Source organism: Labilibaculum euxinicum (assembly GCF_009795715.1).
In the GTDB taxonomy this organism is placed as follows: domain Bacteria; phylum Bacteroidota; class Bacteroidia; order Bacteroidales; family Marinifilaceae; genus Labilibaculum; species Labilibaculum euxinus.
Genome location: NZ_WTCR01000001.1, coordinates 403,700 through 519,042, shown reverse-complemented (window position 1 = coordinate 519,042; position 115,343 = coordinate 403,700). Strand labels below are relative to the sequence as shown.

At 35.5% G+C, this 115,343-nt stretch carries 92 protein-coding genes, 10 tRNA genes and 2 other RNA genes (2 of these 104 running past the window's edge); 63 read left to right on the top strand and 41 right to left on the bottom strand.

Annotation, left to right across the window (positions count from 1 at the left end):
• Positions 1-332, top strand: partial view of a zinc ribbon domain-containing protein gene (locus GQR60_RS02060; RefSeq protein ID WP_124991317.1) — the final stretch only. It extends 505 nt beyond the left edge of the window; the window shows 332 of its 837 coding nt (coding positions 506-837); its start codon lies off the left edge, out of view; the stop codon is at positions 330-332.
• 160 nt (positions 333-492) lie between these two features.
• Complete coding sequence (locus GQR60_RS02055) at positions 493-816, top strand: thioredoxin family protein (protein WP_124991316.1); 324 nt, start codon at positions 493-495, stop codon at positions 814-816.
• A gap of 37 nt (positions 817-853) precedes the next feature.
• On the opposite strand, the gene GQR60_RS02050 is transcribed toward GQR60_RS02055, so the two are convergent.
• The 4 genes from GQR60_RS02050 to porU form a co-directional block, all read right to left on the bottom strand.
• The gene (locus GQR60_RS02050; RefSeq protein WP_124991315.1) at positions 854-1,213 is read right to left on the bottom strand and encodes a CoA-binding protein; all 360 of its coding nucleotides are present in this window, start codon (positions 1,211-1,213) and stop codon (positions 854-856) included.
• Positions 1,214-1,379: 166 nt separating this feature from the next.
• On the bottom strand, positions 1,380-1,856 hold the full coding sequence (gene ispF, locus GQR60_RS02045) for a 2-C-methyl-D-erythritol 2,4-cyclodiphosphate synthase (protein WP_124991314.1): 477 nt from the start codon (positions 1,854-1,856) through the stop codon (positions 1,380-1,382).
• Position 1,857: 1 nt separating this feature from the next.
• Positions 1,858-3,036: a type IX secretion system outer membrane channel protein PorV gene (gene porV, locus GQR60_RS02040; RefSeq protein WP_124991313.1), complete on the bottom strand. Its 1,179-nt coding sequence runs from the start codon at positions 3,034-3,036 to the stop codon at positions 1,858-1,860.
• A gap of 58 nt (positions 3,037-3,094) precedes the next feature.
• The gene (porU, locus tag GQR60_RS02035) at positions 3,095-6,874 is read right to left on the bottom strand and encodes a type IX secretion system sortase PorU (protein WP_124991312.1); all 3,780 of its coding nucleotides are present in this window, start codon (positions 6,872-6,874) and stop codon (positions 3,095-3,097) included.
• 361 nt (positions 6,875-7,235) lie between these two features.
• Here porU and gldJ point away from each other — a divergent pair, with 361 nt between their 5' ends.
• The 3 genes from gldJ (at position 7,236) to sugE (ending at position 10,475) form a co-directional block, all read left to right on the top strand.
• Positions 7,236-8,759 carry a gliding motility lipoprotein GldJ gene (gene gldJ / locus GQR60_RS02030; protein ID WP_124991311.1) on the top strand — a complete coding sequence of 508 codons (1,524 nt, stop codon included), beginning with the start codon at positions 7,236-7,238 and terminating at the stop codon, positions 8,757-8,759.
• 97 nt (positions 8,760-8,856) lie between these two features.
• Positions 8,857-10,146 (top strand): UDP-N-acetylmuramoyl-tripeptide--D-alanyl-D-alanine ligase, encoded by a 1,290-nt coding sequence (locus tag GQR60_RS02025; protein ID WP_124991310.1) that lies wholly within the window; start codon positions 8,857-8,859, stop codon positions 10,144-10,146.
• Positions 10,147-10,148: 2 nt separating this feature from the next.
• Positions 10,149-10,475, top strand: a complete 327-nt coding sequence (sugE, locus tag GQR60_RS02020; protein WP_191991578.1) for a quaternary ammonium compound efflux SMR transporter SugE — start codon at positions 10,149-10,151, stop codon at positions 10,473-10,475.
• 17 nt (positions 10,476-10,492) lie between these two features.
• On the opposite strand, the gene GQR60_RS02015 is transcribed toward sugE, so the two are convergent.
• From GQR60_RS02015 to GQR60_RS01990, 6 genes are all read right to left on the bottom strand, one after another.
• Complete coding sequence (locus GQR60_RS02015) at positions 10,493-11,515, bottom strand: glycosyltransferase family 2 protein (protein ID WP_124991309.1); 1,023 nt, start codon at positions 11,513-11,515, stop codon at positions 10,493-10,495.
• 34 nt (positions 11,516-11,549) lie between these two features.
• Positions 11,550-12,431: a lysophospholipid acyltransferase family protein gene (locus GQR60_RS02010; RefSeq protein WP_124991308.1), complete on the bottom strand. Its 882-nt coding sequence runs from the start codon at positions 12,429-12,431 to the stop codon at positions 11,550-11,552.
• Positions 12,432-12,484: 53 nt separating this feature from the next.
• Positions 12,485-13,285 carry an inositol monophosphatase family protein gene (locus GQR60_RS02005; RefSeq protein WP_124991307.1) on the bottom strand — a complete coding sequence of 267 codons (801 nt, stop codon included), beginning with the start codon at positions 13,283-13,285 and terminating at the stop codon, positions 12,485-12,487.
• 11 nt (positions 13,286-13,296) lie between these two features.
• Entirely contained in the window at positions 13,297-14,631 is a 1,335-nt protein-coding gene (gene mtaB, locus GQR60_RS02000) for a tRNA (N(6)-L-threonylcarbamoyladenosine(37)-C(2))-methylthiotransferase MtaB (protein ID WP_124991306.1), read from the bottom strand.
• 127 nt (positions 14,632-14,758) lie between these two features.
• Positions 14,759-15,664 carry a Ppx/GppA phosphatase family protein gene (locus tag GQR60_RS01995; protein WP_225441302.1) on the bottom strand — a complete coding sequence of 302 codons (906 nt, stop codon included), beginning with the start codon at positions 15,662-15,664 and terminating at the stop codon, positions 14,759-14,761.
• Positions 15,665-15,800: 136 nt separating this feature from the next.
• Entirely contained in the window at positions 15,801-17,132 is a 1,332-nt protein-coding gene (locus tag GQR60_RS01990; protein WP_124991305.1) for a PhoH family protein, read from the bottom strand.
• A gap of 297 nt (positions 17,133-17,429) precedes the next feature.
• Here GQR60_RS01990 and GQR60_RS01985 point away from each other — a divergent pair, with 297 nt between their 5' ends.
• The 3 genes from GQR60_RS01985 (at position 17,430) to GQR60_RS01975 (ending at position 19,632) form a co-directional block, all read left to right on the top strand.
• Positions 17,430-18,689: a bifunctional folylpolyglutamate synthase/dihydrofolate synthase gene (locus tag GQR60_RS01985; RefSeq protein ID WP_225441301.1), complete on the top strand. Its 1,260-nt coding sequence runs from the start codon at positions 17,430-17,432 to the stop codon at positions 18,687-18,689.
• Positions 18,690-18,748: 59 nt separating this feature from the next.
• Positions 18,749-18,823, top strand: a tRNA-Val gene (locus tag GQR60_RS01980).
• Positions 18,824-18,975: 152 nt separating this feature from the next.
• A complete protein-coding gene (locus GQR60_RS01975; protein WP_101308842.1) occupies positions 18,976-19,632 on the top strand; it encodes a redox-sensing transcriptional repressor Rex in 657 nt (218 codons plus the stop codon).
• Between the two features lie 77 nt (positions 19,633-19,709).
• On the opposite strand, the gene GQR60_RS01970 is transcribed toward GQR60_RS01975, so the two are convergent.
• The 3 genes from GQR60_RS01970 to GQR60_RS01960 all read right to left on the bottom strand — a co-directional run bounded on the left by GQR60_RS01970 (position 19,710) and on the right by GQR60_RS01960 (position 22,780).
• Positions 19,710-19,955, bottom strand: coding sequence for a DNA-binding protein (locus tag GQR60_RS01970; protein WP_101308841.1), 246 nt, complete (start codon positions 19,953-19,955; stop codon positions 19,710-19,712).
• A 97-nt stretch (positions 19,956-20,052) separates the two neighbouring features.
• Complete coding sequence (locus tag GQR60_RS01965; protein WP_306597680.1) at positions 20,053-21,366, bottom strand: sensor histidine kinase; 1,314 nt, start codon at positions 21,364-21,366, stop codon at positions 20,053-20,055.
• 34 nt (positions 21,367-21,400) lie between these two features.
• Positions 21,401-22,780 (bottom strand): sigma-54-dependent transcriptional regulator, encoded by a 1,380-nt coding sequence (locus GQR60_RS01960; protein WP_124991302.1) that lies wholly within the window; start codon positions 22,778-22,780, stop codon positions 21,401-21,403.
• A gap of 249 nt (positions 22,781-23,029) precedes the next feature.
• Between GQR60_RS01960 and GQR60_RS01955 the strand changes: the two genes are divergently transcribed.
• The 7 genes from GQR60_RS01955 to GQR60_RS20320 all read left to right on the top strand — a co-directional run bounded on the left by GQR60_RS01955 (position 23,030) and on the right by GQR60_RS20320 (position 32,361).
• On the top strand, positions 23,030-24,280 hold the full coding sequence (locus GQR60_RS01955) for an efflux RND transporter periplasmic adaptor subunit (protein ID WP_124991301.1): 1,251 nt from the start codon (positions 23,030-23,032) through the stop codon (positions 24,278-24,280).
• Between the two features lie 4 nt (positions 24,281-24,284).
• Positions 24,285-26,633, top strand: a complete 2,349-nt coding sequence (locus GQR60_RS01950; protein WP_124991300.1) for an ABC transporter permease — start codon at positions 24,285-24,287, stop codon at positions 26,631-26,633.
• A gap of 24 nt (positions 26,634-26,657) precedes the next feature.
• On the top strand, positions 26,658-27,341 hold the full coding sequence (locus GQR60_RS01945) for an ABC transporter ATP-binding protein (RefSeq protein WP_101308872.1): 684 nt from the start codon (positions 26,658-26,660) through the stop codon (positions 27,339-27,341).
• 76 nt (positions 27,342-27,417) lie between these two features.
• Positions 27,418-29,856 (top strand): ABC transporter permease, encoded by a 2,439-nt coding sequence (locus GQR60_RS01940; RefSeq protein ID WP_124991299.1) that lies wholly within the window; start codon positions 27,418-27,420, stop codon positions 29,854-29,856.
• A 36-nt stretch (positions 29,857-29,892) separates the two neighbouring features.
• Complete coding sequence (locus tag GQR60_RS01935; RefSeq protein ID WP_124991298.1) at positions 29,893-30,180, top strand: hypothetical protein; 288 nt, start codon at positions 29,893-29,895, stop codon at positions 30,178-30,180.
• An 86-nt stretch (positions 30,181-30,266) separates the two neighbouring features.
• Positions 30,267-31,520: a hypothetical protein gene (locus tag GQR60_RS01930; protein WP_124991297.1), complete on the top strand. Its 1,254-nt coding sequence runs from the start codon at positions 30,267-30,269 to the stop codon at positions 31,518-31,520.
• Between the two features lie 532 nt (positions 31,521-32,052).
• On the top strand, positions 32,053-32,361 hold the full coding sequence (locus GQR60_RS20320) for a transposase (RefSeq protein ID WP_370877217.1): 309 nt from the start codon (positions 32,053-32,055) through the stop codon (positions 32,359-32,361).
• A 156-nt stretch (positions 32,362-32,517) separates the two neighbouring features.
• Here GQR60_RS20320 and ssrA read toward each other — a convergent pair.
• Positions 32,518-32,919, bottom strand: a transfer-messenger RNA (tmRNA) gene (ssrA, locus tag GQR60_RS01920).
• A gap of 311 nt (positions 32,920-33,230) precedes the next feature.
• Between ssrA and GQR60_RS01915 the strand changes: the two genes are divergently transcribed.
• Positions 33,231-34,463 (top strand): NAD(P)-dependent oxidoreductase, encoded by a 1,233-nt coding sequence (locus GQR60_RS01915; protein ID WP_124991296.1) that lies wholly within the window; start codon positions 33,231-33,233, stop codon positions 34,461-34,463.
• 40 nt (positions 34,464-34,503) lie between these two features.
• Here GQR60_RS01915 and rpe read toward each other — a convergent pair whose 3' ends face one another.
• Positions 34,504-35,154, bottom strand: coding sequence for a ribulose-phosphate 3-epimerase (gene rpe / locus GQR60_RS01910; protein WP_124991295.1), 651 nt, complete (start codon positions 35,152-35,154; stop codon positions 34,504-34,506).
• A 115-nt stretch (positions 35,155-35,269) separates the two neighbouring features.
• Complete coding sequence (locus GQR60_RS01905; protein ID WP_124991294.1) at positions 35,270-36,136, bottom strand: sigma-70 family RNA polymerase sigma factor; 867 nt, start codon at positions 36,134-36,136, stop codon at positions 35,270-35,272.
• A 314-nt stretch (positions 36,137-36,450) separates the two neighbouring features.
• On the opposite strand from GQR60_RS01905, the gene rho reads away from it, so the two are divergent.
• The 5 genes from rho to ppdK all read left to right on the top strand — a co-directional run bounded on the left by rho (position 36,451) and on the right by ppdK (position 47,763).
• Complete coding sequence (gene rho / locus GQR60_RS01900; protein ID WP_124991293.1) at positions 36,451-38,268, top strand: transcription termination factor Rho; 1,818 nt, start codon at positions 36,451-36,453, stop codon at positions 38,266-38,268.
• 283 nt (positions 38,269-38,551) lie between these two features.
• On the top strand, positions 38,552-39,739 hold the full coding sequence (locus tag GQR60_RS01895; protein ID WP_124991292.1) for an ATP-binding protein: 1,188 nt from the start codon (positions 38,552-38,554) through the stop codon (positions 39,737-39,739).
• 55 nt (positions 39,740-39,794) lie between these two features.
• Entirely contained in the window at positions 39,795-43,334 is a 3,540-nt protein-coding gene (nifJ, locus tag GQR60_RS01890; RefSeq protein WP_124991291.1) for a pyruvate:ferredoxin (flavodoxin) oxidoreductase, read from the top strand.
• Positions 43,335-43,708: 374 nt separating this feature from the next.
• Entirely contained in the window at positions 43,709-44,722 is a 1,014-nt protein-coding gene (locus GQR60_RS01885; protein WP_124991290.1) for a dihydroorotate dehydrogenase-like protein, read from the top strand.
• Positions 44,723-45,042: 320 nt separating this feature from the next.
• The gene (ppdK, locus tag GQR60_RS01880) at positions 45,043-47,763 is read left to right on the top strand and encodes a pyruvate, phosphate dikinase (protein ID WP_124991289.1); all 2,721 of its coding nucleotides are present in this window, start codon (positions 45,043-45,045) and stop codon (positions 47,761-47,763) included.
• 283 nt (positions 47,764-48,046) lie between these two features.
• On the opposite strand, the gene GQR60_RS01875 is transcribed toward ppdK, so the two are convergent.
• Positions 48,047-49,330: an LVIVD repeat-containing protein gene (locus tag GQR60_RS01875; RefSeq protein WP_124991288.1), complete on the bottom strand. Its 1,284-nt coding sequence runs from the start codon at positions 49,328-49,330 to the stop codon at positions 48,047-48,049.
• A 152-nt stretch (positions 49,331-49,482) separates the two neighbouring features.
• Here GQR60_RS01875 and GQR60_RS01870 point away from each other — a divergent pair, with 152 nt between their 5' ends.
• The 8 genes from GQR60_RS01870 (at position 49,483) to GQR60_RS01835 (ending at position 59,464) form a co-directional block, all read left to right on the top strand.
• Positions 49,483-50,256 carry a hypothetical protein gene (locus tag GQR60_RS01870; RefSeq protein ID WP_124991287.1) on the top strand — a complete coding sequence of 258 codons (774 nt, stop codon included), beginning with the start codon at positions 49,483-49,485 and terminating at the stop codon, positions 50,254-50,256.
• A gap of 207 nt (positions 50,257-50,463) precedes the next feature.
• Positions 50,464-50,886, top strand: a complete 423-nt coding sequence (ruvX, locus tag GQR60_RS01865; protein ID WP_124991286.1) for a Holliday junction resolvase RuvX — start codon at positions 50,464-50,466, stop codon at positions 50,884-50,886.
• A 37-nt stretch (positions 50,887-50,923) separates the two neighbouring features.
• Positions 50,924-51,478: a peptide deformylase gene (gene def / locus GQR60_RS01860; protein ID WP_124991285.1), complete on the top strand. Its 555-nt coding sequence runs from the start codon at positions 50,924-50,926 to the stop codon at positions 51,476-51,478.
• A gap of 178 nt (positions 51,479-51,656) precedes the next feature.
• On the top strand, positions 51,657-52,685 hold the full coding sequence (locus GQR60_RS01855; RefSeq protein ID WP_124991284.1) for a DUF6588 family protein: 1,029 nt from the start codon (positions 51,657-51,659) through the stop codon (positions 52,683-52,685).
• Between the two features lie 128 nt (positions 52,686-52,813).
• Positions 52,814-54,889, top strand: a complete 2,076-nt coding sequence (locus GQR60_RS01850) for a ComEC/Rec2 family competence protein (RefSeq protein ID WP_124991283.1) — start codon at positions 52,814-52,816, stop codon at positions 54,887-54,889.
• A 169-nt stretch (positions 54,890-55,058) separates the two neighbouring features.
• Positions 55,059-56,399 carry a Trk system potassium transporter TrkA gene (trkA, locus tag GQR60_RS01845; protein ID WP_124991282.1) on the top strand — a complete coding sequence of 447 codons (1,341 nt, stop codon included), beginning with the start codon at positions 55,059-55,061 and terminating at the stop codon, positions 56,397-56,399.
• Positions 56,400-56,509: 110 nt separating this feature from the next.
• A complete protein-coding gene (locus GQR60_RS01840; RefSeq protein WP_124991281.1) occupies positions 56,510-57,958 on the top strand; it encodes a TrkH family potassium uptake protein in 1,449 nt (482 codons plus the stop codon).
• Between the two features lie 168 nt (positions 57,959-58,126).
• Positions 58,127-59,464, top strand: a complete 1,338-nt coding sequence (locus GQR60_RS01835; RefSeq protein ID WP_225441300.1) for a TrkH family potassium uptake protein — start codon at positions 58,127-58,129, stop codon at positions 59,462-59,464.
• 556 nt (positions 59,465-60,020) lie between these two features.
• Here GQR60_RS01835 and GQR60_RS01830 read toward each other — a convergent pair.
• The 7 genes from GQR60_RS01830 to ffs form a co-directional block, all read right to left on the bottom strand.
• Complete coding sequence (locus tag GQR60_RS01830; RefSeq protein ID WP_124991279.1) at positions 60,021-60,632, bottom strand: L-threonylcarbamoyladenylate synthase; 612 nt, start codon at positions 60,630-60,632, stop codon at positions 60,021-60,023.
• 183 nt (positions 60,633-60,815) lie between these two features.
• Entirely contained in the window at positions 60,816-61,472 is a 657-nt protein-coding gene (fsa, locus tag GQR60_RS01825; protein ID WP_101308812.1) for a fructose-6-phosphate aldolase, read from the bottom strand.
• 166 nt (positions 61,473-61,638) lie between these two features.
• Positions 61,639-61,712: transfer RNA gene (locus GQR60_RS01820), tRNA-Thr, on the bottom strand.
• A 91-nt stretch (positions 61,713-61,803) separates the two neighbouring features.
• Positions 61,804-61,875 (bottom strand) — tRNA-Thr (locus tag GQR60_RS01815).
• A 37-nt stretch (positions 61,876-61,912) separates the two neighbouring features.
• Positions 61,913-61,986 (bottom strand) — tRNA-Thr (locus GQR60_RS01810).
• 88 nt (positions 61,987-62,074) lie between these two features.
• Positions 62,075-62,151, bottom strand: a tRNA-Thr gene (locus GQR60_RS01805).
• A 30-nt stretch (positions 62,152-62,181) separates the two neighbouring features.
• An RNA gene (gene ffs, locus GQR60_RS01800) (signal recognition particle sRNA small type) lies at positions 62,182-62,278 on the bottom strand.
• A 251-nt stretch (positions 62,279-62,529) separates the two neighbouring features.
• Here ffs and GQR60_RS01795 point away from each other — a divergent pair.
• The 4 genes from GQR60_RS01795 (at position 62,530) to GQR60_RS01780 (ending at position 65,908) form a co-directional block, all read left to right on the top strand.
• Positions 62,530-63,093 (top strand): DUF4199 domain-containing protein, encoded by a 564-nt coding sequence (locus tag GQR60_RS01795; protein WP_124991278.1) that lies wholly within the window; start codon positions 62,530-62,532, stop codon positions 63,091-63,093.
• 9 nt (positions 63,094-63,102) lie between these two features.
• Positions 63,103-64,050: a glycosyltransferase family 2 protein gene (locus GQR60_RS01790; RefSeq protein WP_124991277.1), complete on the top strand. Its 948-nt coding sequence runs from the start codon at positions 63,103-63,105 to the stop codon at positions 64,048-64,050.
• A 72-nt stretch (positions 64,051-64,122) separates the two neighbouring features.
• Positions 64,123-64,899 (top strand): class I SAM-dependent methyltransferase, encoded by a 777-nt coding sequence (locus GQR60_RS01785; protein ID WP_124991276.1) that lies wholly within the window; start codon positions 64,123-64,125, stop codon positions 64,897-64,899.
• Between the two features lies 1 nt (position 64,900).
• On the top strand, positions 64,901-65,908 hold the full coding sequence (locus tag GQR60_RS01780) for a glycosyltransferase (protein ID WP_124991275.1): 1,008 nt from the start codon (positions 64,901-64,903) through the stop codon (positions 65,906-65,908).
• A 55-nt stretch (positions 65,909-65,963) separates the two neighbouring features.
• On the opposite strand, the gene GQR60_RS01775 is transcribed toward GQR60_RS01780, so the two are convergent.
• The 8 genes from GQR60_RS01775 to GQR60_RS01740 all read right to left on the bottom strand — a co-directional run bounded on the left by GQR60_RS01775 (position 65,964) and on the right by GQR60_RS01740 (position 75,287).
• Positions 65,964-66,497: a putative HlyD family type I secretion protein gene (locus GQR60_RS01775; protein ID WP_124991274.1), complete on the bottom strand. Its 534-nt coding sequence runs from the start codon at positions 66,495-66,497 to the stop codon at positions 65,964-65,966.
• Between the two features lie 87 nt (positions 66,498-66,584).
• Positions 66,585-66,974 carry a GxxExxY protein gene (locus GQR60_RS01770; protein WP_124991273.1) on the bottom strand — a complete coding sequence of 130 codons (390 nt, stop codon included), beginning with the start codon at positions 66,972-66,974 and terminating at the stop codon, positions 66,585-66,587.
• A 288-nt stretch (positions 66,975-67,262) separates the two neighbouring features.
• Entirely contained in the window at positions 67,263-69,479 is a 2,217-nt protein-coding gene (locus GQR60_RS01765) for a peptidase domain-containing ABC transporter (RefSeq protein WP_124991272.1), read from the bottom strand.
• A gap of 652 nt (positions 69,480-70,131) precedes the next feature.
• Complete coding sequence (locus GQR60_RS01760; protein WP_124991271.1) at positions 70,132-70,623, bottom strand: hypothetical protein; 492 nt, start codon at positions 70,621-70,623, stop codon at positions 70,132-70,134.
• A 197-nt stretch (positions 70,624-70,820) separates the two neighbouring features.
• Positions 70,821-73,235 (bottom strand): outer membrane beta-barrel protein, encoded by a 2,415-nt coding sequence (locus GQR60_RS01755; protein WP_124991270.1) that lies wholly within the window; start codon positions 73,233-73,235, stop codon positions 70,821-70,823.
• Positions 73,236-73,274: 39 nt separating this feature from the next.
• On the bottom strand, positions 73,275-74,618 hold the full coding sequence (locus tag GQR60_RS01750; protein WP_124991269.1) for a radical SAM/SPASM domain-containing protein: 1,344 nt from the start codon (positions 74,616-74,618) through the stop codon (positions 73,275-73,277).
• A 90-nt stretch (positions 74,619-74,708) separates the two neighbouring features.
• On the bottom strand, positions 74,709-74,879 hold the full coding sequence (locus GQR60_RS01745; RefSeq protein WP_154675794.1) for a hypothetical protein: 171 nt from the start codon (positions 74,877-74,879) through the stop codon (positions 74,709-74,711).
• A 246-nt stretch (positions 74,880-75,125) separates the two neighbouring features.
• Complete coding sequence (locus GQR60_RS01740; protein ID WP_154675793.1) at positions 75,126-75,287, bottom strand: hypothetical protein; 162 nt, start codon at positions 75,285-75,287, stop codon at positions 75,126-75,128.
• 455 nt (positions 75,288-75,742) lie between these two features.
• Between GQR60_RS01740 and GQR60_RS01735 the strand changes: the two genes are divergently transcribed.
• Positions 75,743-77,125 carry a sensor histidine kinase gene (locus GQR60_RS01735; protein WP_124991268.1) on the top strand — a complete coding sequence of 461 codons (1,383 nt, stop codon included), beginning with the start codon at positions 75,743-75,745 and terminating at the stop codon, positions 77,123-77,125.
• Between the two features lie 19 nt (positions 77,126-77,144).
• Positions 77,145-77,822: a response regulator transcription factor gene (locus GQR60_RS01730; RefSeq protein WP_124991267.1), complete on the top strand. Its 678-nt coding sequence runs from the start codon at positions 77,145-77,147 to the stop codon at positions 77,820-77,822.
• 42 nt (positions 77,823-77,864) lie between these two features.
• Here GQR60_RS01730 and miaA read toward each other — a convergent pair whose 3' ends face one another.
• From miaA to gap, 6 genes are all read right to left on the bottom strand, one after another.
• Positions 77,865-78,764: a tRNA (adenosine(37)-N6)-dimethylallyltransferase MiaA gene (gene miaA, locus GQR60_RS01725; RefSeq protein WP_124991266.1), complete on the bottom strand. Its 900-nt coding sequence runs from the start codon at positions 78,762-78,764 to the stop codon at positions 77,865-77,867.
• 80 nt (positions 78,765-78,844) lie between these two features.
• Positions 78,845-79,414: an IS1096 element passenger TnpR family protein gene (locus tag GQR60_RS01720; protein ID WP_124991265.1), complete on the bottom strand. Its 570-nt coding sequence runs from the start codon at positions 79,412-79,414 to the stop codon at positions 78,845-78,847.
• A 4-nt stretch (positions 79,415-79,418) separates the two neighbouring features.
• Positions 79,419-80,492 (bottom strand): acyl-CoA reductase, encoded by a 1,074-nt coding sequence (locus GQR60_RS01715; RefSeq protein ID WP_124991264.1) that lies wholly within the window; start codon positions 80,490-80,492, stop codon positions 79,419-79,421.
• Between the two features lie 464 nt (positions 80,493-80,956).
• Positions 80,957-81,262 carry a DUF2752 domain-containing protein gene (locus tag GQR60_RS20315; protein WP_124991263.1) on the bottom strand — a complete coding sequence of 102 codons (306 nt, stop codon included), beginning with the start codon at positions 81,260-81,262 and terminating at the stop codon, positions 80,957-80,959.
• 95 nt (positions 81,263-81,357) lie between these two features.
• Entirely contained in the window at positions 81,358-83,910 is a 2,553-nt protein-coding gene (locus GQR60_RS01705) for a bifunctional aconitate hydratase 2/2-methylisocitrate dehydratase (RefSeq protein ID WP_124991262.1), read from the bottom strand.
• A gap of 189 nt (positions 83,911-84,099) precedes the next feature.
• Positions 84,100-85,107, bottom strand: a complete 1,008-nt coding sequence (gene gap / locus GQR60_RS01700) for a type I glyceraldehyde-3-phosphate dehydrogenase (RefSeq protein WP_124991261.1) — start codon at positions 85,105-85,107, stop codon at positions 84,100-84,102.
• 514 nt (positions 85,108-85,621) lie between these two features.
• Between gap and GQR60_RS01695 the strand changes: the two genes are divergently transcribed.
• A complete protein-coding gene (locus GQR60_RS01695; RefSeq protein WP_124991260.1) occupies positions 85,622-87,364 on the top strand; it encodes a ShlB/FhaC/HecB family hemolysin secretion/activation protein in 1,743 nt (580 codons plus the stop codon).
• A gap of 11 nt (positions 87,365-87,375) precedes the next feature.
• On the opposite strand, the gene GQR60_RS01690 is transcribed toward GQR60_RS01695, so the two are convergent.
• On the bottom strand, positions 87,376-87,936 hold the full coding sequence (locus GQR60_RS01690) for a hypothetical protein (RefSeq protein ID WP_124991259.1): 561 nt from the start codon (positions 87,934-87,936) through the stop codon (positions 87,376-87,378).
• Between the two features lie 293 nt (positions 87,937-88,229).
• Between GQR60_RS01690 and GQR60_RS01685 the strand changes: the two genes are divergently transcribed.
• The 3 genes from GQR60_RS01685 (at position 88,230) to GQR60_RS01675 (ending at position 92,897) form a co-directional block, all read left to right on the top strand.
• Positions 88,230-91,172 (top strand): PAS domain S-box protein, encoded by a 2,943-nt coding sequence (locus tag GQR60_RS01685; RefSeq protein WP_124991258.1) that lies wholly within the window; start codon positions 88,230-88,232, stop codon positions 91,170-91,172.
• Between the two features lie 256 nt (positions 91,173-91,428).
• Positions 91,429-92,037 (top strand): PdaC/SigV domain-containing protein, encoded by a 609-nt coding sequence (locus GQR60_RS01680; RefSeq protein ID WP_160463387.1) that lies wholly within the window; start codon positions 91,429-91,431, stop codon positions 92,035-92,037.
• Between the two features lie 209 nt (positions 92,038-92,246).
• On the top strand, positions 92,247-92,897 hold the full coding sequence (locus tag GQR60_RS01675; RefSeq protein WP_124991256.1) for a Rossmann-fold NAD(P)-binding domain-containing protein: 651 nt from the start codon (positions 92,247-92,249) through the stop codon (positions 92,895-92,897).
• Between the two features lie 14 nt (positions 92,898-92,911).
• Here the strand turns inward: GQR60_RS01675 and GQR60_RS01670 are convergent, their stop codons facing one another.
• Positions 92,912-93,670, bottom strand: coding sequence for an SDR family oxidoreductase (locus GQR60_RS01670; protein WP_124991255.1), 759 nt, complete (start codon positions 93,668-93,670; stop codon positions 92,912-92,914).
• A 141-nt stretch (positions 93,671-93,811) separates the two neighbouring features.
• Between GQR60_RS01670 and purL the strand changes: the two genes are divergently transcribed.
• From purL to GQR60_RS01650, 4 genes are all read left to right on the top strand, one after another.
• Positions 93,812-95,968, top strand: coding sequence for a phosphoribosylformylglycinamidine synthase subunit PurL (purL, locus tag GQR60_RS01665; RefSeq protein ID WP_124991254.1), 2,157 nt, complete (start codon positions 93,812-93,814; stop codon positions 95,966-95,968).
• Between the two features lie 139 nt (positions 95,969-96,107).
• Positions 96,108-96,836 (top strand): bifunctional demethylmenaquinone methyltransferase/2-methoxy-6-polyprenyl-1,4-benzoquinol methylase UbiE, encoded by a 729-nt coding sequence (gene ubiE, locus GQR60_RS01660; protein ID WP_306597678.1) that lies wholly within the window; start codon positions 96,108-96,110, stop codon positions 96,834-96,836.
• A 41-nt stretch (positions 96,837-96,877) separates the two neighbouring features.
• On the top strand, positions 96,878-97,582 hold the full coding sequence (gene porT, locus GQR60_RS01655; RefSeq protein WP_160463386.1) for a type IX secretion/gliding motility protein PorT/SprT: 705 nt from the start codon (positions 96,878-96,880) through the stop codon (positions 97,580-97,582).
• A 29-nt stretch (positions 97,583-97,611) separates the two neighbouring features.
• Complete coding sequence (locus tag GQR60_RS01650) at positions 97,612-99,180, top strand: NAD(P)/FAD-dependent oxidoreductase (RefSeq protein WP_124991252.1); 1,569 nt, start codon at positions 97,612-97,614, stop codon at positions 99,178-99,180.
• Here GQR60_RS01650 and GQR60_RS01645 read toward each other — a convergent pair whose 3' ends face one another.
• Positions 99,181-99,951, bottom strand: a complete 771-nt coding sequence (locus GQR60_RS01645) for a TrmH family RNA methyltransferase (RefSeq protein ID WP_124991251.1) — start codon at positions 99,949-99,951, stop codon at positions 99,181-99,183. It lies immediately after the preceding gene.
• 108 nt (positions 99,952-100,059) lie between these two features.
• Between GQR60_RS01645 and tamL the strand changes: the two genes are divergently transcribed.
• From tamL to rpoB, 20 genes are all read left to right on the top strand, one after another.
• On the top strand, positions 100,060-102,453 hold the full coding sequence (gene tamL, locus GQR60_RS01640) for a translocation and assembly module lipoprotein TamL (protein ID WP_124991250.1): 2,394 nt from the start codon (positions 100,060-100,062) through the stop codon (positions 102,451-102,453).
• Positions 102,454-102,579: 126 nt separating this feature from the next.
• Positions 102,580-103,656, top strand: a complete 1,077-nt coding sequence (gene fbaA, locus GQR60_RS01635; protein ID WP_160463385.1) for a class II fructose-bisphosphate aldolase — start codon at positions 102,580-102,582, stop codon at positions 103,654-103,656.
• 152 nt (positions 103,657-103,808) lie between these two features.
• Positions 103,809-105,176: a sodium-dependent transporter gene (locus GQR60_RS01630; protein ID WP_124991248.1), complete on the top strand. Its 1,368-nt coding sequence runs from the start codon at positions 103,809-103,811 to the stop codon at positions 105,174-105,176.
• Positions 105,177-105,227: 51 nt separating this feature from the next.
• Positions 105,228-106,331: a helix-hairpin-helix domain-containing protein gene (locus GQR60_RS01625; protein ID WP_124991247.1), complete on the top strand. Its 1,104-nt coding sequence runs from the start codon at positions 105,228-105,230 to the stop codon at positions 106,329-106,331.
• Positions 106,332-106,512: 181 nt separating this feature from the next.
• Positions 106,513-106,704 (top strand): 30S ribosomal protein S21, encoded by a 192-nt coding sequence (rpsU, locus tag GQR60_RS01620; protein WP_101263213.1) that lies wholly within the window; start codon positions 106,513-106,515, stop codon positions 106,702-106,704.
• 71 nt (positions 106,705-106,775) lie between these two features.
• A complete protein-coding gene (locus GQR60_RS01615) occupies positions 106,776-107,654 on the top strand; it encodes a tyrosine-type recombinase/integrase (protein WP_124991246.1) in 879 nt (292 codons plus the stop codon).
• Positions 107,655-107,673: 19 nt separating this feature from the next.
• On the top strand, positions 107,674-107,970 hold the full coding sequence (gene hpf, locus GQR60_RS01610; protein ID WP_124991245.1) for a ribosome hibernation-promoting factor, HPF/YfiA family: 297 nt from the start codon (positions 107,674-107,676) through the stop codon (positions 107,968-107,970).
• Between the two features lie 104 nt (positions 107,971-108,074).
• Positions 108,075-108,148, top strand: a tRNA-Thr gene (locus tag GQR60_RS01605).
• A gap of 15 nt (positions 108,149-108,163) precedes the next feature.
• Positions 108,164-108,245 (top strand) — tRNA-Tyr (locus GQR60_RS01600).
• 35 nt (positions 108,246-108,280) lie between these two features.
• Positions 108,281-108,353 (top strand) — tRNA-Gly (locus tag GQR60_RS01595).
• A gap of 13 nt (positions 108,354-108,366) precedes the next feature.
• Positions 108,367-108,438 (top strand) — tRNA-Thr (locus GQR60_RS01590).
• 57 nt (positions 108,439-108,495) lie between these two features.
• Positions 108,496-109,683, top strand: a complete 1,188-nt coding sequence (gene tuf / locus GQR60_RS01585; RefSeq protein WP_124991244.1) for an elongation factor Tu — start codon at positions 108,496-108,498, stop codon at positions 109,681-109,683.
• Between the two features lie 49 nt (positions 109,684-109,732).
• A tRNA-Trp gene (locus tag GQR60_RS01580) sits at positions 109,733-109,805 on the top strand.
• An 18-nt stretch (positions 109,806-109,823) separates the two neighbouring features.
• Positions 109,824-110,015: a preprotein translocase subunit SecE gene (secE, locus tag GQR60_RS01575; protein ID WP_101308774.1), complete on the top strand. Its 192-nt coding sequence runs from the start codon at positions 109,824-109,826 to the stop codon at positions 110,013-110,015.
• 15 nt (positions 110,016-110,030) lie between these two features.
• Entirely contained in the window at positions 110,031-110,579 is a 549-nt protein-coding gene (nusG, locus tag GQR60_RS01570) for a transcription termination/antitermination protein NusG (protein WP_124991243.1), read from the top strand.
• A 23-nt stretch (positions 110,580-110,602) separates the two neighbouring features.
• Positions 110,603-111,046, top strand: coding sequence for a 50S ribosomal protein L11 (gene rplK / locus GQR60_RS01565; RefSeq protein WP_101308772.1), 444 nt, complete (start codon positions 110,603-110,605; stop codon positions 111,044-111,046).
• Positions 111,047-111,066: 20 nt separating this feature from the next.
• The gene (gene rplA / locus GQR60_RS01560) at positions 111,067-111,762 is read left to right on the top strand and encodes a 50S ribosomal protein L1 (protein WP_124991242.1); all 696 of its coding nucleotides are present in this window, start codon (positions 111,067-111,069) and stop codon (positions 111,760-111,762) included.
• A 30-nt stretch (positions 111,763-111,792) separates the two neighbouring features.
• The gene (rplJ, locus tag GQR60_RS01555; RefSeq protein WP_101308770.1) at positions 111,793-112,311 is read left to right on the top strand and encodes a 50S ribosomal protein L10; all 519 of its coding nucleotides are present in this window, start codon (positions 111,793-111,795) and stop codon (positions 112,309-112,311) included.
• A gap of 37 nt (positions 112,312-112,348) precedes the next feature.
• Positions 112,349-112,720, top strand: a complete 372-nt coding sequence (gene rplL, locus GQR60_RS01550; protein WP_124991241.1) for a 50S ribosomal protein L7/L12 — start codon at positions 112,349-112,351, stop codon at positions 112,718-112,720.
• 106 nt (positions 112,721-112,826) lie between these two features.
• Positions 112,827-115,343: the 5' portion of a DNA-directed RNA polymerase subunit beta gene (rpoB, locus tag GQR60_RS01545; RefSeq protein WP_124991240.1), read on the top strand. It continues 1,296 nt past the right edge of the window; only the first 2,517 of its 3,813 coding nucleotides appear in the window; it begins with the start codon at positions 112,827-112,829; the stop codon falls past the right edge of the window.

The window sequence follows — 115,343 nt, the reverse complement described above, 5'->3', positions numbered from 1 at the left end:
AAATTGAAGAAGAAAAATTGGTTGCTGCGTCTGCTTCGTATAGAAAAAAAATAGAACCAAGATTGTTAACAGCGTATACAAGAATTCGTTCAAATGCAAGAAATGGTCTTGCAGTTGTAACAGTTGAGCGTGATGCTTGTGGTGGTTGTTTTAATAAGATTCCACCTCAACGTCAGATGGATATTCGTTCTCGTAAAAAGATTATCGTTTGTGAATATTGCGGGCGTATTTTGGTAGATCGTTTTATTGTTGATTATGACAATAGTCTGGAGGAAGCAGAAAAAGCTGAACAAGCTGAAAAGCCAAAAAGAAGAACTCGTAAAAAAGAATAGTACTATTCTTATATCATATAAAAAGCTGTTTCATTTTTTTTGAAACAGCTTTTTTTAATGTGAATATTTTCGTTACAGTTGTACTAATTGTCTGTATTTTAAGAAATCTCCCCTGTGTTTTTATTATTTTTGCAATCTATCTTAAAACAGAATTTGCTTTATGAACTTATCATTGTCCGAATTGGAAACACTTAAAGAGAAAAGGGAATCATTTTATATTTACTTTTCGGCACCTTCCTGCGGAGTATGCGAGGTGTTATCACCTAAACTTAGGTACATGATGAAGGAGCAGTTTCCAAACTTGAAAGCTTTTCATGTTGATAATTCGCTACAACCGGAAATTGCTGCACAATTAGGCTTATATACCAATCCCAGTTTATTGGTTTATTTGGATGGAAAAGAAGTTTTGCGTAAAAGTCGATCAATAGGAGTATCGCAAGTTGAAGAGGAGATAAGACGTACCTATGAGCTTCTTTTTAACTAGAGACGCTAAAGAATAGCGCCTCTCTGCATTTATTCATCTAATAAACTCCTGTGCGAAGCATTACCAAAGGACAGGCTTCTTCTGTTTCTATTCCCAGAGCATTTGCTTTGCGATAGAATTTCGGATTTTCTGTTCCAGGAGGGAATAAAATCCGTTCAGGTTTCAAACCTATTATATAATCGTAATAGGTTTCTTGATTTTTTGGAGAAAGGTAAACAGCAACCGTTTCAACTTTTCTTTCGTATGGATGCCCTACATTAATTTCAACATCGGCAATTTTACCTTCTTTGTTTCCAACAGCAATGGTTTCGATATTATGCTCACGCAGCAAACGCACGCATTGATTTGAATATCTTTCCTCGTTTAAGCTGGCACCAATTACAACTGTCTTTCTCATTGTGGAGTAGTTTAAGTATTTATATATCTATATACAACAAATATAGTAAAATGAATAAATTATCAAAGAGGAGTAGTTGATTATATAGATTTTATTTAATGCAAAAAAAACCTTCCTGAAATTACTTCAGGGAAGGTTTTTAACCAATTAAAACTACTGAGTGTGCTTATTTTTGAATTAAAACTGTGGCGTAAGCGGCAATACCATCTTCGGTACCAACAAAACCCAGTTTTTCTGTTGTTGTTGCTTTTATTGCTAAATCTTCCAAATCAATTTCCATAACATCCGAAAGTACTTTTTGCATTTCAGGAATGATCGGTTTAATCTTGGGTTGTTGCAGTGCTATTGTTGCGTCAATATTTCCAATTGAAAAACCCTTCTCGGCGATTAGCCTAATTGTTTTTTTTAAAAGTATTTTGCTGTCAATGTTTTTAAAGTCATTAGAGGTATCCGGGAAATGATATCCAATATCACGCATGTTGGCCGCTCCAAGCAGAGCATCGCAAATAGCGTGAATCAATACATCTCCATCCGAATGGGCAACACAGCCTTTATTATGAGTTAATTTTATTCCTCCCAGCCAAAATTCTTCTCCTTCGGCTAATTGATGAACATCGTAACCAAATCCAACTCTAATCTTCATCTTACTTTATAATTTTATCAATATTGGCAGTAAGTGTAAAACGCAAAGTATTCTTTAACGGATTATTTTGAGTTGAAGGAATTAGGTACGAAAAATCCAAATCAAACATGTTTAGTTTTACGCCTAATCCAGCTGTGAAATATTTTCTGTTTCCTTTTTCTTCGTGTTCGTAATAGTAACCTGTGCGTAATGCAAATTGTTTTTGATACCAGTATTCAAGACCAAGCGACCATGTAATTTCTTTAAATTCCTCACTCATTCCGCCGGGAGCATCTGAGAATGAACCGAAAATACCACTCATTACTGATTTATTAGATGCTTGTCCGCCAACTATAACGGTTCCGTTATCTTCACCATCTTGAAGAGAACCATTAGCAGGAGTTGGAACTAATAATTTGTTAAAATCGGCAGCGACAGTTAACGAATTGTAATTATCCAATTCAAATTTAAGTGCAGAACCAAGTCTGAGATTTGTAGGGATAAACTCCTTTTCATCGTCGGTTGTGTAGCTTATTTTGGAACCGATATTTGAAATATTCAATCCCCACGACCAAAGAATTTCTTTTCGGTTTCTTTTAAATTCCTTCTGATAATAAACAGAAATATCTGCAGAGTAAGCATTTCCGGCTTGAGTTTCCACTCCTGCAACATATTGAGATTGGGTAAGATCGGAGCGGATGTATCGAAATGCAATGGCTCCGGATAGATTATCGGTTAATCTTCTTGAATAGGCAATATCAAAAGCCCACTCATTTGGGTTTCTTGAAACAGCTGTTGCATTCTCACTTTCTAAAAAGATGATTTCACCCAAGGTAAAATATCGAAGCGAAGAGGCAAGAACTTGATTCTTATCCAAACGATAATATCCGGTTAAGTAGGCAAGACTCATATCATCAACCAGGTCTCTTAACCAAGGTGTGTACGATGCTGCAACCCCGTAGTTACCATCAATCATGGCAAATTTAGCAGGATTCCAATGCATCGAATTCGCATCAGGCGATGTGGCCACACCAACATCTCCCATCGCACCAGCACGGGAATCTGGAGTAATGGTTAAGAAAGGAACAGCTGTTGAAATGTAATTAGCTCCCGATGTTGAGGTCTGTGCCCAACTTGTTTCCATGTTTGAAAATAGCAAAATGGATAAAAGGCTTGTGATTAGAGTTAGTTTGTAGTTCATAATGATTTAATATAATAGTCTGCAAATATATTCAATAAACTGTTAAATTTGGTTTTTATTATTTTAGGATTACTAATTTTTGAAATTTATTTACCACTTTTCCATTATCGGCTCTAACTTTTACACGATAGAAGTAAACTCCGCGACCAATGGAATTGCCAAAATCGTCTTTCCCGTCCCATTGAATAGGACCAACACGATTTCCGGTTGAATTTACTGTTGTTTCAATAGTCTTAATTAATTTTCCTGATATGGTGAGTATCTGAATTAAAACATCCAGTTCTCTGGAGGCTTGATTGTGCTCAAAATAAAAACCTGTATTAGTTGTAAAAGGGTTTGGATAATTTAGTACGTGTTTTAGAATAAGGTCAGCATTATCTGCAACAAGAAATTCAAGTATATTTTCGGATGAATTATTTACGTTATCCCAAACTTTAACTTGAATTTCATGTTCACCTGTTTCCAGATCGGAAAGTCGGTAGCTGATCTTTCCTTTTTGGTAATTATCCAGATCCGATTCGTAGAAATCAGTAAGCTCATAAGGCTGATCTGTTTTTTGATCCAACACAGCGATAATATCATGTCCAATGGAATTACCAACGGTATTTATCCCGCTGGAATCCTGAACGATTGCTAACAGAAGAGGAGATGTGCCTGTCATACCGCCCGGAGTGAATTGCTCATCGTCCATATAAAGTTCAATTTCAGGACCAATTTTATCTTTATCCGCATTTGGATTTGTACCTCCAACCACAATACTATTGGTGTATCCGGCCGCATCAGCATTCATACTGTTTGCGTAGTAGGAGATTTTCCCATTTCCATATTGATAATTAATATCTTTAGGAACGAAAAAATTAAAATTAAAGTTTCCATTGGTAACACTGGCTTTTCCTTTAAAAAGGACACTGTTTTGAACCGTGTATTCAAATGGTTCACCATCATTTCCACGTGTCGATTTAGTTGTTGCTTTATCGTATATTGTTGGATAAACAGTTCCTGAAAAATTATTCAAAATCGCACCGCTGTTTGCAATTATATCACCGGAAATATGAACCTTACTCAATGCTTTTAAAGTATCTGTTGGTTGACTGATATCTACATTATTAATTAGAAGTGTTTTGGCCGAATGAGTAGGATAATTCAGTCTAAGAGCCGGATCTCCTAAAAGAGTAAAGTTTCTTTTATTAATGCCAGATCCTGTTTCATTTTTCGTTTTTCTCATGATATCACCCAAACGAAGATAGTTTCCATCCGAATCTTTATCAAAAACATGATGATAAAAATTTTGGTTTAAGCTGAAATTCGGAGATGAAAAAACCAATCGGGTGGTTGTGAACAGACCGATGCCACCACCGTTGTCACGAAGAAGAATCATCTCGCCTGAAGAGAGTTTTTTGTAATTATCGAAACGGCTGAATTCACAGGTAGCAGTCATGAACAAAGGAAGTTTTGTCGGATTTTTCCAACTTAAAATATCGTTGAGCATTAGAATGTGTTCATGTGCCAGTCCGTTCTCATTTCCATGCCCGGTGTAGTTCATAAGCAGGCTTCCTTTGTTTATACTTTCACTGATTGCTAAATTGACATCAGGATATTCCTGCCCGGCAGAGCTTGTTATCTGTTCATAATCATCAAGGAAAATTCTTTGTATTTTAAATTGAGGATAGTCTGTTTCTACCTGCACAGCCAGCTTATTGGCATCCCTCATGTGAGTATTATTGTCTTCATCGTCTCCAATAAAACAGATCTTGCTTCTCCAATCTCCCCACTCTGAATTGTTGTAGTTTAAAATTTTATTGGTGACAATTTGTGCTTCTTCGGCCGTATTCACAGGCAAACGTCCAATGCCAATATCTACCATGCCAATTGCCTCTCCTTCATCATCATCAAGTAGTCCGAAAAAATCATCAGTAACAAAAGATTGAGTCGGACTTAAAGAATTTTCCGATTGATAAGTTGGAATTTGGTTTGTGTTGTTTTCGCGGTCAGATTTATTATCAAATGAGCCATCGCCAAAAAGTAAAAGATATTTGGGTAGATTCTCTTCACTTGTCGATCGATCGTAAAACATTTTTACAAAATTACGAATGGCGCTCGCGTCAGGAGAACCGGATGAAAACTCATTGTAGATCTCCTCCGGATCAACAATAGTCACTTTTAAATTGTCCTTGGTTCTGTGAAAATCTGCAATTTGACTGGCGTAAGACAAAAACTTGGAAGGACTAATGATAATCATATCTGTTTGAGCTAAAGCATGCAAATTTTGATTTTTAACCGATCCAATAATAATTGGTGTAGGGAAATTTCCATTTGGATCACAGGCAACATATTCTTTTAAAGAATTTGCATCTGCAGTAAAAGATGTTGTATTGTTACTGTAATTAGCAGATATGAATTTTACAGATTGGGGAGAGGTGACATCCCAAATTTGAGTTTTGTCATTTGTATTTTGAAGCGTAAATTGTGCCTTGTTGCCAACACCAATGGTTTTGGTATCTCTAAATGCCATTTGATTGTTAGTGAAAACCATATTTCGTCTGGCATTTACCCGAAGAAAGTTTAACCATCCTTTTGAGGATGGGGAACTTTTATCATAGTCAATACTCAATTTAAAATCAGCAGATGAAGGAATGAAATTAATGAATTTCTTCTCTGAAACCGATGCGTAGTTAGCTGTATAGCTTCCTGTGTTTACCGATGGCATTTCAATATCTCCAATTGAATTCGTTCCAGAAAGCAGATTGAATTTTGTTGCGGACGATGATCTTGCCACTAAATTTGTACTAATTAAAATAGGTTCTCCTGTTTTTAGGTTTGGGAATGAAAAATTGAAAGAGTAATTTGTTGTAACATCAAAAGTATTCCCAAGCCAAAGTCTGCCACTCTCCAAAAGATTGATGTTGTCCTGATCGAATACAGCGTAGTCATCAAATCCGGTAACATTTATATTAGAGGAAGCTAAGGATGCTGCCGATTGAATGAGCGTCGGACTTCCCATATCAGAACTAAGAAAATAATGTGAGAAATCGGAGTACAAATGATTTTCGTGGACAAATTCATTGGAGGTTTCATCGAATTTCCATGATCTTGGTCCTTTGGCATAAAAGAGAATAAAATCGCCCGAATTAAAAATACCATCACTTCCTTTATCCATGAAAATGGGATTGTTAGGCAAATCATCCAAACTATCTTCAGAGTTCATTTTAGGAAGCATTCCTCCCCCGGATCCATAAATTCGTATGTTTTCCGGATTGGAAATTCCCATATCAATTAATTGGGAATAGGTAATTTTATGCACGGCAGTGGTGTCAATTGCAATTTTCACCCATTTTCCTGATTGAAGAACAGAGCTGGCGACGTAAGATTTGCTTTGTTTTAGCGATTTAGTCTGACTTTTTTTTTGAAATCTCAGTGAGAACCGAATCAATTTTTCGAGTTGGCCTGTTAAAGGATTCTTCCGTATGGGCGTAAATTTAACTTGTTGGTAATTTTGTTTTCGAATAACAACTGTGTTAATTGATGGTTTTATTGTATTGGAGATTGTTTTATTTCGTAAAATCTGCCTTTCAGTGGAACTTAACAATTTGAATTGCGTATCAAATAACTCGACTGTGAATAATTCGTTGGTTGAGCTTGTTAATTGTAGGTGTGAATATTCTGGTAACCATGAGTTTTCCTCATTCAATGAAGCTCCTGTAAAAGTTAGAGTGTTAATTTTTTCTCCTGTAGGATAGACAATTAAACTTTCTGTCCAATCCAAATTAATTGGAGTTGTAATTTGTGAAAATGAACTAACACTTATAATGGAGAATAATAATATTACCAGATAACGCATAAACAATTACAGATATTTTACATCTAAATTAAACAAATTGGCGATTTGCGAGAATTGAAGGTATGCAAAATAAGCAAAACTTAAGACAAAGTCGAGAAAAGATATTAAGATAAAAGGAAGACTTTTCTTGGGGATTGAACCGGATGGTTTTTAAAAAAATGTTTTGTATCAGATAGTTAGGGTAGTAGGGATGTTTAAGCTGTCATGCAACATGCGATTAGTGATTTTTTTGAACTGAATTATACCCTTGAAATGTTAAATAATTTTGTAAAAAAGTAAAATTAAATACAATAAACTCTCTACTCTTTTAGTTATATTTGTTGAGTTAAGTATTTTTGAGATAAACTACATTCAATCTATTATGAAATTAAAATCGAGCATTATTCTCTTTGTTTTTGCAATTTCACTGATGATTTTACCATCTTGTTCGAAAGTGAAAAATCTTGTTGGAAAGGGAGAAAAATCTAAAACCACTGGTTGGGCTTACAACGAACCTGAGAATGGGGGTTTTGAATATCATAGCGGTTTTCAGCAAGAAACTGGTCCTGGTCTGAAATTTATTCAGGGAGGTACATTTACTATGGGAAGAACACAACAGGACGTGATGTATGATTGGAACAATGTTCCAAGAAGAGTTACAGTTCCTTCTTTTTATATTGATGAGACAGAGGTTCGAAATGTTGATTATTTAGAGTACTTACATTGGATTAAGAGAGTATTTGTTTCTTATCCGGAAGTTTATAGAAAAGCATTGCCCGATACTTTGGTTTGGCGTGATGAACTGGCTTACAATGAGCCTTACGTTAATAATTACCTTCGTCATCCTGCTTATGGAGAATATCCTGTAGTTGGTGTAAGCTGGGAACAAGCAGTTGATTTTTGCGAATGGCGTACCGATCGTGTAAATGAAAGAATTCTTATTGATAAAGGAATTTTGAATAATGATCCTACTCAACGCGATGAAAATAATTTTAATACAGAAGCCTATCTGGCTGGACAGTATGAAGGTGCTGTTAATAAAAATCTTACAGATTTAAATCCGGATAACGAAGAAAGATCGGTTCGATGGAGTGACGGTATGTTGCTTCCTAAATATCGTCTTCCTTCCGAAGCAGAGTGGGAATATGCTGCGGCTGCTTTAATTGGAAATTCACAGGATGAAAGAATTACTGACCGTAAGATTTTCCCTTGGAACGGGCATTGGGTTAGAAATGATCAGAAAAAAGTTCGCGGTCAGATGATGGCTAACTTTGCACGTGGACGTGGGGATTATATGGGAACAGCCGGTGCATTAAATGATGCCGGTGATATTACCGTTCCTGTAAATTCATTCTGGCCTAACGATTTTGGATTGTACTGTATGGCTGGTAATGTTAGCGAATGGGTTGCTGATGTTTATCGTCCTATGTCTCCTGAAGATATTTCGGAATTTAATCCTTACAGAGGAAATGTTTTTAAAACTGCAGTTAGAGATGAAGAAGGAAATATTGCAGAAAAAGATAGTTTAGGAAGAATTCGTTACAGAAATCAGAAAGATGAGGAGTTAGTGGGGCGTGAGAATTACAAAACTGCAGATAATAGAAATTATCGGGATGGTGATGTTGAATCAAGTATCGTTTCAGATTATACCTGGAATAATCCAGAACATCAGGCTGCAGGTTCTAGTCGTATGTATGTTCAGGGCAGAGGTCAGAACGGAAGCGATTTTAGTTCTATGATAACTGATGATTCCCGGGTATACAAAGGTGGTTCATGGAAAGATCGTGCTTACTGGATGTCACCAAGTGCACGTCGCTTTTTAAATCAGAAAGAAGCACGTGACGATATTGGATTCCGATGTGCAATGACTCATGTAGGACATCCTGCAAATAAAAAGACAAAGTAGTAATCTTAAATATTTTTAAACCCCATCTCTAAAGGATGGGGTTTTTTGTTGGAAATTGCTAATTTCGTTTGTCTAACTAAATCTGAAAAAGAATACAATGCAGTTGTCAAATATTTACCTTCTTTTTAAGGAACATCCAATAGTCGTAACAGATACCAGAAAGATTGTTCCCAATTCAATTTTCTTTGCTTTGAAAGGCGATAATTTCAATGGGAATAAATTTGCCATGTCTGCGGTTGAAAAAGGCTGTAATTATGCAATTGTTGATGAAAAGGAATATGCTGTTGATAACCGTTTTGTTTTGGTTGAAGATGTATTGACGACACTTCAGGATTTAGCCAGAGAACACCGAAGACAGTTAAATATTCCGATTCTTGCTATTACGGGAACTAATGGAAAAACGACTACGAAGGAATTGGTTCATGAGGTTTTGAAACGAAAATTTCAAACGGCAGCTACAATTGGGAATCTCAATAATCATATTGGTGTTCCGTTAACTCTTCTTTCTATGAATGAGGAAACTGAATTTGGGATCGTTGAAATGGGAGCTAATCATCCGGGAGAGATTAAGCAGTTATGCGAAATTGCTGAACCCGATTATGGAATCATAACGAATGTTGGAAAAGCACATCTGGAAGGATTTGGTTCATTTGAGGGGGTTGTAAAAACAAAAAAGGAGTTGTACGATTTTCTTTTTAAGAATGGAGGAAAAGTGTTTATTAATGCTGATAACGACTACCTGACTGAAATGTTGAATGATCAGGAATCTATTAGCTATGGAAATTCGGAGAATGCATTTTCTAAGGCAAAATTTCTGCAGGCTGAACCATATCTGGTTTTAGAAATAAGATCAGCAATTGGTAAATTGTATATTAAAACAAAACTGATCGGCGCCTATAATTTTGAAAATGCTTTAGCTGCTGTAACTATAGGACGATATTTTAAAATTGATGAGATTGAGATAAAGGAAGCGCTCGAAAAGTACGTGCCCAGCAACAATAGATCCCAATTGAAGAAAACGGAGAAAAACATTTTGTTCCTGGATGCATACAATGCGAATCCAACCAGTATGAAGGCTGCAATAGAAAATTTTGCAGGTATGTCGAGGAAAAATAAAGTCATTATTCTGGGTGATATGCTGGAACTGGGTTCTGATGCCCGCAAAGAACATTTGGATTTATTGCAGTTGATTCAGGATAGACAATTGAAATCGGTATTTTTGGTTGGAGATATTTTTACAGAAGTGAATTCTAATGAGCAGTTCAAAACCTTTAAAAATACTTCCGAATTAATAAAGGAACTTGATAAGACAGAGCTGCTGAACCAGTATATTCTGATTAAAGGATCAAGAGGAATTCGTTTGGAACAGGTAATTGAAAAATTGTAAGTATGGCTATTGCTTGGGTATATTTGATTATTGCAGGATTGTTTGAAGCTGTTTGGGCCATTGGGCTCAAATATGCCGAAGGGTTTACTAAACTTTGGCCTAGTGTTATTACGATTGTTGCAATGGCGGTAAGTTTGTATTTTCTTGCATTGGCAATAAAAACATTGCCTGTTGGAACTGCTTATGCTGTTTGGACAGGAATAGGAGCATTTACAACAGCAATTTTGGGCGTTGTTTTATTTAGCGAGCCAATTCATTTCTCAAGAATATTCTTTTTACTTCTTCTTCTTGTATCAATTATTGGCCTTAAATTCTCTGCCGTGAACTAATTAGTAATTCTTAATTTTTAGAAGGTGATGTCGGAGAAATGTTTTTTCTTTCTTAGGTAGAAATCGAAAATAATGCTGTTTTTATACATTTCCTTGTGATCTGTTTTAGTGACAAAAGGAATCATCTTTGTGCGTTTTTCTCTCATTTTTGAGAACATGGAATAGTAGGAAAGATGAGCTTTAAATACAGCGCCAAAATTTGAAAATTCGCCACTCAAAAGAAACTTCATCGCTGCGATACCATCCAATACCATTCTTTTCAGGAGAATGGAACAGAATTTATTTTCAGGCAGATTTTTGTGCAGCATGAATAGGTTGTTGCGGAAATTTAAATAGAGTTTCTTTGAGCTATGGTTTGGCAAGGTCGCTCCTCCAACATGATAAACTGTCGATTTAGGTTCTGAAATGATTCGGTATCCTTGATTTTTTATTCTCCAGCACAAATCAATTTCTTCCATGTGAGCAAAAAAGTCACCATCCAATCCTCCTGATTTTTTATAAACATCGGCACGAATGAAGAGAGAGGCGCCACTAGCCCAGAAAATATCAAGTTCTGAGTTGTATTGATTGCGATCACTTTCGATTTGATCCAGTATTCTTCCACGGCAAAAAGGATAGCCTAAATAGTCAATAAAACCACCTGACGCGCCAGCGTATTCAAATTCCGTTTTATTGTGATAAGCTTTAATTTTGGGTTGTGCAGCCGCAATGCTTGGATCTTTTTCCAGATGATTGTAAATCGGGTCAAGCCAATTTTCTGTAACTTCAACATCCGAATTTAAAAGAACGAAATAGCTGTGTGAGAGTTGCTCCAATGCTTTGTTGTAACCATCAGCAAATCCGTAATTCTTATCCAGTTGAATGACCTGAATGTCAGGGTATTCTTTTTTTAAAAATGCAATGGAATCATCACTGGATGCATTGTCTGCAATAATAACATCGGCCCATTCACGTTTTGAGTGAGCAACAACAGATGGAAGGAATGTTTCTAATAATTTTTTCCCGTTCCAGTTTAGTATTACGATTCCAATTCTATTCATTTTTTTTTAAACTGATGTATTACAATATAATTACTTATTGTGAGTCTTGTTTTGTGTGTTTCCATCGTTTATGAGACCATAACCAGTATGCCGGCTCCTCTTTGATTATATCTTCTAACACGCGCGTATGTTTTTCCGTGATTTCAAACTCAGCCGTATCTTTGGGATTATCAAAAAGAGGAATAAAGTGTGCTTCGTAATATCCCCTTTTTACTTTCTTCATATGAACAAAAATTACTGGCTGGTCAAGTTTTTTTGCGATACGTTCAGTTCCCAGCAAAACAGGAGTATCCTGATTGAGAAATTTCGTCCAGTAGTTAAGGTTTCTTTTGTTTGGTGTCTGATCACCAATAAAAATAGTAGTTGTAAATTTGTTTTGATTTCGATATGAAATCATGGTTCTCAAAGTATCATTTTTAGCTAATGGCCTGGATCCAAATCGTTTTCTTATCTGTAGAAACATTTTATCAAAAACCTTATTGTGAAGAGGTTTGTAGATAGGCAGATAGTACGCTTCTATCCATAAATTAATGGATGTCAGCCACTCCCAATTCCCATAATGTCCAAATACAATAACAACGCTTTTACCTGATGTTTTATATTTGTTGAGAATTTCCGGGGCTATAAATTTGCAGCGTTTTCTAATTTCTTTTTCACTAATTGTCCAAAGTTTTATGGTCTCAATAAATGTATCACAGAAATGACAGTAAAATTCCTTTCGTATTGCCTTGATTTCTTTTTCAGATTTTTCAGGAAAAGAGTTTTTAAGATTTGAGGTAACAACTTTTCTTCGGTATCTAAAAATGTGGTAAACAAAAAGAAAAAGAATGTCTGAAAAGAAATACAGTATTGAAGATGGCAAGTAACTTATTAGCCTTACCACACCATACAACATATAGGAAAGAAGCTTTATCATTTAGATGAAATGTGTTTTTATAATCTGCTGAAAGCAGGAAAATTCATTTAAGTTTATTTTATCATGTGTTGAATCACAACATTTTTAAACTCATCATGAACCATTGTATTACTGGCAATAATTTCTCTTCCGAATATGAAATTCTTATCTCCTTTAAAATCGCAGACTTTCCCGCCGGCTTGGCTTACCAAAAATGAGCCGGCAGCAACATCCCAGGGCTGAAGACTATATTCGTAAAAAGCTTCGAATCTGCCACAGGCAACATAAGCTAAATCTGTTGCAGCAGAGCCGGGGCGACGAACGCCGTGCGAATTAATAATGAAGTATTCCAAGGAAGCCATAAATGTTTTCAATTGGTCGTAATTGGAATAGGGAAAACCTGTTGCAATTAGACTTGAGTCGATCGAATTTGCCTTCGATACGGAAATTGTTTTGCCATTTAAATAAGCTTCTGGAGCTCCTTTCCACGAATAAAAGCATTCGTCATGGCTAATTTCATATATTACTCCCAATACAATTTCATCGTATTCTTGCAGCGCAATACTAACAGCAAAAGGGGATAATCCATGAATGTAATTTGTTGTTCCGTCTAAAGGATCAATAATCCAATTGTAACGTTCTGCACGATGCGTCTCTGTACCTTCTTCAGCAATGAAACCTGCATCAGAAAGAATTAGTTTCAATTCGGCAACAATTTTTTCTTCCGCAGTTTTATCAACGTAGGTTACAAAATCGTGTATTCCCTTTACTTCTATTGCATCTGATTTAATCTTGCTTTGCTGTTCTTTTATGAATATGCCAACTTTTCGGGCTATGTCATTTGTTTTAAAACAAAGTTCTTTAAGATCGATCATGCTTTTATATTTTATTGCGAAACAGGCTTTAGGTTGAATCGTATTTTGTCAACAACAGAACCTGAAACATTGCCATTTGAATTTATCTCCTGCAAGGTAGCAAATGTAAGTTTGTTGCTAAGGTTTTGGTTGTACGGAATTTCTATTTTAATGTAATTTTTAGTGAATCCATACATTTTACCATGATCATTAAAAGATTCGAACAGGACTTCTTCTGTTTTGCCCAAATTTTCACGGTAAAATGCATTTAATTTTTTCTCAGAAAGAATTTGAAGTATTTTTGCTCTTCTTTTTCGCTCAGGAATTGGAACAACCTCTTTAATTTCGAGAGCTTTGGTGCCTTGTCTTTCCGAGTAAGGAAATACATGTAGTTGGCTAATGGGTAATTCTTTGATAAATAAATATGCATCTTCGAAATCTTGATCACTTTCACCGCGACTTCCGGCAATTACATCAACCCCAATAAATGCATCTGGAAGTAAGGATTTAATTTTTTCAATCCGTTGAGCAAATAATTCTCTATTGTATCTTCTCTTCATAAGCTTTAAAACTTTATTGGATCCAGCTTGAAGAGGTAAATGAAAATGATTCACAAATTTTTCTGATTGGGCAACAAATTCAATAATCTCGTTGCTTAAAAGGTTGGGTTCAATGGACGAGATCCGAAAACGACTGATTCCTTTTACTTTTTCAAGCTCTTTAATTAAATCCAGAAATGTTTCGTTTGTACTTTTTCCAAAATCACCGATATTTACTCCTGTCAGGATAATTTCTTTTGCACCTTGTTTGGCAACTTCCTCTGCCTGTTGTACCGTTTCACTTATGCTCATGTTACGGCTATTGCCTCTGGCAAATGGAATGGTGCAATAGGTACAATAGTAATTGCATCCATCCTGAATTTTGAGAAAACAACGTGTTCTGTCTCCCATTGAGTAGGAAGAATGAAAATCTTTAACCGATTCGACTTCACATGGATGCAGTTCTCCGGTACCTTTTTTCTCAAGATGATCTATGTATTTGTGGATGTTGAATTTCTCATTGGCTCCTAAAACGAGATCAACTCCAGGAATCGCGATAATTTCATCAGGTTTAAGTTGCGCGTAGCATCCAATTACGGCAATAAATGCATTAGCATTGGTTTTAATAACCTTTTTAATGGCTTGTCTGCATTTTTTGTCAGCATGATCTGTAACAGAACAAGTGTTTATGATGTAAATATCAGCTTTCTCCGTATGCTTAATTGTTTCGAAGCCCATTTCTTTAAATGAACGGCCAATTGTAGAGGTTTCCGAAAAATTAAGTTTGCATCCTAATGTGTAGAATGCTACTTTTTTACCTTGTAACATAGTTTCTTCCCTTCTTGCTGATATTCAGCTTCTAGCTAAAATAAATGAACTATTTCAAATTAAATTTGAAATAGTTCAAAATGTAGAAATAATTTAAAGCGCAAATTTAGGAAAAAGAATTACTTTTTTACCCCAATACAAGGCTGTTGGAAATATATTCTTTATACAACTGATGAACAATACCATCGGTAACCCCAATTTTGGGTACGTGTATCTTATCTGCATTTGCCCATTCCATAATACTTAGGAAAATTGTTGCTGCAGGAATGATAACATCAGCCCGGTCAGGATTCATGTCGAAGTTGATCATTAATTCCTGATAGCTGTATTGTTTAAGGTCGTAGTAAATGCTTTTAAATTCTTGGTATGTAATGAATTTTTCTTTTTTGGGTGCAGCGAGTTTAACCAATCTGTTGATGTTACCACCTGATCCGATAAGTTCAATGTTTTCGCAACTAGGACATACATCCAATAAACACTCTTTTATACGAACAAATTCATCTTTTGGGACACAATCCCGAAGAATTTTAATGGTTCCCACATTAAATGAGGCGGAGAATTTGCAAATCCCTTTTGAAAAAAGAGTTAGCTCGGTACTGCCACCACCAACATCAACATATAAATAATCTTTGCTTGGATCGAGAGTATCGGCAATTTTATTATCAAAAATAATGCTTGCTTCTTCTTTTCCATTAATAACGTCAATTTTTATCCCAGATTCATTCTCAATTCTTTGAATAATTTCAGTGCCGTTAACAGCCTCCCTCATTGCTGATGTTGCGCAAGCACGGTAATTCACAACCTCATGAACGTCCATAAGGTTGCGAAATGCTTTCATGCTTTTAATTAATTTCTCGGCTTTATCTGCAGAGATAATCTTATCTATAAAAGTGTCAGTTCCCAAACGAATTGGAACCCTTACTAATGATGATTTCTTAAAGTGAGCATTACCGCCTTCTTCAAGCACATTCATAAATAACAACCGGATGGCATTTGATCCGATATCTATGGCGGCAAATTTCATTATTTTCATAAAAAGTATATTTAGATTTTCAGTGAGCAAAAATAACTCAGATGATTCAATTTCATGTAACGCCTTTTTGCGATTAAATGTACATATTCAGGAATATAATTTAAATGAAATTTCCCAGTAATGCAATAAATAGATTTTATAGAAGGTGACTTGCCAGTTCTGCAAGGTGACTTCTTTCTCCTTTTATTAAGTTGACATGAGCAAATATATCCTGTCCTTGCATCCTGTCTGAGAGGTATGCTAATCCATTCGATTTTTTATCCAGATAAGGTGAGTCTATTTGTTCAATATCTCCTGTGAAAATCATTTTAGTACCTTCGCCTGCACGTGTAATTATTGTTTTAATTTCGTGAGGGGTAAGGTTTTGAGCTTCATCAACAATGAAGAATGTATTCGAAAGGCTTCTTCCTCTAATGTATGCTAATGGAGTAATCTGTAATCTTTCTTCCTTTAAAAGTTCGTCAATTTTGAGATACTCTTTACTATGGACGTTAAATTTATGCTTGATTACACTCAGGTTGTCGAAAAGGGGTTGCATGTAAGGACCTATTTTTTCTTTGGCATCGCCCGGTAAATAGCCCAGATCTTTATTGGCCAAAGCAACAATTGGTCTGGCAAGGAAAATTTGATCGTACATGTCGATTTGCTGAAGAGCAGTTGCCAAAGCGAGTAATGTTTTTCCGGTTCCAGCTCGTCCGGTTAAAGCGACTAAGGATATTTTTGGATCCATGAGAGCATGCATGGAGAAAGTCTGTTCTGCATTTCGGGGATAAATTCCGTAAGCATTTGGTTTTTCAACCCGGGATACTATTTTCTCAACGGGATCGAAATGTGCAAGCGCACTAGATGAATTGTTTTTCAGAATAAAATATTCATGACCTTTAATTGGTTTTTCAAGTCCAAATTCTTTTTCAGGAATTCCTTCGTTTGACTTATAAAGAAAAGTAATCTTTTCATCATTAAAATCTTCAAGGGTTGTTATTCCCAGGCTAATTACATCATCAAGATCCTTAACCTGATCGTTTTTATAATCTTCTGCAGGAATCCCTAACGATTTCGCTTTCATTCTAAGGTTAATATCCTTGGTAATAAGAATGACCTTTTTTTTACTGCGGTGGTTGTGCAGATACTCTGCTATAGCCAGAATTCTGTGGTCGGGGATGTTTTCCTGAAACGAACTTTTCATTTGAGGAGAAAATTCTTTTCCCGTTTCAACGGATAATTTCCCCAAGTTCTTTCCTAGAGGAACACCGGCAGTAAAGAGCAGGTCTCCGGAAATACGGTCTAATTCTCTGCTGAATTCACGTGCGTGGTAATTAATCTGATCATTACCTTTTTTAAATTTATCCAGTTCCTCCAGAACGGTTATGGGAATAACAACATCATTTTCTTCAAAATTGTAAATTGAATTAAAATCATGAAGAATAACATTTGTATCAAGAACGAAAACCTTTTTGAGTTTTGCCATAATGAATGGTGTTAGAGGTTAATTTCGGCAGGCATTTAGAGCCAGGTTTTATTTTATCATAATTATAAAATACTACTACTTAAATTGTTAGGTGCTAAAAGTGATTCTATATCTCTTGATTTTAGGAAATATACCTAATGCTTTTGATTAAATAGTAGCGTTTCATAGTTTTAATTTAGCAATTTTTGCAGGAAATTCAACCTGTTAACACAAATTTTAAGAAATTTTATTCTTCTTTGTAAAATCATCAATATTAGTAGAAAATACAAAATGAATTATCAGGAAACTTTACATTATATGTTTACTAAACTGCCTATGTATCAGCGTACAGGGCAGGCTGCTTATAAAGCCAATTTAGATACAACATTGGTTTTGGATGAGTATTTTAGTCATCCTCATAAGAAGTTTAAATCGATTCATGTTGCAGGAACAAATGGAAAAGGATCAGTTTCTCATACTATTGCGTCTGTTTTGCAATCAGCGGGCTATAAAGTTGGTCTGTATACTTCGCCCCATTTAAAAGATTTTAGAGAGAGAATAAAAGTTAATGGTGAGCTTGTTTCTGAGGATTATGTAGTTGATTTTATTCGGAAGCATCAAAATAAATTTGAAGAATTATGTCCTTCTTTTTTTGAGATGACAGTTGCGATGGCTTTTGATTTTTTTGCTGATGAAAAGATTGATGTTGCTGTTGTGGAGGTAGGCTTAGGTGGAAGATTGGATTCAACTAATATCATTTCGCCTGAACTTTCGGTGATAACTAATATAAGTAAGGATCATACTAATTTGTTGGGCTCGGAGCTTGCACAAATAGCTACAGAAAAGGCTGGAATTATAAAGAAAAATGTTCCTGTTATTATTGGTGAGAAACAGGAAGAGATAATTGAAGTTTTTTTGAGAATTGCCTCAAACAACAAATCAGATCTGATATTTTCAGAAGACAGGTATATGAATCAGTCCTCTGAATTGATTGATAACAAAAGAAATCTTGTTTACCAGTTTCTTGAAAATAATTCAATAATCAATTTATCGTGTGATTTATTAGGTCTTTATCAGATTAAGAATATAAGAACGGCTTTATGCGTGTTTGATGAATTGAATAGCAAGGGGTGGGGTATTTCCGAAGAGGCTATTCAGCAGGGTGTTTCAGGAATAGTTAAAAATACAGGCTTGTTAGGACGCTGGCAGACAATTGGTAATGCTCCAAGAGTAGTGTGTGATACCGGACACAATGTTGCAGGAATTAAAGAAATAATAGAGCAAATTGAATCGATAGATTACGGAAAACTGCATATTGTTTTTGGTGTTGTAAATGATAAAGATCTTACTGATATTCTTGAATTAATGCCGAAGAATGCGAGCTATTATTTTAGTCGGGCAGATATTCCCAGAGCATTGGATCAGGAAGTTCTTGCTGCAAAGGCAAAAGCTTATGGATTGCTTGGAAATACATACTTATCTGTGAGGGATGCTTTAAAGGCGGCTAAGACAAATGCTTATGAAAATGATTTGGTTTTTGTGGGTGGAAGTACTTTTGTTGTTGCAGAGGTTGTATAAACAAAACTAAGGTTTTTATTGCTGTGGTAATTTTTTCTGTTTATATTTGCAGTCGTTAAGGGCGATTAGCTCAGTTGGTTCAGAGCACTTGGTTTACACCCAAGGGGTCATAGGTTCGAATCCTATATCGCCCACATTTACAAGAAATTAATGTATTGTTTTTTGTAGTGTCCCCAGCGCCATTTATTTAAAATTAAATTTGTATAACAAAATAATCATTAGAGAAATTTTTCTTTAATGGAAACTTGGTTATTTTTGTTTTCATTTAAGGTGTAAGTAAGAAATTATGGTTCAAAGTTCTAAGAAAATTCAGGGAGTTCCTGAGCCGACTATTAGGCGCATGCCTTCATACTTAGCATTTGCAGAAGGCTTGTTAAGGAAAGGACAGCAGTTTGTTTCATCTACGCAGATAGCAAACTACATGAATATCGACCCCACCCAAGTCACAAAAGATTTATCCTATACAACTATTGTTGGAAAAACAAGAGTAGGTTACGAAGTTAAAGCGTTGGTAGATGTTTTGTCGGAGTTTCTTGGATTTACTATTATGGATAATGCTTTTCTTGTTGGTGCTGGATCTTTGGGGTCCGCATTATTGCATGATAGCGGATTGTCGCATTTTGGATTAAATATCGTTGCGGCTTTCGATGTTAATTCTTCGACCATAGGGAAAAAATTTAATGATATTGAAGTATTTCACATCGATCAATTTCGTGATTTATCACAGGAAATGAATGTGGTAATGGGAATTATTACTGTTCCTGCTGAAAATGCTCAAACAGTTGCCGATTTGATGGTAGCATGGGGTATTAAAGCGATTTGGAATTTTACGCCGGCAAGAATCAAGGTTCCGGAAGATATCATTGTTCAAAACACAACACTCTATTCTAATCTGGCAATTATTTTTAATAAATTGCATAACGATAGAAAAGAAGTTCTGTAAGATATAAGATCAATTAAAAGACAGGGCTGTTGAAAAGTTTCAACAGCCCTGTCTTTTATCTTATTGATGTTTACAATTTAATCTTCCAGAATGCTAATGGCGTGATCTAAAATAGTTGTATCATCTAGTTCAACAATACCACCATAAGGGCCTTGTTCAACATGAATTCCTGTGCATTGGCCTTCATCAAAATTGGTTCCACCAAAATAATTTCTAACGGTTTCTACTTCTAATTGTAAATCTTCTGCAATCCTTTGCATACTACCTTCAGGTAAACTATCTTTAATTTCTCTTAACTTATTGAATGTGATTGTTTTAGTCATATGCTTTTAAGTTTTAATTAAAGGTTAGAAATTGATTTGCTCCTTAAATTTAACGAAAGTAATTGTTAATTTAAAATTATTAGGGTGTTAAATCATGTTAAAAAGTAAGAGTAAAACTGGTTTTTTCGTTTGGAATTGACTGTGCGGTAATGGTTCCTCCGTGCAATCGCAATATCTGTTTTGACAGGCTTAATCCAATACCAGAGCCTTTAGGCTTTGTTGTGAAAAATGGAATAAATACTTTGTCAAGCACTTCTTTTATAATGCCTTGTCCATTGTCGCTTATTTGAATTGATATTCGGCCTCTTTTGTTCATAAAGGCTTTCAGTTCAATTTTTGGATCGGTTGTGTGTTCGAGTGCATGAATAGAGTTTTTAATCAAATTGATTAAAACCTGTTCAAGCAGCTGTTCGTCGGCAGAAAGCTCCAGACTTTGAGGGTTGATACTAATCTCACACTTGATGCCTTTCCTCTTTATTTCCTCCTCCATCAGGCGATGAATGTTGTCAAATAGCTTCTCTATCTGAAAAATACCGAAATTTGGCTTTGGAATTTTTGTAAGATTCCGATAAGTATCTACAAAATGCAAAAGTCCGGAACTTCTTTTATGGATTGTTTCAAGAGCCAGTTTAACCTCGTTCAGTGTCTCCAGATCCTCATCTTGAAACTTATTGGTGTTGTTTTCCCCAAAATCATCAAGAATTGTTGTTAGCGTAGTAGAAAGGGAAGAGATTGGCGTAATTGAATTCATAATCTCATGAGTCAGTACCCGAATTAGTTTTTGCCAGGATTCAATTTCCTGTTCTTCCAATTCGTATTGGATGTTTTTAATTGACACAAGTATTACTTGCCGGTTGTTAATTTTAAACTCGGTAGCGTAAATAGCAAGCTTTAGGATATCTTCGTTGTCAACAACTTTAACTAGTGTGTTTTCTCCATGCTTAAGGCTTAACAGGCAATTTACAAGCTCCTCACTAAAGCCGCTTAAGTCTTGTATTCTTTTAAGGTTGCTTACCTGAAAAAGTTTCTTAGAGGCATTGTTAATCATTTCTACTTTTCCATCGCGGTGAAATGCAATTAAGCTAATTCCAATGTGTTGAATTACGGTTTGTAAATAGAAATAATGTTCTTCTTTTTCTGCTCTTATTTTCTGAAAATCAGTAATTACTGCATTGAAAGATTCCTGTAGCTTGTCGAATGAGCTTCCAAGACCCTGAACCTGAAAATTTCGTGTGAAATCAGAATATCGTATGGATTCCAGAAAATTCTTTAGCAGGCGGTTGGTTTTTTCAACGTACTTAATAATTTCATATATTTGATAAATAATCGCAATAAAAGTAAGGCTTGCTGTGAAGTAGAGGCTCTTTTTTGCAATCAAGTAAAATAATAAGAATATCGTTGCTGAGAGCACGATGATTCTTATTATAAAATTAATCCGGAAGCTTTTATAAACCATATTTTTCTAGTCTTCGATAAAGAGATGTGCGCGTAAGACCTAATTCTCCAGCAGCTTTGGAAATATTTCCTTTATTTGTTTTCAATACTTTCTGTATGATGTTCTTTTCAACTTCCTCAAGGTTATAGGAATCAAATTCAACATCATCCTGACCATTTCTTTCAATACTTACTTGGAAATCGGCCGGGTCCAGATTTCGATCGTCTGCCATAATGATTGCCCGCTCCATTAAATGTTGAAGTTCTCTCACATTTCCAGGCCAACTGTAATCGTAAAGTTTGTTTAGGCATGCTTTTGATAGAGGGTTGATGCCTTTTTTATACTTTTTAGAATATATTTCAAGAAAATGATTTGCCAAAAGTGGGATGTCTTCGTATCGTTCTCTTAAAGCAGGAAGACTTATTTCAACAGTATTAATTCTGTACAGAAGATCCTGACGATATCTGTCTTCTGATGCCATTTGTTTTAGTGGCATATTGGTTGCACATATTAAACGGATATCGATAGGAATTGGTTTGTTTGATCCAACCCGAATCACTTCTCTTCGCTCTAAAACTGTTAATAGTTTTGCTTGCATCGGCAGGCTTAAATTCCCAATTTCATCTAGGAATAGTGTTCCGCCTGAAGCAATTTCGAATCGGCCGGGACGGTCGGCGCGGGCATCTGTAAATGCACCTTTCACATGTCCAAACAGTTCACTTTCGAATAAGTTTTCATTTATGGATCCAAGGTCAACGCTGATAAAAACTTCATCTTTTCTTGATGAGTTTCGGTGTAGTGCTCTTGCAACCAATTCTTTGCCTGTACCGTTTTCGCCAAGAATCAAGACGTTGGCATCTGTTACCGCCACTTTTGTGATGGTTGAGAATACCTGCTGCATTTCAGGAGATGTACCAATAAAGTCATTAAATGGTTGGTCAAGAACTGCATTTAATTCTTTTTGTTTTGTCTTTAGTTCTTTTACTTCATCTTTCGATCTGCGTAGTTTTATTGCTGACGAGATGGTGGCAAGAAGTTTTTCGTTCTGCCATGGTTTTAATATGAAGTCTGTAGCGCCCGCTTTTATAGCTTTTACCGATTTTTCGATATCACCATATGCAGTAATAAATAGTACAACTGCCTGTGGGTCAATTTCAAGTATTTTGTTTAGCCAATGATATCCTTCCTGACCGCTAATTGCGTCTTTTGTAAAATTCATGTCAAGCAACACAACATCGTAATCATCCTGTTTCATGAGTTTGGGAATCATTTCCGGATCAGACTCTGTGTGTATTAATTCTACGTGTTGTTTAAGCAGCAACTTTAAAGAAAACAGGATATCTTCGTTATCATCAATAGCTAATATTTTGCCGTTTTTTTGATTTGCCATAATTTGAATTAATTTGTCGTTTCAGGTTTTAGTATCTTAAATAGGAATCCAAGTTATCATTTAAATTTTAATATTAAAAGAAAAATGTTCGCATACGTACAGTTCTTGTATTGTTTTCGTTCACAGATGCGTGGAAATCAATAGGTTTTGGTTTTTCAAGGAGTTGTTAATCAATGTTAAAAGTGTTTTGGCATGAAAGTGGCTACATTGCGGTTGTGTTTGAAAAAGGATTAAAAAAGTCAAATTATAATGGATAGAATTATTGAAAAGAAAGCCTGGTATTTACTAAGGAAAAATTGGTACTTAGCGGGAGCTGTTCTAGGCGTCGTTGTTTTGTATGCAGCATTTTTGGGAGAGTCAGGATCCCGATTACGTGTTGATGCAGAGAAAATTTCAATTGGAGATGTGAAGACTGATTATTTTCAGGAATACATTGCCCGAACGGGAACGGTCAATCCAATTACCACTGTTTATTTAGATGCTATTGAAGGAGGCCGGGTTGAAGAGATCCTGCTGGAAGAGGGAAGTATGGTTAAAAAGGGCGATGTGATTCTTCGTTTAAGCAATTCAGAGTTGAACTTACAAATATTAAATTCGGAAGCTGGCTTTACTGAGCAAGTAAATAGATTACGGGATACCCGTTTGAGTATGGAACAGGATCGTTTAAATGTAAGAAGAAGTTTGTTGGATATTGATTTAAATTTGGCAAAGAGTAAAAGGGCTTATCAGAGAAATAAAATTTTCTTTGAGAAGGATTTAATTTCCCGGGAAGAATTCGACGAGTCAAATGATAATTACAATTACTATAAAAAAACCAGGGAGTTGCTTTTGGAGAGACAAAAAACCGATTCTCTTGCGCGAACAATTCAAATTCAACGATTGGATGCCAATTTGAAAAACATGGAAAACAATCTGGAAATGGTTCGTGCAAAACTCCAGAATCTAAATGTAAAAGCACCTGTTGATGGTCAGTTAGGATCTTTAAATGTTGAATTGGGAGAGTCAAAGTCAAGAGGGCAGCGTTTAGGACAGGTGAATGTATTGGATAATTATAAAATAAATGCGATGGTTGACGAACTCTACATTGCACGATTAAATAAAGGATTGAAGGCTAAATTTAGTTTTAGCGGCGTTGATTATAATTTAGTGGTTTATAAAGTTTATCCGGAAGTACGTAGTGGTCAGTTCGAAATTGATATGAAATTTGTTGGTGAACTTCCTCCTGGAATTAGAACCGGGCAAACATTTAGAACAAAAATTGAATTGGGAGAGCCCAGGGAGGCTGTGTTGATTCAAAGAGGAGGTTTTTTTCAAAGTACAGGAGGGCAATGGATATTCGTTGTGGATCCCAGTGGTGAGTTTGCTACAAAACGTGCAATTAAATTGGGAAATCAAAATCCGATGTATTATGAGGTTCTTGAGGGCTTGAAACCGGGAGAGAGAGTTGTAACAAATAGCTATGAATCTTACGGGGATGTTGACAAATTGGTTTTAAAGTAAGTGGATGTTAAAAATTCTATTGAATACCGTTTTACGAAGTTTATATCGGCAAAAAGCCTATTCTTTAATGAATATTTTAGGATTGGCAACTGGTGTGACTTGTACGTTACTCATATTAATATGGGTAGAATATGAAACGGGATTTGATAAGTTTCACGAGGATATTGATCAGGTTTATAGTGTTTATGAGAATCAGAACTATGCAGACGGGGATGTGTTTTCGGTATATTCAACACCTGCGCCATTAGCCGAATCAATAAAAAGAACATTTCCGGAAATTAAGTATTCCACCAGAATGGTTACTACCTGGGGGCAATTGATTCTTTCTGCGGATGGGAAAAGTTTTGTTGAGGATGGCGGGAAAATTGTTGACGCAGATTTCTTTCAGATTTTTACTTTTCCTATCGTAGAAGGAGAAAAAGAGAATCCTTTTAAGGAGGAAAATTCAATTGTGCTTACAGAGAAGCTCGCTCAGAAATTGTTCGGCGAATTGGATCCGATTGGAAGAAAGATTGAAATAAATTCCAAATTTGATTATGTAGTTTCGGCTGTGATTCAAAATCCGCCGGCTAATTCATCAATAACTTTCGACTTTATTCTTCCTTTTCAATTTTTTGGGAAGTTGTGGTCTTATGATTTAAATGATTGGGAGGCAAATACTTTTCACACTTTTATTAAAGTAGAAGAAGGAGTTGATTCGGATGATTTGGCGGCTCAGTTACAAACGTATATTAAAGATCGTATTAAGAATTCAAATGTAGATCTTGATCTTCAGGCTTTCGTGAAATATCATTTGTATGCCATTAACACGAATAAAGTGGGTTCAATTTGGTATGTGAGAGTATTCCTGCTGGTAGCTGTTTTGATACTTTTAATTGCCTGTTTTAACTATATGAATCTGGCAACTGCCAGATCAGAAAGAAGAGCAAAAGAAGTGGCTATCAGAAAAGTAGTTGGAGCTCAGCGAAAAGGATTAATCGGTTTGTTTCTTGGCGAATCGATATTTTTTACATTAATATCCTTAGGAATTGCCGTTGTTTTGGTTGAATTATTACTGCCTGTTTTTAGTGATTTAACGGATAGGGATTTGTCATTGGGGATAAATAATATAAAATTTTTATTTAGCGTTTCGGGCATTGTACTTCTTACAGGAATTGTGTCAGGAAGTTATCCTGCCTTGTTTCTGTCTTCTTTTCTGCCAATTCATGTAATTAAAGGCATTTCAAGAAAAGATTCTGCTCTGCTCAGGAAGGTGTTGGTAGTCATTCAATTTAGTATGTCGATATCTCTGTTTATTTGTTCAGGGATTATTTATCAGCAACTGAAATTTTTAAGGGAATCGGATGTTGGTTACAATAAGAGCGATTTGATTTATATTGAGATGGCAGATGATTTTAATTCGATTTATCCTAAGTTGAAAAATGAGTTGACTAAAATCCAGGGAGTTTACTGGGTAACTGCAGCAAACCAAATGCCGGTGAATTTTACAAATTCAACTTGGGATGTAGATTGGCCCGGAAAAATAAAAGATTCTGAAGATATCTTGTTTCAATTGTCTTTTGTGGATTATGATTTCATTGAAACATTTGAAATGGATGTGATTCAGGGAAGGGGATTTTCCAAATTGCATGGCGGGGATAGCTTGAAATTTATTATTAATGAATCGGCGGCAGAAAAGATGAATATGGTCCATATCATTGGAGAACCTTTGCAGATTTGGGATTATTCGGGCGAGGTGATAGGTATTGTTAAAGATTTTAATTTTAATAGTCTTCAGGTTGGAGTGGAACCCTTAATCATGATGCGAAACCCGGCAGCATTTAAATATATAGCTATTCGAATTGGAGAAGATGTGGAGCCAATTCTAAATAAAATAAGAACAGTTTGGGACTCAACAGTTCCTGATATTCCGTTTACTTATCGATTTTTGGAAGAGGACTTTAAGTATTTTTATACGGCTGAATCACGAATGAGTAAAATATTTATTTCATTTACAATAATAGCTTTTATTATTTCATATTTGGGCTTGTTTGGGCTTGTTTCCTTTGTTACAGAACGGAAATCCCGTGAGATGGCACTAAGGAAGGTCTTTGGAGCTAATATGGATACTGTATTTCAATTGTTGTTAAAAGAATTTTTTAAATGGGTAATGCTTTCCAATTTCATTGCTTGGGTACTTTCATTTTTTGTGATGGAGTGGTGGTTAAAGGGGTTTGCCTATCGAATAGATATTGGAATTGGAATTTTTATCTTGTCAGGATTTGTATCTCTGTTGATAACCTTTCTTACAGTTTATCAGCAAATATGGAAATTGGCTTTAAAAACTCCGGTGCGAGTGCTAAAATATGAATAAGTGATTGTATAAATAGATATGGCTATGATTAATACTAAAAATTTAATTAAAGTTTTCAGAACCGACGAAGTGGAAACTACGGCATTAAATAATGTCAATCTGGAAATTAATAAAGGCGAATTTGTTGCGATAATGGGGCCATCGGGATGTGGCAAGTCAACTTTGCTGAATATTATTGGCTTGCTTGACAATCCAAGTGAAGGAGAGCTTCATTTTAATGGCTATCAGGTAGAGAACTACACTGAAAGGCAAAGAACAAATTTGAGAAAAGAAAACATTGGTTTTGTTTTTCAAAGTTTTAATTTGATTGATGAATTGACCGTTTTTGAGAATGTTGAGTTGCCTCTTTTGTATATGAAAGTATCTGGGGCAGAGAGAAAAAGAAGAGTAAATGAGGCATTGGAAAGAATGAATATTGCCCATAGAGCTAAGCATTTTCCTCAGCAATTATCTGGAGGACAGCAGCAAAGGGTTGCAATTGCACGAGCAGTTATTTCCAATCCCAAATTGATTTTAGCGGATGAGCCAACGGGTAATTTGGATTCTGCTAACGGAGAAGAGGTGATGAATCTTTTAACTCAGCTTAATGAGGAAGGAACTACAATAATTATGGTCACTCACTCGCCATCAGATGCCGATAGAAGTCATCGTATTATTCAATTGTTTGACGGACATATTGTAACTGAGAATATGAGACAAAAGCTTTAGAACGAAAATATTATCGTTATTAATCAATTCTTAGGTTCATATTCTGAAAATTGAGCTGCATATTAATAAGGCAAGTATGTTTAAGAATTTCTTCATTACACTTTTTCGAAATTTTTCCAGAAATAAATTCTATACAACAATTAATGTTGTCGGTTTATCTGTAGGATTAATTTGTACAATTCTGATTTTACTGTTTGTTCAGGATGAATTATCATACGATAAGTACAATGTGAATCATGAACGGATCATTCGTTTGGGATCAGATTTTACTTTGAGTGGAAAGAGAGACCGTGTTGCGACATCGCCTTTGCCATTCGGGCCAACCTTTGCTGAGGAATTTCCTGAGGTGGAGCAGTTTGTTCGGTTTCAAGGTTCAGGAAGACAGCAGTTTAAATATGATGATAAAGAGTTTTATGAAGAACATATCGCCTTTGTTGATTCTTCTGTATTTACTATTTTTAGCTTTCCCCTGCTTAAAGGAGATCCAAAAAAAGCTCTTACTCAACCATACTCAATAGTGCTAAATGAAACTCTGGCTAAGAAGTATTTTAGCAACGAGGATCCAATAGGAAAGATATTGCTTGTTGGTGAAAATGCAGCCTATACTGTTAGTGGAGTAATGAAAGATCTCCCTTCCAACAGCCACTTTAAATATAATGCTTTCTATTCCATGAAAACATTGGAAAGCATAAGGGGAGCGGAGCAATTTAACAGTCAGCAACCAATTTCATTTTGGTCTTTTAATAATTATACTTTTTTGTTGTTAAAAGAAAATTCAGAGGCTGATGCTATTCTCGAAAAGTTTCCGGCTTACTATGAGAAATACATGAAGGAGCTTGGAGATCAACTGGGGGTTTCCTACAAATTAATAATTCAGCATCTTGGGGATATTCATTTAAGATCACAATTGCAATGGGATGCTCCAACCGGCAATATAAAATACATTTATATTCTAACAGCAATTGCCATTTTTATCCTGTCCATAGCCAGTATTAACTATATGAACATGGCAACTGCGCGATCTTCAAAGCGGGCAAAAGAGGTAGGTATTCGTAAGGTGGTTGGCGCACAAAGAGAAAATATCATTCGTCAGTTTATGATGGAGAGTATATCGTTAACAGTTTTTGCCCTTATTATAGCCTTAATATGCGTTGAGTTGTTGCTGCCACTGTTTAATCAATTGGTAAATAAGGATCTTACATTGAGTTTTTTGGATACTCCGGAGGTGATTTTGTTTAATGTAATTCTTGCCGTCCTCTTAGGTCTTTTCTCGGGGAGTTATCCTGCTCTTTACTTGTCTTCAATTCAGCCGGTTTTTATTCTAAAAGGAAGAAATGGCAGAGGTGGAGCAAATGGTTTTTTGCGAAAATTGCTTGTGATTTCACAGTTTACAGTTTCAGCCATGATGATTAGCGGAACTATCATTGTTGCATCTCAATTCCTGTACATGAATAGTATGGATGTGGGATTTAATAAAAAAGATATTGTAGTCTCGGTTATTCGCGATTCAGTATTGCGGACCAGAATAGATGCATTGAAAATGGAGCTGAAGAAAAATCCCAACATAAAGGCTGTTGCAACTTCTAGTTCATTAATTGGTTTTGGAGGATCGAAAACGGTGCATTTGTACGAGAGTGATGAAGGGATGCAGCAATATGCATTAAATTTCAATGTTATTGATTTCGATTATATCGATTTAATGGAAATGGATATTCTGAAAGGAAGAAATTTTAGTCGTGAGATTCCATCAGATACAATCAATGCATTTATCGTTAATGAGTCGGCCGCAATTAAATTTAACTGGGGCGAAAATGCCTTAGGGAAAAAGCTTCAGTTGGGAGTTGAAATTGATGGTGTTGATGAAGGAGGAGAAGTTCAATTGGGAGAGGTGATTGGTGTAATTCGGGATTTTAATTATCAGCCTCTTAAAGATTTAATTGAGCCGATGAACCTCATTGTTTCGGAAAATCCTGATTACCGAAGGAATTTGCACGTGAAAATTAATTCTGAAAATAGAAAAGAAACGCTACTATATATTCAGAAAGTATGGAATGAGTTCTGTCCCAATATGTCATTTGGTTATTCCTTTTTAGATGATAGAATGAAAGAAAATTATGAACCGGAAGAAAGACTGACATGGATTTTTTCAATATTTTCTTTGATAAGCATTTTAATTGCATCCATGGGGCTTTTTGGATTGTCCTCTTTTATGGCCGAGCAACGAACCAAAGAGCTGGGTGTTCGGAAAGTATTGGGTGCATCGGTAGCGAAGTTGGTGTATTTGCTGACTCGTGAATTTATCAGGTTAATTGTAATTGCGAATATCATAGCTGTTCCAATATCTTATTGGGCTTTAAGTGCTTGGTTGAGCGATTTTCCTTATCACATTTCAATAGGCATTTGGATATTTGTTGTCACCCTAATTGTTTCTTTAGTGATTGGGCTGTTTACTGTAGCATGGCAGTCTTACCGGGCAGCAAGTTCCGACCCAATTAAGGCAATTAAATATGAATAAACTCAATATGGTATAAATCTTCTAAATCATTTACTCATGAGAGAAATATGTGTGCCAATACCACTTGGTGATGATAATGAAGTTGCAGAAGTGGAAGTTAAACTTGCGAATAAGAAAATATCTGTGTTTTTTAGATTGGAATCATTTTCTTGGGATGTATCCAAAGAAATGGCAGATAAATCAGATGATATAACAGAGAAATTACTCAAGATCTATAATTTAAAAAAGCTCATCGCCGACTATGATTCAGATTGGGAATTAATACAGATTTTTACTCCTTCAGAGTCATCAAAGAACATTCAGGTTCTTTTTCGTAAAAAATAGCTGAAGATATATTTATTTCTTGTGTAACTTTTGTTGTGTCTATTCGTCATACGAGCGGAAAGAACAATAAATTTAAATCAGGAAGTATGGATCGTCTAGCAAAAAATCTCGTATTCTTTTTTCTTCTAATTCAACTGTTTTTTGGCTCATACTCTGTTTTGGGTCAAACATATCCATGTTATTTATACGGTAGTATCACTACAATTGATGGTGATGTGTATAAGGGTGCCATTCGTTGGGATGATGAAGAGGTGTTTTTAACAGATGTGTTTAATGCTGACAAAGAAGAAAATCCGTACCTGAAATACCTTCCGGAATCCAAAATTAAAAATAATGAAGAGAGATACAGTAGAAATAGAACATGGGATCGCTTCGAAGTCACAATTAATGATGAGAGGAGAAATTTAACCAGTGTTTACGATCGAAAATTTCAATGTCGGTTTGGCGATATAAAATCAATATCTGTAACTGGAAGCGAATCGGTAAGTTTAGAACTTAAAAATGGAAAGTATATTAACTTAAGCGGCGGTTCAAATGATGTGGGAACAAAAGTTTGGATCATTGATCAGGAATTAGGCTTGTTGAAAATTGATTGGGATCGTATTGATATAGTCAATTTTGAAACAACACCTACTGATCATATGGAGACTTTTGGAGACCCAATTTATGGAAAGATTACAACAACGAAAGGAGAGTTTACAGGTTTTATTCAATGGGATCACGATGAGCGTCTTTTGGGAGATAAATTGGATGGAAGAAGCCGTGATGGAGACGTATCCATCTCTTTTGATAAAATAAAAAAAATTGAAAAAACAGAAAATGGAAGTCTCATTACTTTGCATTCCGAACGACAGTTCGAATTGACCGGAGAGAATGATGTTAATAAATACAATAGAGGAATTATAGTTAGTATTCCTAATGTTGGAAGAGTAGATTTTCCCTGGAGTCACTTTCTTTCTTTAGAGATTCTTCCTCTTTCCAAAAATACAGATTGTTTATCTGAATTTAGGGTATCGCAAAGGTTGTTTGGTACATTAGTTACAAAGGAAGGTAAATCGTATAAAGGAGTAATTGTTTACGATTTAGATGAGGCAATGGATTCGGAAATTTTAAATGGTTTAAATGATAAATTGGAATTTGCTATCCCTTTCAGAAATATTGGCAGTATTAAACCAATGGCATACAACTACTGTCTTGTTGAACTAAAAAATGGGATGAAGCTGTATCTTGGCGACCAAACCGATGTTTCCAATAAAAATGCGGGAGTAATTATTTTTGTAAATGAAGATGAATACCAAAACTTTAAATGGGAAGATATCGAACGTATCGATTTTATGTGAAAATTGTCATATTTAGAATAGATGTCCCATCTTGATTTTTTCAAAATGGGATATTTTTTTGTAATTAACTGATATTCATACTGACTTAAAGAAAAGCGTGCAGATTCTAAGAATCCATTGCGAGTGTATTGGGATGCTGTAATTTGGGTTAAATCAACATATAACACTGATATTGAATATTATAGTTTAAGAGCTTATATGACTAAACACTTCAAGTGCAAACTTAAAACTCCGACAAAATCTCATTACAAAAAAAAACGAACAGACCATTGATGTCTTTAAAAAACTACCTGATTGGTTACATTCAAATAGAATTAATCTTGATAAAGATAAGCATGAGTCAGTTAATTTATATTATCAAGATGAAAGCAGATTTGGTTTAATGACACTTATTGGGAAATGTTTAACAATAAAAGGAATAAAGCCAGTTGTGAGATATCAACTTGCTTTTAAGAATACTTACCTATATGTAAGCTTCTCTCCTATGAATGGCGATTCTTTTGTCTATGAAATTTAAGGCGTTTCCAGCGATATCTTCTACAAATATTTAGAACGATTCTCTCAATACAAACCAACAGAACTAAAGATAGTGGTAATTAACAATACTGGCTTTCATTCCTTTAAGCATTGCACAACACCAGAGAATATTAGATTAATACGAATCCCTCCATACATGCAAGAGTTAAATCCTTCTGAGAAAATATGGCAATACATAAAGCAATATTATAAAAATAAAGTATTCGCAACATTAGATGCTGTGAAACAATGGCGGCACAAATTCACTGAAAATAAGCTGAAAAAGAAACTTGTTAAATCAATTCCTCAAAATGCTTTTTTCTAAATTGCTTTAATGAATGTTTTGATTTTTAATTGGTGTAATTTCAAGATAATGCTTAAAGAAAATAGAATTATTTTCAATTTTTCTTGATTGCAATATAAAAAGAAAACCGCTCAAACCTTTTGGTTTGAGCGGTTTTGATGAAGTTTGAGGTTCTTCTGGTGGAGCTGCAGGGAATCGAACCCTGGTCCAAACACGCGATCAATAGGCTTTCTACATGTGTAGTGATTTATTGATTTTCGTACAAAGTTAGGGAAAGCACACCCGATACTTTATCTTATCTTTTTAATTTCGCCTACTCCCCAAAGCCTGAAGCAGACTAACCCTGAATTGATAGCATCCAATTACTTACCGGAACAAGGTGGAACCATAAGTTGGATGTCTCGTCTCCACTCCTGGAGTGGTGATGAAGCATTAATCTACTTTATTCGATTAAGCAGCAAGAGCGTAGTTATTTTCGCCAATTAAAAAGTTTGATATCCGATATTTACGAGCTGGAATAACAACGCTCGACATGCTTACATACTAATTCATCATGCTGTCAAAATCCACGTCAGCCCCAGAATTGTTGTAAAATTAGTAAAATTCATACATTTTACATGATTTTTTCATAGAAACCTTTTAGAATATGTATTAAATTTAAGTTTGTATCGATAGACCTTAAGTATCAATTACAAATAAAGAGTGCTTAACGGTCTTTTTATAATGTATAGTGGGAAACAATAGGTTCGGGAATTGCTAACGAAAGAGTTTGATATCTGGAATGTTCGTAAATCAATTCGGTTGGAATGTGGATAATCGTTCTTTTTATTATTATCTTAATACTCATTACCTGCATAAAATCACACACTTGCATATAAATAAGGAATCGTATGAAAAAAAGAATTAGAATTGGAGTCCTTCGGGAAACTAAAAATCCACCTGACAGAAGAGTTGCGATACCACCGCTAACAGGCTTACAAATTCTCAATAAATATCCTAATGTCAGTATATTCATTCAGCCGAGTGATATTCGTTGTTTTACTGATTCGGAATATCGGGAGCAGGGATATTTTTTAACGGATGATTTGCGAGATTGTGATATCTTGATTGGAGTAAAGGAAGTTTCTATTCCAACTCTGATCCCAAATAAAACCTATTTGTTTTTTTCTCATACAGCAAAACAGCAGCTTTACAATCGTGAATTGCTGCAACAAATAATTAAAAGAAATATAACTCTTATTGATTATGAATATTTAACGGATAACAAGCACCAAAGGCTTGTGGCATTTGGTCATTGGGCTGGTGTTGTGGGAGCGTATAAAGCACTTAGAGCCCGCGGTGTGCGTACTGATTTTTTTGATTTGCCACCAGCCAGTTATTGCAAGGATATGGAGGAGATGTATTTACATCTTAAAAAAGTTAGTTTAAAACCCATAAAAATATTAATTACCGGAGGTGGTCGTGTTGCCATGGGAGCAATGCAGACCCTACGTGTTTTAAATTTGAAAGAGGTTACACCGGAACAATTTTTACATGAAAGTTTTAACGAACCTGTTGTTTGTCGGATTGATCCTGAATATTATGTGGAACGTAAAGACAGAGGTGAATTTAATTTAAAGGATTTTTACGAGAATCCGGAACAGTACCGATCAATATTTAAGCCTTTTACTAAAGTGACAGATTTATTTATTGCCTGCCATTATTGGGATCCAAAATCGCCTAAATTTCTAATTCCGGAAGATTACAAAGAAGATGATTTTAAAATTTCGGTAATTGCCGATGTAAGCTGTGATTTAAATGGTCCAATTGCATCAACATTGAGGGCTTCAACAATTGCTTCGTCGTTTTATGGATATGATCGGTTTAACGAAGAAGAAGCAATTCCTTTCGTGGATAAAAAAAACGTAACAGTTATGGCTGTAGATAATTTACCGGGTGAATTACCTCGTGATTCATCAATTGATTTTGGAGAGGCTTTGTATCAGAATGTGTATGAAGCCCTTTTAGACGATGATTCGGATGGAATAATTGAGAGGGCAACAATTGCAAAAGATGGCAGGCTGACTCCTCAATTTGCTTATCTTCATGCGTATTTGGAAGGGAAAGATGTTGCGAAAGTATAAAAAGAAAGACCAAATGTGTGTGCATTTGGTCTTTTGTATTTTATAGTTTTTTTAAGTCGGATATTGTTTGATTTGGATCATTAGCTCCAAAAACAAAACTTCCGGCAACCAAAGCATTGGCTCCGGCTTCAACTAATTTTTTTCCTGTTTCCAAATTCACACCTCCATCGATTTCAATTACGACAGAAGCATTTTTTTCTTTGATCAATTCAGCCAGTTTTTCAACTTTAGCATAAGTGTTCTCAATAAAACTCTGTCCGCCAAAACCAGGATTTACGCTCATTAAAAGAACCAAATCAATATCAGTAATAATTTCTTCTAAAACAGAAACCGGGGTATGAGGGTTTAGTGATACGCCGGCTTTCATTCCTTGACTGTGAATGTTCTGAATAGTACGGTGAAGATGAGTGCAAGCTTCGTAATGAACTGTTAGAATGTCAGCGCCGGCTTTTTTAAAAGCTGCAACATATCTATCCGGATCAATAATCATCAGATGAACATCCAACGGTTTTTCAGCAATTTTGTTTATTTGCTCTACAACAGGCAGACCATATGATATGTTAGGTACAAAAACCCCATCCATAATGTCTAAGTGAAACCAATCGGCCTGACTGTTGTTTACCATTTCGATATCGGCCTTTAGATTTGTGAAATCGGCAGCTAACAGTGAAGGTGAAATTAATGTTTGCATTTGGTTGTTTACGTTTCGTTTAAATATGGCGCAAATATAAGTAAAAAAGGATAAGAGGAGGTAAATGAAAATTCACCATCTGTTCTTATCCTTTCTTTTCACCCTAAAATAAATATTATTCTCCTAAATAAGTTTTTAGTATTTTGCTTCTAAATGTTGTCTTCATTCGCTTGATTGCCTTCTCTTTAATCTGGCGAACACGTTCCCGCGTTAAGCCAAATTCTTTTCCAATTTCTTCGAGAGAGTATGGTGGCTTTTCATTTAATCCAAAATACAATCTAATAATCGCAGCCTCCCTTTTTGAAAGTGTTGATAAAGATCGGTCAATTTCTTTGCGAAGTGAGTCCCGAATTAGCTTTTTATCCGGACTAATTTCATCATTGCTAAGCAATATATCGTAAAGAGTATTCTCTTCATCAGGGTTTATAGGAGCATCCATAGAGATGTGTCTTCCTGAAGCCTTAAGTGCTTCTTTTACATCTTTTGGACTCATTTCCAGTATGGTAGCAATTTCTTCAGGTGAAGGTTCCCGCTGATACTCCTGTTCCAATTGAGCGAATGTTTTGTTGATTTTGTTAATAGAACCAATTTTGTTTAACGGCAGGCGAACAATTCGGGCTTGCTCGGCCAATGCCTGCAAAATGGATTGCCTAATCCACCAAACAGCATATGATATGAATTTAAAACCTCTGGTTTCATCAAATCTTTGAGCCGCTTTAATTAGTCCTAAGTTTCCTTCATTAATCAAATCGGGCAGACTAAGGCCTTGGTTTTGATATTGCTTTGATACGGAAACAACAAAACGTAGATTGCATTTAATAAGTCGATCCAGAGCTTTTTTATTACCTTTTTTGATCTCTCTGGCAAGTTGAACCTCTTCCTCTGCAGAAATAAGATCGACTTTCCCAATTTCATGAAGGTACTTGTCCAGTGACGGAGTTTCTCTATTGGTTACCTGTTTAGTAATTTTTAGCTGTCTCATAGTGGGTTTTGAATGGTATTTATATACGAGTTGACTATTCTCGTTTATATTTAAATATAGCAAAATCATTTTGAAAAAGAAATTTGTGGTACTTTCAAGAGGTTTATTTTGAGATTAATAAACTTATATAGCGACTTCAGGCATCAATTTGAATAATAAAATCATTTATTTTTTGTGATTTATAACTAATTCCGTAATATTGCAATTGAATTCAGATTAATTCTTCTCATTTAGAGGTCGAAAGATCAGGTTCCCAATTGTTCAAAACAATTTCTATCTAAAAAAATCACCCGAAAAATATTAATATATCATTTATGTACGATATTCTTGAATTAAACAAGAAGCTTGTGCCTGAATTACGAGAAATCGCTAAAGAACTCAATGTTAAAAAAATTGAGTCTTTTAAGAAACAGGATTTAATTTACAGAATCCTTGATCAACAGGCAATTGTAGCTTCTGAAAGAAAAACACCAGAAAAAAAGACTCCCCTAAAAAGACCTAAGAGTCCAATGGGAGATAGTAAGGCCGATGAAGGGCGATCCAGATCGCTTCTGCACAAAAGAAAAAAGCCGGAACAACCAGTTAGGGATGCTGTAAGTAATGAGACTACTCAAGAAGAAGATACAGCACCAAAAGACGCCCCAAGAAAACCCATACGAGGAACAAGACCGGTTGTTGAAAAAGCTGAAAGTACTCCTGTTGAGGAGAAAATGGAAGAGCAATCACAAACCTCAGTTTCAGTGCCTCCTGTTGCAAATGAAAATGCACAGAGAAGCGAAAGATCTGCAAGGCCACCGAGACCTGCTAGACCACCAAGACCGCCAAGAACAGAACGTCAGGATAAACCAGAGCGTCAGGATAAGCCTGAGGGGGCGGATGTTGCTGAAGAGCTGGTGAAAACAGAAGGCCGGGAAGTGTCTGATAAACCAGAGAAGTCAGAGAAGACGGAAAGACAAGAGAATCCAAGTAGAAAACGTTTTGAGAAACGTGAGAAAGAGAAATTGTTTGAGTTTGATGGAATAATTGACAATTCGGGTGTTTTGGAAATTATGCCTGATGGCTATGGTTTCCTGCGTTCGTCGGATTACAATTATTTAAATTCTCCCGATGATATATATGTGTCGCAGTCGCAAATCAAATTATTCGGTTTAAAAACCGGAGATACTGTTAATGGAACAATTCGTCCGCCGAAAGAAGGTGAGAAGTATTTTCCATTAATTAAAGTTGCAAAGATTAACGGCAGACTACCTGAGGTAATACGGGATCGTGTACCTTTTGATCATTTGACACCTTTATTCCCGGATGAGAAATTTAATTTGACAGGAAAAGGAATGAATTCAATGTCAACACGTCTTGTTGACATGTTTGCTCCAATTGGTAAAGGACAAAGAGGACTGATTGTTGCACAGCCAAAAACAGGTAAAACTGTTCTTTTGAAAGAGATAGCCAATGCTATTGCAGCTAACAATCCAGAAGCTTATATGATTATTTTGTTGATCGATGAGCGTCCTGAAGAGGTTACCGATATGGCTCGAAGCGTAAATGCTGAGGTTATTTCATCTACTTTTGATGAGCCGGCTGAACGTCATGTTCGTGTTGCTAATATCGTTTTAGAGAAAGCAAAACGAATGGTTGAGTGTGGTCATGATGTTGTAATTCTATTGGATTCAATAACAAGATTGGCTCGTGCTTACAATACTGTTTCTCCTGCTTCAGGTAAAGTGCTTTCGGGTGGTGTGGATGCTAATGCATTGCACAAACCAAAACGTTTCTTTGGTGCGGCAAGAAATATTGAGAATGGTGGATCGCTTACAATTTTAGCAACAGCATTAACTGATACAGGTTCTAAAATGGATGATGTTATCTTTGAAGAATTTAAAGGAACTGGTAATATGGAGCTTCAGTTAGATCGTAAGTTATCTAACAAACGAATTTTCCCGGCAATTGATATTACAGCATCAAGTACTCGTCGTGATGATCTGCTTCTTGATCCAAATCAATTGAACCGCATCTGGATTCTTAGAAACTATCTGACAGATATGAACTCTATTGAGGCAATGCAATTCTTGCAGGATCGCTTAAGAAAAACAAAATCGAACGAAGAATTTTTAATCTCAATGAACGATAAGTAAATCGCTTTTTGTGTTAAAAAGATATAAAAGGGTAATGATATCAGTCATTGCCCTTTCTTTTTGTGTTAAACTTAAAGTGTTAATTTACAATGAAATTTCATAAATTAATAAGACTAGTTTTAAAAATGTATTTGAGCTTAGTTTTCTTATTCCTAGCAACTTATCAATTTGTGGTATCTTATTTTAAATAAGTATAAATAGCAAAAAGAAAAGCTTTTTGTAATCTCTAGATTGCAAAATGCCGCTTTTATTCTATAAATTTGCGAAGTAAATTCGACAGAAAATGAACACTTTAGTACAGACTCATAATAGTTTGTTGAAGCATAAGAAAGGCACCATTAGACGTGAGTTGGCTGATGAAATTGATTGGTCACAGCGCTTGATAGCCATTAAAGGATCCAGAGGAGTTGGGAAAACAACTTTTTTACTGGATTATATTCGTGAGCATCATGCCAACGATAAGAGTTGCTTATACATCAACCTAAATAATTTATTTTTTACTGAGAAAGGATTGGTTCCCTTTATCGATGAATTTTACAAAAGAGGAGGTAAAATATTACTTCTGGATCAGATTCATAAATATCCGGAATGGGCAAAAGGTCTGCGAACTTGTTACGAGCAATATCCCGATTTGAAGATTATTTTTACCGGTTCATCTATTCTTCGCATTAAGACGAATGAAGATTTGAAAAATTGTGTGAATGTCTATTACCTAAATGGCTTGTCTTTTAGAGAATTTTTAAATTACGAGTCGGGAAATCAATTTACTCGCTACACACTGGAAGAACTGTTAGAGAATCATGAGGGCATTGTTGAAGAAATTCTTGGCAAGGTTCGTCCGTTAGCTTATTTTAATGATTACCTGAGGTTTGGATATTATCCTTGTTATCAGGAGGAGAAAAGCTTTATGGATAATCTTTTGAAGATGATCAATTTGATTTTAGAATTTGATATCACTTACTTAAACCAAATTGAACTAAAATACCTGTCCAAGTTAAAGAAACTTCTGTATATTATTTCCTGTAATGTTCCTTTTCAACCAAATGTAAGTAAGCTGGCAAACGATGTAGAAACATCCAGAGCTACAATTATGAATTATTTGAAGTATTTAAAGAATGCCAGATTAATTCGTTTGTTGAATTCTCAGGGGAGTTTTAACGATGCGTCGAAGAAACCAAATAAAGTTTATCTGCACAATACGAATTTATTATATGCAATTGCACCGGAAAATGTAAATGAAAGTAATCTAAGGGAAACTTTCTTTTACAATCAGGTGGGACCTAACAGAAGCATTACAAGCACCGACAGAGGTCATTTTTTAGTGAATGATAAATTTAATTTTGAAATTACAGGTAGTGATGATACGTCTGAATCGAAATTTAGAACAGAAGACTTTTTTATTGCTGCCGATATGATAGAACGTGGAGAGGGAAATAAAATACCTCTTTGGTTGTTCGGCTTTTTGTATTAGAGAATTAGATAGAAAAATAAAATACCAAATAATAAAATTTAATCGGAGGAGTAAAATGGCAAGAGAAAAAAAATTCATTACCTGTGATGGTAATGCCGCTGCCGCTCACGTAGCATATATGTTTAGTGAGGTTTCTTGTATTTACCCAATCACCCCATCTTCGCCAATGGCTGAGAATGTTGATGAGTGGGCTGCACAAGGACGTAAAAATCTATTTGGAGAAACAGTACAATTAGTAGAAATGCAATCTGAAGCCGGTGCTGCAGGTGCTGTTCACGGTGCATTACAAGCTGGTGCATTAACAACTACTTATACTGCATCTCAGGGATTATTGTTAATGATTCCTAACATGTATAAAATCGCTGGTGAATTATTACCATGTGTATTTCATATTAGTGCCCGTGCTCTTGCTGCTCAGGCATTGAGTATTTTTGGTGATCACTCTGATGTATATTCTGCACGTCAGACAGGTTTCGCTATGTTGGCTTCAGGTTCGGTTCAGGAAGTAATGGATCTTTCTGCTGTATCTCACTTAACTGCAATTAAATCAAGAGTTCCTTTCATGAACTTCTTCGATGGATTCCGTACATCTCACGAAATTCAAAAAATTGAAGCTGTTGATATGGAAGATATGAGAGATCTTGTTGATCAAGAGGCTCTTCAGGCTTTCCGTGATCGTGCTTTGAATCCGGAATCTCCTGTAACCAGAGGTACTGCTCAGAATCCTGATGTTTACTTCCAGTCTCGTGAAGCTGCTAACCCATTTTACAATGCGGTTCCGGATATTGTAGCTGACTACATGAAGGAAATGACTAAAATTACAGGAAGAGAATACAAGCCTTTCATGTATTATGGTGCTGCTGATGCTGAAAATATCATTATTGCAATGGGGTCTGTTAACGAAACCATTAAAGAAGCGGTTGACTATAAAATGGCAAACGGCGAGAAAGTTGGTCTTGTTTGTGTTCATTTGTACCGTCCATTTTCAGCCAAGCATTTCTTAAGCGTTATTCCAGAATCAGTAAAACGTATTTGTGTACTTGATCGTACTAAAGAAACTGGTGCTAACGGAGATCCTTTGTATCTTGATGTAAGAGAAGTGTTCTACGGAAGAGAGAATGCTCCAATGGTGATTGGCGGACGTTATGGTTTAGGTTCAAAAGAGGTGACTCCATCTCAAATTGTTGCAGTTTACAAAAATCTTGCAATGAACGAACCTAAAAATCAATTCACTTTAGGTATTGTTGATGATGTGACTTTTACTTCACTTCCAATGTTACCAGAGGTTAAGATGAATTCAGAGTCTCTTTACGAAGCGAAATTCTATGGTTTGGGTTCTGATGGTACTGTAGGTGCTAACAAAAACTCGATTAAAATTATTGGTGGTTCAACTGATAAATATTGTCAGGCATATTTTGCTTACGATTCTAAAAAATCAGGTGGATTTACTGCTTCTCACCTTCGTTTTGGTGATGAACCAATTCGCTCAACATATCTGGTAACTACTCCTGACTTCGTTGCATGTCACGTTCCTGCTTACGTATATCTTTACGATGTGCTAAAAGGATTGAAAAAAGGTGGTTCTTTCTTGTTGAATTCAATTTATGACGCAGAAGAAACTGTTAAGAATCTTCCAAATCATATGAAAAAGTACTTGGCTGAGAATGAGATTAAATTCTACATTATTAACGGTACTAAATTGGGTGAAGAGCTTGGTCTTGGTAACCGTACCAATACTATTATGCAGGCTGCATTCTTCAAAATCACAAATGTGATTCCTTTCGAAAAGGCTGCTGAAGAGATGAAGAAAGCGATTGTTAAATCGTATGGTAACAAAGGTGAAAAAGTTGTAAACATGAACTTCTCAGCTGTTGATGCTGGTGGAGAAAATGTTGTTGAAGTTAAAGTTTCTGCAGATTGGAAAAACTTACCTGAAGAGAAAGAAGCTGCAACTACGAATAATCGCCCTAAGTTTATTGCTGAGGTTTGTGATCCAATGAACGCTCAAAAAGGTGATGACCTTCCGGTTTCTGTTTTCGCGGGTCGTGAAGACGGAACTTTCCCTGCAGGTACAACTAAGTTTGAAAAGCGTGGTGTAGCTGTTAGTGTTCCTGAATGGCAAGAAGAAACTTGTATTCAGTGTAACCAATGTGCTTACGTTTGTCCACACGCAGCTATTCGTCCGTTCATTTTAACTGAAGAAGAATTAGCTGCGGCTCCTGCTGGAACTGCTGTTAAGCCTGCAACAGGTAAAGAATTGAAAGGTTTACATTTCAGAATTCAGGTTGCTGTTGAAGATTGTACCGGTTGTGGTAACTGTGTTGATGTTTGTCCTGCTCCTAAAGCAAAAGCTTTGGTTTTAAAGCATCTTGAAACTCAGGATGTTGAGAAGGAAAGATGGCATTATATGGACGAGAAAGTAGGTTACAAAGATTTGTTGCCTAAAAATAATGTGAAAAACTCACAATTTGCTCAGCCATTATTCGAGTTCTCTGGAGCTTGTGCTGGTTGTGGTGAGACTCCATATATTAAATTAATCACTCAATTGTTTGGTGAGAGAATGATGGTTGCAAATGCAACAGGTTGTTCTTCTATCTACGGTGGTTCTGCTCCTGCAACTCCATATTGTAAAAACAATAAGAGTGGTAAAGGTCCGGCTTGGGCTAACTCATTATTCGAAGACAATGCTGAGTTTGGTTTTGGTATGAACGAAGGTGTACGTAAAATGCGTAACCGTATTGCTCTTCGTATGGAAGCTGCAATGGAAGCTGTAAATGCTGAAACAAAAGCTGCTTTTACTGAGTGGTTAGAGAATAAAGATAACGGTGAGTTGTCAATTGAAGCTTCGGCCAAAGTTGAGTCTGCTCTTGCAAATGAAACTCATCCTGTTGCTAAAGAAGTTCTTGATCTTAAAAACTTCCTGATTAAGAAATCTCAGTGGATTTTCGGTGGTGACGGTTGGGCTTATGATATCGGATTCGGTGGATTGGATCACGTATTGGCTTCAGGTGAAGATGTAAATGTATTGGTAATGGATACTGAGATTTACTCTAACACAGGAGGACAAGCTTCTAAAGCAACTCCTGTTGGTGCTGTTGCTAAATTTGCTGCTGCAGGTAAACGTATCAGAAAGAAAGATCTTGGTATGATAGCAATGTCTTACGGATATGTTTACGTAGCTCAGGTGGCTATGGGAGCAAATCAAGCTCAATACATGAAAGCTGTTAAAGAAGCAGAAGCTTATCCAGGACCATCTTTAATTATTGCTTATTCTCCTTGTATTTCTCACGGATTGAAAGCATCTATGGGTAAATCACAAGCTGAAGAGAAGAAAGCTGTTGAGGCAGGTTACTGGCATTTGTATCGTAACAATCCAGCTTTGGAAAATGAAGGTAAAAACCCATTTACTCTTGATTCAAAAGAGCCTGTTTGGGAGAATTTCCAGAATTTCCTATTGGGCGAAGTTCGTTACACTTCATTACAGAAATCATTCCCAGAGCAAGCGAAAGAATTGTTTGTTGCTGCAGAAGAGAATGCTAAGTGGAGATATAAAACATATAAGCGTCAGGCTTCTATGGATTATACTGAAGAGTAAACATTATTCTGAATATATAGTGAAGGGGTTCCAGTTTGGAGCCCCTTTTTTTTATGCGTATTTGGGGATAGCGGCAAATGGAAATATTTGCTTGATGCCTCTTCTACTTATTATATTGTATAAAGAGAAGTGTGATATTATCAGACTATAATTAGTACGATCCCGCTGATATAATCTGTAGGTATTGAAATGAGAGGATAATTAGGAGGTGGGATTTTTTTAGTTATATTTCTAATAAGACTCGCAAGTCCTTTATTTGTGGGCTTTTAATTGTTTTATATTGATTTTCAGATTATTAAATTTGATTTTTGGTTGAATATATCAAGTCCATTTATTAAATTTAGTAAGAACAGAAATTTAAAATCGAAAATCATATGGCAAATTTAAACGTTGAATTCATGGGATTGCAACTTAAAAATCCCATAATTGTTGGAGCATGCACCCTTTCAGCTACCGTAGAAGGAGCCCGGGAATTGGAAAGAGCGGGAGCCGCAGCAATTGTTTACAAATCTCTTTTCGAAGAGCAAATTCAAATGGAACGAGCGCAATTAGCCGACGAACTTGATGAGTATACAGATAGAAATGCAGAGATGATCTCCATTTTCCCTGCAATTGAGCATGCTGGTGCCAAGGCTCATATCATGAGGTTGTCTGAAGTTAAGAAGGCGGTTAGTATTCCTGTAATTGCCAGCTTAAATTGTATTTACGATGTTACCTGGTTCGATTACGCCAAGCAATTGGAAGATGCCGGTGTGGATGCTTTGGAATTGAATTTTTACCAAATGCCGGGGACTGTAGATAAAACAGCCGCTCAATTAGAAGATGAGAAAGTGGAAATTGTTAAAACTCTTAAAAAGAGATTATCAATTCCCTTTTGTATCAAATTAAGTCCATACTATACAAATACATTGAATTTTGTAAATCGTTTAGATCAGGCTGGAGCTTCGGCTTTTGTGTTGTTTAATCGTTTATTTCAACCGGAAATTGATATTCATACAGAGCGTCATGTCACTAATTTTAATTTGAGTCATCAAGGGGATTATAAATTGGGATTGCGTTATGTTGGTTTGCTGTATAAGAAGATTGCCGGAGGATTGTGTGGTACCAATGGAATTTACACTTACGAAGATGTATTGCAAATGTTATTGAGTGGTGCCTGTATTGTTCAGATGGTGAGTGCACTGTACAAGAATGATCCTGCATACATAGCACAGATTCTTTCGGAACTGGAGCAGTGGATGGATAAAAAAGGATACAAAAGCATTGACGAATTCAGAGGTAAACTGTCCGATAATGAATTAAAAGCTTCTGATATTTATTACAGAGCACAATATTTGGATTTTATTCTTCATCCTGAAGAAATAATTAATAAGTATCCAATGAGATAAAGGTTTGATAATTTGATGAAACAGCCGATCAAAAGATCGGCTGTTTTTATGGAATAACCTTCCGTAAAAGAGTGTATAAATGTGCTGCAAACGTTTGAAAAATAAAAGTCTAAATCATTTGGAAAAAGACAGTTAGATTGTCAGTCCTTTACTTCCTTTTTAAAAAAAAGAACACTACTTTTGTGTACAATTTTCAGGGCGTATTATTGAATAATGTCTTGAAAATTTATGTTTTTGAAGATTATAAGTTAATATATAATTGTTATTGAATGCTTTAATTTATTGCATGAAAATAACATTAAAACTAAAAAGCGATAATTATGAGTACTAAGTACGTTTATACTTTTGGTGACGGTAAGGCCGAAGGTAAAGCAGACATGAAGAATTTGCTTGGAGGTAAGGGTGCTAACCTTGCTGAAATGAACCTAATTGGTGTTCCTGTACCTGCAGGTTTCACTATCACTACTGAAGTTTGTACTGATTACAACAATCTTGGAAAAGATGCTGTTGTAGCAATGATTAAAGAACAAGTTGAAGCTGCTGTGAAAGATACAGAAGTTGCAATGAACGCTAAATTCGATGCTAAAGATGGTTCGTTTCCATTATTGGTATCAGTTCGTTCTGGTGCTCGTGCTTCTATGCCAGGTATGATGAACACTGTTCTAAACCTTGGTATGAATGATGATACCGTGAAAATTGTTGCTGAAAAATCAGGTAACGAAAAATTTGCTTACGATTCATATCGTCGTTTCATTCACATGTACGGTGATGTAGTTATGGGTGTTGAGGCTGAAGAAGGTCATCACAACCCATTCGAAGTTGTTTTGGATGAGTTAAAAGCAGCTAAAGGATATAAAGTTGATACAGAATTAACTGTAGAAGACCTTAAAAATCTTGTTGAAGGTTACAAAGCAGTAGTTCGTGAGCACGCTGGTGTTGATTTCCCTACTAATCCTTGGGATCAACTTTGGGGTTCTGTTTGTGCTGTATTCGATTCCTGGAATACTGAAAGAGCTATTCTTTACCGTAAAATGGAAAACATCCCTTCTGAGTGGGGTACTGCTGTAAATGTACAAGCTATGGTATATGGTAACATGGGTGATACTTCTGCTACAGGAGTTTGTTTCTCTCGTGATGCTGCTACTGGTGAAGACCAATTCAACGGTGAGTATTTGATCAATGCACAAGGTGAAGATGTTGTGTCTGGTGTTCGTACTCCTCTTGAGATTACTAAAGTTGGTTCATTGCGTTGGGCTGAGCGTAACGGTACTTCTGAAGAAGTTCGTCAAGCTGAATTCCTTTCTATGGAAGAAGCTATGCCTGAATTATATAACGAATTGAATACAATTCAACAAAAATTAGAAGATCATTATTCAGATATGCAGGATATGGAGTTCACCATTCAGGATGGTAAACTTTGGATGTTGCAAACACGTAATGGTAAACGTACTGGTGCAGCTATGGTAAAAATGGCTGTTGATATGTTAGCTCAAGGTATGATTGATGAGAAAACTGCAATCTTACGTCAGGAGCCTAACAAATTGGATGAATTACTTCACCCTGTATTTGAGCAATCAGCTATTGATGCTGCAAAAGAACTTTCTAAAGGTCTTCCAGCTTCTCCAGGTGCTGCTACTGGTCAAATCGTATTCTCTGCTGAAGTTGCTGAAGAGTGGGCTGCTGCAGGTAAAAAAGTAATTTTAGTACGTCGCGAAACTTCTCCAGAAGATTTGAAAGGTATGTACGCTGCTGAAGGTATTTTAACAGAACGTGGTGGTATGACTTCTCACGCTGCTGTTGTTGCTCGTGGTATGGGTAAATGTTGTATTTCTTCTGCTGCTGGTGTTTTGGTAACAGGAAAATCAATGACTATCAATGGAGTTGATTTTAAAGAAGGTGATTTTATCTCATTGAACGGTACTACCGGTAAAGTTTACGAAGGTAAAGTTGCAACTATCACTCCTTCATTAGATGGTGATTTTGGTAAATTGATGGACGTTGCAGAGAACAACACTCGTATGTACGTTCGTACTAACGCTGATACTCCTGCTGATGCTAAAGCTGCCCGTGAATTCGGAGCTAAAGGTATTGGTCTTTGTCGTACAGAGCATATGTTCTTCGAAGGCGATAAGATTTGGAAAATGCGTGAGATGATTCTTGCAGAAAATGTGGAAGGTCGTAAAGCTGCCTTGGCTAAATTGCTTCCTGTTCAACGTGAAGATTTCTCTGGAATTTTGGGAGCTATGGACGGTTTTGGTGTAACTATCCGTTTACTGGATCCACCATTGCACGAGTTTACTCCTAACGATGAAGCTTCTCAAATTGAAATGGCTGAAAAATTAGGTATCGATGTATCTATCGTGAAAGCAAAAGTTGAGTCTCTACACGAATTCAACCCAATGTTAGGTCACAGAGGTTGTCGTTTAGGAAATACATATCCTGAAATCACTGAAATGCAGGCTCGTGCTATTATCGAAGCTGCTTGTGATTTGAAAGCTAAAGGAAAAGATCCTAAGCCAGAGATCATGGTTCCATTAATCGGAACTTTGAAAGAATTCCAAATGCAGGAAGCTATCATCAGAGAAACTGCAGCTGCTGTTTTCGCTGAGAAAGGTGTGAAAGTGGATTTCTTAGTAGGTACTATGATTGAGATTCCTCGTGCTGCTCTTACTGCGGATGCAATTGCTGAATATGCTGAATTCTTCTCTTTCGGAACCAATGACCTGACTCAAATGGGATTTGGTTATTCTCGTGATGATGCTGGTAAATTCTTACCTATCTATATTGAAAAAGGAATCTTGAAAAATGATCCTTTCCAAGTATTAGATCAAGAAGGTATCGGACAATTGGTACGTATGGGTTGTGAAAAAGGAAAATCTACTCGTCCAGATATCAAATTAGGTATTTGTGGTGAGCATGGTGGTGAGCCATCTTCTGTTGAGTTCTGTAACTCAGTAGGTATGGATTACGTTTCTTGTTCTCCTTTCCGTGTGCCTATTGCACGTTTAGCTGCTGCTCAAGCAAACTTGAAGCAAAACTAAGAGAATTATATTCTCAATATATAGAAAGGTTGTCCCTCGGGGCAGCCTTTCGTGTTTTATGGTATCCTTATTGTGATATTTATTTACAAGTCAAGCCAGTCATCCTCTGGCCATACCTAGTCGCCATTGTTAATTTGTGACTTGATTCTGAAAGAACTGATTTGTAAAATGAGTTTTGATATTAATTTGGTGTAATTCAGCAAGTAAAATGCTCAGGTTCATCAATAAAAAGAAAAGCTTGCCTCAAATGAAGCATGCTTAGTTGTTTATTGAAGTTAATGGTTTAATCTAATTTTGGAGCAATAGTAATAAAACTAAGCAATTGAATGTTATTGATATCCGAGTAATCGTATTGGAACAAGCCTTCCGGAGATATCAAAACTAAAATTGAACCCAAGGGAATAACGTCATAAGGAGTCATGTCAGAGTACACTTTCACTAAATTGGAACCTAAGTTTAAGGGATCCGAAGCATCGTAAATTTTCAATCCGGCAGTTCCGTCGCAAACAAACAACATATCATCATCAATACCCAATCCGTACGGATTTTCCATACTGTATGATTTTAGCAATGTGGGAGCAGTGATGTCACTCAAGTCGACAACATCTAGCTGACTGGTATTTTGTCCGCAAAAATTTCCTGCACGAAGTGTGATGTATGCCAAATCATTGTGCACCACCACAGGGTCGCAACTCATAAAATGAGAATATTGTGAAACGAATTGTGGTGCAAATGGGTTTGTGATATCGAAAATATACATTCCATTTCTAGCTCCTATATATAGGTTTGATTCATAGACAAATAATGTTTCCATTCCCCAGCCAACGTTTAGTGTGCCGTTTTTCGATATTTGATCCGGATTAGAGATATCAAACAATCGAAGTGATGAGCTGGAGTCAAGCGTATAAAGAGTGTTCGAATTTATCATGAATTTAGCCATAGAGCCGGCTTTTCCTGTTCCTCCAGCGGAGGCTTTTGCACCATTCGACATAGATGCTTCTGAGAACATGATATCATCATAGTAAGGATAGTATTTAGGCTCTACGTACTTTTCGCTGATTCTTTTCACTTTCCAACCAACTACGACACCTTTTTCTGGATCAATTTGCCCAATTTGATAATTATTGTCGGTTGGTGGTAATGAAAACGGGAAAATATCGGCGAATCGTTTTTCTATTGAAATGGTATTGATATCACTGATATCTATAGCTATTAAATCGGTGTAGGAGTCAGCATAAAGAATATCATCTTTTATGGCCATGTCGATGTTCCCCGGAATAGAAATGAATTTTGAGTTTATTGGTTTTGTAGGATCTGAATTATCGATAACATGAATTCCTTCGAATTTCTCATTTACTAAAATATAATCCTGATAGAAATAGATTTTTCCGGTAACCAACATTTCCTTGGCACTTTCTGTCTTAACAGCATTCTTAAATTCCTCAGTTGGCATATAGACTGGTTCATTTATTGTGTATTCATGCTCTAATTTATCTTCGCAAGACCAAATTCCTGCACATAATAAAATAAGCACCGATAGGAAGGTGAAATATTTTGTAGTTTTCATGTGAATTTATTTAAAATCGATTTAGTGGTTTGTTTTATTTCATGATGCAAATAGATTCAGAGGGTTGCGTTCTTCTATTTCATTTTTATTGTTTTATTCAACGCAACCATTACCGTGATGCATCATCAATAAAAAAAAACAAAACCATGATTATGAAGACTCCTAACGTATTAATTAAGCCAATTTTAATAATGGCTCTTGTTATATTATCTGTTGCCGGAACAATGGCACAGAGAAATGTAGATGTAGTTACCTTAAAAAATGGTAATGTTCTGAAAGGAAAAATTGTCAGACAAGTTCCTGGTCAATTTATTGAACTGGAAACCAGAGATAAGAATTTTTGGCAGTTCGATATGGAAGATATTTCGGATATACGCTTTGAGGCTAAAAGAATGCAAAAAACGGCTAAGGATAGTCTTCCCATGAAGAATGAGGGAATGTTTTATGAAGTTCGTATGGGGGCACTGGTTGGAAATAACGATAATAAAAACAATGCTCCTTTTAGTGTGTTACTATCTGGAAGCTACTTGTTTAAGAGTGGAGTGTCTTTTGGAATAGGTGGTGGCTATGAAGCGTATGATGAGGCACAAATGCCTTTGTTTGGAGAGGTTAAATACCATTCCAAGATTAAAGGAGTTAAAGCCTTTTTGTATTGTCAGTCGGGATATTCTTTTTCGTTAGATAATATTGATGGTCAAAGCTATTATTACATTACTAATGAAGATATCGATTCGAAGGGCGGTTGGTTGATTAATCCCGGAATTGGTTTTGTGTTAGGAAATAGCTCTAAAACTAATTTTACTTTAAATATTGGTTATCGCTATCAGAAAATGGAGCACAAATGGCACAATACTTACTCGGATGATACGGAATATTTAAAACAGGAAATTAATCGACTTTCTATTCATGTTGGTATAATTTTCTAAAAAAGTACTCTGGATTTGAATTGTTTCGGAGATTGTATTTACTTTCAAAAATAAAATCAGGATGAGTCCTGATTTTTTTTATTTAGTTCTATGGATGGTAGATTTTTTCTCTATATAAGCTTCACTGCTCTTCATTTTTGTAGAAATAGATAAAATTTAATCAGTTTCTTATATCTTTGTAATTCAAAATTAGTTTAAATAAGAAATTTGGCACGAATTGTAGCGATTGATTACGGAAGGAAAAGGGTTGGGCTGGCTGTTACAGACCCATTTCAGATTATTGCAAACGGTTTGGATACTGTTGCAGCAAAAGATGTATTGACTTATTTGGAGAAATATTTTCAGACAGAAGAGGTTGAATGCATTGTTGTAGGCTATCCAAAGCAAATGAATAATGAGGATAGTGAATCTGTAAAATATCTAAAACCTTTTTTGGGGCAATTGAAAAAGAAGTTTCCCGAAATACCAATCGAATTGGTAGATGAACGGTTTACCTCTAAAATTGCTTTTCAAACCATGATTGATGGTGGTTTAGGAAAAAAGGCAAGAAGAGATAAAGCGATGATTGATAAAGTGAGTGCTGCTATTATATTGCAATCGTATATGGAAACCAAAAGGAATCTGTTTTAGGATTTATTTGGATTTAGATAATTAGAGAGAGAAAAGAATGATTTTACCGATTACCATTTACGGTCATCCTGTTTTAAGGAAGGTCGCTAAAGATATTGATAAGGATTATCCTGAATTGCAGAAATTTATGGATGATATGTGGCAAACCATGTATTTTGCCGATGGAGTTGGATTAGCAGCTCCACAAGTTGGGCGGTCAATAAGAATGTTTGTGCTCGACTGTTCTTCTTTTGCCGAAGATGAACCCGAATTGGAAGGTTTTAAGAAAATGTTCATTAATGCGAAAATTACTGAACGTACGGGAGAGGAATGGTCTATGTCTGAAGGATGTTTAAGTATTCCTGGCATAAATGAGGATGTTATTCGTCCTGAAACCATTAAAATTGAGTATTACGATGAGAATTGGGAATTTCATGAAGAGGAGTACTCAGGATATGCAGCCCGGGTTATTCAACATGAATACGATCACTTGGACGGAATCTTGTTTACAGATCATTGTGCACCTTTAAAAAAGAGGCTCTTAAAAGGAAAGTTAACAGGTATATCGAAAGGGATTTTTAAAGCTAAATATCGATTTACACTCGCAAAATAATTTCAAAACCTTACCATTTCGGTAGGTTTTTTTTTATTTGGAAACGGTTTGTTTATATTTTTAGGGAAATCCTGAAAATAGGTGTTGTGCTGCAGAATATTTATAATTTAATTAAACAAATACTAGAAACCTCCGTATTAGCAGATGTTGACTGATAAACTAACTTAAATCTCTTAGGATGAAAAAATTATTACTACTACTTATTTTTCTTGTTCCATTTTTAGGTAAATCCCAGGATATTGAACAATTCTTATTGGCAGGAACAGAAGACGCATCTAAATTGACTGAAAATTATGTGAATCCGGTTGCTAAAGGTTTTATGTACGGATTAAATAATGGTTGGTATTCAACTGGTCGAACTCACAAGAAATTAGGCTTTGATATCACTTTTGTTGCCAATTTGGCAAAGGTTCCGGGAAAAGACGAAGTGTTTCAATTTGTTGCAAGTGATTACAATAATATTAGTCTAAAAAGTGGGGGAAATTCTGCTCAAATTCAAACTTTAATGGGAGGAAATAATAATGAAACTTTGCTTGCCAGAATTGAATCAGGTGATGGAAGTTTTGATGTTGCTGAATTTAGTGTTCCTGATGGTATTGGCAGTGATTTACCCATGAATGCAGTTCCAACGGCTACATTGCAGGTAGGTATTGGAATTCCTGGAATTGATGCCGATTTAAAATTGAGATACCTTCCTAAAGTCGGATCATCAGACTTAGAAGTTGGAATGTTTGGTATTGGAATTCAGAAAAGCTTAACGAAAATCTTGAAAATTGATAAAACTCCGGTGGATGTTTCCGCACTGATCGCTTATACAAAACTGACCTCAGAATATGATATTCAAGGAGATTCAGGTTTTGACGGAAAGGGTCAGTTGATGGAATTTACAACCAATGCCTATACAATTCAGGCAATTGCTTCGGTGAATTTAAAATTGATTGAGTTTTATGGTGCAGTTGGTTACAATACAGCAAAAATGGATGCAGACATTAAGGGAACATATAAATTAGAATATACTGATGTGAATACAAACATTAGTGGCGATGCCGGTACTTTAGTCGATCCGGTTTCTGTTGATTTTAAAGCAAGCGGTGTAAGAGCAACCATTGGAACTCGATTAAATCTGGGTTTCTTTAAAATTTTCGGAGATTATACTCTTCAAGAATACAATACGGTTACTGCAGGAATTGCATTCAGTTTCAGATAATTTTTTTGAATGTATTGCAGCTTTCTGTTTATTAGATAAATAAGTCCTTGTTCCTGTGAAGTGAACAGGGACTTTTGTTTTTTAAGAAGATTAGTGTTAAATTCAATTAACCATAAATTGAATTATTAATGACTTTTAGAGAGTTGCTCCGTCAAAATCCTTTTCTTCGGCTTTTACTTCCATTGGTGTGTGGAGTTATTTTGTCTGATATTGTTAGTATCCCTCAAATTTTAAATTGGATTTTGGTTCTGTTTGGTCTTTTGGGAGTTGTTCTTTTTGCATTAAGTGAGAAACTCCGTAAATCATATTCATTACGCAGTTTATTTGGGCTTTTTATATTTATTCTGTGTTTTGGATTTGGAAATATCCGTTACAATGACATTCAGTCCCAAATGTATCTGCCCATTTCAAAATCTAAAATTATTTTAAAGGGTAGGGTGCTGGATACACCTGCAGAGAAGGGCAGGAGCTTTGCTTTTGTATTGGATGTTCAGAGTATTAAAGTTTCAGATAAGTGGCAAAATGTGTTGGGTAAAACAATGATTTACCTTCAAAAGGACACGAAGGCCAGGGAACTTGGAATAGGTGATCTGCTTGTACTAAAAACTGAACTTCAAAGAGTAAAAAACGCTGGTAATCCGCATGAATTTGATTATGCATCTTATCTTAAAACTCAACACATTTTGTATTCTGCCTACGCCGACTCTTTATCATGGAAACAGATAGGAAATGCTTCTGATTTTTCAATTAAAGTGATGGCTTCAAAATGGAGGGATCATTTATTATCGATTTACCGAAGAAATGGAATGCAAAATGAGAGTTTTGACATTCTGGCAGCCCTTACATTAGGATACAAAACCGGAATGGATCCGGAAATTAAAAGAACTTGGGGTGATGCCGGCGCAATGCATGTTCTGGCGGTTTCCGGCTTACATGTTGGGATTATTTATATGATTATGAATTATTTGATTCGGTTTTTAGCTCGTTTCAAATACGGACGTTATTTGCAGGGTATTCTTCTTTTACTAACGCTCTGGACTTATGCACTTTTAACTGGAATGTCCCCATCGGTGATGAGATCAGCAACCATGTTTAGTTTTATTGTGATTGGAAAAGCACTTAAAAGAGACGGAAGTATTTATAATTCCTTAGCTATATCGGCATTTTTTCTGTTATTAATTGATCCTTTTTTACTGTTTACAGTGGGTTTTCAGTTCTCGTATCTGGCAGTTGTAAGTATTGTGTTTTTTCAACCTCAGTTCGATAAACTTCTTTATATAGGAAATCCAATTTTGAAAAAGTTGTGGCAACTCACGACGGTTTCATTGGCTGCACAAATTGGAACATTCCCCTTGGCTGTTTATTACTTCCATCAGTTTCCATCTTACTTTTTACTTTCCGGATATGTCGTAATAACTATGGCAGGGATACTTATTTATCTCTCTGCATTATTGCTTATTCTGTCTCCAATTGGAATTCTTTCCGAAGGTTTAGGGTGGATATTGCGAAATCTTGTTGAAGGAATGAATTTTCTGATTGTAAAAATTCAAGCTCTGCCAGGTTCGGTTATTAGAGAATTATCCTTAAGCCAATATCAATTGTTGTTTACTTATTTTCTTCTCTTTTCATTGATTGCGCTTTTGTCATTTAAACGAAAAAAAGCTGTTTATGCATTTGTAGTTATTTTAATTGGCATTCAATTACCAATTACAATTCGAATTTTTCAGATTCCTAAAAATGAAATGCTGGTTTTTAATTCCAAAGGGCATAGTGTTATTGGTTTTGTTGAGGGAAGCAAAGGATTGTTCTTGGTTGATGGGAAAATGTCATCAGAAATAAGTGATAGAATAATTCAACCTTTTGTTCTGAAGGAAAATATTAATAAAATAAGCTTTGATACATTAAGACCTATCGATATTAAGTTGGTGGGTAAAGATGTTGTTGCCATAATCGGAAAAAGGGATAATAATTTGGAGAAAATATTAAAATTAATTCAGCCAGACTATATTATTTTGCGTTTGGGAGGTTTGCAATCTAAAAAAATGATAACAAAAGAATTTCCAAATTGTAAAATGATACTTGATGCTTCAATTTATAGCGGAGACCGTAAAAAATATCTTTCAAAGGAAAACGAGGGAGAAACGAATCTTTTTGATGTACAGAATAATGGAGCTTATTTTTGTGTTTTGTCAACTGTGAATTAACTTTCATCATTGAAAGAAAAGCTTTCGGATTCCCTCTTTGATTTCATAAAGTCTTTTGGTAATTTAGAGAGCTTGGCTAATTAATAATTTTTAACAAATAGCTTTAGATTTTGCTTGATTATGTGTTAATTTGCCGCTTCGAATTCCATTTATTTAACGGAACAAAGTTATGAAGATTGTAATTGCTGGCGCAGGGGCAGTAGGAATACACTTGGCGAAAATGCTGAGTAATGAAGATCATGATATTATCTTATTGGATAGTGATGAAGAGAAATTAAAGGAGATTGATTCCCATCTGGATTTATTAACCATTGTAGGGTCAAGTTCATCACTAAATGATCTTAAAGAAGCTCGGGTCAAAAAAGCAGATCTTTTTATTGCTGTAACTCAATCAGAGGAGACCAATATAACGTCATCTATTCTTGCTAAAAAGTTGGGTGCTATTCGAACAATTGCCCGTATTGATAATCAAGAATATTTGATTCCTGAAAATAAAGAATACCTTAAAAGTTTGGGAATTGATGAATTGATTTATCCGGAGCGATTGGCTTCAAAAGAGGTAATAAGTTATTTATCCAGATCGGGAACAAGACAATTGTATGAGTTTTCAGGAGGTAAACTTCTTTTGTATGGAATAAAAATAAGCAGCAAGTCAGTATTTATGGATAAAACCATGGCTGAAGTTGCTGAGATGACTGCTGATTTGGATTTTAGAGCCGTTGCCATAAAACGTGAGGATGTAACGATCATCCCAAGAGGGCACAATCGTTTTTCCCGCGGCGATTTAGTTTTTGTGGTAAGCAAACCCGATGCAATGGAGCGGGTGATGAGTCTTGCCGGAAAAGAGAAATATGAAATTAAAAATGCGATGATTTTGGGAGGTAGTCGTATTGGTCAGAAAACAGCGATGGAACTGGGCAAGAAGATGAATCTTAAATTGATAGAAATTGATAAAGATAAAAGCTTAAAACTTGCAGATTTACTTCAGGATACATTAGTTATTAACGGTGATGGCCGTGATAAGGAATTGCTGAAAGAAGAAGGGATTCACAAAATGGATGCCTTCGTTGCTGTTACAGGAAATTCGGAAACGAACATTTTAGCTTGTTTGTTGGCTAAAAAAATGGGGGTGAAGAGAACCATTGCGGAGGTAGAAAATATTGATTATATCGATTTGGCTGATAATATTGGTGTTGGTACCATGATTAATAAAAAATTATTGGCTGCCAGTTATATCTATCGATTTACAATGGATGCCGATGTTCAACATTGTAAATGGCTGACTGTTTCGGAGGCTGAGGTTATTGAATTGGTGGCTAAGCCCGATTCCAAAATTACCAGAGGTATATTAAAAGATATGGATTTTCCTGATGATGCCAATATTGGTGGAATTATAAGGGAAGATAAAGGTATTATTGCAACAGGTGAAACTCAAATTCAGGCTAATGATAAGGTTGTTGTGTTTACTCTTCCGTCTGCAATTAAAAAAGTTGAGAAGTTCTTCAAATAATAGTACTAAGAGCCGAATTTAATAAATTCAGGCTCTTTTTTATCTTTTTACAGAACGAATTTTAAACAATATTTTTCCTTTTTGGAAATTGTAAAATAAGCTGGTTCGAAATGCTCAACTGGAAATTTGTTTTTTATGTGATGTCGGTTTTAATGATCGTGGAAAGCTTTTTCCTGATTATTAGTTCCGCAGTAGCCCTTTTATATGGAGAGGGTGATTTTATATACTTTGTACAATCGGCGGGTATTTGCTTTATATTTGGGGGCATTGTATATCTATATACCCGGGGTTGCAGCAGAGATATTGGTAAACGGGAAGCATTTTTGGTTGTAAGCTTGGTTTGGGTTGTCTTCTCTGTCTTTGGAGCATTTCCTTTCCTTTTGGGTGGCTATATCCCAAATTTCACCGATGCTTTTTTTGAAACCATATCTGGCTTTACCACTACCGGTGCTTCAATTGTGAATGATATAGAAGCCTTACCTCATGGCATCTTATTTTGGAGATCTTTGACTCATTTATTAGGAGGAATGGGGATTTTGGTGTTGACTGTTGCTGTTTTACCCGTTTTTGGAATTGGAGGAATGGCTATGTTTAATGCTGAGGCCGCAGGTATTACTACTGATAAATTACACCCGCGTATTAAAGAAACAGCGCAACGTCTTTGGGGTATATATATGCTTTTGGTTGCAGTCGAAACCTTATTTTTGGTGTTTGGAGAAATGGATTTGTTTGATGCTGTTTGTCATTCATTCGGAACATTAGCTTCAGGTGGGTTTTCTACTAAAAATTCGAGTATTGCTAATTATTCTCCTTACATCCAGTATGTGATTATTGTATTTATGTTTTTAGCCGGGGTAAATTTTACCCTTCATTACTTTGCAATAAAAGGAAGGTTGAAAAAGGTCTGGAAGAATGAGGAATTTAGAGTATATACCGGTTTAATTATATTGGTAACAAGTATAATTACTTTGACCTTGGTCTATTTGGATCACGGGCCCTTCGAGAAATCATTTCGTGATGCTTTATTTCAAGTTACTTCAATAATTACAAGTACAGGTTTTGTAAGTGCTGATTACACACAATGGCATCCATATTTGGTGTTTCTCATTTTTGGCTTGATGTTTACAGGCGCTTGTGTTGGTTCTACATCGGGGGGAGTTAAAATTCTTCGCCATTTACTTCTCTTCAAAAACAGTATACTGGAATTTAAGCGAATGATTCATCCTTCGGCAGTATTACCGGTTCGTTATAATAAAGAAATGGTGGGACAGGATGTGATTTCTAAAATTCTGGCTTTTGTTATTTTGTACATAATGGTTTTTTTTATTGGTTGTTTTGCGATGACACTAATTGGTTTGGATCTAATTTCGGCTATGGGTGCAGTGGCAACAACTATGGGAGGAATTGGTCCTGGATTAGGAGTTGTTGGCCCCATGAATAATTTTGCTTCAGTACCGGAAGCAGGTAAATGGATACTTTCATTTTTAATGATATTAGGTAGATTAGAGTTGTTCACCTTTTTAATTATTTTTATTCCTTCTTTTTGGAAGAATCAATAGATATTATTAAAAAAAGCCTTAGAATTATATCTTTGGTTAAATATTAAGGCAATCAAAGTGGTAAAGCACAAAATAATACTAAATATTCTTGGTAAACTCCTGATTGGGGAAAGCCTCTTCTTGTTTCTGTCACTGTTGGTTTCGCTGTTGTATCAAGAATCTGATAGTATGGCTTTCGTGAAGTCTGGTCTGATTACTTTTACTGTTGGCGGCATGAGTTATATGCTTTCAAAAGGTGTTGGAAAAGACCTTGGGAAACGAGAAGGCTATATTATTGTAAGCATTGTTTGGGTGGTTTTTTCAATATTTGGATGTTTGCCATATCTTTTTAGCGGTGCTATTCCGTCGGTTACAGATGCTTTTTTTGAAACAATGTCTGGTTTCACAACTACTGGTTCTTCTATACTTAATAATATTGAAGAATTGCCTCATGGGATTCTTTTTTGGCGATCACTTACTCAATGGATGGGTGGAATGGGGATCATTGTGATGTTTCTTGCAATACTTCCAACTTTGGGGATAGGAGGACGAGAATTGTTTATCGCAGAAGTCCCGGGTCCTGCACCTGATAAATTAACTCCCAGAATTAAAGAGACTGCTCGCAATTTATGGGGATTATACATTCTGTTTACCTTCGCTGAAACGATTCTGCTTTTTATTGGAGGAATGAATTTTTTTGATGCAATTAACCACTCGTTAACAACTATGGCAACAGGTGGTTATTCAACCAAACAAGCCAGTGCGGGATTTTTTACATCCCCATATCTGCAATATGTTATTATCTTTTTCATGTTTGTTGCCGGAACAAACTTTACCCTTGCTTATGCGATGGTAACGGGAAAAGCTACAAAGGTGTTTAGGGATGAGGAGTTTCGTTTTTACGCATTGGTAGTTCTGTTGTTTACTGGTATTATTACACTTGTTTTGGTTGTAGGAGATAATTTTGGACTCGAACGTGCATTTCGCGATAGTTTGTTTACGGTAGTTTCAATTATAACCACAACAGGTTATGCAACTGCCGATTATTTGCTTTGGACACCATTTTTAGGAATGTTGGTTTTTGTATTGTTCTTTGTTGGAGGGTCAGCTGGATCAACAGGAGGAGGAGTAAAAGTAGTGCGGATTTTATTGCTTTTTAAAAACAGTTTTTACGAACTAAAACGTTTGGTGCATCCAAATGCAGTAATTCCAATTCGTTACAATGGACATGTCGTAGATCAAAAGACAGTTACCAACATTCTGGCGTTTTTTGTTTTTTATATTATCATTTTCATGATCTCCTCAATATTAATGTCTTTATGGACTCCTGATATTTATTCAGCATTTAGTGCTGTAGCAACAACGCTTGGTAATATTGGTCCTGGATTTGGTGAGGTTGGGCCAATGGAAAATTTCTTTCACTTACCTGCATTGGCAAAATGGTTTTTATCCTTTTTAATGCTGCTTGGTCGATTGGAATTATTTACAGTGCTAATATTATTTTCTCCTTCTTTTTGGAAACATTAAGCATTTGAACAGCAGAATTATTTTGGTTATACAATTATCAATATATTATGTTTGTTGCGGGCTATTTTGGTAAGTCTGTTAATGTAATTTTTGTGTTTGAAAATCATCTGTTCGTGTAAGAATTTGAATGCTTTAACATGTTTTTTTGCAATTATTTTGTTTAATATTGATCAATATTTCGTCTTATTCATTTTGAATAACATTACAATTAAAAATTTATGAAGAACATTACAGAGTACAATCATCTAATTGAGAAAGAGATGGCAAAATACAGGCAGATACGCGGAAAATTCTTGAGCAATTTGAAAATAAATTTAACAAGGGAAGTATTGTTGCAACTCACCATTTTAACAATGCAAGTCCGGAGTTAATAAGTTTGGTAAAATCAGAGCTCGAAGAAGTGGGATTCAGACCCGAACTGATAGGTAATAAGCCAGATGGTCATGTAGCGCTTCGCGTTAGTTTGCTCAGATCATCAGAGATTGCAGCTTCCAGATAATTACTAAAAACAATGCCGTCAATATTCAGTTGATGGCATTGCTTTTTAAGTTTGGTTTTATAGTATTAACTCAGCAATTCCTGGTCGGATAATTTCAAAGGAATCAGTAGTACAGTCAACAATTGTAGAAGCAGTGTTTCTGCCGTAACCTCCATCAATAACAAGATCAACTTGTTTGCTGTATTTCTCATGAATTAATTCAGGATCGGTGGTGTATTCAACAACTTCATCCGGATCATGAATTGAAGTAGTTAGTATTGGATTCCCTAATTCCTCAACAATACTTATCGGGATGTAATGATCAGGCACACGAATACCAACAGTTTTCTTTTTACTCTTGAATAATTTAGGAACATTACTACTTGCCTGTAGAATAAATGTGAAGGCTCCAGGTAAATTTTTCTTCATCATTTTAAAGGTTGTATTGTCTACTTTGGCGTATTCCGACAGGTTGCTTAAACTACTGCATATTAAGGAAAAATTTGCTTGTTCAGCATTTATTCCTTTTAAATTAGCAATCTTCTGTATGGCCTTATTATTGTTTATGTCACAGCCAATGGCATAGACGGTATCAGTTGGGTAGATGATAATTCCGCCATCCTTTAAAATATCAGCAATTTTCCTGAATTCCCGATGGTTGGGGTTGTCAGGATACAATTTTAAAAGCATTTGTAGTGGTTTTGGGTTATTACGGATGATAAAGATAAAAGATTCTTTGAAATAGCTAATGTACTGATGCCTATTTATTTTGCCGCTTGAAAAGGAAAGAGGTTGGAGTACTGCCGGATTGGGATTTGATACAAACAAAAAAGGAGTGCCGAAGCACTCCTTTTTTATAATATCATCTAATGTTTAACCATTTAGTTTGTTGTAATCAGCAAGGAATTGCTCCAAACCTTTATCGGTTAAAGGGTGATTTAGCAGACCTGTAATGGCACTAAGCGGACTGGTTGTAACATCAGCACCAGCTTCGATACATTGAACCATGTGCATGGTGTGACGAACTGAAGCAGCCAGAACCTGAGTTTCGAAACCATAGTAGCTGTTCATATCTACAATTTGACGAATTAAGTCAATACCATCAGTACAAATATCATCTAAACGGCCAACAAAAGGAGATACATATGTTGCTCCCGCTTTAGCTGCCAACAATGCCTGACCTACTGAGAATATCAAGGTACAGTTAGTTCTGATATCCTGTGAGCTTAGGTATTTTACTGCTTTAATACCATTTTTGGTACAAGGAACCTTCACAACAATTTGTGGATGAAGAGCGGCTAATTCCAAGCCTTCAGAAATCATTCCTTCAAAATCGGTTGCAATAACCTCAGCACTTACATCACCATCTACAATTTCGCAAATATCAACATAGTGCTTTTTGATGTTTACTTCCCCTTTAATCCCCTCCTTAGCCATAAGAGATGGGTTAGTGGTAACGCCGTCAAGGATTCCTAAATCCTGCGCTTCTTTAATCTGATCAAGATTTGCTGTGTCGATAAAAAACTTCATTTTACGATTTTTAGTTTGTTATTTGTTCAAAACGAAAATACACTAATTTCTTTTACATACAAAGAATAGCATATGTTTTGAACTCAAGAAATAAAACATATAGACGCGAAACTATTTTCGCATCATAGAGATTCGAAAAACATGAAGTTGGTGGGGGTAAAAAAAGAGCCGATGGAGGGATTCGAACCCACGACCTGCTGATTACAAATCAGCTGCTCTGACCAACTGAGCTACATCGGCGTTTTGTTATTTTTAGAAGGTAAAACGATCCTTCAAATAATCTTGTAAAGAACGAAAACAAGCCCGGAAGCTTTCTTTATAGTTTTAATTGAGCCATTGATGAGAATTGAACTCATGACCTCTTCCTTACCAAGGAAGCGCTCTACCCCTGAGCTACAACGGCAGTAACAAAATAAAAGGAGATCATCTTCCTTAAATTGAGCCGATGGAGGGATTCGAACCCACGACCTGCTGATTACAAATCAGCTGCTCTGACCAACTGAGCTACATCGGCGTTTTGTTACTTTTTTGAAGGCTAAACGACTCTTCAAATAATCTTGTAAAGAACGAAAGAAAGCCCGCAAGCTTTCTTTTAATTTTATTGGAGCCGATAGGGGGATTCGAACCCGCGACCTGCTGATTACAAATCAGCTGCTCTGACCAACTGAGCTATATCGGCATTTTTATACAAATAATTAAAGTATAAAAAGTGGGTAAACAGCTACGTCGCACTGCTTCGACCACCTACCCTTGCTGCCTTCCGACCCTGGGGGGATTCAGTAGGAGCTAGTCGCATAGTGCTTACCCGACGACAAAAGTAGAAAAATCCTGATTCCTCGCAAACAAATTATGCAACTTCTTATCTAAATTTTAGGTGGTGAATAGCCAATGGTTTTATTCTCAGAGAAATAATTTTTTTTAAAAACGATGTTTTTTTTCAGGAAGCATTCATTTTGGATATAAACAATGAGCAATTGAAATCAGAATTAAGCTTTTTTGAGTACGGCTTTCTTGTAAAAACGGATATCTTTGTGCTCGAAAAACAAATTTATCTTTCATGCAGATTTTTAAAAATTCATTACTTAGACACACTTTTCTTTTTGGGGCATTGGTTGGAGGAGCACTAATTTTAGCGGCCTTTGTGGTTTACCTAAAAGATTTATCGGTTAATTTTGATCCGAATCTTCGATCCATAAATCTATTTTTAATAGTTAGCGGGATCTTTTTTGGCGTGAAAAAATATCGCGATGATGAATTGGGTGGTGCAATTAGCTATGGTAAGGCATTAGCAACCGGAGTTCTTATTATAGGATTTGCATCTATGTTTTATTCCATTTTCATTTATGTTTTAACAAGTTTTTTTGATACGGCTATTATTAAAGAAGCTATAATTTTTCTGGAAAAGGGCCTGCATGAAATGGGATATCAGCAAAAAGATATCGATTTGCTGATGGGAATCTATAAGAATATCACACCTGGATTATTTGCTTTTGGACAGTGGTTCAGTAAAGCATTGTCAGGGCTGCTTTTTTCTCTTATTTTGGCCTTTTTCTTTCGTCAGAATAGAAATTTGTTTAATAAGAACTCTATTGATAAATTTAACGAATCGAATAATCAGTAAAATTTCAATATGGATATCTCCGTTGTAGTTCCTTTGTATAATGAGGAAGAATCGCTTCCTGAATTACTGGCCTGGATTGATCGGGTGATGCAGGCAAATAGTTTTAGCTATGAGGTTGTTTTAGTTGATGATGGAAGTAATGATACTTCCTGGACTGTGATAGAGGATTTACAAACTAAGTATTCTTCTGTTAAAGGAATTAAATTCCGACGAAATTACGGGAAATCGGCAGCGCTTTTTAGCGGATTTGAAATTGTTAAAGGCGATGTTGTTATAACTATGGATGCAGACCTTCAGGATTCTCCGGATGAGATTCCGGAACTGTACCGTATGATAAAGGAAGAGGATTTCGATTTGGTTTCAGGATGGAAACAGAAGCGTTACGATCCAATTTCCAAGACAATTCCAAGTAAATTTTTTAATAGAACAGCAAGAGCCATGTCTGGTATTAAACTGCACGATTTTAATTGCGGTTTAAAAGCCTATAAGAAAAAGGTTGTGAAAAGTGTTGAGGTGTATGGCGAAATGCACAGATACATTCCAATTTTGGCTAAAGAGGCGGGTTTTGTTAAAATTACTGAAAAAGTAGTGCAGCATCAGGAACGAAAATATGGTGTAACCAAGTTTGGTTTGAGTCGCTTCATCAATGGTTTTCTCGATTTATTATCCATTAGTTTTATCAGCAAGTTTGGTAAAAAGCCAATGCACTTTTTTGGATTGCTGGGAACATTAATGTTTCTGGTCGGTTTTTTTGCTTCTGCGTGGATTGGCGCTCAGAAACTGTATAGCATGAGTTTAGGAGAAATAGCCCCCCGCGTAACCAACAGTCCGTACTTTTTTATTGCATTAACAACAATGATTATTGGAACTCAGTTGTTCCTTACCGGATTTATAGCTGAATTGGTAAGTCGCAGCTCATCAGAGCGCAATACCTACCAAATCGAAAAAGAAATTTAAATAATCAGTGAATGTGTAAAAACTGATAGCTGTTTACTGATAGCTGTTTACTGATAACTGTTTACTGGAAAAATGATAAAGAGAATCATTCGAATTTTACTGCAAATATTTCCTCGTCCGATTTTGATTCGAATGAGTCTGATAATAAATCGTATGCTTGCCGTATTTCTTATTGGAAATAAAGTTGAATGTCCGGTATGTGGCGGGCATTTTCGTAAATTTCTTCCTTACGGATACACTAAATCCTCGGGGCGTGATAATGTTTTGTGTCCGAAATGCCTTTCTTTGGAACGTCATCGGTTAATGTGGTTGTATCTAAATGAAAAGACAGAGTTTTTCACGAAGGAACTTAAGGTTCTGCACATAGCTCCCGAACAATGCTTTTACAAGCGGTTTAGAAAGTTGCCTAATTTGGATTATACCACAGCTGATTTGGAATCTCCCATTGCTGATGTGCATTTTGATGTGCAGAAAATCCCCTTTTCCGAAGCATCATACGATGTGGTGATCTGCAACCATGTTTTGGAGCACGTAACAGATGATGCAAAAGCCATGAGTGAGATTTACCGTGTGTTAAAACCTGAAGGATTTGCCATTTTGCAAGTTCCTATGGACACCAAAAATCCGTTAACGATGGAAGATCCAACGGTTACCGATCCCAAGGAGAGGGAAAGACTGTACCGTCAAAAAGATCATGTTCGTTTGTACGGATTAGACTATGCCGATAAATTGTCCAAAGTGGGATTTTCTGTTTCCCAATCTCAGTATGCAAAAGAAATTTCTTCCGATTTGGCCGAAAAGTATCGCTTGCCAATGAATGAAATTTTCTATTTCAATCAAAAACGATAAGATGACCGAAGAAATTAAATTTTCAATTATTATTCCGGTGTACAATCGTCCGGATGAGATGAAAGAATTGCTGGATAGTTTATCCGAGCAGACTTTTAAAGATTTTGAATTGGTGGTGGTTGAGGATGGTTCATCGATAAAAAGTGAGGAGCTTTGTGATACGTACCGCGATCGAATACATATATCGTATTTCTACAAACAAAACGAAGGACCCAGCATTGGGCGTAACTACGGATTGGCCAGAGCAAAAGGGAATTATTATCTATTTTTTGATTCCGATTGTATTCTTCCTCCTCAATACATGCAGACCATTCATAAGGAGCTAAGTGAGAATTTTGTGGATTGTTATGGTGGCCCCGATGGCGCGATGGACGATTTCTCGGATTTCCAGAAAGCGGTTTCCTATGCCATGACTTCCTTTTTCACCACCGGAGGCATTCGGGGAGGGAAGAATCAGGTTCACAAATTTCATCCGCGTAGTTTTAATTTGGGCTTTTCGAAAGCTGTTTATGCAGATACTGGTGGATTTCCGGTAACTACCATGCATCCGGGCGAAGATATGGTTTTTGCCATAGAGGTAATTAAGCGTGGTTTCGAAACTCGTTTGGTGCACGAAGCGTACGTGTTTCACAAGCGGAGGGTTTCCTTTAAAAAATTCTACAAACAGGTTTTCGGATTTGGAAAAACCCGCTACATCATCTCAAAACATTACCCGGAAACCTTCAAAATCTTCTTTCTGTTTCCATCTTTGTTCGCAATTGGGACAATTGGAGCATTAGTTTTAGGAATAGCTGTTCACCGAATTTTTGCATTTCCAGTTCTTTTGTACGCTTTCCTTGTGTTTGCTGATGCACTCACGAAGCACAAATCGTTTGCCATTGCAATAAAAGCGCTTGCCGCAAGTTTTGTACAGCTCTTCGCTTATGGCATCGGATTTATGGATGCCGTTTGGAAACACAAAGTTTTGGGGAAAGATGAGTTTGGAGTATTTGGGAAAGGGTTTTACTAGAGCTGAACACGAAATAATACGGATTTTTACAGATTTGCTTAGTATATCTGTGTCATCAGCGTTCTTTTGATTTAAAAACACTGACAATCGGAGAGAGTAATTTTTCAAGCAATCTGTGTTCTCCAATTGTTATTTTTGCATTCCCTTTCAGGTTTGGATAAAATGGAATGCATTTGTTTTGAGTGCTTTTCATTCCATTGATTAATGTTGCTTTTACAATAAAATAGCTTTTTTCATTCGTTTCTAATGGGGTAGGGAATACCTGAGAGACTTCTCCTTTTAGCAAACCAAAATTATTTGCAGGATAACCTTCCAGTTCAATATTTACTTTTTGTCCTGATTTTATCTTTCCAATAAAATGATAGGGCAAGTTGATATTTGCGAAATAGAGAGAGCTTGAATCGGAGTGCAAATGCGCAGCCCCTTTTAGAGTATCCGGGTAACGAAAAAAGTAGCTGCCAGTCAAAAGAATCATTACAACTATAAATAATGTGGTTATTCCACTCCGAATTATCCGTGAAGGGATTTGCCCTATGATATTTCTTACCTTTTCACTCCTTAGTTCTATATTATCTTTTTGCTCTGCCATATCTTTCACTTTTAATGGAACACGAATAGCACTGATTAAACAGATTTCCACGAATTTTTTAATTGATTTTTAGGTAATAAATTCGTACTATTCTTGCCCTATTGTTTTTCGGTCGTTGGTAAATATTTTTCTTCTGAATTGTGGTTCTTTTCCAAAGTTGAGTAGTAAGCCTACTTCAATATTGGTTGCTTTTAGATAATTGATCAATTGGCATTCATGGTCATAACATAAATTTTCAGCAGCTTTTAATTCTATAATAACTCTGTTTTCTACAATAATATCTGCAAAGTATTCTCCAACTTGTTTGCCATCGTAAAACACTTTAATTCGTTCTTGTTGCTTACAAAACAAAGCCTGTTTGTGTAATTCTAAACACATTGCGTTTTCATAAACCTTTTCAAGAAATCCATAACCTAATGTGTTGTACACTTTATAGTAGGCTTTGATGATTTTGTTTGTTATTTCTTTTTCGAGCATAGATTAAAGATAAAAATGATGGAGCACTAACAATATTGATTAAACAGGTTTCTACAAATCTTTTTATTAGAACACAAATTACACAGACAATACGAATTAACACGAATCTTTTTATCCGTGTTCATCTGTAAAATTCGTTAGATCTGTGTTCTCTTTTATTGAAGCGCGAATCACATCGATTTCCACAAATCTTTTTATTAGAACACAAATTACACAGCCAATACGAATTATCACGAATTTCTTTATCGGTGTTTATCCGTTAAATTCGTCAAATTTGTGTTCCCTCGCTTAATTACCCAACTCAAGTTGATTTTTCACCAATTCATAATAATGATCTTTATTTCTGGTCAAATCAGTATGGGTTCCTTTTTCTACGATTTCCCCTTTATCTAAAACAATTATTTGATCTGCATTTTTAACAGTACTTAAGCGATGAGCAACGATAACTACAGTTTTTCCTGCCACAAAGCGATCCAAATTTCTGCTGATTTCTTTTTCGTTGTTGGCATCCAAGGCATTCGTTGCTTCATCCAGAAAGAGAAAATCAGGATTTTTGTACACAGCTCTCGCTATTAATATGCGCTGTCTTTGCCCCTGACTAACACCTTGTCCCTCTTGTCCTATAATGGTGTTGTATGCTAAGGGCAATTCGCTGATAAAGTTGTGGCTATTGGCAACTTTAGCCGCATGCAATAATTTCTCCTTATCTATTTCTTCGTCCGATACAGCTATATTTTTGGCTATTGATTCTGAAAAGATAAATCCATCCTGCATTACAGCTCCACACTGGTTTCTCCACCACCGCAAATCATATTCAGAAAGCTGATGCTGATCTATCTTTATATGGCCATTTGTGGGCAGATAATATCCCAGTAATAATTTTACCAATGTGGTTTTGCCACTTCCGCTGGCTCCAACAATAGCTGTTACTTTGCCTTTTGGAATAGTTAGATTGATATTGTTTAGAACTTTGGGCGAGTGGGGACCTTCATATTGAAAGCACATATTTTCGATTTCGATGCTTCGGTTTCCATGAGAGAAATTCTGAAATTTTGTTTCGTTTTTCTCATCCTCATTCTCTTTTTGATGAATTTCGGACAAACGGTCGAGACTGATTTTCACATCCTGCATGTTGTGAATAAAACCGACCATCTGTTCTAACGGACTATTCAATTGTCCGATGATATATTGTATGGCAAGCATCATTCCCAGTGTAAGGGAGCCATTGATAACTGCTGTGGCGGCTACAATGGTAATTAGAATGTTTTTCAATTCGTTGATAAATACAGTTCCGCCTTCCTGTGACTGTTGAAGCGATAAAGATGCTATATTTACATGAAACAAATCGGCTTGCACATCTTCCCATTCCCAGCGCTTCCGCTTTTCACAGTTTTGAAGTTTGATCTCCTGCATCCCATTAATTAACTGGTAAGTTTTGCTCTGATTTAAAGCTTGCTGTTCAAAAAACTGATAATCGAGAGTACGTCTTTTCTTTAGAAAGATGAAAATCCATAAAACATATAAGATACTGCCTGCTAAGAATATTAAAAATATTTTAAGGCTGTAAATCAACAGAACAATACCAAATATAATAAAATTGAAGAGTGAGAAAATCACACCTAATGATTGTGCTGTTAGAAAACGTTCAATGCGCCGGTGGTCCTCAATACGCTGCAAGATATCACCTACTAGTTTGGTGTCAAAAAAACTCATGGGGAGTTTCATCAATTTTATTAGGAAATCGGAAATAAGAGAAACGTTTATTCGTGTACTGATGTGCAAAAGAATCCACCTGCGTATAAAATCGACCGACATGCGACTAACGAACAGAATTAGTTGTGCAAGTAGTATTAGATAGATGAAACTAAGGTTTTGGTCGGATATACCAACATCTACAATTGCCTGAGTTAAAAAAGGAAAGATGAGTTGCAATATACTGCCCAAAAGTAAACCCAGAAGCAATTGGGTGAAATACTTTTTGTAACGTCCAAAATAGGAGAAAAGAAGAGCAAAACTTCCTGTGTTTTTTTTCTCTCCTTCCTGTTCATAAAACCTGGGCGTTGGTTCTAACAGTAGGGCTACTCCTTTATCTTCGCCATTGGTTTTGGTACTAATCCAGTTTTCCAGAAACTCATCTTTACTATATTTTATGATGTCTTTACCAGGATCGGCAACTATAATTTGAATTTCTGTTTTTTTAAATAATGATTTTTTCTTCCTTAGAGCATATACCACCACAAAATGATCTTGTCGCCAATGAACAATACAGGGCAGGGGAGCTTGCTCTGCCAATTTATCGAACGTAAAACGACCTGCCAAAGTATGAAAACCTATACTTTCGGCACAATCGCTAATGCCTAGCATCGAAACACCTTCGCGGGTAACGAAACTTTTTTTTCGAAGTTGCTCCAGTGAATAGTGCCTGCCGTAGTATTTGGCAATCATCCGTACACAGGTTGGCCCGCAGTCCATGACATCGAATTGTTTGTAGAAAGCATATTTCATTGATTACTCATTTTTTAGAACGGAACACGAATTGGACGAATGAAACGGATTTCCAAAGATTATTTTATTCGTTACATCCGTGTCCTTTTTATGAAACACGAATAACACAGATGGCACGAATTTTCACGAATCTTTTATCTGTTAGATCTGTGTTCACGCTTCATAATAATTTTCTTAGGGTTTGAGGTTCTCTACCATTCTGTTTCGGTTATTTGTCCTTAATTTATCGTTCCAGATTATTCCGTTCTGGTTTATGACTCCAACTTTTAGGTTTGCGAACCTATTTTTTTACGTATGCCTACCATTCTTTTTCGGTTCCTTATGTTTCCCCTTCGGTTCCCCATATTTCCGTTGGGATTTAGGAATATAAGTTAGGGGTTACAAACCTGAAATTTCAGGTTCTTTAACCTCTTCTGTTTGGTACAGAACCTCTTGGTTTCGCTTTCTAAGCCCAAGGTTTAGCTTCGCTAACCTGAATACTTTGGTTATGAAGCAAAGTATTTCGATACAGAACCGAAGTCTTTATGTTGCAAAGCATATTTAGTATAAAAACAAACGATCAGACATCTATAAAAAAATAACCTGACAAGTTAAATTTGCGAGATATAAATTAATCCAGTCAGGTTTTAAGCAGTGTCACTTAAACTAAGTATCACTTCTTATCCGCTGTTTCCTTTTCATCAACTTTTTTGATACGGCTAAAGAATTGTTTCAGTTCATTGCGTTTGGCCTCGTAGCCCGGAGCAGATGTTCCTGTTTTGTAATTGGTATAGGCATAATCGTCTAAAGCGGCCTGGTAGTTGTCGTAGTCGTGCAGAGTTTTCGCATTGTTTATGCCTGTGAGCAGATTTTGCAAACGTGAAATGGTTCCTTCCAAAACAGTACGACTATTAAAGTCTTTGGCAAACTCATCCCAATCAACATCAGGACTTCGCAATGCAGTTTGATTCATGGCATAATTGTTTACCTTATTTACAAACAGTTTGTTTTGCTCGCTTATACTGCCATATTTGCGACGTTCATCTCCACTAAGGTTACTCATCTTAGTAGCCAAGGCTGTTTCTAAAGTTGCTAAAGCCGTGTTCACACTCTCTACTCGTTCTGCACTTAAATGGATGTTGATTAGGTTTTTTATTGTACTCATGGTGTTTTTTTTTTGTTATTACTAAATTTATTAAGGTATCATCACACTGGAGTTGGGTTAACCATTCCTCAGATCGACTTACTTATTCCTAGGGGCCTTATTTAGTTTCATAAAAGTGTTTTGTTTTTATGGATGTTTTTACTTTAGGTTCATGTATTGAAATAGATATCTAACTTTATTAGCACAACGAATTCATTCTATAAGCGATTCAATTCTTCACTATTCATATTTTTTTTATTAAAAACATTTTTAAAATTGTTGAAATTATAACGAATATATAGTCTCAAGTAGGAGGTATCATGATCTCTAAGTTGTCCACTTTTAATGTTCTGATATTTGTTATACCAATCAGCATTATAATTATTGAGGATATCATTTGCTGATAGAGATATGAGCAGTTTTTTTTGTAAAATTTTTGTTTGTATGCCACATGATAAATTATATCTGTTTCGCATTATTGTCAAATCGTAATTAGTTTTACTTTGATATTTAAACTTGCAATAAAGAAGTATGTTTTTATTTAAATAGATGTCATTTTTTATCTGGCTATACCAGGATGCTCTTCTAATCTTTATTTCTGAATTTAGGTATGGTGCATTGATTATGGGGAATTCAACACCATTACTAATAAAAAAACTGTAATTATTAACAGAATAACTGTAATTCGACATGAAATTTATTTTTTCAGATCGGTCTATATTAATGGCAGTATGTTTAATGATATCTGGATTTACCGGATCGTTTATACCTGTAAATAAAATTGTGTTTTTTAGATTTGTATATTCTGCAGAGAAAGAGAGTTTTTTTAATGGACAATAATCTAGTGCAAATGAGTGATATATTGTTGGCTTCAATAACGGATTACCTTGTTCGTAAGAAAGAGAATCTATATAATCCAAAGAAGGGTTTAATTCAGAAAAAGAAGGTCTGCTATTTTTTTTTGCATAACTGAATGTAATATGCTTGTTTTTATCAATCTGATAATTAATCAGTAAGGATGGGAAAACATCTGTTGAATTGCAGTCAACAACAGTTTCACGATTGCTTTTAATTTTGGTTATTGAATGTTCTAATCTTATTCCTACATCGAAATTTACATTTCTTAATTGTTTGTTAACAGTAAAATAACCTGCAAGAACTTTGTCCTTAATTACATTTCGCCCTTGGTAGAAAATATCATTATTGGGTAGATAAGTTGATTCCGTATTACCACTATTTTCTATTTGAGCCAGTTTTATTCCTACCGCTGATTTGAATTGACTTAACAAAGAATATTGGTATCTACTGTTTAAGGTATAAACGTGATAAGTATTTGAATTAAGAATTTTCGATTGTAATTCTGAGTTTTGTGTCGGGTTCAGTTCTTGAATGTTTGATTTGCTTGGAGCTGATATTCTTGCAAAATCCATAGATAAGCTATAGTATGAAATACTATCAATTTCTAACTTATAATTGATATTAGAATTGTGCTGTTCTCTATCTTCATTGGTATGATTGGTAATTCTACGTATATCTTCCAATTCATTGGTCTTATTGATTTTTTGAACTGAAAGTGTATTATTTTCATCATATAATCCATTATAGCTGTATTGAAAATTTATTTCATTCTTAGTGTTGATTGAATACTTACTTCCGAGAAATAAAATATATCTATTTCTTTTTAAATTTTCAGTGGTATTAGAATTATTCTGAATGGTGTAATTTTGCTGATAGTTGTATTGAAAATTCTCTGTTGGTGTTTTAAGCTTCGTGTTTTCATAAGCAAATTGAAAAAAATTGGACAACTTCCCCTTTGTATTATTTACTTTAACACCAGTAAAATTCTGAAACTTTCTTGCGAAAGTAGCATAATTGTAGGCTTGTACGTTTAATTGATCTCTTTTGGCTTTTTTCGTTTTAATTCTGATAACCGAACGAGCATTGGAACTATAAACGGCAGAAGGATTTCTATCAATTTCTATACTTGCAATATCATCTGATTGTATACTTTCCAATTCATTGTTTACAACGACTTCTTTATCATCAATAAAAATTAATGGTGAACCTTTACCAAATACCGAAATATTGTTTTGGTTATCAATTATCACACCGGGTGCTCTTTCCAACACATCTATTGTTGATCCAAGATCACTTATTGAAGTGTTTACAACATTCATTATTATCTTACCCCGTTTTTCCTTAAAACTTGGCCTACGCGCTGCAATGTTTACTTCCTTGAGATTTAAATTTGTTTGTTTTAGTCGTATTTCTCCTAAATCTGTATTTTGTGTAATACTCATATTCTCATGTCTTGATTGATAACCCAAACATGAAAATGACAAAATGTAATCTCCTTTATTAGGGGCAATCAATTCGAAATTACCATCTAAAAATGCACCTCCTACAATTAGAATAGAATCATTTGACGAGAGGAGCATTGCGTGAAAATACTCAATTGGGTTATGTGTCTGATCATTTAAGTTCCCAGTAATTGTAATTTTCTGCGCAGAGCTAAAGAAAGAGACGGAGAATACAATGTAAATACTGACACAGTATTTGATTAAATTATTTGTATAAATGGTCTTCTTTCCGAAGCAAGAGAAGACCATTTTTGAAATGAAATTAGATTTCATAAAAGTAGCATTTGAATGACTATTAGTAGTATAGTTTCTTTATAGCATGCAAGGTTTACCATAAATATTGTCTTCCAGAATAAATGCTTTTGCTCTACAGTTTTTTAAAGAGCATGTCTCATAAAAGGAACAATCAATACATTCAGTTAATTCTTTATATTTAATACTACCTCTAAAAGGACTATTATGATCTGGCTTTTGCCACATTTCTGCTATTGAATTTTGATTTAAGTTACCAACCTTAAAAAAAGTTGATTTTGAAGCTACCACACATGGATACACATCTCCTTTTTCATTTATGAATAATGTTGATGTTAGTCCAGTACAAGAAACACAAGATTCTGGATTACTACCCGCATTCTCACCTTTTGGATCTCCAGATATAAAGTTTATTCTAATAGACGACTCGTACTTATCAATAAGTTTTTGAGTTTTAATTAAATCTGATTCTTTATCATCATTATGGAGGAAAGGGTTTTCCTTACACCTTCCAATATTTGACAGCATAATTAAACTTGCAACGGTAGCATTATTTTGAATACAGAATTTTAAAAAACCTTCAGTTTCATGTTTATTTACTTTAGAAATAGTAAAGCATAAATTGAAATTTACTTTATTTTTTAGCTTGTTAATAATTTGAATCAATCTGTCAAAACTCCCTTTACCTCTTATTTGGTCATGAGTCTCTGCAGTTATGCCATCCAAGGATATACTTACAGACATATGAGGATGAGATAGACTCATAATAATCTCATCATCAATTAGCATACCATTAGAGATAAGAGTAGTTCTTATTCTTTTTTTAGTAAGATAATTTAGCAATTCTTTCATGTGAGGATAAACTAACGGTTCTCCTCCGGAAATATTTAAATTGGGCACTTTTAAATATTCTATTTCATCAATAATTTCTTTCCATTTAATTAATGGTAGGGAATCGCCAAAACCACTTTGAGGTGAACTTTCCATGTAGCAATGAGGACAGTTTAGATTGCATGCATTTGTTGGGTGAATTTCAACTAATGATGGAGTATTACATATTCTTACTGGTAAATCATGATGATAATCTGGAAGAGAGTAATATTTTTTAGGATTGCCTTTATTCGATAGAAATCTAAAATATTTTTTTTCGTTGAAAATCTCTATTATTTCTCCTTTTTTGATTTTATTATTATGCTCAGTTACATACTCTTCTAATTCATTCAACGTAATTTTGTTATATTCTAGAATATTTAATATTCGATATAACGACTCACTTAATGTTGTAACCTCATCTTTAGTTATATCGTGAAGAGTGAATTTTTCTCTTTTATTACCATTAGCATAATCATCTCTTAATAAATAATTAGAGGATAAAGTATATTGAGTATTAGGATTGATATTCATATTTTGATTCCTGAAATTTTAATTAACACACTAACATAATCTAGGAACATACCTAAAGTGGTATGCTCCTATTATTTTCTTAATATTTACTTAGTCCTTTTTTGTTGGTTCAACAGGAGTAGTACCTGTATTACAACATGTATTCCAGCCTTCAAGACCTGGTGTCGCTTCACTTGTATTCGACCAAATATTTTTTCCACCTTTAAGGTTTTTCAATTGTTCTTTTGTTAATGGGTTGGTAATGTTAATTTGCTTTTTCATGATATTTTTATTTGTATGTTTAATTGTATTAAATATCCTTCCTTTCACAATTGCAAAATTCACCTCTTTCTAGTAGCTTTGTCCTTGCTTACAGGTAGCTATGGCTACTATAGCCACCTCCGGTAGAGGATGGATTTATATTCATGCGTAATCCGGGGCGGCTACTTTCCTAAGTTATTTTTTCCTAAAAAATAGATTGTCATATTATATTGGGTTAATTTCTCAGTTTAGTTAGATTCTTTTTTACTACACATATATTCTTACCTCTTTTCCATCAATAATAACTGTGTAGTAATCTCTATCTTCTCCGCCTTTTACTTGGCCTAATTTGTTTCGGTTTAATACCTCCATTACTTTGCTGTCTTTTTTCGTTTTCATGATTTTTACTTTTTTAAGTGAAGTATTCATTTGGAACTCTTTTAAAATTAGAACATAAAATCTAAAAAAACGATTAACTTTCTAACTGCTTGCAATTAGAAAGCTAATCAAATAACAGGCGGTTTTCTAATCAAAAAAAAGTCGAAATGATAAGTTTTTAAACAAAATAGACATTGAATAAAATAGTGAAGAGAGACAGGAGATCCAATGAAAATTACAAATAGCAAGTGTTGGTTCTTGTTTAATCATCTGATTAGATTCCTATAGCAACTTGATTGGAAAAGAGGTCTGCTTTGGTTAGAAAGGAAATGTATTTTTTTGATTGAAAACACAATTTAGAATTGTTCTAATGATAAAATAATGATTTTCTTATGAAAAGTAATATACCTTTATTTTGTGAAAAGTCCGTGTGTAAAGTTTTTTGCATGCAGGGAGATGATTATAGGATAAGTTCCATCTGACCTTAACAAGAAAATCATTAACAGATGAAAAGCAAATTGTTCAAACGACTCAGTATAATGGCAGTACTGGTGCTTGTAGTGCTTATTGGTTCGCAGGCTTTGTGGCTATGGCGACAATTGGAGCAGGAAAAACAGACGTTTACATCGAAGCTGGAAAGCACCTTGCAAGGCATGATCAATTTTCATGCTTTACAAGGATACAGCACTCCTAATCCTACAAAACCAGATATGGCTACTGTTTTAATGGACGAAACAGCAAATGAAGAAACAGATAAAGATACTTCGGTTGAATTGGGTAGATCTGAAATTAGCACAAAAAAATATATGCCTGATTTTGCATTAGGAAAATTGATCGAAGCTTCATTTGCAGATAAAAGTTTAGAGAAAGAAAAATTTCATCTATGTATTGTAGACTCATTGTTTCAAAATAATTTTCATGAAATCGGAAGGATACGAGCTTATTGTATGGAGCTCGTGAAAAATGGTTTGTCCATTGATAGTTTGCATCAGGGGAAATGGATGGGGAAAGTAAGTATAAACTCACCCTCCACATTGCATGTACGTATTCCCTTAGGCACAAAAGAGACCTATATTTTTACCGCCGATTTTCAGTTGAAAACCTTTCCTTTTTTACGGGAAATGGTATATTCTATAGGCATATCAGCATTAGCTGTTATTTTAGTTGCTGTTTTTATGTTGTGGCTTTTGTGGGCGTTGCAAAAACAGGTGGCGCAACTGTTGTGGCGTGAACGAGCCGTGAGTGGTATGGTACATGATTTAAAAACCCCTTTATCTTATGTCTATACATTATTGGATTATCTGGCCAGCAAAGAACAACAGCCCGCCATACAGCAACAGCTCAGGAGTGCAAGTAGTAATGTCTCCAAATTGACACACAAAATGGAGATTTTATTAACCTTATTCCGTGCGAAGAAAAAGAAAATTGTATTGGAGGCTGCGCCATTCAATCTGGCGCAAAAGTGCAGGGATTTATTCTTGGAATTTGAGGTCGTCTATCAAGACAAACAAGCTGAATGCAAGTTGTCCATTTCTGAAAATTTGGATATTTATGTAGATCCACTTTATTTCGAAGCAGCCTTGCGAAATTTGTTGGATAATGCCTTTAAGTATTCAGATGCAATTGCAAAACTGGAAATTAAAGCCATTCGGGAACAAAAACAATTACACATCTGTATTACAGATTCGGGCAAAGGGATTCCTCAAAAAGAACAACGGAAAATTTTTCAGGAATTTTACCGCGCAGATAACAACAGCAAAGGACATGGTATTGGTTTGGCTTTTACCCAACAAATCGTAAAAGCCCACAAAGGGCGCATCAGATTAGAAAGTAAGCTTGGAAAAGGCAGTACATTTTGGATTGTTCTTCCTGAAAAAGTTATTGTTTAAGCTATTAAAAGAAGTGTAAATGGAACAATTAAAAGTATTATTTGTGGATGATGATCTCAATTTAGGAAGTTTTGTTACGACCATACTAGAGACAGATTATAATTATAAAGTGCATTTTCAAAACACACTGCTGGGAATTGATTCGATTGTACAGACTCTTATGCCGGATATTATTATTTTAGATGTGGAAATAGGTAAAGAGAACGGAATGGATAAAGCTCAGGATATTATCGCAAAATACCCGCAAATTCCTCTGTTGTTTGTGTCCTCGCATACCGAAGATGATTTTATAACCAAGGGAATAAGCATTGGGGGGAACGCATATCTGCCAAAACCTTTATCTATACCTGTACTAGTATCCTACATTCAACGTTTTGCTTTAAAAACAAGCTTGCCACAGATAATAGAATTGGCTAATTATCAGCTGAATTTGCGAACAAATGAGTTTTTTTATAAGAAGCAGTTGATTAAGAAACTGAGTCCGTTTGAGAAGAATGCTTTGGCAGTACTAATGGAGCATCCCAATGAAATAGTAACTAAAGAGCAGTTGGCTGAAAAGCTATGGAATCATTCTTTGGAAACGCACAACAGTGCCAGTTTAAACAATATTTTATCGAAATTAAGAGATTTGTTTAAAGATAATTCTTCTCTTAAAATCAGGAACATAAGAGGAGTAGGGTATATGATGAATTCCTAAGGATATAAGACCTGAATGATTCGTGTTTAGTATTGACTCCTACTAAAGCTGCCTTTTTAAATATTGCATAATTTCTTTTTCCTGATCAGGATGAAACCATTCAATCTCTTTGTCTCTGTTGAACCAGGATAGTTGACGTTTGGCATATCTTCTCGAATTTCTTTTAATCAACTCAATGGCTTCATCAAGATTGATATTTCCCTCTAAATATTCAAACAGTTCTTTGTAGCCAACTGTGTTTAGCGAGTTGTAATGACGGTATTCAAATAAGGTTTCTGCTTCTTCAAGTAAACCTTCTTTCATCATTAAATCAACCCGTAAGTTGATTCTTGCATACAATTCTGCTCTGTCCCGGTTTAAGCCGACTTTAACAATATTGAAATCTCTCTTTTTCTTGGTGTTTGTTCTTAGTTCGGAATAGGGTTTACCAGTCATTAAACAAACCTCAACCGCATGAATCACTCTTTTTGCATTTTTCAAATCTACCTGATCGTAAAACACCGGATCGAGTTTTTTTAGCTGTATGCGCAATGATTCAATTCCCTCTTTTTGGGCACGCTCTGCAACTTCATTGCGCAAATCCGGATCAATAGTCGGAATTTCATCAATACCATTGCAGATAGCATCGATATACATCATACTTCCACCTACTAAAAGGACTTCATTTTTTGTTTTAAAAAGATGATCCAGTAAGTCTAAGGTCTGTTGTTCGCATTCCCAGGAACTAAAATAGTCGTGAATGGAATGAGTATGAATGAAATGATGTTTTACTGCCTCCAATTGCTCTTTTTCAGGTACTGCAGTTCCAATGCTCATTTCCCGGTAAACCTGACGGCTATCGGATGATGAGATTACTGTATTGAAATGTTGCGCGATTTTAATGCTTAAATCGGTTTTGCCAACACCTGTAGGACCCAGTAAAACAATCAGGGTTTTAGACATCTAAGGTTAATTATGAATTGCAAATTATGAGTTGTGGCCTTTGCATTTATTAAACGCAAAATTTAATTTTGTGCTAACTGCTAAAGAATGTCTTCGTAGTCATCCAGACTTTCAAATTCAGGACCTTCGTTAAATTCGTCATCGAAATCGGCCAAATAATCGTCGGCAGTTTTTGTTTTTTCAGATTGAGATTCAAATTCGCCGAATCCAAGACCTTCAAAATCTTCTGCATCCATTTTAATTTGCTCGGGAGCATCGCCTTCAGATAGAGTGCATTTAGGATATTTTGTTTTGGCATTTGATATTCCCTTTTTAATTAACTGAACATTGAAAAAACGATCAGAAAAGAAATCAAAAACATAAATTAACTCAGGTCTTTCAGAGGAAACAAATTCACGTATCATGGCAACATCCATTGCAACAACATTAAAATTGTCATCGTCTTCGGTATTCATTTCGAAAAGAGCTATTTCCAATCCTCTTTCATCATTGGCTCCAACCTGATAAAAAGAAGCCATTTGAGAATTATCATATCCAATCGTTTCCTGAATGGCATTGTGGAATTCTAAATAAGTTTGTTCATGATCAATTTCGATTTCAAGAACAAAATTTTTGACCTCTTGAGAGGTTATTTTAAATTTATATATCATGGTTTTATTTTGATTTTAATTGTGATAGAAACTCCATTGTATCCACATTGTCAGCATAATCCCATAGTTCTGGCTCTTGCGCTTTCCCAAATGGAATTGCATCAGGGATTTTATTCCCAACAATGCATTGGATAAGTTCTGAATTTGTGCTTAAATTGATTTTCAGATCATTAATTTCGGAATAATATTCATAGTTTACAACTCCTATTGGAGAGGCAATTGCTGTATTTTCATTTAAAAGAACAAAACCGGTATCAAGGTGTTCTATTCTATTCATTAAGAACATTGAGCGCTGATAATCGTAGTTGTTTGCGTATTTATTGTGATCGTTTACAAACGAATAATTTTTCCAGCAGTCAAGAAGGTGTACCAAATCATATCCTTTCGGGATATATAACTTTGAAACATTTCGGCATCCCAATCCAAAATATAAAAATACATCTTTTGCAAGTGCTTCCAATTCTTCATTGGTTTCGCTACCTGATAGTACTGCAACTGAATTTCTATTTCTGCGGATGATATGATCATACTTTTTGAAATAGGCTTCGAAATATCTGGCTGAATTATTACTTCCGGTAGCTATAATTGCATCAAATTTATTTTCGCCGCTTAATCTTTCTGATTGAAATGAGATTAGTTCTTCGAATTCAGAATTGATTTTAATCAGTAGTTTTGAGACAAAATTAAGTAATTGGTTGTCTTTTGAAGATAGTTTCCCAATAAAAGAATGACCTGATATTAATACAGATAGCATATCGTGAAATCCAACCATTGGTATGTTTCCTGCCATAATTACCGCAACTTTTATTTGCGTATTTTTACCAGAAACAGAGTAGCGGTTTAACCATTCATTCAGTTTTTTCTCTTTTAAAAAAGTGCAAATACCATTTATGGATGCATGAACATGGAGTGGGGTGAACCACAAATTCTCATTTGAGACTCTGCTAAGCAAGGCTTCAAATTCATCATAATATGTTGAATTTAGTCTGTGTTCAGCACGTTTTGCATCTTTTGATGAAAACTGAGATAGAAAATTACCTAACTCAACAAATGCCCTTATTCTTTCCGTTTTGTTCATGGTATAATTCAAAAAAATCTCCAATTAACCTTACTTTAAAGTTATATCTGGAGAATTTGATTTATTTATTATTCCGCAAAGATAAAAATTGTTATCAAAGTATCTTAACTATTTTAATTCTTATAGAAAGTTGGAAAGGAAACCTAATGCAAATCCTGCTCCTATGAGAATAATAATTACAGATAGTAGAAAGGAAATAGCAAGCAGAAGTCCGATAAATGCACATGTTTTACCAGTAGTAACATTATTCCATTAGCTTGAGGTTTACAAAAGAGGTGTTTCCTGATACAATTTAGTCGCTTGCTTCGATAAAATTAAGGCAATTATCGCCATTATTAAGCTGATAATTCCGGCAAAGCAGAATAAAAAGACGGAGAGAATTCCAAGCACCAAAATGGTTGATGAGTTAGGCAGTACTTCTTGTTTATTGTCTGAGGTTTGATTACTATTTTCTATACTGATTTTTAGTAATAGGAACTGATTCTATAAATGTATGAGAAGAGTATTAACAGTACTGATAGAAAGAAAAGATATTTCAAAATAACTGTGCCCCATGAAAATTTGAACTTTAAATGCAAAAGTAAAAGAGAAAGCATGCTCAACATAGGAATAAGTGCAGGATACAAATGTATTGATTCCCAGATATCACCTTTGAGCAGGGCAAGCAGAGAAGTTTGCAAGCCACAACCAGGACATGCAATTCCAAAGTGTTTCTGGAAAGTACAGGTCGCCAGATTGTTTTCGAGCCAATTGATGATGTTTTGCCACATTCGATTAAAGATATGGTCTAATTTATAAAAACAATGGCGCAAAAAAAAGCCGATGCATAAACATCGGCTTTAGAATCCAACATGTGAAAATATAATTACAGATCTCTTCTTTGATAAAGAGCATCCTCCATATCCATTTCGTCGAACTGCATGTATTTGTAAATTTCCTTTTCGTCCGCTTGAATCTTTTCCGTGTAAATTTCCATGTACTCAGCAGGAGTAGGTAATTTACCCAAAACTGAAACAACAGCACCAAGTTCCGCAGAGCCCAAATAAACCTGTGCACCTGTTCCCATACGATTGTTGAAGTTACGGGTTGAAGTTGAATAAACATTTGCATGATCAGGAACACGAAGTTGGTTTCCCATACACAATGAACATCCTGGAGTTTCAATACGAACACCTAATTGAGAGAAGGTTGCAAAAGTTGCTTCTTCTTTCAATACAGCCTGATCCATACGGGTAGGAGGAGCAATATATGTTCTCACCTTATCGCTTGGAGTATGTCCTTTCCAAACTCTTTCACAGGCGCGGAAGTGACCAATGTTTGTCATACAAGAACCAATGAATACATCCTGAATTTCAGTGTTCTGAACATCAGAAAGTAATTTTACATCATCAGGATCGTTAGGACAGCAAAGAATAGGTTCGTGAATCTCTGAAAGATCGATTTCGATAGTTGCTGCATATTCAGCATTTTCGTCTCTTGACAGCAACACAGGATTTGCCAACCACTCGTTACAAGCATCAATACGGTTCTGAATAGTTGCTGCATCATCGTAACCCAAATTAATCATTGATTCCATCAAGGCTATATTTGACTTCACGTACTCGATAACACGAGCTTCGGATAACTTGATACATCCAGCCGCAGCAGAGCGCTCAGCGGTTGCATCGGTTAATTCGAAAGCTTGCTCAACAGTAATGTCCTCAAGACCTTCCATCTCGATAATTTTACCGTTGAATATATTGATTTTGTTCTTTTTAGGTACAGTTAATTGTCCGTTCTGAATCGCAAAATAAGGAATTGCATTTACCGCATCACGTAAAGTGATACCTGGATTTAGTTTACCTTTAAATTTAATTAATACAGATTCAGGCATATCCAAAGGCATAAAACCTAAAGCTCCTGCAAAAGCAACTAAACCTGAACCGGCAGGAAAAGAAATACCCAATGGGAAACGTGTATGCGAGTCACCACCCGTACCAACTGTATCAGGAATCAATAAACGGTTCAACCATGAGTGAATTACACCATCACCTTGCTTCAAAGGAACACCTTTACGCTCAGAAATGAACTTAGGTAAACTTTTGTGCATTGTAACGTCCGTAGCTTTAGGGTAAGCCGCAGTATGACAGAAAGACTGCATGAACATTGGTGCTTCAAATTTCAAACATGCCAATTCTTTAATCTCGTCTCTGGTCATAGGACCAGTAGTATCCTGAGATCCTACGGTTGTCATTTTTGGAGCACATGATGATCCTGGCAATACACCTTCAACACCACAAGCTTTTCCGACCATTTTTTGAGCCATTGTATAACCTTGGTTAGGATTTGGCTGCGGGTTATTTGCAACTTTAAAGATATCTGTTGCGGGCAATCCTAATAAAGCACGTGATTTCTCAGTTAATGCTTTTCCAATAATTAAAGGAATACGACCACCAGCTCGGTACTCGTCTGTCAATGTATCAGGAGCTAAGGAGTAAGTGCAAATCACTTCTCCATCGCGGGTAATTTCACCTTTTTTGTTGTTGATGATGATTTCGTCGCCTGTGTTAAGAGTTGAAACATCAGTTATAATTGGCAATCCACCAGAATCTTGAGTTGTGTTGTAGAAAATTGGAGCAATGGCACCACCAATTACCACACCAGCAGTACGCTTGTTTGGTACAGCATAAATATCTTCACCAATGTGCCATAGTAATGAGTTTGCAGCAGATTTACGAGAAGATCCAGTACCAACAACATCACCAACAAAGGCAACTTTGTGACCTTCTTTTCTCCATCCAGCGATAGTTTCGATACCATCTTCGAAACGGCCGGCACCCATAGCTAAAGCGTGCAATGGAATATCAGGACGCGTAAAAGCCTGAGATGCAGGAGAGAAATCATCTGTGTTGATTTCACCTTCTACCTTATAAACTTTCAATTTAATTTCTTCCGGCAATTCAGCACGTTTTGTAAACCATTCAGCATTTGCCCATGATTCAAGCACACTTTTAGCGGCTGTGCTGTTCTTTGCAAGATCGGCAATCGTTTGGAACGAATCATATACCAGAATTATTCCTTTAAGAGCTTTGGCAGCTTCCTCAGCTAACGATTCATCTTTTAATGCCTCAACCAATACGGTTACATTGTAACCACCCATCATAGTTCCTAAAATTTGAATTGCTTCAGATTTTGTGATAATTGGTGAACTCAATTCGTCTTTTAAAAGCTGTCCTAAAAATTCGGCTTTAACTTTTGATGAATCATCAACTCCGGGAGCGATTCTTTCTTTGAATAAATGCAAAAGAAAATCCTCTTTTCCGGGAATAGGATTTTGTAATAATTCGCAAAGTTCTGCGGTTTGTACTGCATTTAATGGCAAAGCCGGGATACCCTTGGTAGCGCGGGATGCTTCGTGTTTTAAGTAGGCTTCAATCATTAGTTTGTTGATACGATTAATTTTTAAAAGTAACTTGTGAATTTTGAATAGAGAATTACTCCTTTATTCGTAACAAACTTATGGTTTTTCTGAGTACACGATTCAGAAAAAACTGTATTTTACATCATGTTTTAGGGCATAAAAAAAGCTCCCCAAAGGAGAGCTTTAAATTCTATATCTAAATAAGGATTACTTTACAGAATCCATATATTGAATCAATTCACATACTTTAGTAGAATATCCCATTTCATTGTCATACCATGAAACAACTTTCACGAAATTAGGAGACAATTGGATACCTGCTTTAGCATCGAAGATAGAAGTTCTGGTATCACCGGTGAAGTCGTTAGATACAACCATATCTTCAGTATAACCTAGAACACCAGCCAATTCGCCTTCTGAAGCTTCCTTCATTGCAGCACAAATAGCTTCGTAAGTAGTTCCTTTTTCCAAACGAACAGTTAAATCAACTACAGATACATCTGGTGTAGGAACACGGAAAGACATACCAGTTAATTTACCATTTAATTCAGGAATTACTACACCTACAGCTTTAGCCGCACCAGTAGAAGAAGGAATGATATTTTGACCAGCTCCACGTCCACCTCTCCAATCCTTAGCAGAAGGACCGTCAACAGTTTTTTGAGTTGCAGTAGTAGCGTGAACAGTTGTCATTAAACCTTCGATAATACCGAATTTGTCATTCAACACTTTAGCTACAGGAGCTAAACAGTTAGTTGTACAAGAAGCATTAGAAACGAAAGCCATATCGTTAGTGTATGATTTGTTGTTTACACCCATAACGAACATTGGAGTATCATCCTTAGAAGGAGCAGACATCACAACTTTTTTAGCACCTGCATCGATGTGACCTTGAGCTGATTCTTTTGTTAGGAAAAGACCAGTTGACTCAACTACATACTCAGCACCTACGGCACCCCAGTTAATATCAGCAGGATTTCTCTCCGCAGATACACGAACAGTTGTTCCGTTTACTACTAACATACCATTTTTTACTTCAACATCACCGTTGAATTTTCCATGAGTAGAATCATATTTTAACATGTAAGCCATGTAATCTACATCAATAAGGTCGTTAATTGCAACAACTTCGATATTGCCTTGTGCAACTGCCTGACGGAATACGAAACGTCCGATACGTCCAAATCCGTTGATACCAATTTTAATCTTTGACATTGTGTATAAATTTTAATTTATAAACCCTTTGTTTCTCAACGGCAAAAGTATGTATTTTAAAAATATTTTGTATCGAAAAAGTGAAAAAAAATAATTTATTTATTTTCCACCTAAATAAGGTTTAATATCTGAAAATAAGTGTCTTATATAGTGTTGTAACGATTGCAATTAGAAATTTCAGGACAAAAAAAAATCTCATTCCGTGAGATTTTTTTTTGATTTAAACCGTTTTGCTCGTACAGCTTGTATTTGTTTTTGTATAAGCAGGACATCTTTTATCAACTGCGCATGATGTTGAAATTATTCCAAGAAGGAATAATACTGCTAATGCGTAAAGTGTTTTCTTCATAGGTAATAAAATTAAAGGTCAAGTATATTCGTTTCTAAATTCGTGAAAAGATATAAAAAAATGTTGTGAAACTACAAATCGTAAATATTTGTGTTTTGTTAAATTTATACTGTCTTTTATACCTTCTCTGTATTATTTTTGTTTGGGAAATATCGAAATTATTTAATGAAAAAACTATTTCTTAGCTTATTTATCACATCGTATTTTATTTCTTTTGGTTTTTCCCAAGAGAAATCTTTCGTATTGAAAGTTGTTACATCCATTAATAATAGTGGGGTACAAAAGAACGCTCGTGACAATTATGAGAAGTTTTTTGTTGAGGAAATGGCATTTAAGCGACTCGAAAATAAAATTTCGAAATTAAAACAGAAAGGGTATCTGGAAGCCAGTGTCGATTCCGTTTCGGTCAATAGAGATACCATTATTGCAGAAGTTCATCAAGGGGGCAAGTATGAATGGGCGGAAATAAATTTTTGTGGAATTGATAATTTGGACTTATCAGCATTGGGTTTACGGTCGGTGAATAAAAGAAGAAAATTTATCAGTTTCCCTGATCTGGAAATTTTGCAGACTGAAATTTTAAATCATTTAGGCGACAACGGATATCCTTTTGCTACATTAAAATTATCAAGAATCAGCATTGCAAATAAAAAGGTAAGTGGCGAGTGGGAAATTGAATCTCATGATTTTATTCGATGGGACAGCATTGTAATAAAGGGAACATCTAAATTAAAACCTAAGTTTTTACAAAGATATTTGGGTATTTATCCAAATAAAACATACAAGGAAAGCAGCAGTAAATTGATTTCTGAAAAAATTGGCAATCTTGGGTTTGTGAAGGAAATTAAAGCGTCAGAGATTGAATTTGAGAGAGGGAAAGCAAGACTGTATACATATCTTGAAAAGGAACCGGCCAATCAGTTTGATGGAATAATTGGTTTTCAAACCAATAAGGATAATAATAAGCCGGAGTTAACCGGGGAGGTTAAGTTGGCTTTGGAAAATATATTTTCAGCGGGAGAGAGTATTCGCTTTAATTGGCAGAAATTTGCAGAAAGCAGTCAGAACTTGTCGTTAGGAATGGTTTATCCCTATTTGTTTTCTTCCGGTTTGGGGATTGATTTAGGTTTTGGTATTCAAAAGAAAGATTCAGCTTATTTAAGTACTGCAATTGATTTAGGTTTTCGGTTTACTCAGTCGGGTAAAAATTTCAGCAAGCTGTTTTTTAAAAGAAATTCATCATCATTACTAACGACGAACCATTTGGCCGGCGCTTCAGTGCTTCCTGATTATGCGGATGTAAAGTCTTGTTTGTATGGATTTGCTTACCATTTTGAAAATTTGGATTATTCTTTTAATCCTAAAAAAGGATGGAACTTTAATTTTTCTATTGCTACAGGAACACATAAAACAAAAAAGAATTCCGGCATTCCAAGTGAGCTATACGATAATATCGATTTATCGGACAACTTAATTGATACAGAATGGATCTTGGAATATAACATTCCAATTCAGGAAAAAGTCAGTTTCCGCCTTAGAAATAAGAGCGGACTTAAAGATTCAAAGAATTTATTTCAAAATGATCTTTTTAAGCTGGGAGGTTTAAACTCCTTAAGGGGGTTTAATGAAGATTCATTTATAGCTTCAAAATATTCTGTAATGACTACAGAATTGAGATTTATTCCTCAACAAAACTCAAGTTTTTACTTGTTTTGGGATGGCGGATATTACAGTAATAATTACTTAAAGGATAAAATTGATGATTATCCTTGGGGAATTGGCTTTGGGTTAAATTTTGCTTCAAAATCGGGGATTTTCACCTTAAATTATGCTGTAGGAAAACAACGTAATGCAAAGGTTGATTTTAAGGAAGCTAAAATCCATTTTGGATTTGTAAGTCGTTTTTAATTGATATGTGTTTAAGCTTTGCTGTTTATTTTAACCAATAAATAATAACTAATTAAAATTGAAGCTCCGGTAATACAGGAAGCAGCAATGTTTGGCAGTTGACCTTCAATTAAAAGATTAGTTGCGAAAATAATAATCAGCGCAGTTATTATTCCAATAGGAAATGATGTAGCGATGTATTTAAAGTTCGATTTAGAAGTTTTATTGGCTAAATTTTCAAGTTGCTCAACGTCAACTTCAAATTGTTCAATGGCCTTCGAAAAGGCATTGATTTCTTCGTTGAAAAAATCATTTTCTTCTTGAGATATAAAAAATAAGAAAGAGCTAAACTGGTAATTAGCATAAACATTGTAATCCAAACGTTCCTTTTTTACAATCTCAATTTCAACGATAGTTTTCCATTTAATAGGATTAAGGGATAGAAGATTGCCAACAATACTTCCCCTGTGAAAAATCATTCCTTGCGCATTGGCATCTACAAGAGTATAGCCTCGGACTTCATAGAATTTTATGATATCTGAAACTAATAGTTTTTTATTTCGTTTTATATTGAAGCCAATTAGCTTTTTCATGAAAGAAAATTAGGTATTTCAAATGTATTAAAAAAAAAGAGATACGCCAATTTTACCAAGTTAAATAGGTGTTGTAACAACATATTGTTCTCTAATAGAATAACATTTTCGTGTTTTTTTTTATGCTGTAATTGAATAATTTGTAAAGGTGTTAGTTATTGTTTAGCAGTGCTGTGCAATAATAGATGATGATCCGGGAATGAGTGAAAAAAAGTTGTGTTTTTTATAACTCAAACTTCAAAACCAGAGTATAAACATTGTGTTCTGCCATTTTACTAATGTAAACTTTCACTATGCTGAAGAATATTAACTCTCTCAATCATCCTGTAAATTCATTGATTGATAGTGTTTTGAATTGTTTTTTAGAGGTTCCTATTCCTGAAAATATGGATTCTCTTTTGGATGGTTTTTCGTCCTTAAGTGGATGTCCTTGTTTGTTTATCGATTTTAAGAATCGATATGTTCGTAGTAACAACAGTAAGGCAATTACACTTTTGGATAGTGAGCTGACTCGGAACAGTAATAATCTTTTTGCTGATATACAAAAAATAAAATCAGTAAGAGAAGATGAGAGTGTTGAGTTTGTTTATGGGAAACATGCCAGAGGCGTTTTTGTGCCTGTTAAAGTTAAAGAGGTGATTTTAGGGTATTTTGCTTATGGTCAGTTTATTGAAAAAACAGATCCTTTGGCCTTAAAAATAGAACAAGGGATTCAGCTCACGAATGAAGAAAAAGAAGACGCGAAGCTTCTAAAAATATTATCAAGAGAAGAAATTGAAGCGAATATTTACACATCAATTCGTTTTGTAAAAGGAATTTCTTCACAATTCGAAATGAATTATGATTTAAAGAATGAGATCAAAAAGAATCAGGAAACAGCAAATCAACTTCGGGTTCAAAAAATTTTCTTTGAAAATTTATTTGAGAACTCTCCGGAGGCAATCGTTATTTTAGATAATGAAGATAAAGTAATTCAGGCAAATCAGGAATTTCTTCGTTTGTTTGAATATACACAGAAGGAGATTATATCCCAAAAGATAAATGATCTGATTGTGCCGGAAAGGTATAAAGACGAAGGAGCCAGTGCTACAAGAGATGCTTCTGTTGGGCAACTGGTTGACATGACAACAATTCGTCAGACTAAAACAGGAAAGCAGATTCATGTGCAGGTAATGGGAAAACCTATTGTTTTGGATAATGATCAGCTTGCTGTTTATGGAATTTACCGAAATCTGACTCAACAGGTTTGGAATCAGAAAAGTCAAAAAATAATACATCACATCTCAGAAATTCTGAATTCTTCTATGAATTCTGTAGAGATGATTAGTAAAATAGGAGAAGAATTAGTGCAGATTGTTGGAGCAGGAAGATTATTTCTTGAACTGATTGCCCCTAACAGGAGATCTTTGAACTCTTTTACTGAAAATGATGAAGCCTTTAAAGCTATTCGTTATTCAGAGTCGTTAAGCAGCGTTGTAATTCGAGAAAAAAGAATGCTTTATTTGAATGAAAATCAGATAAATGATGCGATTGTTTCAAATAGACTATCTTTGGAGATAATTCCAAAGACTTGGTTAGGTATTCCTCTTATTGCTGAGGAGAGGGTGTTAGGTGTTTTTGGAGTTGCTGGTTTTGTTGAAGATTCAGAAATGAATTTGGAGAGCATCAAATTACTTGAATTTCTTTCGGTTCAGTTAGCCACAGGAGTAATAAAAAAAGCAAAGGATAGCAAATTGAGGATGCTGCAACGCTCCATGCAGCAAAGTCCTGCATCTATTGTTATTACTGATTTAAAGGGGGACATCGAATATGTTAATCCAAAGTTTTGTGATATTACTGGTTACAGTTTGAAAGAAGTAATAGGCAAAAATCCCAGAATTCTTAAGTCGGGTATTACTCCTGATAAAACGTATAAAGATTTGTGGAATAGTGTTTTGTCTGGTGATGAGTGGCATGGTGAATTTTTGAATGTAAAGAAAAATAAAGAATTGTTTTGGGAAAGAGCCAATCTTTCTGCCATAAAAGATGAATTTGGTACAATCACTCATATTGTTGCAGTAAAAGAGGATATTACGGACGCGAAACATTTTGAGAAGGAATTGCTTGAATCAAAAAATAAAGCTGAAGAATCAGATCGATTAAAATCTGCGTTTTTAGCAAATATGTCTCATGAATTAAGAACTCCTCTAAATGCTGTGATCGGGTTTTCTAATTTATGTGATGATTCATTATCAATGACTGAAATTCTTGAATTTGTTGGTCTAATAAATAAGAGTGGCAATCAACTTTTAGGCATTATAGAAGATATTTTAAGCTTTACATCTATAGAAAGTGAAGTTTTTCAGATTAGCGAAGAGGAATTTTTCATGTTCAATTTTATTGAGGATGTTAAGGAAATTTCTAAGGAAAAGCGAGTTCAGGAGAATAAAGAGCGTTTGGGATTACTATTTAAAAAAGATGAGAATTTTTCCAGAGTATTGGTTAAATCGGATTATCAGAGATTATTGCAGGTTGTAACTAATTTGATAAAGAATGCATTTAAATTCACAAACGAAGGGCAAGTTGAGTTTGGATATAAGGTTGATGGTGAGGAGTTATGCATATATATAAAGGATAGTGGTGTTGGAATTAATGAAGATAAAAAAAATGTGATTTTTGATCGGTTTAGACAAGCTGATGATTCCATCACCAGAACTTTTGGAGGAACTGGTCTGGGATTAGCTATTTGCAAAAAAATAATGGATATGTTAGGTGGCTCAATAGAGGTCGAATCGGAGCCTAATGTAGGATCAGTTTTTACTTTAAGATTAAATTGTGTAATTTCTAAAACCGATACTAAGAAAGAATTTAATAATACAAATGGTATGCAAACATCAAATTCACCATTAATATTAGTTGCCGAAGATGAAATTTCGAATTTCAAACTAATAGAAGCCATATTAAAACGAAATAGTTATGAGGTTGTAAGAGCCGAGAATGGAGAAGAAGCAGTTGAAATGTGCAGGAAAAATACAAATATCTGTTTGGTGCTGATGGATATACGAATGCCTGTAATGGATGGATTAATTGCTACCAAAAAAATTAAGGGTTTTAGTCCTAACCTGCCAATAATTGCACAAACAGCTTATGCTATGGATGGTGACGAAAATAAAGCAATTGAGGAAGGTTGTGATGATTATATTTCAAAGCCAATAAGAAAAGAGCTTTTGCTGGAAAAAATAAAAGCATTGATATAGTTCTTTAGAGTTGCTTTGAATTTAAAAATCGTCTCTTGACGGTTTTTCTTTTTTTAATGCCTTTTTGGAATAATTAGTCATGTTGAGTAAGGTGATGTAATTGAGTTGTGTTTTTGTTTTTAGGATAAAAGGTGTACCTTAATTATATTAATTGAATAGTTGGGATTTGAGAAAAAGAGGGAACCTATTATTTGCATTGTTGATACTTATATGTGTCATTGAGATTCATTCCTGTAGAAATGATCTTAGCCTTATTGTGCATGAAAGGAAAATCTCCAAGAGAATAAAAGACGGACTATTTAATGTAAAATACCCTGAATTAAAATATAGTGGCAATAATTCCCAAAAAGTATGTGATTCAATTAATTCAAATATTAAGAGCTTTGTGAATTCACTTATGAAAGAAATGGATTTCAATGAGAATTGTGAGTTTAAATTAGAGCGAAAATCTTGTGGCAGGGAATTAAAAATTGATTACAATCTGGATGTTTTTGACAAAGACTATATAAGTGCCCGATTTACAATTTACTCCTACCAAGGTGGAGCTCATGGACTAACCTATTACAAGTGCTTTAATTTTAGTGTGCAGCGAGCAGAACAATTAAAATTAAGCGATTTGCTGTATTTAAAACAGAAGAAGGAATTACAAGTGTTAAATAAATTGTTGGTTAAATATTTTGAGAATCCCGATCAGTGTTTTAGTGAAATGCCTTCTATTACGCCTGATTTTGAATTTTTCTCATATCAGAATGATAGTTTTATATTTTCCTTTTCCGATAACTCATTAGGAGATTATGTCTGTGGAACAGCAGAGATTAAAATTCCATTATGGGAGTTGAAACAGAACGGATTATTGAGATTATAGCCACTGAAAAAATATTTTATGAATGTCCATGCATAAAGTATCTTATAAACAGGAAGATGATTATTCCAGCATGATAATCCCTAAGGCTTTTGGGATCATGTGGACATAAAAAATAAACAGATGAAACGAGCCATGAGAAGACTTTTCTTACACACGAGGAGGACTAAGTTGGCAAGTTCCATGTGGCAATAAAAAACAAATTTAGACACATGAAAGCACTCGTCATTGGAGGATCGGGTTTTACAGGAAGGAAATTAATTGAACTTCTGGTAAAGGACAGCGATTATACTCAGGTTTGTGCATTGGTACGAAGTGAGATTGACCTTGTTGATGAAAAATTTATCCAAATTAAGGTAGATTTTGAAGCTCTTTCATCTGAAAATATTCCTGAGTGCTGCGATATTGCTTTCTGTTGTTTCGGAACAACCATTCGAAAAGCTCAAACGAAGGATAATTTTCGAAAAGTAGACTTTGAGTACATTACGCATTTTGCGAAACTTTGTGAGATGCATTGCATAAAAGAGTTTCATTTAGTAAGTGCAATATGGGCAAGTCCTCAATCCATTTTCTTTTATCAAAAGGTGAAGGGGGAGCTTGAATGTTTTATTAATTCACTGAATTTCGAAACAGTAGTTATTTATCGTCCATCAGTGATTTACGGAAATAGAAAAGAATTTCGGCCTTTCGAAGCATTTGCTGCCTGGATCAGCCGAAATTTGAATTTTCTTTTTGTAGGTAAATTGAAAAGAATTGCAGCCGTTACCGGAGATCAACTGGCGAAGACAATTCATCAAAATTCTAAAAAAAATATTTTAGGCAGATGTATTATTGAATCTGAAGAAATATCCAAAAACCAATAATTAACCCGGGGTATCTAAACTCTGTTAACATCTCTTGCCGAGGCCTGGTTAGCAGGCATTATCAAAATGTCATTGATGTTGACGTGAGTTGGTCTGGTGGCAATAAACTCAACTGTTTCGGCAATATCTTCGGCATAAAGAGGTGTGAATCCATTATATACCTGCTCTGCTTTTTCCTCATCACCTTTAAACCGCACCAGAGAAAACTCTGTTTCAACCATTCCCGGAGCAATAGAAGAAACCTTAATATTGTGGGGTAGTAAATCAATTCTCATTCCTTTTGTGATGGCATCAACCGCATGTTTTGTTGCGCAATACACATTTCCACCCGGGTAAACTTCTTTTCCGGCTATTGAAGTAATGTTAATAATTTGTCCTTTTTTTCTCTCAACCATTAAAGGGCTAATTGTTCTTGTTACGTATAGAAGGCCTTTTAAATTGGTATCAATCATTCTTTCCCAATCGTCAATTATTCCTTCCTGAACAGGAGATACCCCAACTGCTAATCCTGCATTGTTTAGCAGTAAATCAATTTTAATCCATTCCTTAGGCAAAGAGTTTATCTTTGATTCAACTTCTTTTTGATTTCTTACATCCAATTCAATTGCTAAAACCTTTACGTGGTAATTTGCAATTATTTCTTGTTTTAATTTTTCCAGATTTTCTTTTCGTCGTCCCGAAATAATTAAGTCAAATCCTATTTTGGCTAATTTTTTAGCACAAGCTTCACCAATGCCTGCAGTCGCTCCTGTTATAAATGCAATTTTGTTCATTGTATTTGAAAATTTATTCAGATTTCACTTCAGAATATCTTATGATTTTTATCGAGGTAGTAAAGTTAAAAACTACTGGGATTATTCGTGTTACTATCTTATTTTTTTTAATTTTAAATATTATCACCTAAACTCTTTACCATGATAAATCAGGACGTTTCGATACAATTAGCAGAAGATTTGGGAATTGACCAAGAGGGATTTGAAAGGATTTCTAAAAATCTTGGACGACTACCTAATTTATTGGAATTACAGATTTATTCTGTAATGTGGTCCGAAAATGTTTCTTACAAGAGTTCTTTTAATTGGATAAATTCATTACCAAATACAGGAACGAATATTATCTCCGGAGCTCGCCAGTCCAATGCCGGGGTTGTTGATATTGGAAATGGGGAATATTGCGTTTTTAAAATGGGAACGCACAATCATCCCAGTGGAATAGATCCTTATCAAGGAGCCGCAACCTGTGTAGGTGATGTTTGTCGCGATATCGTATCTGTTGGGGCAAAACCGATAGTTATTTTAAATTCACTGCGTTTTGGTGAAGCTTCTTTGGATCGAACCAAATGGTTAATGGATGAGGTGGTGAAGGGTATTCGTGATTATTCTTCAGTTCTTTATATGGAAAAAATGGGAGGAGAGGTTTGTTTTAATTCCTGCTATGATACGAATCCTCTTGTTAATATTCTGGTTGCTGGTATTGTTCAAAAGGAAAAATTACTGCTTAACAGGAAAATGATTCCGGGCCAGTTGATTCTGATTGTTGGTAATTCGACTGGTGCAGAAGGTGTTTTTGGTCAGGATGAAAATTTCACAATCCCAAAAGGGAATCCGGATATCGGAAGTGTATTAATTGACAGTATTCTTAAACTGAATGATGAAAATGCAATTGTTCGTATCGAGAATTTAGATATGGCCGGCATTGTTAATGCTGCAGCATCTATAAGTGTACACGCAAAACATGGCGTAGATATTGATCTAAATCAAATACCTCTTAATCAGTCAGGATTAGGTTTGGAACAAGTTCTTTTATCAAGAACGCAAGAAAGAATGATGCTGGTTATCGATAAAGATAAGCAGGATTTGGTTTTTAGTGTATTTGAGAAAGCCAAGATTCCATGTAGTAAAATTGGAGAGATAACTGATGATAAAACGATTCGGTTTACTGAAGCATCAAATGTAGTGGCGGAATTAAATGCGCATGATTTAGTGATGGGATATGGCGCTCCTCAATCAAATAGAAAGCATCATCCTATCCTCAAAGAAAAAGATGTTGATTTTTTAGAGATTGTTCCTGAACCTGGTAATTACTGGAAGGTGATTAATCAAATGGTCAATAATCCAAATTTGATAATTAAGGAATCTTTACAACTTGATTTTGAAGAGGAAACTAACCAGTCGCCGTCTGATGCTCAGATATCAATGAAGAATTCAAATGGTAAAGCTCTTTGTTTTACAGTATCAGGCAATTCAGTTTATTCATTCAATAACCCAAATTTGGGGGCGCAAATTAATATTGCCAGAGCAGTTAGACGTATTGTTTGTTCGGGGGGAAAGCCTTTGGCACTTAACGATTGTTTGAATTTTGGCAGCCCTTTGGAAGAAAATGTTTTCTCACAATTTGTAGAAACGATTAAAGGAATTTCCAATGCCAGCGAATTTTTCGATACTCCGGTTGTCGGAGGAAATGTGAGTTTTTATAATGAAAGCTCAGTGCTTGGAAAACGGGTTGCCATAAATCCAACCCCAATAATTGGTATGCTTGGTGTTATTAGTCCGAAGACGAATCACATGTCGTATATGTACAGAAATAAGGGTGATGTAATTTTTTTGGTTGGTGAATCCCGAAATGATATTTCGGGTTCTGAATACTTGTGCTCAATTCATAAGAAGTGTAATGTTGGTGTTCCTTACTTCAATCTTGATGAAGAGAAAGCTATAAATAGGACTGTTGCCAATTTGATTGAGAAGAAATTGATTAGTTCTGCTCATTCCGTTGAAAGAGGTGGCCTTTTCTTTAATTTAATAGAATCATCTATGCCATTAGGATTTGGTTTTGATATTACCTCTCCTGCTGAAATACGTCAGGATGCATTCTTGTTTGGAGAAGCCCAAGGGCGAGTGGTCGTTTCTGTCTCTATGGAAAACGAAGATCGTTTTGTGGACATGATGATGGAAAGTGGAGTTCGGTTTTCTACTTTAGGTCATGTTACCAAGGGGGAATTAAGAATTGATGATATTTCATATGGTTCCATTGACGAATATAAAAAAGGATATCAACAAAAAGCAATTAAGTGAGTTTTTAGAACAATATGGGTGTTTAACTTTTTAACAAAGAATCAAGTAATGGTTCTTTGTTTTTCATTCACTATATTTGTGCCTTTATAATTAAATTGGTCTGCGGGCTGTACATTTTAATCATTAGATTTTTTTATTCGTGGTAAATCCCTATAAAGATTTAGATAAGAGCAAAAAAGATCAGGTTGCCCTGATGTTTAATAATATTGCAAGGAAATATGATTTTTTAAATCATTTTTTATCCATGGGAATTGATAAGCTTTGGAGAAGGAAAGCTGTTAAATTATTGCAATCGATTCAGCCCAAACAACTTTTGGATATTGCAACAGGAACGGGCGATTTTGCCTTGGCTTGTTTGAAATTAAATCCTGATAAAGTTACAGGAATTGATATTTCAACTGAAATGCTTGCGGTTGGCCGTGAGAAGATTGCCAAGAAAAATCTTCAGGATAAAATAGAATTATTTGAAGGAGATTCAGAAAATATTAGGTTTGATGATAACTCATTCGATGCAATAACTGTAGCTTTTGGTGTTCGTAATTTCGAGAATTTGGAAAAAGGATTACAAGAAATGAATCGTGTTGTGCGTCCGGGAGGAAAAGTGGTTGTTCTTGAATTTTCAAAACCTAAAAATTTTCCGGTAAAACAATTTTACAATTTTTACTTTTTTAATATACTTCCATTCTGGGGTAAAATGGTTTCTAAGGACAGTTCAGCATATACCTACTTACCAGAATCTGTAGGAGCTTTTCCTGATGGAGAGAATTTTCTGGAAATATATAAATCCTGTGGTTTTGTTGAAGTTGAGCAAATAAAGTTGAGTTTTGGAATTGCCTCTATTTACATTGGAACCAAACCAGTACAATAAAAGAGTATTTTGTAGGTTTATACTTAAAAGCATTCCGAAATTTGAAAAGAACACTATTTATACTGTTGTTATTGCTTAGCTTTTTATCCTGTTTTTCACAGAGAAGATATAAAGCTGAGAGCATTTTAAACTATCAAAAAATAGATCAGAAATGGTTGCATTTTGGGTTTACTTTGGGTGTGAACAGCATGGATTTTGCGATATATAATTCCGGAAAAGGTGATGCCCGTGCAGAACAGGTTGTTTTTTCTCCGGGCTTTACGGTTGGAATTGTTTCTGATTTGCGTTTGCATGAAGATTGGTCTTTGCGATTTCTGCCTGGTTTGGAATTTGGACAGAGAACCATAAGATATTCTAATCTGGATGTTGAAGAGGTTAATGTTGAATCTGTATTAGTAAATCTTCCTTTATTGCTAAAATATAGAGCCAGACGGCTGAATAATTATCGCCCTTATTTAATTGGAGGTGCAAGTTTTAAAATTGATGTGCAATCGCAGGATGCTTTAGATCCGGAAAACGATATGTTGGTGCGACTAAAAAATACAGATCTGTATTTAGAGTTGGGAGCGGGTATCGATTTTTATTTACCCTATTTTAAGCTTGCAACAGAGTTGAAATTTGCAATCGGATTAAAGGATATTATGAACCATGAATATGATATTGATAATCCAGGATATGAAGCTTACACAGATGCTTTTAGGAAAGTGAATTCTAAAATTATTACTCTTTCATTTCATTTCGAATAGGGATTTTCATCTCATAATATTTTCTTAGAATGATTACCGAATTAGATATAGTATTAAGTCCGAAGGATGCTTCAGACAAAAAATATTACCAACCTATCTTAGCTAAAAAATTAGGTGTTCCTGTTTCGCAGATTCATGGAATAAAAATTCTGAGAAAATCGATTGACGCACGTCGGAGAAACATTTTAGTTAATCTTCGGTTTCGTGTTGCCTGTGGGGAAGAATTCCCTCAATCCGAAGAATTTGCATTCGATTATCCTAATGTTACAGGTGAAAAGAAAGTGATTGTGGTTGGTGCAGGACCCGCAGGTTTATTTGCTGCTCTTCGATTAATTGAACTGGGATATCAGCCAATTGTTTTGGAAAGAGGCAAAAGTGTTGAGGACAGAAAGAAAGATTTGGGAGAATTACATCGGACTCGAACTGTAAATCCTGATTCGAATTATAGTTTTGGCGAAGGAGGAGCCGGAACATTCTCCGACGGTAAATTGTATACTCGTTCCAAGAAGCGCGGAGATCTTAAGAAAATTTTGAACGTTTTGCATTTTCATGGTGCTCAGGATGACATTTTATTTGATGCACATCCACACATCGGTACTGATGTTCTGCCAAAGGTAATTGTTCGAATACGTGAAAATATTCTAAAAGCTGGTGGACAGGTATATTTTTCAACGAAGGTGGTCGATTACATTTTGGATAGGGATCGAATTTGTGGTGTTATTACTGAAAGTGGTGAGGAAATTGTTGGAGAGGGAGTAATACTGGCAACAGGCCATTCTGCCCGTGATGTATATCGAAAGCTCCACAAACAGGGAATTGAGTTAGAGGCTAAATCATTTGCAATGGGCGTTCGAATTGAGCATTCGCAAGAGTTGATTGATCAAATTCAATATCACAATCCTGCAGGGCGAGGCGATTATCTTCCTGCAGCAAGTTACAGTTTTGTCCATCAGGTGGAAGACCGGGGTGTGTATTCATTTTGCATGTGTCCGGGAGGCGTAATTGTTCCTGCAGTAACAGGAGACAGACAACAGGTTGTCAACGGAATGTCTTCTTCGAATAGAAATACGGCTTTTGCAAATTCGGGTATGGCTGTTGAAATTCGCACCCAGGATTTGAAAGAGTATCAGCAATATGGAGCTTTAGCGGGTTTGTATTTTCAGGAAGAGTTGGAAGAGAGAGCATTTGTTGAAGGTGGCGAAAATTTAACGGCTCCTGCTCAACGAATGAAGGATTTTGTGAATGGGAAAAGGAGTAGTTCTTTGCCCAAAACGTCTTATCAACCTGGAATTGTATCGTCTCCCATACATAAGTGGTTGCCGGAGCATATTCGATTCCGTTTGCAGGAGGGATTTAAAATGTTTGGACAAAAATCCAAAGGTTTTCTGACTAATGAGGCTGTGATTTTAGGTGTAGAGTCAAGAACATCATCACCTGTGCGAATTCCCAGGGAAAGAGAAAGTTTTCAGCACATCCGAATTCAAGGGTTATTTCCTTGTGGCGAAGGTGCTGGTTATGCCGGAGGAATTGTATCTGCTGCAATGGATGGAGAGCAATGTGCCGATGCATTCGACAGATATCAAAATCCCAATAAATAACTAGAATTCTTGTCTCCTGAATTCTGAACAAATAATAGAGGCAGCAACCGATACGTTAAGAGACTCTGAAGTGGCTTGTCCATTTGGGAAATCAGGAATGTAGAGTTTGTTGGTTACTAATTTTTGAATCGTTTCAGAAACACCTTTTCCTTCATTTCCCATAATGATAAATCCCTTTTTTTGAAGTTGACAATTGTAGATGATTTCTCCTTCGAGAAAGGTGCCGTAAACAGGGAAATCAGGTGTTTTATATTTCAAAATTAATTCTTCAAGATCTGTATAGATAATATTTACATTTGAAATGGCTCCCATTGTAGCTTGAATCACTTTTGAATTGTAAAGATCGACGGTGTTGCGAGAACAGAATATGTGCTTTATACCAAACCAGTCGGCTATTCTTATTATGGTACCTAAATTTCCGGGATCCTGAACATCATCAAGAACCAGAGACAATGAATCCTGAATGATTGTTTCGTTTATAAGTTGAGATGGGATTTTAAAAACAGCAACTACCGTTGATGGAGTTTTTAAAGAGCTGATTTTTTTTATTTGAGTCGCATCTGTTTCAATCCGATTACTGATTTTTGCTTTGTTGTAAATAGAATTAGATTCTTTCCATTCTTTGGTGTAAATAAGAAATTCAACTTCGGTTTTCGCCTCAACAAGATCTGATACTAATTTATTTCCTTCGGCTACGAAAAGCTGATGCTGATCCCTGTATTTTTTCTGTTGAAGGCTGGTTATCAGTTTGATTTGATTTTTGGATAGCACGGTTTTTATTTTGAAAAATTATCATTTAAAGGCTGTTAAAGCCAAGAATATATCATTGAAGTTAAGTATCTTTGTCGTATTTTAAACCGAATAATACTGTTATTATATTTGAAATCATACGAGAAATACAAAAGTAGTTATAATTTCCCTATTTTATTTTTTTTGGCAGGCCTGCTTTTAGTATTAGGTGCTTGTTCTACTACAAAATATGTTGGTGAAGGTGAATATCTATTGAATAAGGTTGTTGTTAATTCTGACGATAAGTCTATTCCAACAAATGAATTAAAGCGCAATGTAAAGCAAACTCCTAATTTAAAGATTTTAGGTGTTTGGAAATTCCACTTGGGGTTATATAATTTATCCGGCAAGGATAAAGAGAAAGGATTTAACAAATGGCTAAGAAGAATTGGTGAGGAACCGGTTATTTATGAGGATTTTCAAACAAAGCGGTCTCTGCGGCAATTGGAGATTTATTTGCAGAAAAAGGGCTACTTCAATGCCGAAGTTCGGGATTCTGTAAGTTTTAAAAGGAAAAAAGCCAAAGTATATTATTTTATAAAATCAAAAGAACCTTATCGTTATCGGAATGTTTATCGGGAAATAAATGAACTTCCTTATAATTTTCTTTCCCCTTTTCAGGAGAAGGGAGAGATGCCTGATTCCACTCTAATTCGTAAATATATTGTTTCCGATAAAAGTAATTCGGATGTTCAATTGGGAGATAAAGTGGATTCTGACGTTTTGAATAAAGAGAGGATCAGAATTTCAAAATTGTTAAAGAATCAAGGGTACTTTAATTTTTCCAGAGAGTATATTCATTTTATTATGGATAGTACTAATAAAGCCAGCAAAATGGATGTTTTTGTTGGGGTTAAAACACCTGAGGATGGTAAGGCCGTTAAAAAATACAAAATCAACAAAGTATCAATATTTACCGAGTACGATCCTAAATTGATGTTGATGAATGATGAAAAGTATTTAATGGATTTGGATACCATTCAACATGAGGGAGTTGATTTTATTTATAGGAAAAAGATTAAAATTAAGCCTGACGTAATCTTATCTTCAATTTTGATTCGTAAAAATGAACTCTACAATTTAAAATCAGTAGAACAAACATACAGCCGCCTGCAATCTTTAGGTCAGTTTAAGTTTCTAAATGTGAAATTTGAAGAGAATTCAGAATCTAATGACGAGGAATTTGGTAGTTTAAACTGCATTATCCAATTAACTCCTCACGATCAGCAGTCTTATTCCATCGAATTAGAAGGAACTAATTCATCCGGGAATATAGGATTTGCTGGAAATTTAAATTACCAGCACAAAAATTTATTTGGTGGGGCAGAAATTTTTGATCTGCAATTTTCGACAGCGAAGGAAACCTTAAAATCTAATGAGCAAACAAATTTTAGTTCGTCGGAATACGGAGTTGAATCAAAACTGAGCATTCCGAAATTTTTATTCCCTTTGTTAACTGCCGATAAATTCAGGAAATCTTACAATCCTAAAACAGTATTTTCTTTGTCGTATAATTTTCAGGAACGCCCTGATTATACCCGAACTATTGCGGATGCTAGTTTTGGTTATGTCTGGAAGTCTTCAAAATACTTACAACATACACTTAATTTGGTTGAGTTGAATTTTGTCGACGTTAAAAACTTAAGTGAAGATTTTCTGGGATCAATAAGTAATTTATACATTAAAAATTCATTTACAGATCACGTAATTACTACCAGTAGATATTCATTGATATATAATGATCAGAACATTAATAAGCCTGGGGATTATAACTACCTCAGATTTAATTTTGAGTCGGCAGGAAATAGCCTTAAAGCAATTAATAGGTTGATTGGGAAAGCTGAAAAAAATGACTACAACGATTCGGGAAATATAGAAGGTACCTATTATGATTTTATTGGAATTCGATTTGCCCAATATTTAAAGAGTGATATTGAATATCGGTTTAGTCATCATATCAATAAAGCTAATACAATGGTTTATCGGGTTTTTCTTGGGGCGGGTTTGCCTTATGGAAACTTAGAGGTATTGCCATTTGAGAAAAGTTATTTTTCAGGTGGAGCAAATGGTATAAGAGCTTGGCAAGTACGTTCATTAGGTCCGGGCTCGTATTCTTCAGATGATGCAGCAATTTATCCAAACAATTCGGCAGATTTAAAACTTGAAGCCAATTTGGAATATCGTTTTAAATTATTCTGGGTTTTGGAAGGAGCCCTATTTGTAGATGCCGGTAATATTTGGGCAATTTCGAAAAAAGATGATCGTGTTGGAGCTGATTTTAAATTTGACAGGTTTTATAAAGAAATTGCTTTAGGAACAGGCTTTGGAACTCGTGTTGATTTGAATTTTATTCTTTTCCGTATTGATTTAGGTTTAAAACTACACGATCCTTCTTTAGGAGTTGGGGAAAGGTGGATTATTGCTCACCGTCCGTTTAAATTTAGTCAACTTACCTTTAATATTGGAATTGGATATCCTTTTTAAATCGCATTCGTTTGCGTAATTTTCTTATATCCAAAACAGTGCAAAATCTATAATTTCTTTTTAACTTCGTGGAAAATTGACTTCCCAGCCGATTTTATTTAGAACTATCCGATAAAAAATATTATTATGAAACGAGTATTAGATGTAGTTAAGCCAGGTGTTGTAACTGGTAACGACGTGCAAAAATTATTTCAAATTGCTAAAGAAGAAGGATTTGCTATTCCTGCTGTAAATGTTACTGGAACCAACTCAATCAATGCCGCTCTTGAGGCTGCGCGTGAAGTTAATTCCCCAATCATTATTCAGTTCTCAAATGGTGGTGCTTCATTTTTCGCAGGAAAAGGAATTGCTGCAGAAGGACAAGGTGCAGCTGTTATTGGTGCTGTTGCAGGTGCTAAATATGTTCACGCAGTAGCAGAACATTATGGTATTCCAGTTATTCTGCATACCGATCATGCGGCTAAAAAACTACTTCCTTGGATCGATGGATTATTGGATGCAGGTGAAACCTTTTTTGCAGAAACAGGAAAACCATTATTTAGCTCACACATGTTAGATTTATCTGAAGAGCCATTGGAAGAAAATATTGGTACTTGCGCTAAGTATTTAGAGCGTATGGATAAAATGGGTATGACTATTGAAATTGAATTAGGTTGTACTGGTGGAGAAGAAGATGGTGTTGATAATTCAGATATGGATAACTCATTATTGTATACACAACCTGCAGATGTTGCTTTGGCTTACGAAACTTTATTAAAAGTTTCTTCTCGTTTTACAATTGCTGCTTCTTTTGGTAATGTTCATGGTGTTTATAAACCAGGTAACGTAGTTTTGACTCCAAAAATACTATTGAATTCTCAATCTTTCATTTCAGAGAAATATGGAGTTGCGAAAAATACAGTTGATTTTGTTTTCCATGGTGGATCAGGTTCAAGTGTTGAAGAAATTCGTGAAGCAATCTCTTACGGAGTTGTTAAAATGAATATCGATACTGATACTCAGTGGGCATGTTGGGACGGAATTCGTGCTTTCGAAGCTAAGAATCACGATTATCTGCAAGGTCAAATTGGAAATCCTGAAGGAGATGATAAGCCAAATAAGAAATATTACGATCCCCGTGTATGGTTGCGTGCAGGTGAGGTTTCTATGAAAAATAGATTGGTTAAGGCTTTCGAAGATTTAAATGGAGTAGGACGTAACTAAAATTACCTTCTCTCAAAATATTTAAAACCCGGATTTTTTCCGGGTTTTTTGTTTTCAATGATTCTAAACATCAATCGTGTTTTTGAATTTGAAGTTAATTTTAGCAAATTTGGAATTCCTCGAATTAAAATACAGGCAACTAAAAAGAACAAATGAATAAAGATAAGCTCTCTTCCCGCGATGTGTTTTCAAGTAAATTTGGTGTAATTGCGGCCGCGGCAGGCTCTGCTGTTGGTTTGGGAAATATCTGGAAGTTTCCATACATCACCGGAGTGTATGGTGGAGCTGCATTTTTATTCGTGTATTTAGGATTTATAGCTCTTATTGGATTGCCTGTTATGCTCTCAGAATTGTCAATTGGACGTAAATCCAGACGAAATGTATTCGGAGCCTTTAAGTATTTAGCTCCAAATTCTCCATGGAAACTTGTAGGAATGCTTGGTGTTGCTGCTGCAGTAATGATTTTGGCATTTTATGGGGTTGTTGCAGGTTGGAGTATCGATTACATTGTTAAGGCTGCTACAGGTAGTTTCGCTGCAAAGAGTCCAAATGAGATGGAGTCCATGTTTGTGAATTTTATTGAGGGTCCTGTATCACCAATTCTATATCAGCTTTTATTTATGGTCATGACAATGGCCATCGTTATAATTGGTGTAAAAGATGGAATTGAAAAATATGCTAAGTTCCTGATGCCACTTCTTGTTGTGATAATCATTGTTCTTTGTATTAGGTCGGTTACCCTTGATGGTGCTTCAGAAGGGTTAAGGTTTCTTTTTAACCCAGATTTTTCAAAACTGACAGGGGATGGAATCTTGAGTGCTTTGGGGCATGCGTTTTTTTCTTTGAGTTTGGGGATGGGAACACTGGTAACTTATGGCTCTTACATTGATGATAAGAATAATATAGCTGTTACAGCTCTTCAGGTTACTATTGCTGATACTGTGATTGCAATATTAGCAGGAATAGCAATTTTTCCTGCGGTATTTGCATTTGGAATTGAGCCGAGTAGTGGTCCAGGCCTTGTGTTTATGACCTTGCCCAATGTTTTTCAGCAAATGCCAGGTGGTTTCTTCTTTGCAATTTTATTTTTTCTCTTACTAACAGTTGCTGCCTTAACGTCGTCAATATCAATACTCGAAGTTGTGGTGGCGTATTTTCGGGAAGAACTTAATTTGAAACGGAATTTTTCAACTATTTTGGCAACTGTAATGATTTCTTTTATTGGAGTATTTTGCTCTTTGTCAATGGGGATGTTAAAAGAGTACACAATGTTTGGTTTGAACTTTTTTGATTTATTGGATTGGATTTCGGCCAATATACTTCTTCCGCTTGGAGGATTATTTATCTCTTTATTTGTGGGATGGTATTTAGGAAGAAAAAAAATAGAAGAGGAGTTCGTGAAAGGGGCACGTATTGTAAATTGGTTAGTTATGGTATTTATATTTCTGGTGAAGTTTATAGCTCCAGGTGCCATCGCAATAGTTTTCTTACATGGATTAGGTCTGTTTAATTTTGGATAATTGTCATAATAATGTGATATTGTTAAGTGTTATTCACACACTTCAATACCGATGAAATTTAAACACATTTTTAGAGAATATTTTTCTTATTCAGCTTCAGAGAGAAATGGAATAATAGTACTGGTTGTTTTGTTGATGGCAATGTACTTTTTACCTTTGGTTTTTCAGTCCGGCGAAGCTTCTGAATTTGTAATTGATCGAAAAAAACAAAATCAAATTGATAGTCTTATCTCTTTGATTGAAAATAAAGAGGTAAATAAGAAGGAACAAATTAAAATAGCAAGTTTAGATTTCTTTGATCCCAATAAGGCGAGTAAAGAAGAACTGATCAATCTAGGTTTGACCTCTTTTCAAATCAACAATCTAATTAAGTTCAGAAATAAAGGCGGAAAATTTAAGGCGAAAATTGATCTTCTTAAAATCTATGGAATTAATGAATCTGACCTTGAGTTATTAAGCAATTACATTCGTATTTCTGGTGATGAAGATATTAAAAAAGAGAGCCCGATAAATACTGGAAAAAAATACCATCTATTTGCTTTTGATCCAAATGTAATATCCTTGAAGGAATGGGATAGCTTAGGTGTTAATAAAAGGATAAGCGTTCGTATTAAAAATTATCTTGTAGCCGGAGGAAATTTTAGGCAGGCAACCGATTTAAAAAAGATTTATGGTTTTGATTCTGTTAAGTTTGTGGAACTTCTGCCTTATGTGAAGATAGTTGTTAAATCTAATAGTGAAATTCCTTCCAATAAAATACTTGTTCAACTTAATAGTTCTGATACGACTCAACTAAAGCAATTACTGGGAATCGGTTCTGTACTTTCATTGCGAATTGTTAAGTATCGGGATTTGTTGGGAGGATTTGTTTCGAAAGATCAATTGCTGGAGGTTTACGGTATAACAAAAGAAAAATTGATTCGAATCGAATCCAGTATTTGTGTCGATTCCATTTCTATCAGAAGGCTAATGATAAATTCTTTTGATGCTCTGCGATTAAGAAAACACCCTTATATCAATCAACGAACTGCAAAAGATATTATCCGTTATCGGGAGCGAAATGGCAATTTTACCTCTGTTGATCAATTACAAACTCATAAATTAATCCCCGATTCAATATTTTTAAAATTGACTCCTTATTTGGAATTAAACTAGAAAGTTGTCTGTAAGTGGAGAAGGGATTGGTTATTTGCTATCTTTGTGCTCCCGCTTAGGACTGTAATTTCTTTATTTGAAGTAAATTTGTGTACTTTTCTTCGAATATATTTGAATTATAGTGAATGAATTGATAAATTTGCGGCTCAGTAAGAAAAATTAATATTTAAAGGAGAAAATTATGATTATTATTCCTATGAAAGAAGGCGAAAACATTGAGAGAGCCTTGAAAAAATTCAAAAGAAAATTCGAAAAGACTGGAGTAATCAAAGAACTAAGAGGAAGACAGGTTTATACAAAACCTTCTGTGAAGAAAAGAGTAGAGAAACTTCATGCTATCTACGTTCAGAACATGCAGCAGAACGAAGATTAATTTCTTTTTATTCCTTGATATCTTAATTTTTTGTATCTTGGATTATCCTGTTGGGTAAATATCCTGGATGTATGAGTTATAAGGAATCTTTTCTGTCTTATTTACAATTTGAAAAACGATATTCGGTACATACTATTATATCTTATGATTGCGATTTAACTCAGTTTTTTGATTTTATGTCGAAAAATGAGGTTGAGGAAGTCAAAGATGTGGATTTTAAAAGTGTGCGGAAATGGATCGTTTTTTTAATGAATGAAGGTAACTCTTCACGGACAGTAAATAGGAAATTGTCTTCTTTGAAATCCTTTTTTAAATTCTTATTGCGGGAATCTGTTGTTGATACCAATCCTATGGATCGGGTTGTTGGGCCACGGCAAGGGAAGAAGCTCCCTGGGTTTGTTGCTGAACATGCAATGCAGTTGTTGCGGGAAGTTGAATTTGGTGAAGGGTTTGAAGGGGTTAGAGATAGATTAGTTGTTGAAATGTTTTATCAGACAGGCATGCGATTGTCCGAATTGATGAATCTTAAAATTACTAGTTTTGATCGGGGAACCTCTTTAGTGAAGGTCTTAGGTAAACGAAATAAGGAAAGGATCATTCCGGTAAGCAAAGGTCTGGAAAAGCTTCTTGATGAATATCTTGAAGAAAGAAACAGAACTTTTGAAGAGAGGAGTGATTTTCTTTTTGTAACTAAAAAGGGGGTGCCTGTATACGAAAAGTTGTTGTATCGGATTGTGACAAAACACTTGTCAAAGATTACAACGCTTGCCAAGCGAAGTCCTCATGTGTTGCGTCATACGTTCGCTACACATTTGCTAAACAACGGGGCTGAATTGAATGCGGTTAAAGAATTACTTGGTCATTCCAATCTATCTGCGACCCAAATTTATACTCATACTACATTCGAGCGTTTAAATAAAGTATATAAACAAGCTCATCCAAGAGCATAATAAATGTGGAGGTATTAGTATGGTAAATATTCAATCAATTGGTTTTGTTGCTGATAGTAAGCTTGAAGCTTTTATTCAGAGTAAATTGGATAAATTGATGAAGCTTGATGATGATATTGTAGGGGTTGAAGTTTTTCTTCGTTTGGAGAAGTCAGTTACTACAGAAAATAAAGTTGTGGAAATCATTTTAGATTTGAAAGGCGCTGATTTGTTTGCGAAAAAGCAAAGTCAAAGCTTTGAAGAGTCTACAGATATGGTGATTGAAGCTCTTCGTCGTCAGCTTGTGAAACACAAAGAAAAACTTCGCGCAAAATAATCGTAAAAAATGTTCGATTAGCTTGTGATAAATTTAAAATATTTTTACATTTGCAAACCATTTTCAGGGAAAAGTATGCCTGTTAAATAGATGGTTTGTAAGTTGCCGATGTAGCTCAGTTGGTCAGAGCAGCTGATTTGTAATCAGCAGGTCGTGGGTTCGAATCCCTCTATCGGCTCGGTAATTTTTTTTTGGGGAGATACCAAAGTGGCCAACTGGGGCGGACTGTAACTCCGCTGACTTCGTCTTCGTAGGTTCGAATCCTGCTCTCCCCACAAAATTATAGAAGGAATAGTAATGTTTCTTTTTTGCGGGAATAGCTCAGTTGATAGAGCATCAGCCTTCCAAGCTGAGGGTCGCGAGTTTGAGTCTCGTTTCCCGCTCATTTTTGTGATTGCCGTTGTAGCTCAGGGGTAGAGCGCTTCCTTGGTAAGGAAGAGGTCATGAGTTCAATTCTCATCAATGGCTCAGAAATATATTGTATTGTTTTTAATTGTTGTCTAATTTTAATTAACTTTTTGAGTTATGGCTAAAGAACATTTTGACAGGTCAAAACCACACGTAAATATCGGTACCATTGGTCACGTAGATCACGGTAAAACAACCTTGACTGCAGCGATCACAACTGTGTTAGCAAAAAAAGGATATTGCGAAATAAAGTCTTTCGATTCTATCGATAACGCACCTGAAGAAAAAGAAAGAGGTATTACTATTAATACTGCTCACGTTGAATATTCAACTGATAATCGTCACTACGCTCACGTTGACTGTCCTGGTCACGCGGATTACGTAAAGAACATGGTAACTGGTGCTGCTCAAATGGATGGTGCTATTTTGGTTTGTGCTGCAACTGATGGTCCTATGCCTCAAACTCGTGAGCACATCTTGTTGGCTCGTCAGGTAAACGTACCTAAAATGGTTGTTTTCTTGAATAAAGTTGACATGGTTGACGATGAAGAGATGCTAGAGTTAGTAGAGATGGAAGTTCGTGAACTTTTAGATTTTTACGAGTTTGATGGAGATAATACTCCTATCATTGCCGGATCTGCTCTTGGTGGATTGAATGGTGAGCCAGAATGGGAAGATAAAATTCTTGAGCTTATGGCTGCTGTTGATTCATGGATTCCACTTCCTCCTCGTGATGTAGATAAACCTTTCTTGATGCCAATCGAGGATGTATTCTCTATCACAGGTCGTGGTACTGTTGCAACAGGACGTATCGAAACTGGTATTGTTAAGACTGGTGAAGAACTTCAGATTATCGGTTTAGGTGCTGAAGGTATGAAAACAGTTTGTACTGGGGTTGAGATGTTCCGTAAGATTTTGGATGAAGGTCAAGCTGGAGATAATGTAGGGTTATTGTTGAGAGGTATTGAGAAGTCTGCTATCAAACGTGGTATGGTTATTTGTCATCCTAAAACTATTACTCCTCATACAAAAATCAAAGCTGAGATTTATGTATTGAAGAAAGAAGAAGGTGGACGTCACACTCCATTCCATAATAAATATCGTCCTCAGTTCTATATTAGAACTCTTGATGTAACTGGAGAAATTACACTTCCAGAAGGAGTTGAGATGGTAATGCCAGGTGATAACGTTACTATTAATGTTGAATTAATCACTCCGGTTGCTTGTGCTATAGGTTTACGTTTTGCTATGCGTGAAGGTGGTAGAACTGTAGGTGCTGGTCAGATTACTGAAATTATAGAGTAATAAATATATAGAGATTGATCTGGTTTTTTCCGGATCAATCTTAATATAGACGGGTGTAGCTCAGTTGGTAGAGCACTGGTCTCCAAAACCAGGTGTCGGGAGTTCGAGTCTCTCCACCCGTGCAAAGACAAACAAGCCTTATGAAACTAAAAATTTATTTTGAAGAAGTTTATAAAGAACTAGTTCAGAAAGTATCTTGGCCATCATGGTCTGAACTTCAAAGTAGTGCGATCGTTGTAATGGTTGCTTCCGCTATTATTGCAACAGCGATTTTCGCTATGGACTTTGGGTTCAAGAATTTGATGGATATTATATACAGTATGTTTTACTAATTCCTGAAAGAAAACATGGTTGAAATTGATAGAAAATGGTATGTTCTTAGGACTGTCGGAGGAAAAGAGAAGAAAGTCAAAGAATATATTGATAGTGAAATTTCTAATCTAGGTCTGCAGGAGTATGTATCACAGGTTCTAATTCCTACCGAAAGAGTATTTCAAGTGCGCAACGGTAAGAAAATCAGCAAGGAAAGAATATTCTTGCCTGGCTATATTCTTATTGAAGCAGCGCTCGTTGGCGAAATTCCTCACATCCTTCGTGGTATCACGAATGTGATTGGCTTCCTGGGGGATACTAAAGGCGGCGACCCAACACCAATGCGAATGTCAGAAGTGAATCGTATTCTTGGAAAGGTTGATGAATTATCCGGTAAAGATGAGGAGATTAGTATTCCTTATTTTGTTGGAGAAATGATTAAGGTAACGGATGGACCGTTTAATGGTTTTACTGGTGTGATTGAAGAGGTGAATGCTGAGAAGAAGAAACTAAAAGTTATGGTTAAAATCTTCGGAAGAAAGACTCCTCTTGAATTAAGTTTCATGCAAGTAGAAAAAGAATAATTAAATCCTTAGAAAAGAAAGCTATGGCTAAAGAAGTTGCAGGATTAATAAAATTGCAGATCAAAGGTGGTGCTGCAAATCCTTCACCCCCAGTTGGACCGGCATTAGGGTCTAAAGGGGTTAATATTATGGATTTTTGTAAGCAATTCAATGCAAGAACTCAAGATCAGGCTGGAAAAGTAATTCCAGTTGTGATTACAGTTTATTCTGATAGTTCTTTCGAATTTATTACGAAAACTCCTCCCGTTGCTGTTCAAATTCTGGAAGCTGCTAAATTAAAATCTGGTTCTGCTGAATCAAACCGTGTTAAGGTTGGTTCTATTTCCTGGGATCAAGTTCGCGAGATAGCAGAAGGAAAGATGAAAGATTTGAATGCTTTTAAATTAGAAAGCGCCATGAGTATGGTTGCTGGAACAGCAAGAAGTATGGGTGTCACTATTAGTGGTGATAATCCTCTTAATCAATAATTATAAATACTGCAAGTAAAATGGGTAAACTAACAAAAAATAGTAAGTTAGCTTCAGAGAAAGTGGAGACTGGTAAGCTATATTCTATCGACGAAGCAGCAAAGTTGGTTAAGGAGATTACTTTCACCAAATTTGACGCCTCAATGGATATGGATGTTCGCTTAGGAGTTGACCCAAGAAAAGCTAACCAAATGGTTCGTGGTGTTGTTACCCTTCCTCATGGTACTGGTAAAAATGTTCGTGTTCTGGTTCTTTGTACTCCTGATAAGGAAGAAGAAGCCAGAGCTGCAGGTGCTGACCATGTTGGCCTTGACGATTATGTTGCCAAGATCAAAGGAGGATGGACTGACATAGATGTTATCATCACCATGCCAACTGTTATGGCAAAAGTTGGTGCTTTAGGACGAGTTTTAGGACCACGTGGTTTGATGCCAAATCCTAAATCTGGTACTGTAACAATGGATATTGCTAAGGCAGTTACCGAAGTGAAAGCTGGAAAGATTGATTTTAAGGTCGATAAATATGGTATTATTCACTCATCCATTGGTAAAGTATCTTTTGATGTAGACAGAATTCATGAGAATGCTAAAGAATTTGTTGGCATGATCAATAAATTGAAGCCCTCTGCAGCCAAAGGAACTTATATCAAGAGTGTATACCTGTCAAGTACAATGAGCCTTGGTATTCAGGTGGATGTCAAGTCTATTCTTGACTAATTTTAATTTTTAATCAAGACCTTAGTAATCATGAAAAGGGAACAAAAAATTCAGATTATTGATAGCTTGACGGAGGAAATCAACGCTTCAAACCATTTTTATCTTACTGACATCTCAGGAATGAGTGCAGAAAAAACATCTTCTCTGCGTAGAATTTGTTTTGAAAAAGAAGTAAAATTGGTTGTAGTGAAGAATACACTTCTTCGAATTGCTTTGGAAAAAGCAGAAGGTGATTTTGAAGGTTTAAATGTAGCACTTAAGGGATCTACTTCTCTTATGTTGGCAGAAACCGGAAATTTACCTGCAAAGCTTATCAAAGAGTTCCGTAAGGGACATGATAAACCTATCCTGAAAGCGGCATTTGTTGAAGAATCGCTTTATATTGGAGACAATGAGTTGAATGCTCTTTGTTCAATCAAATCTAAAGAAGAACTTATTGGTGATATCGTTGCATTGCTTCAATCTCCAATCAAGAATGTTATTTCTTCCTTGGAATCAGGAAAGAATATCCTAGCTGGTGTTGTGAAAACACTTTCAGAAAAAGAGTAATATATTTAGTAAATTAAATTTTAAAAACTGAAGGAAAATGGCAGATTTAAAAAAGTTTGCAGAAGAATTAGTTAATTTGACTGTTAAGGAAGTAAGTGAGTTAGCTACTATTTTGAAAGATGAGTACGGAATTGAGCCAGCTGCTGCTGCTGCTGTTGCTGCTCCTGCAGCAGGTGGTGCTGAAGCTGCTGCTGAACAAAGTGAATTCGATGTAATTCTTAAATCAGCAGGTGGTTCTAAACTAGCTGTTGTGAAATTGGTTAAGGAATTAACTGGTCTTGGATTAAAAGAAGCTAAAGCTGCAGTTGATGCTGCACCAGCTCCATTGAAAGAAAAAGTTTCTAAGGAAGAAGCTGAAGCACTAAAAGCACAATTAGAAGAAGCTGGAGCTGAAGTTGAACTTAAATAGAAGCGCTAAAACCTATATATAGGGTTATTTTGGTTTAGAGTTCCTAACCGGGACTCTAAGCCTTTTTGTTGTTTATTATCGTTTAGGTTCAATTAATTTTAAGTAAATGTCTTCAAATACAATTAGTCAAAGAATTAGTTTTACTTCAAATAAAAATCAGCTTGCATATCCTGATTTTTTGGAGGTTCAATTAAAATCTTTTCAAGACTTTTTTCAGCTGGAAACTACCCCGGAGAAAAGAAAGAACGAAGGATTATTTAAGGTATTTAGTGAGAATTTCCCAATTACTGATACTAGAAATAATTTCGTATTGGAGTTTCTCGACTATTTTGTTGATCCACCCCGCTACGCAATCGAAGAATGTATCGAAAGAGGCTTAACTTATAGTGTTCCACTAAAAGCAAAGCTAAAACTTTACTGTACCGATCCAGAACATGAGGATTTTGATACTGTGATTCAGGATGTATATCTTGGAACAGTTCCTTATATGACGGAAAAGGGTACTTTCGTGGTTAACGGAGCAGAACGTGTTGTTGTTTCTCAACTTCACCGTTCACCTGGTGTGTTCTTTGGACAAAGTGTACACGCTAACGGAACCAAGTTATATTCTGCCAGAATTATTCCATTTAAAGGTTCTTGGATTGAGTTTGCAACTGACATTAATAATGTCATGTTTGCTTACATAGATCGTAAGAAAAAACTTCCTGTAACTACATTGTTACGTGCAATTGGTTATGAAAGTGATAAAGAAATTTTAGAAATTTTTGATCTGGCTGATGAAATTAAAGTTTCTAAAACCGGACTCAAAAAAATTGTAGGTCGTAAACTTGCCGCCCGTGTTCTTAAGTCGTGGATTGAAGACTTTGTGGATGAAGATACAGGAGAGGTTGTATCTATTGAACGTAACGAGGTCATTATAGATCGTGAGACCATACTTGAACCAGAACATATAGAAGAAATTCTTGAGTCAGGTGCAAAGACTATTTTATTGCATAAAGAGGAGCAAAATCTTGCCGATTATGCAATTATTTATAATACTTTGCAGAAAGATCCTTGTAACTCTGAAAAAGAAGCAGTTCTTCACATTTATCGTCAGTTAAGGAATTCTGAGCCACCAGATGAGGCTACAGCCCGTGACGTAATTGATAAATTATTTTTCTCTGACAAGCGTTATGATTTAGGTGACGTTGGTAGATACCGTATCAATAAAAAATTAGGCCTAAATACGGCTAATGATACTAAGGTATTAACCAAGGAGGATATTATTGAAATTATCAAGTATTTAATAAAATTATTGAATGCACGTACTGATGTTGATGATATTGATCATCTTAGTAATCGTCGTGTTCGTACTGTTGGAGAACAACTTCATACTCAATTCGGTGTTGGTTTAGCCCGTATGGCCCGTACTATTCGTGAAAGAATGAATGTTCGTGACAATGAGGTGTTTACTCCAATTGATTTGATTAATTCAAAAACATTATCTTCTGTAATTAATTCCTTTTTTGGAACAAATGCTTTATCTCAATTCATGGATCAAACGAATCCATTGGCTGAGATAACACACAAAAGAAGAATGTCAGCACTTGGACCAGGTGGTCTTTCCCGTGAAAGAGCAGGTTTTGAGGTTCGAGATGTACACTATACTCATTATGGACGTTTATGTCCTATTGAAACTCCTGAGGGACCAAATATTGGTCTGATTTCGTCTTTGTGTGTTTACGCAAAGATTAATAATCTTGGATTTATTGAGACTCCATACCGTAAGGTTGTAGATGGAAAGGTTGATTTATCTCTTGAAGGAATAAATTATTTATCGGCGGAAGAAGAAGAAGGGTTAATAATTGCTCAGGCAAATGCACCTATAAATGATGATGGATCTTTTGTTAATGCAAAAGCAAAATCCCGTATGGATGGTGATTTCCCTTTTGAGGAAGTTCATAAGCTGAATTTGATGGACGTTGCTCCTAATCAAATTGCATCTATCGCAGCTTCTTTAATTCCATTCCTTGAGCATGATGATGCTAACCGTGCTTTGATGGGATCTAATATGATGCGTCAGGCTGTACCGGTTATTAATCCTGAATCACCTATTGTTGGAACAGGTTTAGAGGCGAATCTTGTAAGAGATTCAAGAACTCAGATTTGTGCCGAAGGGGATGGAGTAATTGAATTTGTTGATGCAACAAAAATTGTAATTGATTACGAACGTTCAGAGGAAGAGGTTTTTGTGAGTTTTGAAGGAAATAGTAAAACTTATTTACTTCCGAAATATGGCAAAACCAACCAGGGAACAACGATGGATCTTAAGCCGATTGTGGCTAAGGGCGATCGAGTTGTTGCTGGTCAGATTCTTACTCAGGGATATGCGACTCAATTAGGTGAACTTGCTTTAGGCCGTAATCTTAAAGTGGCATTTATGCCTTGGAAAGGTTACAACTATGAGGATGCGATTGTAATTTCGGAGCGAATTGTTAAGGATGATGTATTTACTTCGGTTCACGTTGATGAGTACACACTGGAAGTTCGTGATACTAAACGGGGTATGGAAGAGTTAACCTCTGATATTCCTAATGTTAGTGAAGAAGCAACACGAAATCTTGATGAGAATGGATTGATTCGT

What these genes read in the sequence shown, in the direction of transcription:
- miaA (WP_124991266.1), bottom strand. Translation starts at nt 78,764, where the DNA reads ATGTCTAAAACCCTGATTGTTTTACTGGGTCCTACAGGTGTTGGCAAA.
- GQR60_RS01755 (WP_124991270.1), bottom strand. Translation starts at nt 73,235, where the DNA reads ATGAAATCTAATTTCATTTCAAAAATGGTCTTCTCTTGCTTCGGAAAG.
- def (WP_124991285.1), top strand. Translation starts at nt 50,924, where the DNA reads ATGATTTTACCGATTACCATTTACGGTCATCCTGTTTTAAGGAAGGTC.
- gldJ (WP_124991311.1), top strand. Translation starts at nt 7,236, where the DNA reads ATGAAATTAAAATCGAGCATTATTCTCTTTGTTTTTGCAATTTCACTG.
- GQR60_RS20315 (WP_124991263.1), bottom strand. Translation starts at nt 81,262, where the DNA reads ATGTGGCAAAACATCATCAATTGGCTCGAAAACAATCTGGCGACCTGT.
- secE (WP_101308774.1), top strand. Translation starts at nt 109,824, where the DNA reads ATGAAACTAAAAATTTATTTTGAAGAAGTTTATAAAGAACTAGTTCAG.
- rplJ (WP_101308770.1), top strand. Translation starts at nt 111,793, where the DNA reads ATGAAAAGGGAACAAAAAATTCAGATTATTGATAGCTTGACGGAGGAA.
- porU (WP_124991312.1), bottom strand. Translation starts at nt 6,874, where the DNA reads ATGCGTTATCTGGTAATATTATTATTCTCCATTATAAGTGTTAGTTCA.
- GQR60_RS01875 (WP_124991288.1), bottom strand. Translation starts at nt 49,330, where the DNA reads ATGAAAACTACAAAATATTTCACCTTCCTATCGGTGCTTATTTTATTA.
- GQR60_RS01885 (WP_124991290.1), top strand. Translation starts at nt 43,709, where the DNA reads ATGGCAAATTTAAACGTTGAATTCATGGGATTGCAACTTAAAAATCCC.
- GQR60_RS01685 (WP_124991258.1), top strand. Translation starts at nt 88,230, where the DNA reads ATGCTGAAGAATATTAACTCTCTCAATCATCCTGTAAATTCATTGATT.
- GQR60_RS01750 (WP_124991269.1), bottom strand. Translation starts at nt 74,618, where the DNA reads ATGAATATCAATCCTAATACTCAATATACTTTATCCTCTAATTATTTA.
- GQR60_RS01765 (WP_124991272.1), bottom strand. Translation starts at nt 69,479, where the DNA reads ATGAAATATGCTTTCTACAAACAATTCGATGTCATGGACTGCGGGCCA.
- GQR60_RS01990 (WP_124991305.1), bottom strand. Translation starts at nt 17,132, where the DNA reads ATGGCAAAACTCAAAAAGGTTTTCGTTCTTGATACAAATGTTATTCTT.
- GQR60_RS01850 (WP_124991283.1), top strand. Translation starts at nt 52,814, where the DNA reads ATGACTTTTAGAGAGTTGCTCCGTCAAAATCCTTTTCTTCGGCTTTTA.
- GQR60_RS01770 (WP_124991273.1), bottom strand. Translation starts at nt 66,974, where the DNA reads ATGCTCGAAAAAGAAATAACAAACAAAATCATCAAAGCCTACTATAAA.
- GQR60_RS01995 (WP_225441302.1), bottom strand. Translation starts at nt 15,664, where the DNA reads ATGAAAATAATGAAATTTGCCGCCATAGATATCGGATCAAATGCCATC.
- rpsU (WP_101263213.1), top strand. Translation starts at nt 106,513, where the DNA reads ATGATTATTATTCCTATGAAAGAAGGCGAAAACATTGAGAGAGCCTTG.
- GQR60_RS01795 (WP_124991278.1), top strand. Translation starts at nt 62,530, where the DNA reads ATGCAGATTTTTAAAAATTCATTACTTAGACACACTTTTCTTTTTGGG.
- purL (WP_124991254.1), top strand. Translation starts at nt 93,812, where the DNA reads ATGATAAATCAGGACGTTTCGATACAATTAGCAGAAGATTTGGGAATT.
- GQR60_RS01695 (WP_124991260.1), top strand. Translation starts at nt 85,622, where the DNA reads ATGAAAAAACTATTTCTTAGCTTATTTATCACATCGTATTTTATTTCT.
- GQR60_RS01935 (WP_124991298.1), top strand. Translation starts at nt 29,893, where the DNA reads ATGAGAGAAATATGTGTGCCAATACCACTTGGTGATGATAATGAAGTT.
- GQR60_RS01675 (WP_124991256.1), top strand. Translation starts at nt 92,247, where the DNA reads ATGAAAGCACTCGTCATTGGAGGATCGGGTTTTACAGGAAGGAAATTA.
- GQR60_RS01950 (WP_124991300.1), top strand. Translation starts at nt 24,285, where the DNA reads ATGTTAAAAATTCTATTGAATACCGTTTTACGAAGTTTATATCGGCAA.
- GQR60_RS01960 (WP_124991302.1), bottom strand. Translation starts at nt 22,780, where the DNA reads ATGGCAAATCAAAAAAACGGCAAAATATTAGCTATTGATGATAACGAA.
- GQR60_RS01895 (WP_124991292.1), top strand. Translation starts at nt 38,552, where the DNA reads ATGAACACTTTAGTACAGACTCATAATAGTTTGTTGAAGCATAAGAAA.
- GQR60_RS01790 (WP_124991277.1), top strand. Translation starts at nt 63,103, where the DNA reads ATGGATATCTCCGTTGTAGTTCCTTTGTATAATGAGGAAGAATCGCTT.
- ispF (WP_124991314.1), bottom strand. Translation starts at nt 1,856, where the DNA reads ATGAAGATTAGAGTTGGATTTGGTTACGATGTTCATCAATTAGCCGAA.
- GQR60_RS01785 (WP_124991276.1), top strand. Translation starts at nt 64,123, where the DNA reads ATGATAAAGAGAATCATTCGAATTTTACTGCAAATATTTCCTCGTCCG.
- fsa (WP_101308812.1), bottom strand. Translation starts at nt 61,472, where the DNA reads ATGAAGTTTTTTATCGACACAGCAAATCTTGATCAGATTAAAGAAGCG.
- GQR60_RS02050 (WP_124991315.1), bottom strand. Translation starts at nt 1,213, where the DNA reads ATGAGAAAGACAGTTGTAATTGGTGCCAGCTTAAACGAGGAAAGATAT.
- GQR60_RS01970 (WP_101308841.1), bottom strand. Translation starts at nt 19,955, where the DNA reads ATGACTAAAACAATCACATTCAATAAGTTAAGAGAAATTAAAGATAGT.
- rplK (WP_101308772.1), top strand. Translation starts at nt 110,603, where the DNA reads ATGGCTAAAGAAGTTGCAGGATTAATAAAATTGCAGATCAAAGGTGGT.
- GQR60_RS01760 (WP_124991271.1), bottom strand. Translation starts at nt 70,623, where the DNA reads ATGAGTACAATAAAAAACCTAATCAACATCCATTTAAGTGCAGAACGA.
- rplL (WP_124991241.1), top strand. Translation starts at nt 112,349, where the DNA reads ATGGCAGATTTAAAAAAGTTTGCAGAAGAATTAGTTAATTTGACTGTT.
- GQR60_RS01715 (WP_124991264.1), bottom strand. Translation starts at nt 80,492, where the DNA reads ATGAACAAAACGGAAAGAATAAGGGCATTTGTTGAGTTAGGTAATTTT.
- nifJ (WP_124991291.1), top strand. Translation starts at nt 39,795, where the DNA reads ATGGCAAGAGAAAAAAAATTCATTACCTGTGATGGTAATGCCGCTGCC.
- GQR60_RS01690 (WP_124991259.1), bottom strand. Translation starts at nt 87,936, where the DNA reads ATGAAAAAGCTAATTGGCTTCAATATAAAACGAAATAAAAAACTATTA.
- GQR60_RS01720 (WP_124991265.1), bottom strand. Translation starts at nt 79,414, where the DNA reads ATGATATATAAATTTAAAATAACCTCTCAAGAGGTCAAAAATTTTGTT.
- nusG (WP_124991243.1), top strand. Translation starts at nt 110,031, where the DNA reads ATGGTTGAAATTGATAGAAAATGGTATGTTCTTAGGACTGTCGGAGGA.
- GQR60_RS02005 (WP_124991307.1), bottom strand. Translation starts at nt 13,285, where the DNA reads ATGATCGATCTTAAAGAACTTTGTTTTAAAACAAATGACATAGCCCGA.
- GQR60_RS02015 (WP_124991309.1), bottom strand. Translation starts at nt 11,515, where the DNA reads ATGAATAGAATTGGAATCGTAATACTAAACTGGAACGGGAAAAAATTA.
- GQR60_RS01840 (WP_124991281.1), top strand. Translation starts at nt 56,510, where the DNA reads ATGCTCAACTGGAAATTTGTTTTTTATGTGATGTCGGTTTTAATGATC.
- GQR60_RS01870 (WP_124991287.1), top strand. Translation starts at nt 49,483, where the DNA reads ATGAAGACTCCTAACGTATTAATTAAGCCAATTTTAATAATGGCTCTT.
- fbaA (WP_160463385.1), top strand. Translation starts at nt 102,580, where the DNA reads ATGAAACGAGTATTAGATGTAGTTAAGCCAGGTGTTGTAACTGGTAAC.
- GQR60_RS01625 (WP_124991247.1), top strand. Translation starts at nt 105,228, where the DNA reads ATGAAATTTAAACACATTTTTAGAGAATATTTTTCTTATTCAGCTTCA.
- GQR60_RS01905 (WP_124991294.1), bottom strand. Translation starts at nt 36,136, where the DNA reads ATGAGACAGCTAAAAATTACTAAACAGGTAACCAATAGAGAAACTCCG.
- rpe (WP_124991295.1), bottom strand. Translation starts at nt 35,154, where the DNA reads ATGCAAACATTAATTTCACCTTCACTGTTAGCTGCCGATTTCACAAAT.
- GQR60_RS02025 (WP_124991310.1), top strand. Translation starts at nt 8,857, where the DNA reads ATGCAGTTGTCAAATATTTACCTTCTTTTTAAGGAACATCCAATAGTC.
- GQR60_RS01975 (WP_101308842.1), top strand. Translation starts at nt 18,976, where the DNA reads ATGGTTCAAAGTTCTAAGAAAATTCAGGGAGTTCCTGAGCCGACTATT.
- GQR60_RS01835 (WP_225441300.1), top strand. Translation starts at nt 58,127, where the DNA reads ATGGCTTTCGTGAAGTCTGGTCTGATTACTTTTACTGTTGGCGGCATG.
- GQR60_RS01955 (WP_124991301.1), top strand. Translation starts at nt 23,030, where the DNA reads ATGGATAGAATTATTGAAAAGAAAGCCTGGTATTTACTAAGGAAAAAT.
- tuf (WP_124991244.1), top strand. Translation starts at nt 108,496, where the DNA reads ATGGCTAAAGAACATTTTGACAGGTCAAAACCACACGTAAATATCGGT.
- GQR60_RS01670 (WP_124991255.1), bottom strand. Translation starts at nt 93,670, where the DNA reads ATGAACAAAATTGCATTTATAACAGGAGCGACTGCAGGCATTGGTGAA.
- rplA (WP_124991242.1), top strand. Translation starts at nt 111,067, where the DNA reads ATGGGTAAACTAACAAAAAATAGTAAGTTAGCTTCAGAGAAAGTGGAG.
- GQR60_RS01775 (WP_124991274.1), bottom strand. Translation starts at nt 66,497, where the DNA reads ATGGCAGAGCAAAAAGATAATATAGAACTAAGGAGTGAAAAGGTAAGA.
- GQR60_RS01705 (WP_124991262.1), bottom strand. Translation starts at nt 83,910, where the DNA reads ATGATTGAAGCCTACTTAAAACACGAAGCATCCCGCGCTACCAAGGGT.
- GQR60_RS01830 (WP_124991279.1), bottom strand. Translation starts at nt 60,632, where the DNA reads ATGCTTTTAAAATTGTATCCTGACAACCCCAACCATCGGGAATTCAGG.
- GQR60_RS01855 (WP_124991284.1), top strand. Translation starts at nt 51,657, where the DNA reads ATGAAAAAATTATTACTACTACTTATTTTTCTTGTTCCATTTTTAGGT.
- GQR60_RS01650 (WP_124991252.1), top strand. Translation starts at nt 97,612, where the DNA reads ATGATTACCGAATTAGATATAGTATTAAGTCCGAAGGATGCTTCAGAC.
- GQR60_RS01745 (WP_154675794.1), bottom strand. Translation starts at nt 74,879, where the DNA reads ATGAAAAAGCAAATTAACATTACCAACCCATTAACAAAAGAACAATTG.
- GQR60_RS01945 (WP_101308872.1), top strand. Translation starts at nt 26,658, where the DNA reads ATGATTAATACTAAAAATTTAATTAAAGTTTTCAGAACCGACGAAGTG.
- GQR60_RS01740 (WP_154675793.1), bottom strand. Translation starts at nt 75,287, where the DNA reads ATGAATACTTCACTTAAAAAAGTAAAAATCATGAAAACGAAAAAAGAC.
- GQR60_RS01615 (WP_124991246.1), top strand. Translation starts at nt 106,776, where the DNA reads ATGAGTTATAAGGAATCTTTTCTGTCTTATTTACAATTTGAAAAACGA.
- GQR60_RS01930 (WP_124991297.1), top strand. Translation starts at nt 30,267, where the DNA reads ATGGATCGTCTAGCAAAAAATCTCGTATTCTTTTTTCTTCTAATTCAA.
- GQR60_RS01915 (WP_124991296.1), top strand. Translation starts at nt 33,231, where the DNA reads ATGAAAAAAAGAATTAGAATTGGAGTCCTTCGGGAAACTAAAAATCCA.
- gap (WP_124991261.1), bottom strand. Translation starts at nt 85,107, where the DNA reads ATGTCAAAGATTAAAATTGGTATCAACGGATTTGGACGTATCGGACGT.
- GQR60_RS02010 (WP_124991308.1), bottom strand. Translation starts at nt 12,431, where the DNA reads ATGATAAAGCTTCTTTCCTATATGTTGTATGGTGTGGTAAGGCTAATA.
- ppdK (WP_124991289.1), top strand. Translation starts at nt 45,043, where the DNA reads ATGAGTACTAAGTACGTTTATACTTTTGGTGACGGTAAGGCCGAAGGT.
- porV (WP_124991313.1), bottom strand. Translation starts at nt 3,036, where the DNA reads ATGAACTACAAACTAACTCTAATCACAAGCCTTTTATCCATTTTGCTA.
- GQR60_RS01780 (WP_124991275.1), top strand. Translation starts at nt 64,901, where the DNA reads ATGACCGAAGAAATTAAATTTTCAATTATTATTCCGGTGTACAATCGT.
- rho (WP_124991293.1), top strand. Translation starts at nt 36,451, where the DNA reads ATGTACGATATTCTTGAATTAAACAAGAAGCTTGTGCCTGAATTACGA.
- trkA (WP_124991282.1), top strand. Translation starts at nt 55,059, where the DNA reads ATGAAGATTGTAATTGCTGGCGCAGGGGCAGTAGGAATACACTTGGCG.
- hpf (WP_124991245.1), top strand. Translation starts at nt 107,674, where the DNA reads ATGGTAAATATTCAATCAATTGGTTTTGTTGCTGATAGTAAGCTTGAA.
- sugE (WP_191991578.1), top strand. Translation starts at nt 10,149, where the DNA reads ATGGCTATTGCTTGGGTATATTTGATTATTGCAGGATTGTTTGAAGCT.
- GQR60_RS01940 (WP_124991299.1), top strand. Translation starts at nt 27,418, where the DNA reads ATGTTTAAGAATTTCTTCATTACACTTTTTCGAAATTTTTCCAGAAAT.
- GQR60_RS01985 (WP_225441301.1), top strand. Translation starts at nt 17,430, where the DNA reads ATGTTTACTAAACTGCCTATGTATCAGCGTACAGGGCAGGCTGCTTAT.
- GQR60_RS01730 (WP_124991267.1), top strand. Translation starts at nt 77,145, where the DNA reads ATGGAACAATTAAAAGTATTATTTGTGGATGATGATCTCAATTTAGGA.
- mtaB (WP_124991306.1), bottom strand. Translation starts at nt 14,631, where the DNA reads ATGTTACAAGGTAAAAAAGTAGCATTCTACACATTAGGATGCAAACTT.
- GQR60_RS01630 (WP_124991248.1), top strand. Translation starts at nt 103,809, where the DNA reads ATGAATAAAGATAAGCTCTCTTCCCGCGATGTGTTTTCAAGTAAATTT.
- GQR60_RS01735 (WP_124991268.1), top strand. Translation starts at nt 75,743, where the DNA reads ATGAAAAGCAAATTGTTCAAACGACTCAGTATAATGGCAGTACTGGTG.
- GQR60_RS02055 (WP_124991316.1), top strand. Translation starts at nt 493, where the DNA reads ATGAACTTATCATTGTCCGAATTGGAAACACTTAAAGAGAAAAGGGAA.